We start from the raw sequence: 82349 nt of genomic DNA on the forward strand, positions 1-82349 counted from the left end.
TCTTTCCTTTCTATTGTAGCAGAAAATAAGGTGTCAGGCGAGTTATGGGTTTGATAAGGGAAGCTAGGAGGAGTATACTAATCTTAGATTGAGAGGTACATATTAATGAAAAAGCAATCGTACATTTATTACTTGTTTTGGGTGCTCTTGTTGATACAAGTCTTTCTTACAATCATGATTTGGTGGTCACAGGGGCTAGTGCTTCCTCTTGTTATTTTTCCGGGGATGAGTTTCTTCTTCCTGCTTTATTTAAAGTACCTCTTAGGCTACAACCTTAATCAGTCTCCTTCAGAACCCTTATTTGTCCTCCGTAGGTATGGCCTTGGAACTGGTTTAAATCCCAAAAATCCCCTAGGCTATAAGATTAGTCTCCTACTAGTTGTGGGTGTTTTAGTTTTACTTTTCTGCCTAACCCTATTAGTTTTTCTTGGAAAATAGAGTCTTAGGTTTTTTTATTTGTAATTATCACTAACTAGTTATAATGTATTCTCATAACAAATAAAAGAATTACTGGAGGAAAGATTTATGACGATTGAACTTGGCATTTCAACTTTTGGAGAAACAACCCTCCTAGAATCGACTGGAAAATCTATCTCTCATGACCAACGTATTCGAGAGCTCGTTGAAGAAATTGAATTGTCTGCTCATTCTTGGGGATGGATTGAAGAAAATAATTTCCAAGCGATAGAAAATTATTTTTATCCAACGAAACAAACGGTGGATAACATTGCTAAGGATCGCCCACATTGGTCTGAAATGACTAAAAAGCAGTACTATGCTAGTGTTGGACCAAACGGAGCCATGTTCGTTGGGGACCCCGCTCACGTCGCTCAAAAAATCATTCGTATTATTGAGGATTTACAGCTAGATCGCTTCATGCTTCATCTCCCAATTGGTTCTATGCCACATGAGGCTGTTCTAAAGGCTATTAAACTTTATGGTGAAGAAGTGGCGCCGATTGTTCGTCGTTATTTTGAAAATAAAGGATAATAGGTTGAAGGTAAGCCTCAAGTTCTCTCTACTATTGTCATCATCCCTGTTCTATGATAGGATGAAAGGTGAAATGATAAAGAGAAGAGGAAAATTATGCGAAAGCTGTCAGAAGCAGAATGGATAAGTCGTTTTGAGCAAGTTCAGGGGCGTAAACCGAAACCCGATGAACTACAATTAGCTTATCAGTCTGGCCTTATTGGAATCTCGAAAAATTATAATTATATTTATATTCTTCTGGGGGCTCTAGTAGCGATCGTCGTTGGCATTGGCTTGACTCTAGTCTCTAGTTCAATGAAGAACGTCAAACAGACTAGGTCGTCTGCCACAGTGGCTAGCTCGATATTCTCATCGACAGATAAGGCTAATGCCAAGCCAAGTACGTCATCAATCGAAAATGCGAAGACGAGTGAATCTAGCAGTGCAAGTATTGATACACCTGACGCTAACCATGCTAAGGAAGCCTATACTGAAAATCCACGTTGGACCAATGACAAAGCTAGTCGCCTTGCTAGTTTGATGGTTTCTTGGGGCAATCAGATGAATCAGCCAGGATACAAAGAAATTACCAATGAAGCCTCTTCCTTGCCTATCCGTTGGATGTCGGATCATAACCAGACTGTGGATGCTACTTATGCTGCAAATGGTAATAGCAATTCGGAGTATACCATTGTTTCGGTATACGAGAGATGGGAAAATGTATCTGTTCACCGTTATTTCTTTACCATTAAAAAAGATGGGACTCCCTTTGTTCTTTATTCACCAACTACTAATGGTGGCGTGTATTATGTCAAAGAAACGGAAAATGCTGACCTTAAATCAGGATATGCAGACATTGTAAACAATTAAAAACTAGGAATTCGGTTGGAATCCTAGTTTTTAATTTGAAGACAAGTCAAGCTGTGCTCAACTCTTTTACAGCCATTCGCTCTTATTTAACCTTCTTAGCTAACATGGTTGCAAATTGAAGGGCGATGGGATTGCCATATTCATCCAAACGGTGAAGGTGACCAAGATTTTCGTTATACTTGACTAATTCCCAGTCACTATAGTAGTTTTTCAACTCACCTTCTTCAAAAGTAAATGAGAAAGGCATGGTACAAGGGTGCTCCTCAGTGTCCATGGCACAAACAATTAGGTTGTAACCACCGACAACAGTACGCTCTTGCATATTCTTGATAATAGCCGGAATTTGATCGGGATCAAGGAACATAAAGACGACTGTTGAGAGGATGAAATCAAAGGTCTCAGACTCAGGAAGAGCAGCAGCATTGATATCGTAGTAGCCAGCTCTAACATTGTAATTTTCCTCATCTGCAATCATTTGGATGCGTTGTGTAGCTTCGTTATTAACATCAACGGCTGTAACATCATGCCCAAGAGATGCCAAATAAAGAGCGTTACGACCGTGACCACAGCCTAGGTCAAGGGTGCGACCAGGTTTGATATGGCCAGATTGGACTGCTTCAAGAACCTCAGAGTGGGCTTTAGTATCATACTTTTTAGCCATGTAGTCCTCAGGTTTACAGTAAAAAGAAAGATAGCATTCCAAATCATCTGATGCAGCAGCGATGCGATGCCAAGCTTGTGGTTCAACAAAAGGAATCTCTGTCTCGGGGGTAAAGAGGTGCTCTGCAGTAACCTCCCCCTCTTCATCTAATTCGTAGAAGTGAAGAGATCCTGATAGAATGGTCAATTTAGCCCAAGTTCCCACCTTAGTATTGTGTTTTTGCGTTACCATTTCTGGCAGTGTTGTAGCTGTCCAGTTTGGTAAACGTTTGTAGCAAAGAAGTTGCTGATCTATAGTCATTTTATGAGTTCCTTTCAAACGGTATGACTCTATTATAGCAAAAGTATGGAAAAAGAAAAAAGGCCTAGCCGGGTGAGCTAGACGATTTTCTTGTGAGAGATCTGATAATCTAGGAATGGGGAAAAGTGTTTGGGGAAGATAGGTATAAATGTTAAGAAGGGTTCCTAGACTATTTAGAAAACGTTTATGAGAACAATAAGTTTTAAATAATAGAATACTTATCTATAACTCATTAGGTCTCTCTTTACATTATCTATTGTACCAAAAAAATTCAGAGAAAACTTACATATTTTTTAAATTTGTAAAAAAATCATGAACAGTCATTTTCTGGTCCTGAATGGTAATTTTGTGAAAATTTTTCTGAGTGTTTACAAATCTACTGGGATAATATCGATGACTATGTCCTTTAACTACACTAAAAAACGCCTAGCTGCTGTTGCTAGACGTTCTTTATTAGGAGAGATCTGGAAATCTAGGAATGGGGGAAAAGTGTTTGGGGAAGATAGGTATAAATGTTAAGAAGGGTTCCTAGACTATTTTTATTCTGCTTATGAGAATAATGAGCAAAAACTAACAAAGTTGAGTTTTCTAACTCATCCGGTCTCTCTTTACATTTTCTATTTTACCAAAAAAAATGAAGAAAACTTTACATAATTCTAAAATATGTAAGAAAAAATCGTGAACAGTCATTTTCTGGTCTTGAATGGTCATCTCACTTGTATAAAAAAAGCAGGACCTGATAGGTCTGCTTATATTTGTAGTGATGGTGTAAGAACTTAAATCTTGCTATAGAGTTTCTTAACATTGTTAATATCAACAGGTTGGATACTTGTCTTACCACCTTTAGGTTCCATTACAGAGGCAACGGCACTGTTGTGTTCAAGTCCAATTGAGTGTCCTAATTCGTGTTGCGCAGTGTTAAGGAGTTTCCCACCGTTCTTTTGGTAATAATTGTTTTGAACATGGAAGGTGTTCAAGTAAACAGTAGCATTACTATATTGCTTAGTTGGGAGGTAGTAAGTAGAGTAGGTAACTCCAAGAGGAGCTGCCACATTACCTTCATAACGTTCATCAGCAATGATGTTGGCTTTTTGTTTATCGTTAGTGAGCAAGAAATTAAAGGCACCAGTGTTATTCCAAGAAGTGATAGCCTGTTTGTAGGCATTCACGATTTCAGGATTTTTAGCATTGATGAAAACTGTCGCTTCCTTGCTTGACCAGTGAGGAGTATCGTAATTCTCTTTTACGAGTTCGTTATTCTTTTGCCATACTTGAGCAATTCGGTCCACTGGTTTAGCAGGTTGGATAGGAGTGGCTTTAGGAGCTGTCGGTTTAGTGACAGTCGTTGTTGGCTTCTTAGGTTGTGTCGTTGTAGAAGTCGCTGGTTTGTTTACAACAGTCGTTGGTTTCTTAGGTTGAGTTGTAGATGTTGTAGGTTTGTTAGCAACTGTGGCTGGTTTTTTAGGTTGACTAACAGCAGGAGTTGATTGTTTAGATTTTGGTGTAGCTGTTGTCGTTGGTTTTGTAGAAGGTGTTAATGGTTTTGGAATATAAGTAGATAGAATCTTATGAACATTACCATTATTAATTTCTGTTGAAACCCATGTGGCACCATCTTTTGACCAGGTTTGTGCTTGAGCGACAGTTTCGGTCTTTGGTTCAGACTGGTTTTCTACAGCCTTATGATTGCTATCTGTATTTGTCGGAATTCTAGTCTCATAGGTTTTGATTCCAGTCTGGCTGTCGACAGTACTGCTAGCTGTTTGACTATTTTGTTTCAATTCCTCAAAAGTTGGAGTGTTTGTGGGAGTTTGTTCATAGTCATTTTCATGTGTATGAAAATCATCCACAGAGGTATGTGATATAGTAGTCACAGTAGTAGGTGTTTCAGTAGAAACACCTGTTTGAGCGATGGTATTTGTAGTTGTACCTGTTTCAAGTTCGGAAAATGTTTGAGCCTGGTTAGGATCTGAAACATAGGTTTGATCCGCAGAGGCATACTGAGGACTTCCTACAAGAAAAGCACTAATTATACCGACAGTTGCAAGGGTCAACAAGGTCTTTGTCTTAGTCCCTTGCGTTTTAAAAGAATGTAACATAACTTTCTCCTTTTTAATTTAAAACAAAAACAGTTCTCATGATAACACCTAAAAATGAATATAAAGTGACAATGGGATAACAATTGTTTTATAAATGAAATTAGGTGAGATAAAAAGACTTTATGCTGTGAAAAAAGGAATATTATCCGATTAATTATGATAAAATATTAGATAGGTATATTAAAGTATATTAGAAAGAAAGAGGGAAATAAGATGCTTTCTATTATCGTCCTTGAAGATGATGCCTTGCAGCGTCATCGTGTTGGTCGTTTATTGGACGAAGCAGTTGAGGAGTCGAAGGCCGTTGTTGATGGGATTACTTTTTATGAACAGGGTCAGGAATTGTTAGATGCTGATAGAGGTTCGGGTAAATCCATGGTTTATCTTTTGGATATTGACCTTAAAAATCAAACTAAGCAGGGACTAGATATTGGGCTTGAAATCCGTAAGGAAGACTTGAAAGCACAAATTGCTTTTGTTACAGCTTACTCGGAGTTTATGCCCTTGACCTTCCGTTATAAGATTCAAGCTCTAGACTTTGTCGATAAATCCATGGAAGATGTGGATCTTAAGAGAGCCTTAGTAGAACTTTTAGATTTTGCTTATTCACAGGTTGAGCAAGAAACCAAGGCACAGAGTCTAACTGTTAAAACGGATAAAAATGATGTTAATATTCCTTATGATGACATTTTATACATTGAGACAGCCCCTGTGCCACATAAGTTAATCGCTCATACCAAGTCAAACCTAGTGGAATTCTATGGGAAAATTGCAGAAGTAGCAAAATTGGATGATATTTTCTTCCAAACACACCGCTCTTTTGTTGTCAATGTGAATAATGTGACAAGTGTGGATCGTACAGCTAATATGGTCTTCTTTGAGGAAAACGAGTCATGCCTCCTATCGCGGACACGTAAAAAGGAACTTTTGGAACGTTTGAAAAATCGTTAGGTCTTAGATTTTCCCCTTCTTCTCTAATCATTATTGAAAGTTTTCTGAAATTCGAGATAATGATTTAATTTTATCTCATCTATTATCAGGAATTGTGATAGAATAGTGTTATGGCTTTTTGCTGTATATTTAGAGATGACTAGAAGGAGGTGGCTAACCATTAAATGATGCTCAATTTGCAAATTGCATTAGAATATCTTTTGCATTTCATTGTCATACAGTGGATCTACGAAAAGACCAGCTTGGTCAAGGTACCACGTATGATCCTTCCTATTGCGTTCCTGGTTGAATGTATAGGGGGAATACTGGGGATGTCATATAATGTCGGTTTGTCCTTTATGACACCCTTCTATCTTCTTTTCTATGCTTATTTCTACGGCAAGGAAAGAACCACCAATATGTTGGCTTTTTATGCCTTCTATCCTCTAGTTCTCTATCTGTTGATTTTTAATGGTTATGCCTACTTCCTGATGCCAGGGTTCGGCATCACATCGGATTTTCTAAACAGAAGTTATCTTTATTTCATTTTCTTTGACCTTTTAATTATTCCAACATTTGTCGCTCTATCCAAGCTCCTTAACATTGATTTTAAATATTTGAGGGTCTTAGAGCGAGATCGTAAATTTGGTCGGATTATGTTTTTCACTAACTTTATCTTGATTGGCTATGTGATTTTGAACTATTCTGTCGTCGTGGCCTCGCGATTTTTTGCCTTGTACTATGCTGGACATGTGATAACCTTAGTGGGGTTTGTAGCTATTTTTTATGCTGTTTATAAGGTTAATAAATATGCAGATGAATTCTTTGAAAATGAGCGTAGAAAAGAAAATCGACGTCACTTGGATGATTTAGAGAAGTATTCTGAGCAGGTCGAAAGTCTTTACGAAACGCTACGCAGTTTCCGTCACGACTATACTAATGTTATGATTTCGCTTAATGAAGCCATCCAGATGAAAGACATCGATCAAATCAAGATGATTTATGATAGTGTCTTGAAAGATTCGGCATCAGATTTGAAGCAGCAAAAGTTTGATTTGGCAAAATTAACTCGTGTGACCAATATGCCACTTAAGAGTCTTTTATCATCTAAAGTGGCTGAGGCTTTTGATAAAGGTATTCAATGCCATGTGGAGGTTGAAGAGGGGGTCTTCTTCACAGATATGCGTCCACTCGACTTGATTACAATCATATCCATTCTTTGTGATAATGCTATTGAAGCTACTGTATTAGCAGATGAACCAAAATTATCTATCGCTATCTTTAAGATGGAAAATCAATCTGTTATTGTTGTTGAGAATTCAACTAAGGAAGCTTCTATTGATGTGGCTCCTTTGAAACAAAGAGGATTTTCAACAAAAGGAACAGGTCGAGGATTGGGCTTGGCAAATATCGAAGAGATTCTCTTTAGATATGATAATGTCACGCTTGAAACGGAATCAGCACAACACCGTTTTGTCCAATTATTGTCTATTACACCAAAAGAAGATTAATGGGGATTTAATAAGAATTTTTAGAATTCTTGTCAATCCCTATTTTTATGTTAAAAAGTATGGTAAAATAGGGAAGTTAATCATGTGTTTTTTAATTCAGGGGGATTTATTATGTTGAAAGACGAATGGTTAGAGTACTTTGAGGCTGTGAATGGCCGAAAACCAAGACCAATCGACTTTAAAGAAGCCTTGGAACGAGGAGAGTTTGTTCTCTCTGAAGGTGCAGAGGCTCACCAAGTAGCTGATCAAGGAGAATCATCAGCTGACCAACAGTTTGAAGAAGGAACCGCAACTGCCAGAGCACTAGCCCAGTCTCAGAAAGAGCGTGACAACGCGCAAGAGGCTATGGCAAATGCGGCCCAAGAAAAGAGAAAGGCCCTATCTCAAGAGACTGTTGGTCAAGTAAGAACCATTCAGTCGGGCCGTCAGGCTGAGGATATTCAAAAAGAAGAGGAACAACGAAAACGTGTTGCAGAGGCTAAGGAGCGTTTAGCAAGTTATGCGCCAACCCGTCCAGATGCAGGAAATCATTCTGTTAATACCTCGAGTGAGCCTAATCAATCTATTCCAGTTTTCAGTAACCAAGCACAGCATCTTGGATTGTCTGAAGATTTGACAAAACTTGATCATAAGGAAGAAAAAGCAGCTAAGAAGATTGCTCGTCAAGCTGCTCGTGATAAGAAAAAGGCTGAAAAATTAGCTGCTAAAGCTAAATCTAAGGAAGAACAGACAGTTGCCAAACTAGAAAAGAGATTGGAAAGTCAGGTTCGTCTTCTCGAAACGATTCAAAACGCTAATCAAAAATCGCAAAAGACCAAAAATTGGGGCAAAGGAGCCTTGATTTCTAGTCTTGTTGCTGTTGTTTTGATGTTGCTTGTTGGTGGAGTATACGGTTTTTGGCGTAATGCTTCGGGGAATATTGAGGGGACTTGGGAATTAAAATCGTCTAAGGTCTTGGACGAAAATTCTGGAAAGTTAACCAATGCTCTGAAAGAACATGAAGATAAAGATGAAATTTATGTCTCTTTCCTTAAAGTTGATCAGTCTAATAATTTACAAACACATTCTTACTTTTATAAAAAAGGTGAGGAGGATCAGCCTACTTTTACAGCTTCAGATTATTTGAAGGAATATCAAGTTGTTGATCAGTGGAATAAATCGATCACCTATACTAAGGAAGTTTCAGAATTTAAGCGTGAGTTGACTAAAGTTGTCTCGCAACTTTATCCAAATGCAGATAAGAATCTAGTAGATTACTATATTTCGGATAACGTAGATAACTACCGACTCTACCGTAAAGGGAAACGCACCAAGTCTTATACTGTAAATAAAGATACCTTGGTTGTTTCTACTTACAACGAGGATGGCAAATTGACCAGTCGTGATACTTATGAGAAAGTATCAAAAGCAGCGGCTAAGGGTTTAGAAGCTGAATATGCTGAAGCAAAGGTAGCTTATGAAAAAAATCACAAGACTACAACTAAGAAATAGTCGAAAAGGAAGTTAGAGTTTGACTCTAACTTTTTTTGTAGAAATTTTAAGTCTGTCAAGTTTTTTTCTTGACACATAAAAATGATATGGTATACTAGTTAAGGTCGAGGGGCGATAAGTGCCCCCACCATAATAAAAAACTAAAGAAAAGAGATATTAAAAATGGCAGTAAAAATCCGTTTGACTCGTATGGGTTCTAAGAAAAAACCTTTCTACCGTATTAACGTTGCAGATTCACGTGCTCCACGTGATGGACGTTTCATCGAAACAGTTGGTACTTACAACCCACTCGTTGAAGAAAACCAAGTAACACTTAAAGAAGAACGTGTTCTTGAGTGGTTGTCTAAAGGTGCACAACCTTCAGATACAGTTCGTAACATCCTTTCAAAAGAAGGCGTTATGAAGAAATTCCACGAATCAAAATTCTCAAAATAATTTTTTAGCCTATGGATACCATTGAAAATCTTATTATCGCTATCGTTAAACCTTTAATTGCTTCACCAGATCAGTTGACCATCAAAATTATTGACGGTCCTGAGTTTTTGGAGTACCATCTTGACCTTGCCCCAGCCGATATTGGGCGCGTTATCGGGAAAAAAGGACGTACTATTACGGCGATAAGAGCGATTGTCTATTCGGTACCTACTCAAGGTAAAAAAGTTCGTCTTGTTATTGACGAAAAAGAGAAAGCTTAAGAGGTGACCCTAGGGTTGCCTTTTTTGCATATTTTGGTTATACCTAGGAGTCTTTGGTATAATAAGAGCGTCAAAGCATTAAGCTCAGGGAAAAACTAGAAATCTAGTTTAGAGGTCAGCTTAATGACTAAGTTGAAGCATTAGCCAAAAAAGGAGTAATTATGACTTATCAGGAAGCGTTGGATTGGATTCATGGACAATTAAAATTTGGCATCAAGCCTGGCTTGGAGCGTATGGCTTGGATGCTTAAAGAGTTGGGAAATCCACAAGATAATCTCAAGGCTGTGCATATCGTGGGAACAAACGGCAAAGGGTCTACAGTCAATGCCCTCCAAACCATTTTCACCCAAGCGGGTTATGAGGTTGGAACCTTTACTTCACCCTATATTATTGACTTCAAGGAACGAATTTCTCTTAACGGTCAGATGATTTCAGAAGAGGACTTACTTGACCTGGTTAATCGAGTGAAGCCTGTGGTTGAACGGCTGCCAAAAGAGACAGAGCATGAAAATGCGACAGAGTTTGAAATTATCACAGTTTTGATGTTCCTCTATTTTGGTCAGGTCCATCCTGTTGATATCGCATTCATTGAAGCTGGAATGGGTGGTCTTCATGATTCGACTAATCTCTTTAAGCCCTTGGCAGTCCTGTGTCCATCGATTGGTTTGGATCATCAGGCTATTTTGGGAAATACCCATGCTGAAATTGCTGCTGAGAAGGCTGGTGTTTTGAAGAATGAGGCTCCCTTTATTTATGCGACTGACCGTACTGATGTTCGAGATGTTTTCGAGAAGAAGGCGCGAGAAGAAGGTTCTAAGACCTATGAGCTGGGGAGAGATTTCACAGCTGAAGGGTCAAGCCTTTCCTTTGATTTTACCTATGGAGAGCAAAGGTTAGATGATATAGCCTTGGCTATGGCCGGTCAACACCAAGTAGCAAATGCTAGCTTGGCTATCATGGCTTCTTTATTGCTTCAAAAAGATTATCCTAAAGTAACGCCTGAACTCATAAAGGATGCACTGGCTCATGCCAATTGGCGAGGTCGAACAGAATTTTTAAGACCTAATCTCATGATTGATGGTGCTCATAATAATGAGAGTGTTAAAGTTTTGATTGACTTGTTGCAATCAGAATATGCAGATAAGGAGATTGAACTTCTCTTTGCGGCGATTGACACCAAGCCTATTGATGGCATGCTTGCCCAACTAAAATCGGTTGGTGACTTGACTGTAACGAGTTTTGACTATCCAAATAGTGTTAAATTAGATAAATACCCAGAGGCTTATAATCAGGTACCAGACTTCAAAACATGGATTAAAGGACATGTGACGACTGACAATAAGAAACTTTATGTGATTACGGGATCTCTATACTTCATTTCTCAGGTCAGAAAATGGGTTTTAGAGCAGGCAAGTGATGGTTAAGACTTGAAAGATGACATTTAGGGGCGTATAATAGCCCTCGTATGTTTTAAAAGTAAGGAGATCACAATGTTTCAACGTCTGAAAAACATTTTAATCGGTGAACCTTTAACTCATGATGATAGTGGTGATGAACACTTATTGTCCAAGATTCAGGCCTTGGCCATGTTGTCGAGTGATGCGCTATCATCTATCGCCTATGGTCCAGAGCAAGTCGTTTTGGTTCTGACAGCTGTATCTAGTGCGGCTATTTGGTGGTCAATCCCTATTGGACTTTTGGTTCTCGTTCTTTTGGCCAGTCTTACCATCTCTTATAGACAGGTTATCAAAGCCTATCCTCAAGGTGGTGGCGCCTATATGGTAACGACGGAAAATCTGTCTCCTAAGTTTGGCTTGATAGCTGGTGGTAGTCTTTTGGTCGATTACATGTTGACGGTTGCTGTTTCAGTGGCCTCAGGTGCAGATGCCATTACTTCAGCCCTTCCCTTCCTGCATCCTTTCAATCTTGAAATATCAATGATTTTGGTGCTTGTTTTGATGGTTATGAACCTTAGGGGAATGCGTGAATCGGCAAAATCTTTGATGATACCAGTTTATCTCTTCATTGTTTCGACGCTCTTCTTGTTGGGATTTGGTTTCTTTCAAATTTTAACGGGTCATATGCCTTACGCAGCCACAGCACATTTAGGACAACCAATTACAGGTGTATCATTGATTCTTATTTTAAGGGCCTTTACTTCAGGTTCTGCCTCATTGACAGGGGTAGAAGCTATCTCTAATGCGGTGCCTTTCTTTAAGAAACCTAAGGCCAAAAATGCAGCTTCAACCCTCTTTATTATGTCTAGCATTTTGGGGGCTATGTTTGCGGGAATCACCTTCCTCAACTGGTGGACTGGTATTACGCCTCATGCAGGAGTAACTATCTTGTCACAAATGGCTAGAGAAATTCTCGGTCAGTCATGGATTGGTAGTATTCTATTTTACGTTTTCCAATTCTCTACTGCCATGATTCTTGCAGTAGCGGCTAACACAGGTTTTTCAGCCTTTCCGATGTTGTCCTTTAATATGGCGAAAAATAAATACATGCCTCATATGTACCTTGAAAAAGGGGCACGTATGGGATACTCTAATGGGATCTTGACACTTGCAATTGGTGCCATTACCCTTTTGTTTATTTTCCGAGGAAATACGGAACGGTTGATTCCGCTTTATACCATCGGTGTATTCATTCCATTTGCTCTTTCTCAAACGGGGATGGTTATCCATTGGATTCGTGAATATGGTAAGGGATTCTGGAAACACTCTTTAGCTAATATCTTGGGCGCCCTCATTTGTTATGCTATTGTTCTCATTCTCTTCCTTTTCCGTTTAGGAGATATCTGGCCATTCTTCCCAATTATTGCAATCTTGATGTGGATGTTCCTTAAGATTAAAAAACACTATAATGGTGTTGCTCAACAGTTGCGTATTGATGGAGCGGTGGAAGAACACCATTATCAAGGAAATATTGTTCTTATCCTCGTTGGGAATGTTACCAAGGCTAATATCGGAGCTATTTCCTATGCGCGTTCTATTGGTGACAAGGTTATCGCCATGCATGTATCTACTAAGGATACAGAGAACAAGGACAAGGAAACTGAACAAGAGTTTAAAAAATATTTTCCTGAAATTGAGATGGTTCATATCCAATCACCATACAGCTCAATCACTCAGTCAACCATTCAGTATGTGGACGAGGTCGCCACTCAAGCTGAGAAGGATAATGCGACTTTGACAGTCATGATTCCTCAGTTTGTACCTAAAAAATCATGGCAAACCATGCTTCACAACCAAATGAGTTTACGATTGAAATATTATCTCAAATGGCGTGAGAATATTGTAGTTTCATCCTATTCTTACCACTTGAAAGACTAAAAAATATAAGCGAAGATAACCTCTATATGAAAGGTGGTCTTCGCTTTTTTTGAGGTTTAGGTAGCTAGGAAATCTTATTTTTTGCAAGAAAAATCCAGCAAAATAAGGTATAATAGATAGTATTATAACGTTGCAAGAGGAAATTATGGCAAATCAAGAAAAAGTAGAACAAGCAGTCTATCAACTATTGGAAGCTCTCGGTGAAAATCCTGAGCGTGAGGGACTTTTGGACACACCAAAACGTGTGGCTAAGATGTATGCTGAAATGTTTTCAGGTCTAAATGAAGATCCTAAGGATCAATTTACAGCTGTCTTTTCAGAAGTCCATGACGAAGTTGTCCTTGTCAAGGATATTCCTTTTTACTCTATGTGTGAGCACCATTTGGTTCCATTTTATGGTAAGGCCCATGTGGCTTATTTGCCAAGTGGAGACAAGGTGACAGGACTTTCCAAATTAGCGCGTGCGGTTGAAGTAGCTGCTCGTCGTCCACAGTTGCAAGAACGTCTTACAGATCAAGTTGCTACAGCACTTGAAGAAGCTCTGAATCCTCGAGGAGTTTTTGTCATGGTTGAAGCAGAGCACATGTGCATGACCATGCGAGGCATTAAGAAACCAGGAAGTAAGACAATCACAACTGTCGCTAAGGGCCTTTATAAAGAAGACCGTGAAGAACGCAAGGAAATTCTTTCATTGATGCGTGATTTTTAGGAGTTAAGATGTTTATTGGCAAACATGAGATTGCAGGTAAGGCCTGTATTATGGGAATCTTGAATGTCACCCCTGATTCTTTCTCAGATGGTGGCGATTTTGACACTGTAGAGGATGCGTTGGCTCAGGTTGAGCGTATGATTGCCCAGGGAGCTGCCATTATCGATGTAGGTGGCGAATCTACAAGACCAGGAGCAGAATTTGTGACCGAGGAAGAAGAGATTGCTCGTATCGTGCCAGTTATTCAGGCTATCAAGGCAAAATATGATGTGCTCATCAGTATTGATACCTATAAGACAGCTACTGCCAGAGCTGCTCTTGAAGCAGGGGCAGATATTCTAAATGACGTCTGGGCTGGACTCTATGATGGTCAGATGCTAGCTTTAGCAGCTGAAAAGAATGTGCCGATTATTCTCATGCATAATCAAAAAGAAGAAGTATACAATGATGTCACAGAAGATGTCTGTACATTCCTCAGTCAACGAGCCCAGGCCGCCTTGGAAGCAGGTGTGGCCAAGGACAATATCTGGATTGATCCAGGCTTTGGCTTTGCGAAAAATGTCCAACACAATATTGACCTGCTAAAAGGTTTGGACAAGGTCGTTGCCTTGGGCTATCCTGTTCTTTTTGGGATTTCTCGTAAGCGTGTTGTGGACTACCTACTAGGTGGAAATACCCAAGCTAAGGACCGTGATCAGGGAACGGCTGCTCTATCTGGCTATGCTGTTAGCAAGGGCTGTCAGATTGTCCGTGTGCATAATGTTGATGCCAATCGTGATATTGTTAAGACCATTTCAGGGATTTTATGATACTAAAAAAAGCTCGATTGAGCTTTTTTTCTTAGTCTTGAATTGTCCAAACGCTGACAGATTTTTCAGAAACTGGGAAGTCTCCCCATCCGTCTTCGTCAATGGTTACAGTATCAGAGCAGTTTCCAAGAATGTCATAGAAGGTTTGTCCAGCCCAATCACTACCAATTTCCATAGACTTGCTGTTAACAGCATCATTAGAGATTGTTACAGCTAATGGAGCGCCATCTTCGTTGCCAGAGCGTGTCCATCCAATACAGTTTGGATTATCAAAGTAGTCTGTTTGCTCTCCGTAAGCTAGGTCTTTACGAGCGTAGAGCAAGGTATCTAGGGTTTCTTGGAAATTTTCTTGAGCAAATTCACCTTCGATTCCATAGTAGTCACCATAAAATAGGCAAGGAAGACCGTCTTCACGTAGAAGAATGAGAGCATAAGCAGCTGGTTTAAACCATTCTTCAACAGTAGATTCTAGAGCTTGTCCGCGTTGAGTGTCGTGGTTGTCTACAAAGGTCACGGCATGTTCAGGATGATTTTTGACCAAAGAATGATCGAAAATTGTCGTCAAATCATAATCGGCACCATCTAAGCTAGCCTTGTGTAGATTGTTGTGAAGGGAAACATCAACGAGGTCAAAACGTTTTTCAATCTTTTCAAGATAGGTATTGTTATCCTCTTCGTTACCATTCCAAAATTCACCAAAGACATAGAAGTCTTGACCTTGTTTTTCTTTGACATCGCGAATAAAATTACGCATAAAGAAAGAATCAATGTGCTTAATAGCATCCATGCGGAAGCCTTGAACGCCTGTTGTTTCAACGAACCAATCTGCCCATTCGTAAATGTTTTCGATAACTTCAGGGTGTTTATAGTCTAGGTTAGCATACATAAGGTAGTCAAAGTTACCATTCTCATTGTCAACCAAGTCGTTGTCTGCCCAACCTTTGTTGTCACCTTGGATAAGATAGATACCACTTTTATTACGTTTGGCATCGAAGTCAGTTCCGTTAAAGTGGTACCAGTGCCATTCAAAATCGTTGTAGGCCTTATTGCGTCCGTCAAAAGTGAAGTGTGTCCAACCTTCGATTTCAAAAGGTTCACTGATCTCTTGAGTACGATCCTCAGGGTCAACTTCGACAACTTCGAAGGTCTCAAGTTTATCCGCTGCCGCCTTATGATTAAGTACAACGTCAGCCATAGGTACAATACCAACTTCTTTGAGTTGGCTGATAGCATTGAGATACTCTTCTTTGAGGCCATATTTGGTGCGAACAGTTCCTTTTTGGTCGAACTCCCCAAGGTCAAAGAGGTCGTAGACGCCGTAACCAACGTCATCTTTGTTTGTAGCCTTAAAAGCAGGTGGCATCCAAACGTGGCTGATGCCAAGGTCTGCCAAATGTTGGGCATCTTCAGCCAAATTGTTCCAGTGTTGACCGTCGCTTGGGAGATACCACTCAAAGTACTGCATTGCGGTTTGATTTGTCATAGTTTTTTTCCTTATTAGTTGAGATAGTCTTGCTTATAATTAGGAGTCTTTTTAACTCCTGTGCCTATATTTTACCAAATCAGAAGAATTACGCAACCGATTGCATAAGCGTAAACACAATAACTTCAGATCTGTCTAAAATATCATACTAATAAGAGTCCAACTTTTCAACTGTTTTGTGCTAGAATAAAGAGGAGTCTAGTCGTCTGAAGGAGAAATTATGGATAAAATTATTTTAAATGGTTGCCGTTTTTATGGCTATCACGGGGCTTTTACTGAGGAACAGACCCTGGGACAAATTTTTGTGGTAGATTTGGAATTGACTGTTGATTTAACTAAGGCCTCACAGAGTGACAATCTAGATGATACGGTTCACTATGGATTGGTTTTTGAAGCTGTGCAAAAACAAGTGGAAGATAAAAAGTACATTTTGATTGAGCGTTTGGCTGGTGCAATTTGTGAGGATTTATTTGCACAATTTCCACCAATTCAATCTATTAAAGTTCGAATTACCAAGGAAAATCCACCAATTAATGGGCATTATAAGAGTGTTGGTATCGAATTGGAGCGTAGCCGATGACAAGAGTTTATTTGAGTTTGGGATCTAATATGGGAGACCGTCAGGGCTATCTTCAAAAAGCTGTGAAGGCCTTGAATGATCTACCTGAGACGGAGGTTAAAGCAGTATCCTCTTGTTACGAAACAGCTGCTTGGGGACTGACAGATCAGGCTGATTTTTTGAATCTTGCCTTGGCTTTAGAGACGAAGTTGCCAGCTGAAACCTTACTAAGGTCATGTCAGCAGATTGAAAAAGACCTTGATCGCGTTCGTCATGAGCATTGGGGGCCTCGGACAGTAGATATTGATATTCTTCTATATGGGCAGGAAATCTGGGAGACTGAGCACCTTAAAGTGCCCCATCCTTATATGAGTCAGAGAGCTTTTGTTTTGGTTCCCTTGATAGAAATAGCAGATGACTTGGTTGACCCTAAAACTGGTCAAGCCTACAAAAAATATTTGAGTCAATTAGACACTAGTGATGTCCGCAAATTGGAAGTTATGGACTAGCTTTGCGTGAAATTCCTTGTCGTCAAGATGGGGATTTTTTGCTATAATTAATCTTGGCTTTTTGCTGTATTTTTCTTTTTATTTTTAGGGAAAAATACTAACTCATTTTTAGGTAGTGATAGTAATATGGGGAAGTCTATCACGATACCTACAAAGAAATAAATGTATAGAAAAAGTATGGAAAATAACATGTTAGATGAACTTAAAGAAGATTTAGTGGGAATTGATATTCGTTTCGACGAACCCTTAAAACGTTATACATATACCAAGGTTGGTGGTCCAGCGGATTATTTGGCCTTTCCACGTAACCGCTATGAACTCTCTCGTATTGTCAAATTTGCTAATAAGCATGACATTCCTTGGATGGTGCTCGGTAATGCCAGTAATTTGATTGTCCGTGACGGTGGTATCAGAGGGTTTGTGATTATGTTTGACAGACTTAATGGTATTGCAGTTAATGGTTATCAAATTGAAGCTGAAGCGGGGGCTAATTTGATTGCGACAACCAAGGTGGCTCGTTTCCAAAGTTTGACAGGTTTTGAATTTGCAGCGGGGATTCCAGGTAGTGTTGGTGGTGCCGTCTTTATGAATGCGGGTGCCTATGGTGGTGAGATTGCTCATATCTTGGTTTCTGCTCAGGTTCTTACAAAAGACGGTGATATTCGTACGATTGATGCAAGAGATATGCGTTTTGGTTATCGTCGTTCGGTGCTCCAAGAAACAGGTGAAGTGGTTATTTCAGCTAAATTTAACCTCAAACCAGGAGACTACGAGCAAATCAAGAATGAGATGAATCGTCTCAATCATTTGCGAGAACTTAAACAACCTCTTGAATACCCTTCATGTGGTTCGGTCTTTAAACGCCCACCAGGTCATTTTGCTGGTCAGCTGATTATGGAAGCCAACCTCAAGGGACATCGTATCGGGGGTGTTGAGGTGTCAACTAAGCACGCTGGTTTCATGGTTAATGTTGATCAAGGAACAGCAAAAGACTATGAAGACCTTATTTCAGACGTTATAGCTAAGGTTAAGGAAAATTCAGGTGTTACACTAGAGCCTGAAGTACGTATCATTGGCGACGAATTAAACTAATAAAACCCTATCCCTATATTTGCTATCCATGGAGGATTTATGACAATTGACTAATCCGATTATTGCCTTTCGAAATGTCTCAAAAGTGTTTGAAGACAGTGGCACACAAGTTTTAAAAGACATCAACTTTGAACTAGAAGAAGGTAAGTTCTATACCCTTCTTGGGGCTTCTGGTTCTGGTAAATCAACGATTTTGAACATCATTGCAGGTCTATTAGATGCGACCAGTGGTGACGTCCTTTTGGATGGAAAACGTATCAATGATATTCCTATCAATAAAAGGGATGTTCACACCGTTTTCCAATCTTATGCTCTCTTTCCACATATGAATGTCTTTGACAATGTGGCTTTTGCTCTTAAATTGAAAAAGGTGCCTAAAAAGGAAATTGAAGAGCGTGTAGAAGAAGCCTTAAAGATGGTTCAACTAAATGGTTATCAAAAGCGCTCGATTCAAAAATTATCAGGTGGTCAACGTCAACGTGTTGCCATTGCCCGAGCAATTATTAACCAACCACGTGTGGTCCTTTTGGATGAGCCCTTGTCAGCACTGGATTTGAAACTACGTACTGAAATGCAATACGAGTTGCGCGAATTGCAGCAACGTCTAGGGATTACCTTTGTCTTTGTAACCCACGACCAAGAAGAAGCCTTGGCCATGTCGGATTGGATTTTTGTTATGAACGATGGTGAAATTGTTCAATCAGGAACTCCGGTTGATATCTATGACGAACCTATTAACCACTTCGTTGCAACCTTTATTGGAGAATCTAACATCCTACCAGGTGTTATGATTGAGGACTATTTGGTTGAGTTCAATGGGAAACGTTTTGAATCTGTTGATGGAGGAATGCGTCCTAACGAACCTGTCGAAGTGGTTATTCGTCCTGAAGATTTGCAGATTACACTTCCTGAGGAAGGCAAATTGCAAGTTCGCGTGGAAACTCAGCTCTTCCGTGGGGTCCACTATGAAATCATTGCCTATGACAATCTTGGCAATGAATGGATGATTCATTCAACCCGTAAGGCGATTGAGGGTGAGATTATCGGTCTTGATTTTACGCCTGAGGATATTCATATCATGCGTCTTAATGAGACAGAAGAAGAGTTCGATGCACGTATTGAAGAATATGTGGAAGTGGAAGAACATGAAGATGGCTTGATTAATGCCATTGAGGAGGAGCGCTATGAAGAAAACAGCTAGCCTCTTCTCGGTACCTTACCTCCTTTGGCTCCTACTCTTCGTGGTTGCTCCAGTGCTCATGCTACTCTATCAGTCTTTCTTTGATATCAGTGGCAACTTTACTTTGGATAATTATGGCACCTTCTTTTCCAGTTGGACTTACTTAAGGATGAGTTTTAACTCGGTTCTTTATGCAGCCATCATTACTCTGGTAACGCTTATTATCTCTTATCCGACGGCATATCTTTTAACCAGACTGAAGCATAAGCAACTTTGGTTGATGTTGGTCATTTTGCCAACCTGGGTCAATCTCCTTCTGAAAGCCTATGCTTTTATGGGGATTTTTGGTCAACAAGGCGGTATCAATGCCTTTCTCGGTTTCTTTGGGATTGCACCCATGCAAATCCTCTTTACGGATTTCTCCTTTATTTTCGTAGCTAGTTACATTGAAATTTCCTTTATGATTCTACCGATTTTCAATGCACTGGATGATTTGGATGAAAATATTGTGAATGCAAGTAAAGATTTGGGAGCCAATGATTGGCAGACCTTTACCAAGGTTATTTTTCCCTTATCGCTTAATGGGGTACGCTCTGGTGTCCAGTCGGTCTTCATTCCTAGTCTCAGCCTCTTTATGCTGACACGCTTGATTGGTGGTAACCGAGTTATCACCCTAGGGACAGCTATCGAACAGCATTTCCTCACGACACAAAACTGGGGAATGGGGGCAACCATTGGTGTTGTTCTTATTGCTGCTATGATTGCGACAATGTGGTTAACAAAGGAGAGACGTCAATGAAAAAATTTGCAAATCTCTATTTAGCTCTTGTCTTTGTTATCCTTTACCTGCCAATCTTTTATTTAATCGCCTATTCTTTCAATAGTGGTGGCGATATGAATAGTTTCACAGGTTTTACTCTGGATAACTATCAGAGCATGTTTTCAGATAGCCGACTTATGTTAATCCTGGCTCAAACCTTCTTTTTAGCTTTCCTTAGCGCTCTTCTGGCAACGATTATTGGTACCTTTGGGTCTATCTTTATCTACGAGAGTAAACAGAAGCAGCAGACTGGGATTTTATCTCTAAATAACGTGCTCATGGTTGCACCGGACGTTATGATTGGTGCAAGTTTCTTGATTCTCTTCACCTTGATTGGTTTCCAACTAGGTTTTGTATCTGTCTTATTGAGTCACATTGCCTTTTCAATCCCAATCGTGGTTCTCATGGTGTTGCCACGTCTCAAGGAAATGAATCGAGATATGGTGAATGCCGCTTATGACCTAGGTGCCACTCAATGGCAGATGTTACGTGAGGTTATGTTGCCATACTTGACACCTGGTATTATTGCTGGTTATTTCATGGCCTTTACCTATTCATTGGATGACTTTGCAGTAACCTTCTTTGTAACGGGGAATGGTTTTTCAACACTTGCTGTGGAAATTTACTCACGTGCACGTAAAGGGATTTCTCTGGAAATCAATGCCTTGTCTACCGTTGTTTTCCTATTCTCTATTCTTTTAGTGATAGGTTACTATGCGATTACCAAGGAGAAGGAGGAGCAGGATGCGTAGACTCTATCAATTTCTGGCAGGTATCTTAGCCATTATCTTCTTCCTTTGGGGTATCTCTGCCTACATGCAGAGTCGTACAGGAAATGTGTCGGACAAATTAGTTATCTATAACTGGGGTGATTATATTGACCCAGACCTCCTGACCAAATTTACAAAAGAAACGGGCATCAAGGTTCAGTACGAAACCTTTGATTCCAATGAAGCCATGTATACCAAGATTAAGCAGGGCGGAACAACCTACGATATCGCTGTACCGTCAGACTATACCATTGATAAAATGGTTAAGGAAGACCTTTTGGTGAAGTTGGATAAATCTAAAATCAAAGGTTTTGACCAGATTGGTTCAAGCTTTAAAGGGCTTAGTTTTGACCCTCACAATGACTATTCCATCCCTTATTTCTGGGGAACTGTCGGTATTGTTTATAATTCAAAATTGGTGAAAAAAGCACCACAGCACTGGGATGATCTTTGGTCACCAGATTACAAAAACCAGATTATGCTAGTTGATGGTGCGCGTGAAGTCCTTGGTTTCTCACTCAATAGCCTGGGATATAGCTTGAATACGAAGAACATGACTGAATTACGTTTGGCTGAAACTAAACTTAATAGTCTAACACCAAATATCAAGGCTATTGTTGGTGACGAGATGAAGGGCTACATGGTTCAAGGTGATGCGGCCATTGGAATAACCTTCTCAGGGGAAGCTAGTGAGATGCTTGATAAAAATGAGGACCTACGTTATGTTGTCCCATCTGAAGGCTCAAATCTTTGGTTTGATAATCTGGTGATTCCTAAGACTGTAAAGCATGAAAAAGAGGCTTATGCCTTTATCAACTTCATGCTTAAACCGGAAAATGCAGCCCAAAATGCTGAATATATCGGTTATGCCACACCTAACCAAGCAGCTAAAGCTTTGCTTCCAAAGAGTATTACTGATGATAAAGCCTTTTATCCATCAGAATCAACCATTAAAAACCTTGAAGTCTATAACAACTTAGGACAAAAATGGCTCGGAATCTATAACGATATTTACCTTCAAGTTAAAATGTATCGTAAGTAAGTCTTTTGAGATTTGAGTTTTGGATGCCATCTAGAATGATTCTTCAAACGATTTTATTTTCGAAAATACTAAGAGGCTGAAACGATTTCGTTTCAGCCTTTTTCTTATATCGAAAAGTCTCGCCTGTTGCGTACAACTCTCTCGATTAACAGGAGTTTCCAAGTTTTCAAGAGTGCTGACATATAAGCGATAAAGAAAGTGTCTCTTTTACACTATTTCGAACGAGCTATGCTATTTTTCTTGAAAAATTGTATCACTGTGCTATAATAAAGCAAAGAAAATTTTAATGTTTATTTTGGAGGACTTAACATGCAAGCAGCACTTCTCTTTTTACTGTTTTCCTTCCTGATTATTTTGGGAATTCTCATCAGTATGCTTTACGTTGTACGTCAACAGTCAGTGGCTATCGTTGAACGTTTTGGGCGTTATCAAAAAATTGCAACGAGTGGGATTCATATGCGTTTACCATTTGGTATCGATAAAATTGCCGCTCGTATTCAATTACGTTTGCTTCAAAGTGAGATTGTGGTTGAGACTAAGACAAAGGACAATGTCTTTGTCATGATGAATGTGGCTACTCAATATCGTGTTAATGAGCAAAATGTTACAGATGCTTACTATAAACTCATGCGTCCAGAAGCTCAAATTAAATCATACATTGAGGATGCTCTCCGTTCATCAGTTCCTAAATTGACGCTCGATGAACTCTTTGAGAAGAAAGATGAAATTGCCCTTGAGGTTCAACACCAAGTGGCTGAAGAAATGACAACTTATGGTTATATCATTGTTAAGACCTTGATTACCAAAGTTGAACCAGATGCTGAAGTTAAACAGTCTATGAACGAAATCAATGCTGCTCAACGTAAGCGTGTCGCAGCTCAAGAATTGGCAGAAGCTGATAAGATTAAGATTGTCACAGCAGCTGAAGCTGAAGCTGAAAAAGATCGTCTTCACGGGGTTGGTATTGCCCAACAACGTAAGGCTATCGTTGATGGATTGGCTGAATCAATCGCAGAACTTAAAGAGGCCAATGTGGGTATGTCTGAAGAGCAGATTATGTCTATTCTTTTGACTAACCAATACTTAGATACGCTTAATACTTTTGCGGCTAAAGGCAATCAAACCTTATTCCTACCAAATAATCCAAACGGTGTGGATGATATTCGTACCCAAATTTTGTCAGCCTTAAAGACAGATAATAAAAATTAAGCACAAAAAGAAGCCAGATCTATACGATCTGACTTTTTTTGTTTTATTTTTCTAGGAATTGCGTCAAACGGATAACTTCAATCTTATAGCCATCTGGATCAGTGATAAAGTAGTACATTTTTGGTTTACCAGGAAGACCTGAGAGGTCTGTAACAGTGTAGCCAGCCTCTTTGTGAGCTTGGTGTGTAGCTTCTAGGTCATCAACACCAACGGCGATATGACCATATCCATCCCCGAGATCATAAGCTTCATGGTCGTAGTTATAGGTTAATTCCAACTCATAATCAGGATCATCTTCGAGTTGTAAATAGACAAGGGTGAACTTATATTCTGGAAAATCATTTCGACGAGCTTCTTTGAAACCAAGTGCCTCTTTATAAAATTTAAGTGAGGCTTCTAGGTCCTTGACACGGACACAAGTGTGTAGAAATTTAGTCATGTGAGATAACTCCTTTTATCTAATTCTGTAAGTTTATGATAGCATTTTGGAACCGTTTTTTCTAGTTTTTGCTCTTTTGTGTTATAATGACGAAAAACAATCTGTGGAGGATGCTTATGACGATTTTAGCGATTGATTTTGGGGGAACACAGGTGAAGTCAGCACTTGTTTCGGAGCAGTTCGCCATTGAAAAGAGTCTGCCGACGCAGTCATCCCCACAAAACTTAGAACAAGCTATTGACGTGATTGATCAGATAGTTACTTCAGTTGAAGTAGACTTATCAGGTATAGCAATTAGTGTTCCAGGGACGGTTGATACTGAGGAAGGTGTGATTTATCATGGTGGCTTATTGAGGTTCTTCCACGGCTTTCGTATTAAAGAGGTCCTCGAAGCTAAGTACCATCTGCCTGTAATGGCTCTTAATGATGGTAAAGCAGCGGCCTTAGCAGAGCTAGCCACAGGTCATTTGCAAGGAGTGACCAATGGTGCAGCCCTTGTTTTGGGTTCAGGTCTAGGTGGTGGATTTATTATTAATGGTAAACTTTTTCAAGGAAGCCACTTTCAAGCGGGGGAGTTGACCTTTCTTTTACCAGTTCAAATGGAAAAAGTTGATCCTTCATTGATGCGAGGCATGACTTTGTCGGCTGTCGGTTTAATTACCGAGGTAAATGAAGTGCTAGGTAACTCAGATTTAAAGGATGGTTTAGCCGCATTTAAGGCCATAAATGCAGGAGATAAAACGGTCTATTCGCTTTTTGAAAGCTATTGCCGTAATCTAGCCATTACCATTTTGAATCTTCAAACCATCTTTGATGTGGAAACCTTTGTTATTGGAGGTGGTATTTCAGCTCAGCCGATACTTATCGAGGAGGTCAACCGCCAGTTTGATAAGGTTCACCATGAGATTGACTTTATCGGTAAAATTATTAAACGTCCCGAGATTGTTGCTTGTCATCATCATAATGGAGCTAATCTAATTGGGGCAGCCTATTTTCTTAAGCAAAAATAAACGGATACTAAAATCAATTACTGATAAGAATATACATAAAATACCTAACTTTTTTGAGGCGAGCGGTTAATCCCGTTCGTTTTTTACTGTTAACACTTTACAATATTCAGAAAATTCGCTATAATAGGACCATTAAAATTTTGGAGGTGTCTTTATGACAATTTATAATTTCTCAGCAGGACCTGCTACATTACCAAAACCAGTGCTTGAAAAAGCCCAAGCTGAATTGCTTAACTATCAAGATTCCGGTATGTCCGTGCTAGAAATGTCCCACCGTTCTCCAGAATTTGACAAAATCGTTAAAGATGCGGAAGCGACACTTCGTGAGCTTATGGCCATTCCTGATAACTATAAGGTTATTTTCTTGCAAGGTGGCGCTTCAACACAATTTACAATGGTCCCACTTAACCTCGCTCAAGGTAAGAAAGCTTACTACCTTGTAGGTGGTTCATGGGGTAAAAAAGCTTATACAGAAGCTGTTAAACTTTCAAAAACTATTCCTTTTGAACCAATTCTTTTGGCCTCTTCAGAAGAAACTGTTTACGATCATATCCCAAGTTTTGACCCAGCAACAATTGATCCAGAAGCAGCTTATGTTCACTTGACAACGAACAATACCATTGAAGGAACATCTATCTACGATTTGCCTGATACTAATGGTGTGCCAATCGTAGCTGATATGTCTTCAAATATTTTGGCTGCTCGTTACAATGTTGAGGACTTTGCCCTTATCTATGCTGGTGCTCAGAAAAATATTGGACCTGCTGGGGTGACAGTTGTTATCGTTCGTGAAGACTTCCTTAACGACCAACCACAATTGTCTGCCATGTTGGATTACCGTATTCAAGCTGAAGCAGGATCACTTTACAATACACCACCATGTTTCAACATCTATATTTCAAAACTCGTCTTTGACTGGGTTAAAAATGAAATTGGTGGCGTGGACAAGATGGCTGAAATTCAACGTGAGAAATCAGGTCTTCTCTACGACTACATTGAGTCATCTGATTTCTACACAAATCCTGTCAAAGATGCCAAGGATCGTTCTGTCTGCAACATCCCATTTGTAACACCAAGTAAAGAGTTGGATGCTAAGTTTGTAGCAGAAGCAGATGCTCTTGGTTTCAAGAATATCAAAGGACACCGTTCAGTAGGTGGTATGCGTGCTAGTGTTTATAACGCTTTCCCACGTCAGGGTGTACTTGACTTGATTGACTTTATGAAGAAATTTGAAGCCGAAAATAAATAATTAGGTAAAGAGATGGAAATTAGACAAGCCTTCCCAAATGAAATTGGGGCTATCATGACTGTGATTGAGAGTGCTAGAACTGCTTTAGCAGAAGCGGGGAGTACTCAATGGCAAGGATCTGATGGTTACCCTACTGAAGAAACTATCTTTGACGATGTCCTTAACGGGCAGGCCTATGTAGGAATTGTTGATGGTCAAATCGTTTCTTATGCTGCGGTGATTGTTGATGGAGACCCTGCTTACGACAAAATCTATGATGGGGACTGGAAACACCACAATAAGCGCTACATTACTTTTCATAGAATCGCCGTTTTAAGTGAATTTTCGGGTCAGGGCATTGCTCAAACCTTCATTCAAGGTCTTATTGAGGGAACGGATGCTCATGATTTCCGTTGCGATACGCATGAAAAGAATACTGTCATGCAGCATATTTTGGAGAAACTTGGCTATGTCTATTGTGGCAAGGTTCCTATTGATGGTGAACGTCTTGCTTATCAGAAAATCAAAACTAAGCGAGAGCAAGCCTTTTATCAAGAACTTGATGAAGCAGCTCACCACGGGATACATTGATTTAAGAGGAATAAAATTATGGTATTTAGTGTAAAAACGTATAACAATATTAACCAGATTGGTTTGAAGGAACTTGGAAATCATTTCCAAATTGATGGTGATTTAGCGGAAAATCCGGATGCCTATATCATTCGTAGTCAAAATCTCCATGACACTGTTTTTCCTGACAACTTGAAAGCTATTGCGCGTGCTGGTGCAGGTACTAACAATATCCCAGTTGACGAAGCAACTGAAAAAGGGATTGTTGTCTTCAATACTCCAGGTGCCAATGCCAACGCTGTTAAAGAAGCTGTTTTGGCCTCTATCTTACTCTCAGCACGTGACTATATTGCGGCCAATGCTTGGGTTAACACACTTAGTGGTGATGATGTTCCTAAACAAATTGAAGCAGGTAAGAAACAGTTTGCAGGTAGCGAGATTGCTGGTAAGACATTGGGTGTTATCGGGCTCGGTGCTATTGGTGCACGTATTGCCAATGATGCTTACCGTTTGGGAATGAAGGTCTATGGTTACGACCCATATGTTTCTATTGAAGCTGCTTGGAATATCTCTCACCATGTAAAACGTGTTTCTGATCTTAAAGAGATTTTTGAAAACTGTGACTATATCACTGTTCACGTTCCATTGACACCAGATACAAAAGGTACTTTCAATGCGGATGCCTTTAACCTCATGCAAAAAGGGACAACTATCATTAACTTTGCCCGTGCAGAGTTGGTAGATAACGATGCCCTCTTTGATGCTTTGGAAACAGGTGTGGTTAAACGCTATATCACCGACTTTGGTACAGAAGACCTCCTTAACAAACCTAAGGTGACTGTCTTCCCACACGTTGGTGGATCAACAAGTGAAGCAGAACTTAACTGTGCGATTATGGCTGGTCAAACCATCCGTCGTTTCATGGAAACAGGTGAAATTGTTAACTCTGTTAACTTCCCACGTGTGCAACAGGCCTTGAGTGCCCCATACCGTATCACTTTGATTAATAAAAACGTGCCTAATATTGTGGCTCGTATCTCTACTGCGGTTTCTGATTTTAATATCAATATCGATAATATCATCAACCGTTCTAAGGGTGACTATGCCTATACACTTCTTGACCTTGATGAAACAGACAAATCTAAGATTGATGAATTGGTTGCTAAGTTTGAAGCTAGTGACAATATCGTTCGTGTGCGTTTGATTAAAGGTAAATAATAAGAGTTAATTGACAGGAACAAGAGATTCCTGTCTTTTTTGTTATAATAAAGACATGCTTTATCGTCAGTATTATTTATCTCCTATTGGACGCTTGTGCTTGGTGGCAAGTGACCAAGCGCTTTATGGTATTTGGTTGGAGGGGCAAAAACATTTTCAGGCAGGTATCAAGGAAGAGGAGTTAGTAGACACCTCAAATCCTATCTTGAAAATGACCAAGAATTGGTTAGAGGCTTATTTTAAAGGAGAACATCCAAATCCAGATAAACTGCCTCTAGCTGATAGAGGGACGGCCTTCCAGCTAAAGGTTTGGTTAGCTTTACGGGACATTCCTGCGGGGCAGAGCATAACTTATAGTCAGATTGGTAAAGTGATTTCATGTCAATCAGCTCAGGCTGTAGGAACTGCTGTTGGTAAGAATCCCTGGTTGATTCTGATCCCTTGTCATCGGGTTCTTCCTAGTAGTGGTCATATAGGAAATTACGCCGCAGGAGAAGACGCCAAGCGTTTCTTACTTCATTTAGAAGGCATTAGGTTTGACAATCCTTAGATAGATATCTTATGCTAGAAAAAAGGAGAAAATTATGTACACTTTTTATGAATATCCCAAATGTAGCACTTGTCGTAAGGCAAAGGCAGAACTCGATCAATTAGGTTTAGATGTTGAATCTATTAATATTAAGGAAAATCCACCTTCAGCTCAATTTTTAAAAGAGCTTTTGGTAGGGTCAGATTTAGAACTTAAGAAATTCTTCAATACGAGTGGTCAATCCTACCGCTCTCTAGGTCTAAAGGATAAGTTGCCAACCCTATCTCTTGATGAAGCTGTTGAACTCTTGGCTTCAGATGGTATGTTGATTAAACGTCCTATCTTGATTAAAGATGGTAAGGTTTTACAGGTTGGTTACCGTACCCCTTACCAAGACTTAAATTTATAAAAAATAAGCAAAAAATCTTGCCACAGTAAATAGAAGTATGGTAAGATTAAAACAGTTGCCGCTATAGTTAAATGGTATAATAGAGCAATGGTAATGCTCCGTTCCGAGTTCAATTCTCGGTGGTGGCATCTGTGATAAAGTCCAGCCTTAGGGTTGGATTTTTTTATGTTCAAAGAGGCTGATTTATACCTCTCAATTTTTCAAAAGAATTTACTGAAAACTCTTGAAATTCAAAAAAAAAGGAGTAGACTAATAGGTGATTAAACCTAGGAGGCAAGTCGTGAAATACTACGTTCAATTCATGTTGATTTGTTTGTTTGCCGTTATTGGTGAAGCTATTTCAACATTCTTCAAATTACCTATTCCTGGAAGCATTATTGGTTTATTCTTGCTTCTTATTGCTCTTCAGCTTAAGTGGATTCGTCTACGTCATATTCATGCAGTAGCAGAGTTTTTAATTACCAATATGACCATTCTATTTTTGCCAGCAGGTGTCGGTATTATGGAACGATGGAATGCTATTTCAGCGAATATTGTCCCTATTATTTTGATTATTATGGGAGCCTTGGTTCTTAATATTGTAGTGATTGCAGTAGTTGTCGGTTTCATCAAAAAACATTTTGAAGGTGATTACGAGGAGGTTAAACGTGGCTAATTTTTTTAATACACCCTTGTTTGGGCTAACACTTTCTGTACTAGCTTACACAATAGGGCTTTTGATTTATCGCCGTTTTCCTAATCCTTTGACAACGCCTCTTCTTGTATCGACTGCCTTGATTATCGTCATTTTGCACTATACAGGTATTTCCTATAAGGATTACTATGTAGGTGGCTCTTATCTTAATAGTTTGATTATTCCTTCAACGGTCGCTCTAGCAGTTCCTTTCTACAAGAATCTGCACCTCATGCGACATCACTATAAGAGTATTTTAATTGGATCAACGGTTGCTTGTGTCCTAAATACGAGCTATACGGCCTTGATTGCTAAGCTTTTTGGGATGGATTATTTCTTAGCCATTTCTCTCTTTCCTAAGTCTGTAACAACTGCCATGGCTGTAGGAATTTCGGAAAAAATGCAGGGGATTACGACAGTAACCTTGGTCGTCGTTGTTATTACGGGTATCTTAACCTCTGTCTTGGGTCCTGTCTTCTTAAAAATGATTGGCATTAAAGATCCAGTTGCTATCGGACTTTCACTCGGAGGAACTGGACACGCCGTAGGTACCGGAGCTGCCTTCAGATATGGTCAGGTTGCAGGTGCCATGGGGGGCCTTTCAATTGCTGTAACAGGGATTCTATATGTCTTTATTAGTCCTATTGTGGCAAGTTTGATTCTGAAATAAAAAAATAAGGTTTGGATAGCTTATCCAAGCCTTTTTAGCTGTGAAAAATAAGCAAAATCTGACCTTTTATGGTATAATTAAAGTTATGAATTATGGAGATTATATCTGGGATTTGGGTGGTACCTTGTTGGATAATTACCAGGTATCAACCCAAGCCTTTCTAGCAACTTTAGAGCAATTTGGTCGGACGGCAGAGCACCAAGAAATTTATGATGCCCTTAAGGTATCAACCAGCACAGCTATCGCGAAATTTGCACCCGATATAGCCGATTTTCGAACCCTATACAAACAGGAGGAAGCCAAGCATTTGCAAGAGCCTGTACTTTTTGAGGGGGCTAAGGCTATCCTCGCTAAGATAGTGGAAGAAGGTGGGCGTAATTTCTTGGTTAGCCACCGTAATCACTTGGTGCTAGACATCCTTGATAAGGCGGAGATTGACCCTTATTTTACGGAGGTTGTAACTTCTGAAAATGGTTTTGCTAGAAAGCCTAGTCCAGATAGTTTTCTTTATTTAATTAACAAATACGATATTAAACATGGCTTGGTCATAGGTGACCGCCAGATAGATATAGAGGCTGGTCGAGCAGCGGGTCTGGATACCTTGCTTGTTGATGGCCACAAATCATTATTGGAGATTGTGACATAGATGACTGATGAATTAAAAAATCTTGAAGAAAAAGCGCAAGAATATGATGCCAGCCAGATTCAGGTCTTAGAGGGGCTTGAAGCGGTACGTATGCGCCCAGGTATGTATATTGGATCAACCTCAAAAGAAGGGTTGCATCATTTGGTATGGGAGATTGTCGATAACTCAATCGATGAGGCCTTGGCTGGTTTCGCCACTCATATTCAGGTCTTTATCGAGCCGGACAATTCTATCACCGTTGTCGATGATGGTCGTGGTATTCCAGTCGATATCCAAGAGAAAACTGGCCGTCCTGCAGTTGAAACTGTCTTTACGGTACTTCACGCTGGTGGTAAATTCGGCGGAGGCGGTTATAAGGTCTCTGGTGGTTTGCACGGGGTTGGTTCTTCGGTCGTTAATGCCCTCTCAACACAACTTGATGTTAAGGTTTATAAAAATGGCCATATCCATTTCCAAGAGTATAAACGTGGGGTCGTAGTAGCAGATTTGGCAGTAATTGGTGAAACAGAGAAACATGGTACGACTGTTCACTTTACGCCAGACCCAGAGATTTTCCAAGAGACAACCGAGTTTGATTTTGGAAAATTGGCTAAACGTATCCAAGAGCTAGCCTTTTTGAACAAGGGGCTCCGTATCTCTATCACAGATAAGCGTGAGGGTCTCGAACAAGAGAAACATTATCACTACGAAGGTGGTATCACGTCTTATGTGAAATACATCAATGAAAACAAGGATGTTATCTTTGATGAACCTATCTACACTGATGGTGAGATGGATGGTATTTCAGTTGAAGTTGCTATGCAATACACGACTGGCTATCATGAAACGGTGATGAGTTTTGCTAACAACATTCACACCCATGAAGGTGGTACCCACGAACAAGGTTTCCGTACAGCCTTAACGCGTGTCATTAATGACTATGCGCGTCAGAATAAGATTCTCAAAGAAAAAGATGATAATTTGACTGGGGATGATGTTCGTGAAGGGTTGACTGCTATCATCTCTGTTAAGCATCCAAACCCACAGTTTGAAGGTCAAACCAAGACCAAGCTTGGAAACTCTGAAGTAGTTAAGATTACCAATCGTCTCTTCAGTGAAGCTTTGAGTCGCTTCCTCTTGGAAAATCCTGCTATCGCTAAGAAGATTGTTGAAAAAGGGATTTTGGCTTCTAAGGCCCGTATCGCTGCTAAGCGTGCCCGTGAAGTGACACGTAAGAAGTCAGGTCTTGAAATTTCTAACCTTCCAGGGAAGTTGGCAGACTGTTCATCGAACAATGCCGAAATGAACGAGCTGTTCATTGTCGAAGGGGACTCAGCCGGTGGATCTGCTAAATCAGGTCGTAATCGTGAATTCCAAGCCATTCTGCCAATTCGAGGTAAGATTTTGAACGTTGAAAAGGCTAGCATGGATAAGATTCTAGCCAATGAAGAAATTCGTTCTCTCTTCACAGCAATGGGAACAGGTTTTGGAGCTGAATTTGATGTCAGTAAGGCACGTTATCACAAGTTGGTCATCATGACCGATGCCGATGTCGATGGGGCTCACATCCGTACCTTGCTTCTGACTTTGATTTACCGCTTTATGCGTCCAGTCTTGGAAGCAGGCTATGTCTACATCGCTCAACCACCAATTTATGGGGTTAAGGTTGGTTCTGAGATTAAAGAATATATCCAACCTGGTGCAGATCAAGAAGACAAATTGCGTGCTGCTCTTGAAAAGTATAGTGTGGGACGTTCAAAACCTACGGTACAACGTTATAAAGGTTTGGGTGAAATGGATGACCACCAACTTTGGGAAACAACCATGGACCCTGAAAATCGTTTGATGGCGCGTGTTTCTGTGGATGATGCTGCAGAAGCAGATAAGATTTTCGATATGTTGATGGGAGACAAGGTTGAACCTCGCCGCGAATTTATCGAAGAAAATGCCGTTTACAGTACTCTAGATATCTAATATTCTTTTAGAAAAGGGTGCAATGCTAGAATAACTATGATATAATCGTAATGTTATTCTACATTTATGAACATAATAGACGATTAAGGAGAAACTATGTCTAGCGGAATTGTTTTACTGATTGTAGTGGTAGTTATGCTCGTAATTATCGCTTACTTAGTCGGTATTCTTATCAGAAAACGAAATGATTCGCGGATTGCAGAGCTTGAAGAACGCAAGCAAAAATTGTTTGACTTGCCAGTTAATGAAGAGATTGAAGAAGTCAAAAAGCTTCACTTGATTGGACAAAGTCAAACAACCTTCCGTGAATGGAACCAGAAATGGATAGATATCTCAACAAATTCATTCGCAGATATTGAAAATCATATTTTCGAAGCTGAAAATATGAACGATACCTTCCATTTCTTCAAGGCTAGTGGTGAAATCAATAATATTGAGAGTCAGTTGGATCTTGTGGAAGAAGACATCAAGTCTATCCGCGAGGCGCTCTCAACCTTGAAAGAACAAGAAGAAAAGAACAGTGCTCGTGTTAAGCATGCACTAGACTTGTACGAAGAGTTGCAAAACTCAATCGAGGAAAACTCTGATAATTTCGGTTCTACCATGACCGAAATCAATAAACAGCTTAAAAACATTGAAGCTGAGTTTGCAGAATTTGTGACGCTTAACTCATCAGGTGACCCTGTTGAGGCATCAAGTATTTTGGATCGTGCAGAAGAGCACACCATTGCATTGGGGCAAATTTCAGAGAAGATTCCTGCTATTGTAGCTAAGTTGGAAGATGATTTCCCAGATCAGTTGGATGATTTGGAGTCTGGCTACCGCAAGTTGATTGAGCAAAATTATCACTTCCCTGAAAAAAATATCGAACGTCGCTTCCAAGAAATTCGTGAAGCTATCCGTTCTAACTCAAGTGAGTTGGTTTCTCTTGATTTGGACCGTGCGGAAGAAGAAAACGCTGAGATTCAAGAAAAAATTGACAACTTATATAGCATTTTCGAACGTGAAATTGCATCATACAAGGTTGTTATGCGTCAAAAGAAAATTTTGCCAGATTATCTCAAGCATGCTAAAGAAAACAACAAGAAACTTCAAGAAGAGCTTGAGCGTCTCATGTTGACTTACATTTTCGATGAAACCTATGCGGCAGATGTTCGTAGCTTTGCATCTGATATCTCAGGTGTGGAGACAGCTGTGCTTCCAACCCTTGAAAATTTTGAAACTCAGGTGAAACCTTTCTCAGAACTTGAAAAGATCTTTGAAAAGAGTCTCAATACCTTGTCTGCTGTTGAAAATGGTCAGGTTGAGGTCTTTGAAAAACTTCAGGCTATTGAGAAAAACGAAGCTAAGGCACGTGAAGAGCTTGATGTTTATGTTAATAAATTGCATGTTATCAAACGTTACATGGAAAAACGTAACCTGCCAGGTATTCCTCAATCCTTCTTGAGTGTCTTCTTCTCAACAAGTGCTCAAATTGAGGCCCTTATGGATGAACTCAGCCGTGGACGTATCAATATCGATGCGGTAATGCGTTTGACAGAAACATCTAAAAATGCCATTGATCATTTGGAAGAGACTGCCTACTTGGTTGTTCAAAATGCAACCTTGACTGAGCAACTCTTGCAATACTCAAACCGCTACCGTTCATTCGAACCTGCTGTTCAAAGCAGCTTTGAGCATGCGCTTAAGTTGTTTGAAGTTGATCATGATTATGATGCATCTTTGGAAGAAATCTCTTACGCCTTGGAAACAGTTGAACCAGGTGTGACAGATCGTTTTGTATCATCTTACGAGAAGACGCGCGAACAAATTCGTATGTAAGAGAAAGATTCTGGACTAGGGTCCAGAATTTTTTGTAAGGTCCGTTTTTCATTTCATGTTAAAATTAAATCTAGTGAAGGCTTAGATAGGCATCAAAGAATCGAGGTAATTATGTCAGAAATTAAGGGTTTATTAGTTATGGACGTAGATTCAACGCTAGTCCAAGAAGAAGTTATCGATTTATTGGGAGAAGAAGCAGGCGTTGGTCAAGAAGTTGCTGAAATCACAGAGCGTGCCATGCGTGGAGAATTGGATTTTAGACAGGCCTTAAATGAGCGTGTAGCGACCCTCAAGGGATTGCCAGAGAGTATATTTGATAAGGTCTATGCTCGTATTCATTTCAACAAGGGAGCCAAGGAACTTGTGGATGAACTTCACGCCCGTGGCTTTAAGGTAGGCTTGGTTTCTGGAGGCTTCCATGAGACTGTGGATAGACTAGCAGCTGAAGCAGGAATCGATTATGTCAAGGCTAATCACCTAGAGGTTGTTGATGGTGTCTTAACTGGTAAGGTGTATGGTGAGATTGTTACCAAAGATGTCAAGGTAGCCAAACTCAAAGATTGGGCGGTAGAAAATGGTCTCGAACTCTCGCAAACCATTGCAATGGGTGACGGTGCCAATGATTTGCCTATGATTAAGACAGCTGGTATCGGCATCGCCTTTTGTGCCAAACCAATTGTTCGTGAACAAGCTCCCTACCAAATCACAGAACCAGACTTGTATAAGGTAATCGAGATTTTGGATGAGGTCAAGAAATAGTAGATATATAAATAGTCCTTTGGAATCATCCAAAGGACTATTTATATATCAAAAAAAGCACCGAATCGGTGCCACTTTCTCAAGTTGATTACGGACTAAGCCTTATTTTAACTTTGCTGCCTTGTTTCGAATGGTTTCACTCTCTCTTTGTAACAATTTTTGGTTGACTTATCCTCAAACACATCCTATCATAGAGGAGTCTAGTATTGAAATGGGGGAAGAGACATGTTATACGAATATCCAGCGATTTTTCACACGATTGAGGAAGGTTATCAAATTAGTTTTCCTGACTTTGGTCGTAGCATTAGGGCAGATTCTTTGCCTCTTGCCATGACGAAAGCATCTGTGTTTTTATCACATATTATAAAGGGCTATGGAGATAAGGATTTACCTGTGCCGACTGCGGTAAGTAGTATTCCTAATGAGGAAGAACTCGTCGTTTTGATTCAAACAGAGCTTGATTAAGACTAAAAAACTCTCGGAAGATTAATTCCCGAGAGTTTTAGGTTTTATTGGCCACATAGACGCCCAGGACGACTAAAATGCCTGCAAAAATTTGTAGCTGCGAGAAGGGTTCTCCTAAGACGACAACAGCAGCTAGAATTGAGATAATGGTCGAAATCCCAATAAAGGATGCTGTTCGGTTAACTCCGATATTTGCGATGGCAAAATTTGATAGAAGATAGCCCAGAACACTGCATCCCAAGCCTTGATAAAGGATGGTGATAGTGAATTTTGGATTGGTCACAGGGAGTAGCAAGAGCTCTTTCAAATCGCCTGCTAGAAAGCCTTGGCTGAGTGCAAAGAGTCCAAATGTCAGGCAACCACTGGCAAGCATAAAATAAGTAATCTCAAGGCTACTGAATTGACTAGCCCTTTCAACATCAACGCAATACAGGGCGTAGGAGACGACTGCTAGACCTAGAATCAAATAGCCCACAAGGGAGAAGTGGGTAGAACCGCCAGCAGCAAAGACAGCTATGATGATACCAATGAGGGTTGTGATGACACCGACCACCTGCCAACGGCTAGGCCATTCTTTTAAAATAAGGCTAGACATGATAAGGGCAACGACTGGGATGCAGGCGAGAAAGGCACCACTTTCAGAAGCCGTCGTCATACGAATACCAATCGTTTCACAGATAAAATAGATTATCGGATTAAGGATGGCAATACGTGTCAGAGGTTTAAGATTTCTACCGTTAATGTTTATCCGACGTCGACTGATGAGAAAATAGAGATTGATAAAAAGGAAGGCTGTGACAAAGCGCCAAGAGATTAAAGCCAGGTCACTGACCTGTGCTGTAATAGATTTGGTAAAGATAAAACTGAGTCCAAAGAGAATCTCACAAGTCGCTGCAGCCAAACATCCCAAGATGATTTTATTTTTCATTGTCTCACCTCCTGAATTTGGATTTCCACGCCTATTATAGCACTTTCAGGAAGCGTTTACATCAATCTAAATCTAAAAAATAGACTAGCAGAAGAGCTAGCCTTTTTTATCTTATTTAGTTACCAATTGAGACAGTTCCGTCTGATCCGACTTTGACATTTGTACCGTCTTGGCTATTAACGTCGACTGAGCCATCTTGACCAACTGTTGCGCTGTTACCTTCGCTATCGTTGGCTTCGACAGTATTATTACCGTTTGTTTTTGCTGAGTTACCGTTTCCGTCGCTGACCTCAGTTGATCCGTCTTTGTTGACTTTTACTGAAGCACTTGAATCAGTTGAAGAAGATTCTTTGGTCACCTTGCTTGATGATGGTGCTGAAGATGACGAGTCAGTTTTGTCTTTAGAGTTGCCACATGCTGCTAAGGTCAACAAGGCAAGAACTGAGACAGAGGCTAAAGTTAATTTAGAAAATGTTTTCATAATAGTCTCCCTTTTTTCTTAGTAAATTCATTTTAAATGAAAAAACGAAATTTTAAAAGCGCTTCCAGTTGTTTTTACCCAACTGTAATCCCTCGGTAATATCAGTGTTGTACAAGGTTAATCTATTGGAAAATAAGAGCTAAAAGCCCTTACGCTTTTTCTTCTTTTGATAGATATTTCAAAGCGTTCAGCTCGGTCCTTAAGGCTCTCTTTGTTATAATAATAAAAAACAGATTGAGGTGACATGATGTATCAAACAACAATTAAAGGTGACAAACGTTTCCATTCGCTTTCAGAGGGTTATGGGGCACCTGTGGAACTTTTTGGCTATACGGAAGATGGGGAAACACCGATGAGCTTGGTGAATATTGCCTTGGCTTCCTGTGTGACCATGTGTCTACAGAGTTATTTTGCCAAATATCAGGAAATCGAGGAGCTTGCTATTCAGGTTGATTCCAACTATGAAGAAGACCGTTTCACCCTTGCCATTCATTTACCTGAGGATCTGATTTTGGAAAATGAGCAAGAACTCTTGGCTTTTGTGGATAATTTTTGCCGAGTGAAGAAGCTTTTTCGTGAAGATATTCAGGTTGATATTAGCTTAGCCAAATAAGCTTACTATCCTTTATGAACTTCGTGTTATACTAGTAGATAAAGACGTGTCATTTCACTAGGTGTGGAATGAGCAACAATAGGAGGGCTTGCTATGCAAGACAAACTACATGAAATCCGAGTGTTTGAGAATTTTCAAGAAGAACTATTTGAAACGGGACATGTCATCGTGACAACTAAGGTAGTCGAGAAGTCCCTGAATTATTTTGGTAATGCTCACGGGGGCTATTTGTTTACGCTTTGTGATCAGGTCGCAGGGCTCGTAGCCATTTCAACAGGTGACTATGCGGTGACGCTTCAGTCTAATATCAATTATCTCAAGGCAGGGCATTTGTCTGACCAACTCAAGATTGAAGGTCTGTGTGTTCATAATGGTAAGACGACTAAGGTGGTGGAAGTTGTCATTACTAATCAGGAAGAGAAAATTCTTACGAGGGCTACATTTACCATGTATGTGACAGGCTCGGTCGAGGAATAGAAAAGGAGCGTTTATGTCAGATTTTCAAACCATGGATGACTTTGCGGTCTTTGTTAATGACTACCTGACACCAGACCAATTGAGTGTTCAAGCCTATTCTTATGCGTCAGACCAGCAGGAGCTCTCTTTTCTTGTGACCATTGATGATTATGAGATGATGTGTCGTTGGCATGCCGTCTGGACTTTTTCAGGGTTACACCAAGCCTTCTTTCAGTCTGTAATGGACTTGGATAACAGCTTTTCTATTGATAGTGATAGTTTGGCTATGAAGGTGCGTTTAAGGGATCAAGAGCTCTTGTTTCAAGCAAAGGGGCTTGAGATGGTGATTGTCGATTTGCCTGAGCCCCTTTTTCGTTTAGCTGATGTGTCTTTTAACGAAGGAGGAAAGCACTTTACCTACCTTTGTGAAGATCAAGGTGTCACAGCAGAAGATTGGGTATTGGTTCCTATAGGTTCTGGTAATGCTGAAAAAGAAGCATTTGTAGAAAAGATTTCCTATGTCCTAGCGGATGAGGTTCCAGTTGAACTGACAAAACTGAAGAAAGTGATTCAAAAGCTAGATTTAGTAACCGTTCGTTATGATGTGAAGGTTGTTCGAAAGGGATTTTTGAGTTTTTCAGGGATGGCTTTTGAAGGTGAGGAACTAGGTAAGCCAACAGACTTCCTTTGGGTACCCTTTTTGGCAGAACAAGATGATTTGGCTGTTCCTACCTATGGTATTCGGATCAATGATGGTAGTCGCAAGACTTATGTAACGGCCTTGTCTGGTGAGGACGATAGTATGGAAATGATTGCTCTTGCACCAGCTACTTATGCGGTTTTTACACTTAGAGGGCCTGCAACCGCAGCTGTTTGGGAGAGTTTTCATTATGCTAAGAAACATTTTGAAATGATTAATCAGCCAACTGTAGAGGTTTATCCACCAGGGAATCGTCAGGCTGAAGATTATGAAATGGAAGTTTGGATTCCAATAAAGGAGGAAGTATAGATGCGTCTGGATAAGTTTTTGGTTGATTGTGGTGTTGGTAGTCGCAGTCAAGTCAAGACCTTTCTCAAAAAGAAGCAAGTGACCGTAAATGGTCAGGTGGAGACATCACCTAAGACTCAGATTGATGAGAATCAAGACCAGATTGCTTTTCAAGGTCAAGCATTAACACACGAGACCTTTGTTTACTATCTTTTAAATAAGCCTCAGGGTGTCATTTCAGCGACGGAGGATGCTCGTCACAAGACAGTGCTTGATTTACTGGATGATACAGCTAGACATAAGCAGGTCTTTCCTGTTGGACGTTTGGATATTGATACTCACGGCCTCCTGCTTTTGACCAATAATGGTGACTTAGCTCACGCCATGCTGTCGCCCAAGAAACATGTGGACAAGATCTATCAGGCTAAGGTGGATGGTATCATGGATCAGGAGGATATTCTGGCATTTGAAAAAGGGATTGAACTCAAAGATCACACTTGCCAACCAGCTAAACTAGAGATTGTATCAGTAGATAGGGCTGCTGGGACTAGCTTGGTTCAGATTACCATTGCTGAGGGGAAATTCCATCAGGTTAAGCGTATGGTAGCTGCATGTGGCAAGGAAGTGACAGATTTACAACGTCTCAGTATGGGGCCCCTAAGCCTGCCAGATGATTTAGATCTAGGTGCTTGGCGACGTTTGACCGAGGAGGAGTTGGAAGCTTTAACGGTTTTTGGAATTCCTTTGGCTTAAGCTAGTCTAAGAGTTGCGAAATAGGCAGATTTTTGTTACTATTATTGTGAAATATTAGAAGAAAAAACGAGGTAAATTCAAGTGGCATTTGGAGATAACGGACCACGTAAGAAATCATTTTTTGAACGTCTAACAGTATTGGTCGTTTTGATTATGCTATTAGTAACAGTTGGGGCATTGATTTTCCAAGCAGTCGCAGCTGTCCTTTAAGACGCTATCAAGCGTTTTTTTGTGTATGTCGGAAATTCTTTCGTTTGTGATTGAATTTGTACATGGCATACAAATCAGAAAGAGAGAAATATAGATGAGTATGTTTTTAGATACAGCCAAGATTAGTGTCAAAGCTGGTCGTGGTGGAGACGGAATGGTTGCCTTCCGTCGTGAGAAATATGTACCCAATGGCGGTCCTTGGGGCGGTGACGGTGGTAAGGGTGGCTCAGTCATTTTCAAAGTTGACGAAGGTTTGCGTACCCTTATGGATTTCCGTTATAATCGTAAATTCAAGGCTAAGAATGGCGAAAAAGGGATGACCAAGGGAATGCACGGACGAGGTGCTGAAGACCTCATCGTTAGTATCCCGCCTGGTACAACGGTGCGTGATGCTGAGACAGGCAAGGTTATTACTGATATGGTTGAGGATGGCCAAGAGTTTGTCGTTGCTCACGGTGGACGTGGTGGACGAGGAAATATCCGTTTTGCGACACCTCGTAACCCTGCTCCCGAAATCGCTGAAAATGGTGAACCAGGTGAAGAACGTGAACTTCAATTGGAATTGAAGATTTTGGCGGATGTTGGTTTGGTTGGTTTCCCATCCGTTGGTAAATCAACGATCCTCAGTGTGGTAACAGCAGCAAAACCAAAGATTGGTGCCTATCACTTTACGACAATTGTTCCTAACTTGGGGATGGTTCGTACGAAGTCAGGTGAGAGCTTTGCCATGGCTGACCTTCCAGGATTGATTGAGGGCGCTAGCCAGGGTGTTGGTTTGGGAACACAGTTCCTTCGCCACATTGAGCGTACACGTGTTATCCTTCATGTGATTGATATGTCAGCGAGTGAAGGGCGTGATCCTTACGAGGATTATCTTCAAATTAACAAAGAGTTGGAAACTTACAATCTTCGCTTGATGGAACGTCCACAAATTATTGTGGCTAATAAGATGGACATGCCCGGGGCTGAGGAAAACTTGAAAGAGTTTAAGGAAAAATTGGCTGCTAACTACGATGAATTTGATGAGTTGCCACAAATTTTCCCAATTTCAAGTTTGGCTCACCAAGGTTTGGAAAATCTCTTGGAAGCTACTGCAGAGTTACTTGATGAGACTGATGAATTCTTGCTTTATAGCGAAGACGATATGGAACAAGAAGAAGTTTACTACGGCTTTAATGAGGATGAACGTCCATTTGAAATTAGCCGTGACGACGATGCCTCATGGGTACTTTCTGGTGAGAAACTTGAAAAACTCTTTGTTATGACCAACATGGAACGTGACGAATCTATCATGAAATTTGCACGTCAATTGCGTGGTATGGGAGTTGATGAAGCGCTTCGTGAACGTGGTGCTAAGGATGGCGACATCGTTCGTATCGGCAACTTCGAGTTTGAGTTTGTGGATTGACGTTGAAAGACTCTCTAAGTGCTGAAGCACAAGATAGTCTACGGCAGCCGCTATGGCGGACTGCCTATCAACCTCACTAACTACGTAAAGTCGGTATACTCGACCGACTTGTGTGGCGTGGCTAAGTGTGATATAAATATCTGCTGAATACAATAAATTATTGAAATAAGAGGTTTACAATGGGAGATAAACCGATATCCTTCAGGGATAAAGATGGAAATTTTGTTTCTGCGGCCGATGTTTGGAATCCAAAGAAACTTGAAGAACTCTTTACGCGCTTAAATCCTAACCGAAAACTCCGTCTTGAGCGTGAACGCTTGGCAAGGGAAGAAGCAGCAAAACACCCTGAACTAAATGAAGAAACAGAGCAAGTCTAGCACTTGCTCTGTTTTTCTTATCCAAAATGGTAATCAAAAACAGCTACTCTAGCAAGAGTAACTGTTTTGATAATTAGGCGTTTAGAACCTTGTCCAAGAATTCTTTCAAACGTGGGTGTTGTGGGTTATCAAAGATTTGATCTGGAGTACCATCTTCGAGGAACTCACCGTCCGCAGTAAAGATTACTCGGTTGGCAACTTGACGAGCAAATCCCATTTCGTGAGTAACGATAATCATGGTCATACCTTGCTCTGCCAATTCTTTCATAACGTTAAGAACGTCTCCGACCATCTCAGGGTCAAGGGCAGAAGTCGGTTCGTCAAAGAGCATGATATCAGGATTCATTGCCAAACCACGGGCAATTGCCACACGTTGTTTTTGTCCACCTGATAGGCTATCTGGCATTGCATCTGCCTTGTCAGCAAGTCCCACACGATCAAGAAGATCCATAGCTAATTTATCAGCTTCTTCCTTATTCATACGTCCGAGTTCAACAGGTGCAAATGTCACGTTTTCAAGGACTGTCATGTGTGGGAAGAGGTTGAAATGTTGGAAGACCATCCCGATATTTTCACGGGCTTTGTCAAGATTTGTCTTAGAATCTGATAATTCATAGCCATCAACGACTACTTTACCAGATGTCACTGTTTCAAGTAGGTTAAGCGTACGAAGGAAGGTTGATTTACCTGAACCTGAAGGACCGATGATACACACAACGTCACCTTCGTAGAATTTGGCGTCAATGCCTTTAAGGACTTCATTGTCGCCGTATGATTTGTGCAAGTCCTGCACATCGATTTTCAATTCAGCCATTATTTAAGTCTCTTTTCTAGTCGTTTAGCCAATTTCGTCAAGCATGTGATGATGACCAAGTAAAGGATGGCCAAGATCGCATACATACGGAATGATTGGTAGTTACGAGCAATGATGATTTTACCAGTTTGGAAGAGTTCAACCAAACCGATAGCTGATACGATAGTCGTATCTTTCAATGAGATAACAAATTGGTTGATAAAGTTTGGCAACATCAAGCGAACCGCTTGTGGCAAGATAACCTTACGCATTGTTGTATTGTAAGGGACACCCAAGCTTCGGCTAGCTTCCATCTGACCAATAGGAACAGCTTCGATACCACCACGTACAATTTCGGCAATGTAAGCACCACCGTTAAGTGAGAGGGCAATTGTCGCTGCCACAAAGTCATTGATTGGTGACTGGTGACCAGTGATATTTTCAATCAAGTTAGGAATACCCCAGTAGATGAAGGCTGCAACGATCATCAATGGGATACCACGAACCACGTCAACAAAGACTTGCGAAATCACTCGGAGTGTCTTGTTTGGTGCAACTGCCATCATACCGAAGATAACACCGATAATCATGGCAATAGCAAATGAAAGAAGGGTCAATCCAAGGGTAATTCCAAGACCTTGGAGAAGTTGTTTGTAGTTGTTTTTAATCAAGCCTACGATGGTTGTTTCATCGGTAGCTTTTTTTGAGCTTCCTTCTTTTGATTTGTTGTTATCGAGGTATTTATTGATAATCTTATCGTAAGTACCATCTTTAACGATAGCAGCCAAACCATTGTTGAACATCTCAATTAACTCAGGGTTAGTGCCTTTTTTAACAGCAAATCCGACTTCACCAGTAGCAATACCTTCAATTGGTGTTGTAAAGTTACGTCCTTGTTGGATAGCGTATAGAAGAACGGCTTCATCATCCATAAGAGCATCGATTGAACCAGAGTTCAAGCTGTCATACATAGTAGAAGCTTCATCGTAAGCACGAACAGTAAAGCCATACTCACCAGCGTGGTCTTCCAACCATGAGTATGATGACGTACCGTTCTTAGCTCCTACAGTCTTACCTTTAAGATCCTTGTAAGATTTAACCTTACTTCCTTTGGCTACAGCCAAACGAATATTTGATGTGTAGTAAGGATCTGAGAAGTCAAAGATTTGTTTACGAGCATCAGTGATGGTCATACCAGCCAATACGGCATCAGCTTGGCTAGATTGTACAGCATTAAGTGATGCATCGAAACCAGGGTTTGTCAATTTGACATTGAAGCCTTGGTTTTTAGCAATAGCATTGATGATATCAACATCGATACCTACATATTTACCTGAACCATTTTGGTATTCAAATGGAGCAAAAGATGAGTCCATTGAGATAGTGTAGGTTTCCTTAGCAGGAGTGGCTTTTGCGTTAGCATCACCAGTCAATTTAAGATCTGCTGAAGGTTTTGAGGAAGAAGATTTTTCTGAGTCACCCAACCATTTATTCATGATTTTATCGTAGGTGCCGTCTTTCTTCATTTCCTTAAGAGCTTCGTTGAAGTCTTTGATAAGATTTTCGTGTTTTCCGCCTTTTTTAACAGCGAAAGCGAAGCTACCGATAGATTCAGGCTTAATGTTGATAGCGTAGTCTTTTCCTTGACCAATAGCGTATTTAACAACTGGTGTGTCGTCCATAGCTGCGTCAACAGAACCAGAATCCAAGCTGTTGTTCATCAAGTCGCTAGTGTCAAAAGTTTTAACTGTAAAACCATATTTGCTAGCATTTTTATCAAGCCAAGTTTGAGCAGCGGTACCGTTTTTAACACCGACTGTTTTACCCTTCAATTGTTTGTAGTCGCTGACTTTGTCGCTACTACGTGTGTAGATAACAATTGAAGTGTCGTAATAAGTGTCTGAGAAAGTGAAGACCTTCTTACGTGCGTCGGTAACAGTAGTACCGGCCATTAGGGCGTCTGCTTGGCCTGATTGAACAGCGTTAACAGCTGCATCGAAACCAGGGAAGGTTTGGTTAACATCCCAATTTTTACGTTTGGCAACTTCGTTGATGATATCAACGTCGATACCTTTGTAGGTCTGATCAGAATCTTTGAATTCAAATGGGGCATAGGCTGTGTCTGAAACGACTGAAATTGTTTCAGCAGATACCTTAGCTCCGAAAACAAAGAAAACTGACATGGCACTCAAGAAGAGTGTCAGAAGTTTTTTCTTCATTATAAAAAGTCTCCTTTATAAAATACCTTCCTATTCTATCAAAAAAAGGTCTTGTTATCAAACTTCTTGGAGTTTGATGTTAGGAAATGTAACAAGATTCGTTAGCTATGAGAGCTATCTGAGAAGAAGTTGACAAGCTTGTGTCAATTAGTTACACTGTAATCGAATACATGTAAGATTTGTTACAGGAGCTAAAAAATGAAGAAACGTATGCTTGAGAAATATACTAGCCGATATGATAAAGTTCCAAGTTGGCTGATGATTATGCTGTCCTGTTTTATTGCCTTTGGTTATGTCCTTGTAGGTGGATTTCTATCAGGGATTGTTGTGGGAATTCCAATGGCTATTGTTCTTTCTTTCTTAGTATTAAATGGTAACATTCAGTTCCAGGATATAAATACGATTTCCTATAAGATGTTTTCAAACATGTATTTTCAGTTGGGAACATTTGCCTTTACTGCCTTAGTTATCTTTTTCTGGGTCAAAGTTGTTGAAAAACGTTCCATTCGTACACTAGGATTTTTCAAGGGTCATATCTGGTTGAACTTGCTTAAGGGTTGGGGACTTGGAACTTTGCTCTTGTTAGCGAGTTTCCTTGGGACTTATTTACTTGGAGGGTTAGAATTTGTTAAAGTAGACTTTTCTCAGAGAACCCTCTTATACATACTATCCCTAATACCTTTCTGGTTTATTCAAGGTGGAACCGAGGAACTGGTGACACGTGGTTGGTTACTTCAGACGGTGACTAATAAATTGAACCTTTCCTGGGGAATTGCTATTTCAAGTTCTTTCTTTTCAATATTACACCTAGGAAATCAAGGTGTTACCGCCTTGTCTCTAATCAGTATTGTTCTAGTAGGAGTTCTTTTGGCTCTTTACATGCTCAAGACAGATAATATCTGGGGTGTCGCTGCCCTTCACGGTGCTTGGAACTTTGCGCAAGGGAATCTAGTTGGCGTGGCAGTTAGTGGACAGAATGCAGGCGCCAGCTTATTGCACTTTCAGGCCAGGTCAGGCGTGCCTGATTGGTTGTCAGGAGGAGCTTTTGGTCTAGAAGGAAATCTTGTTACCTGTCTCGTTCTCCTAGTAGGGATTATCATCCTTCGTCTACAATTGAAAAAAGAAAACTTTTAAGGCTGAGTTCAAAGACTCGGTCTTTTTACTTCTGTGTTAAAATAGAAGAAACGCTTTAAAAGAGGAAGAGATGAGAGTTAGACTTGAGCGAGGTATGATTTGTGTACAAATTGTCTATGGACTTATATTTCTTGTCGCTTCCACCGGTCTATTCTGCTGGTTTCTTATAGATGATTATCGTTTTGGGAACTTTGTAGATAACTGTGTTGCCTTCTTCATTTTACTAATATTTCTTCATGCTCTGACTAATTTAGTTGACGGTATTGTGAGACTTAAAGGTCATAAAAAAATTTTGGAAATTAACAATGATACCTTTATTTATTATGGAAGGTTATGTGGACGAGTAACCTTTGAGATTCCGCTGTCTGAGATTGACTTGGTTATGAAGGATTGGTCAACGCCAATGGATGATGCCAAACACTCGTCGACTATATACTATATTCTAAAATGTATCGATGATTTCGGAAATATAAGGTCTTGGGAAAGGCAGAGATATAGAGTTTTATACATTTTTTTCAATGATAGTAAAACGGCCTTGAAATATGATAAAAAACTTGGTTTTCAGACACGAAAAAAGAGAAAATACGTTGCTGAGACAAAAATGATTCACATTTCTATCGCAGAAGGAGAATTTTTCTCCGACCAAGAGATGAATGATTACATAAATGAAAGGAAAAAGAATGATAGATAGAAAAGAAGACAACCAATTCCATTTGGTTTCTAAATATGAACCTTCTGGGGACCAACCTCAGGCCATCGAAGCCTTGGTGGACAATATTGAAGGTGGTGAGAAGGCTCAAATCTTAAAGGGAGCGACTGGGACAGGTAAGACCTATACCATGAGTCAGGTCATCCAGCGCGTCAATAAACCAACCTTGGTTATCGCCCACAATAAAACTTTGGCAGGTCAGCTTTATGGTGAGTTCAAGGAGTTCTTCCCAGACAATGCTGTAGAATACTTCGTTTCCTACTATGATTTCTATCAGCCAGAGGCCTATGTACCGTCATCGGATACCTATATCGAAAAAGATAGCTCTGTAAATGATGAAATTGATAAGCTCCGTCACTCAGCGACATCGGCCCTCCTTGAGCGTAATGATGTTATCGTTGTGGCTTCCGTTTCTTGTATTTACGGTTTGGGTTCGCCAAAAGAATATGCCGATTCAGCGGTTAGTCTTCGTCCAGGGCAAGAGATTTCTCGAGACAAGTTGCTCAATGACCTAGTTGATATCCAGTTTGAGCGAAATGACATTGATTTCCAACGTGGGAAATTCCGTGTACGCGGTGATGTAGTCGAGATTTTCCCTGCTAGCCGCGATGAACACGCCTTTCGTGTGGAATTTTTCGGTGATGAGATTGACCGTATCTGTGAGATTGAAAGTTTGACAGGACGCAATCTCGGCGAGGTTGAGCACCTTGTTCTTTTCCCGGCGACTCACTTTATGACCAATGAAGAGCATATGGAAGAAGCCATCAAGAATATTATGGAAGAGATGGAAGCCCAGGTTAAGCAATTTGAAGCTGAGGGTAAGCTCATCGAGGCTCAACGTATCCGCCAGAGGACTGAATACGATGTTGAAATGCTTCGTGAAATGGGCTACACCAATGGTGTTGAAAACTACTCACGACACATGGATGGACGTAAAGAAGGCGAGCCCCCCTTCACCTTGCTTGATTTCTTCCCAGAAGATTTCCTTATCATGATTGATGAAAGTCACATGACCATGGGTCAGATTAAGGGAATGTATAACGGGGACCAGGCCCGTAAGAAGATGTTGGTTGATTACGGTTTCCGTTTGCCATCAGCGCTTGATAACCGTCCACTTCGACGTGAAGAATTTGAGAGTCATGTTCATCAGATTGTCTATGTGTCTGCCACTCCAGGGGACTATGAGATGGAGCAAACTGAGACTGTCGTTGAGCAAATCATCCGTCCGACAGGGCTTCTTGATCCAGAAGTCGAAGTGCGTCCAACTATGGGACAAATGGATGACCTCCTTGGTGAGATCAATGCCCGAACTGAAAAAGGCGAGCGTGTCTTTGTAACCACTTTGACTAAGAAGATGGCTGAAGACTTGACTGACTATCTCAAGGAAATGGGTGTCAAGGTTAAATACATGCACTCTGACATTAAGACTTTGGAACGTACGGAGATTATCCGTGACTTGCGTCTAGGTGTCTTTGATGTTCTTATCGGTATTAACCTTCTTCGTGAAGGGATTGACGTTCCTGAGGTTAGTCTGGTTGCTATTTTGGATGCGGATAAGGAAGGCTTCCTTCGTAACGAACGTGGACTTATCCAAACGATCGGACGTGCTGCCCGAAATAGCGAAGGTCACGTTATTATGTATGCAGATAAGATTACGGAGTCTATGCAAAAAGCCATGGATGAAACAGCTCGTCGCCGTGAAATCCAGATGGCCTATAATAAGGAGCATGGTATTGTTCCACAAACGATTAAGAAAGAAATTCGTGACCTTATTTCGATTACCAAGGCTAATGAAGCAGAGGTAGCAGAGGATACTGTGGACTACAGTGCCATGAACAAGAAAGAACGCCAAGAAGCCATCAAGAAACTTCAAAAACAAATGCACGAAGCAGCAGAACTACTTGACTTTGAATTAGCGGCTCAAATCCGTGATATGGTGCTAGAACTGAAGAGTATGGATTAGAAACACTGGACGTTAGGTTAATGCTTTAGCAAGATGAGCTTGCAAAAAAGGAGGTAACATTGAATTCAAGTTGGTTTAAGACAATCTGTCTTTTTATACCAGGTTTAGTTATTTCTTTTCTGATTTATGTTTATTTCCCCTCCTTATATCGAAGTGGTGTACTGTTTCCGTTTGAATATAACTTTCTTCTCTGGCCCATCCTGCTTCTTGTCCATAAGCATCAGAGAAAAATTGCGGCTTTTATTGGTTTAAATTTGAACCTCTATGTGTTTCTAATTCATGCTATAGAAGGTATAAAAATTGAAAGAGAGGGAGAGTTATACGCAAGTTATTTTTGAGCCAATGTGGACTATAGAAAGAGAATTTGTTTGGATACCAATGTTTGGTTATATATTGTTTATGGCTTTCTATGCTTCTATTTATCTGCATTTGCGACATCGAGAGTCGATTAAAAACTAATTGTTAAGATTTTATTTGATTACTTACTAGAAAGGACTATCTATGTCACGTTCTCAAGCTACTATCCTAACCAACATGTGTCTCATCGAAGATGACCATGGAAATATTGTCATGCAGATTCGCGATTCCAAGCGTTATTCTTGGTCGGGTGCTGCCCTACCTGGTGGTCATATTGAAGCACACGAGGGGCTAGTGGAGTCAGTTATTCGTGAGGTCAAGGAAGAAACTGGATTGACCATTAAAAATCCTAAATTGGTTGGTATGAAGCATTGGTACACGACAGATGATGAGCGTTATCTTGTTTTCCTCTATAGAACTTCAGACTTTGAAGGTGACATTCACTCGACAGAAGAGGGAGAAGTCCGTTGGGTTGCCAGGGAGGATGTTCCTAAGATGGAGCTGGCCTATGACATGCTCAACCTCTTGCGCGTGTTTGAAGAGGACCAACTCTCTGAACTTTTCTATCGTGAGCGTCTTGAAAATGACTTTATCCGAGAATTTTGGTAAGAATATGAACTATTTATTCAAATGAATGAATAGTTTTTTTGTCGTTAAAATCAGAAAGAAGAGCTTTAAATAAGTAATTTTTAGATTTTGCAATGACGATAAAATTAATAAAAATGAAAATTATAATCAATAAAAGTTCATTTTTTCATTGACAAATGCATAATAATACATTATTATACTTACATAAGTTAATAAATATAGAAAAGAGATTGATTATGAAAACATGGAAAAAACTTTTGTTGGGATTTGCAGGGATCTTTGCTTTGACGACTTTAGCAGCTTGTTCTTCGTCGAAGGACACTTTGGAAAAGGTACAAGATAAAGGAACTTTGACAGTTGCTCTTAATCCACACTTCGCTCCTTTTGAATTCAAGACGATCCAAAATGGTAAGGATACGATTGTTGGGGCAGATGTCGAAATTGCTAAGGCTATTGCAGATGAGCTTGGTGTAAAAGTCAAATTTTCTGAAATGTCTTTTGATAATGTCTTAGCCAATGTTCAGTCTGGTAAAGCAGACATCGCCATTTCCGGAATCTCAGCCACTAAAGAACGTCAGAAAATCTTTGATTTCTCAGATACCTACTATGAGTCTGAAACGGTCCTTGTTGTCAAAAAAGATGCAACAGAAACTTACAAACAGACTGGTGATTTTGCTAAAAAATCTGTGGCCGTTCAAAAAGGTTCTATTCAAGAAAATATTGCCAAAGCAAACTTGTCAGATGCTAATGTGGTATCCTTGGCACAACCTGGTGAAGCTATCAATGAATTGAAATCTGGTCAAGTTGAAGGAGTAGTTCTTGAAAAAGCCATTGCACAAGGTTATGTAGATCAAAACAGTGATCTAGCTGTGTCAGACATTACGCTCAAGTCAGATTCAAAAGATGCCTATGCCGTCGCAATGCCTAAAGGAAGCAATAAGCTAAAAGCAAAGGTTAATAAGGTTATCGCTAAACTCAAAAAAGAAGGTAAGATTGACAGCTATGTTCAAGATGCCTATGCTCTCTCTCTTAAGAGTTCTACTAAATAAGGGGTTATTATATGAAGAAATTTTGGTTTATCCTTACAGCTCTAGTCGCTACCTGCTTTCTAGTTGCTTGTAGCGGAAGTCAGGGAGTAAGTCCCAAAACGATTAAGGAAAAGAAGAAAATTGTCGTGGCAACAGAATCTGAATTTGCGCCTTTTGAGTTCAAATCGTTGGTTAACGGCAAAGATACGCTAGTTGGAGCAGATATCGAGTTGGCCAAAGCTATCGGTGAAAAACTCGGTGTAAAGGTTGAATTTTCAGTGATGTCTTTTGATAATGTTCTTGCTAACGTACAAAGTGGTAAAGCCGATATCGCCATTGCAGGGATTTCGGTGACAGACGAACGTAAGAAGGTTTATGATTTTTCAGACAGCTACTATACGTCAGAAAATGTAGTGATTGTCAAAAAAGACAAGGTAAATGACTACACAAGCACTGATAGTCTCGCAAAACAAACGGTCGGTACGCAAAAAGGGTCTGTTCAAGAAACCGTTGCTAAGAAACAAATCCCTAAGGCAAGTGTCGTATCACTAGCTTCAAATGGTGAAATGATTAACGAACTTAAATCAGGTCAGCTTCAAGCAGTTGTACTTGAGAAGGCCATTGCAGAAGGTTATATCGCTCAAAATGATGATTTAACCCTTGCCAACTTTAATCTCAAGTCAGATGGCACAGATGCTTATGCCGTCGCAACACGTAAGGGTTCAGATGACTTGCTTAAAGAAATTAATGCCGTCATCAAAGAGACTAAGGACTCTGGAAAATTTGACCAATGGTTGAAAGAAGCATCAACCTACAAACAAAGTAAGTAAATTTAAAAACTTTCTTTTGGAAAACTCCTGAGCACCTGAAACGAGCAGATTTCAGGTGCTTTCATCAACAACGAAAAGTCTTGTTTGGTCCTCGCTTTATTCACTTAAGGGGAGTCTCCAAAAATTCTTAAATCTAAATGGGGAATACCCCATTTTTTATTGAATTCTCTGCTAAAAACAGTTATTATCAAAGTAGGTAAGTCTGTTCAAATAGACAAATGACATCGTATAGAGTGCTTAAGAAAAGCAAGGAGAAACTATGAAGCTACCACGTTTTGGTGTTGAAGAATGGCTTAATGTCCATGAAAAATCTGCCATATATGATATCGCAGGAGTTTCAATTAAGGCCCTCACAATGGAAGAATTATTTGACCTGTCAGGCCTTGATAAGGATGCCTTTTTTGCCCAACTTCTAAAGAAAAAGATGGATTACGGCTGGATTGAGGGGTCACCAGAGTTCAAAACTCAAGTGGCTAGCTTATACAAGAACATGCCGGTTGATAATATCCTCCAAACCAATGGGGCTACAGGAGCGACGATGCTAGCTCTTTACGCTCTTATTGAGCCTGACGACCATGTCATTTCCATGTATCCGACCTATCAACAGCTCTATGACATTCCTAAGTCGCTAGGGGCAGACGTGGATCTCTGGGAGGTTGAAGAGGACAAGGGCTGGTTGCCTGATTTGGACCAACTCCGTCGTCTGATTCGCCCTAATACCAAGATGATCTGTATTAACAACGCCAACAATCCTACCGGTGCCCTTATGGACGCTGCTTACCTCGAGGAGCTGGTGGCTATCGCTAAAGAAGTAGACGCCTATATCTTCTCAGATGAGGTCTATCTCAGTTTTGACCAGCCTACGCCTTCTATTGTGGATTTGTATGAAAGGGGCATTGCCGTCAATAGTCTGTCAAAGACCTATTCGATTCCTGGTATTCGAGTTGGTTGGGTAGCTTCTAATACTGAGGTGGCAGACATTCTGCGGGACTACCGCGATTACACAATGATTTGTGCAGGTGTCTTCGACGATATGGTGGCTACCCTTGTTTTAGAAAATAAAGAAGCCATCTTGGAACGTAATCGTCAGATTGTAGAGGAAAATCTAGCTCTTATGGACGTGTGGATTGCCAAAGAGCCTAAGGCTAGCTGGATTCGTCCTGCCAGTGTGTCAACTTCCTTCGTCAAATTAGATGTTGACCGTCCCATTGAAGAGTTCGCCTTAGAGCTTCTTCAGGAGTACGGTGTGCTTGTGGTTCCAGGTAACCGTTTTGACAAGGAGTCGCATGTCCGCATTGGTTATTGTTGCGATAAGGAGGTCCTTCAAAAGGGCTTGGAAAAACTGTCGCAATTTCTTAATAAATGTTGACAATGCTACTAATTTTAAGTAAAATAACAAGCGAAAAATTATATTTATACAGGAGTTTCTTATGAAAATGAAAAAACTTTTCCTTGGGGCTATGGCTCTCCTTGCTACTGTGACTTTAGTAGCTTGTGGGTCAAAAAAGGATGCTTACTTATCCATTAAAGAAAATAAAAAACTTGTCGTGGCTGTCAGCCCAGACTATGCTCCATTTGAGTTCAAAACTTTGGTAGATGGTAAAGACCAAGTAGTTGGTTCAGATATCAAGTTGGCACAAGCTATCGCTGATGAACTCGGTGTTAAGCTTGAAGTTACAACAATGAGCTTTGACAATGTCCTTTCTAGCCTTCAATCAGGTAAGGCTGATCTTGCTATTTCAGGTATCTCAGTAACAGACGAACGTAAGAAAACCTTTGATTTCTCATATCCTTACTACGAAACACAAAATGCTATCATCGTTCGCAAAGATCAAGAGTCTACTTACTCAAGTCTTGATGCTTTCAAAGGTAAGAAAGTAGCAGTTCAAAAAGGTACCATTGAAGAAGGCCTTGCTAAGAAACAATTGAAAGATTCAACAGTCGTATCACTTACAGCAATGGGTGAGGCGATTAACGAGGTGAAATCTGGCCAAGTTGATGCTGTTGACCTTGAAAAACCAGTAGCAGAAGGTTACGTGGCACAAAATTCAGATTTGGCTTTGGCAAGCGTTGCCCTCAAAGTTGATGATGGCGATGCAAAAGCAGTCGCTATGGCTAAAGGCAACGAAAGATTGAAAGAAGTAGTCAACAAAGTCGTCAAGAAATTGAAAGCAGATGGTACTTACGACGAGTACATCAAGGATGCTTCTAAATACACAGCAGTTGAATAAATCAGTAGCTAGGGGAGATGCCTCCTCTAGTTTTTGTATAGGAAAAAACTTGGATAGTTTTAGTAGACTTAGAAGTCAACTGTAATAGCAAAAATTCCTAAACTTAAATATATTTCTTGACAGAAAAAGGCGAGTCTTGTATACTTGAATAGAACGTGTAAAATGTTACATTATCTTGAGGAGGTGAATTCAATGTCAAAAACAGTAGTACGTAAAAACGAATCACTTGACGACGCTCTTCGTCGTTTCAAACGTTCTGTGACTAAAGCTGGTACTCTTCAAGAGGCTCGTAAACGTGAACATTACGAAAAACCTTCTGTAAAACGTAAACGTAAATCAGAGGCAGCTCGCAAACGTAAAAAATTCTAATTAAGAATGAAATTAACAGAAAAAAGCTTGAGTCTTCTCAAGTTTTTTTCTTTTCATCGAATAAAGAAGTCGGTTAGTAGGTATGAGATACAAAAAATAAGACGTCTGAGATTTCAGACGTCTTAAGTTTCATATGTCTTTAGTTGAACAAATAAAGATTATTTGTTTGCAAGAAGGTCGCGGATTTCAGTAAGCAATTCTTCTTGTGATGGACCTGCTGCTTCAGCAGCATCTTCAGCTTCTTTTTTGCTAAGAGCAGTTGCTTTGCTAGCAGCTTTAACAACGAAGAAGAGAGTAGTACCAACGATGATGAAGTTGATAACTGCGCTCAAGAAGCTACCGTATGCGATACCGTTCCATGACAATTTAGAGAGGTTTTCAACGTTAGCGGCCTTAACAACTGGGTTAAGGATAAGTGGTGTGATGATATCACCAACAAGTGAAGTGATGATAGCGTTGAAAGCAGCCCCCATAACAACGGCTACAGCAAGATCAAGGACGTTACCCTTGAACAAAAAGTCTTTAAGTTCTTTAATCATTTTGACAATGAATCCTTTCTTTTATTTACTTTTAATATTTTATCTGATTTTGTAAATCTTGACAAGAGATTTGCTCATGTAAAATCAATTTTATTTTACTTTCATTTTTCATCGTGTTATAATTAGGGGTAATGCAATTATGGTAAGATAGGGGGCGATTAGATGGTGATTGATAAAGCTTTAATAGAAGATATTAAGAGCAGCACCAACATCGTCGACGTGATTGGTGAAGTTGTCAGTCTTAATCGCGCAGGTCGTAATTACCTGGGTCTCTGCCCCTTCCATAAGGAGAAAACCCCCTCATTTAATGTTATTGAGGACAGACAGTTTTACCATTGTTTTGGTTGCGGAAAGTCTGGGGATGTCTTTAAATTTTTAGAGGAATACCGTCAGATTTCTTTCCAAGAAAGTGTTAAGGTTCTGGCAGACCGCTTAGGTATTGCAGTTAGGATAGACGCACCAAGACAGGCTCAGCAACAGAATTCTCCTAATCAAGCCTTCTATGATCTTCATGAGGATGCGCTTAAGTTTTATCACGCAGTCCTGATGACGACCAAGATAGGAGAAGCAGCGCGTGCCTACCTCTATGAGCGTGGTATGACTGACGATTTACTTAAGACCTTCCAGATTGGTCTAGCCCCTGACGAACCAGATTATCTCTATCAGTCTGTATCAAAAAAATATGACGAAGAGGTGCTGACAGAATCAGGTCTTTTTAATCTTTCTGAAAGTAATCGTCTTTTCGATACTTTTAAAAATCGAATCATGTTTCCGCTTAAGAATGAGTTTGGAAAGACCATCGGTTTTTCAGGGCGTGTTTGGACTAAGGACGATATTGAAAAAGGACAAGCCAAGTACAAAAATACAAGGACTACCCGCATTTTCAATAAGTCTTATGAACTCTACCACCTCGATCAGGCTAAACCGGTGATTCAGAAGACTCATGAAGTCTATCTGATGGAGGGATTCATGGATGTCATTGCTGCCTATAGGGCTGGGCATGTTAATGCTGTGGCTTCTATGGGGACGGCGTTGACCCCTGAACATGTCAATCGTCTGCGTAAACTCACCAAGAAAATTGTTCTGACCTATGATGGTGATAAGGCTGGGCAAAATGCGATTGCCAAGTCTCTTGAGCTTTTATCGGATTTTCAAGTCGATATTGTTAAAATTCCAGACAATATGGACCCTGATGAATATCTACAGAAAACATCCGAAGAGGCTTTGGGGAAACTCTTGGTCGAGTCCCGCATTTCAGATGTGGAATTTTGGATTGGACAGCTCAAGCCTGCTAATGTAGACAATCTTCAAGCAGAGATTGCCTATGTTGAGCAGATTGCTAAGATTATTGCCAAGTCACCTTCTGTGACGGCACAAAATTCTTACATTTCTAAGGTGGCTGACCTTTTGCCTGACTTTGATTTTTTCCAAGTCGAGCAAGCGGTCAATAACGAACGGTTGACCATGAGGAATCAGCAGACGGCTCAATTATCGGCTGCTAGTAATAGTGCTTATGAGTCTTCAGCGTCAGGATTCAGAGGGACGGTCAAACTACCTTCTACACCTAAGATTACAGGTCTTCGTCGAGCGGAAAATCAACTCTTCCATCGTATGCTTAATCATCCTATGATTTTGAATGACTATCGCATGAGAGAGGAGTTTTTCTTCCAAACACCTGAGTTAGAGGAGCTTTATCATATTCTGAAACAGGATGGTCAGATTGATACCGTAGCTTTGTCTCTACTTTCTCAAGAGGTGCAAACAGCCTATTATCAGGTTTTAGAGGAGATTTTACCACCTGAAACCAGTCTTGAAGAAGTTCAGGCTATCGAAGAGCGTAGAAATCATTTATTGAGGGAACAGGACTTTCGTAAGCAAAGTAAACAAATAAGAGAATCAAGTAACCACGGTGATGTGGATGCAGCGGTGGAAGCCCTGCAGATGCTCATCGCCCAAAAACGAGATATGGAGTAACACATGGCAAAGAAAAAACAAAATACAGCATTTAACGTTCAAGTCGCTGATTTCATTCGTAACCACAAAAAAGCTGGTACAGCAATTGATGATGAAGTCACAGAAAAACTTGTTATCCCATTTGTTCTTGATGCTGATGGGATTGATGACCTTTTGGAACGTTTGACAGACGGTGGTATCTCTATCACTGATAAGGATGGGAATCCTTCATCTAAATATGTTGTTGAAGCCCCAAAACCAGAAGAGTTGACAGACGAGGAGCTTCTTGGTTCAAATTCAGCCAAGGTCAATGACCCTGTTCGTATGTACCTCAAAGAGATTGGGGTAGTGCCTCTCTTGAGTAACGAAGAGGAAAAAGAATTGGCTATCGCTGTTGAAAATGGTGACTTGGAAGCTAAACAACGTTTGGCAGAAGCCAACCTTCGTTTGGTAGTCTCAATCGCAAAACGTTATGTGGGACGTGGTATGCAGTTCTTGGACTTGATTCAAGAAGGTAACATGGGGCTTATGAAAGCCGTTGATAAATTTGATTATTCTAAAGGTTTCAAATTCTCAACTTATGCGACATGGTGGATCCGTCAAGCAATCACACGTGCCATCGCAGACCAAGCACGTACCATCCGTATCCCAGTTCACATGGTTGAAACTATTAATAAATTGGTGCGTGAGCAACGTAACCTCTTGCAAGAGTTGGGACAAGACCCAACACCTGAGCAAATCGCTGAACGTATGGATATGACTCCAGATAAGGTTCGTGAAATCCTTAAGATTGCTCAAGAGCCGGTTTCTCTTGAAACACCTATCGGTGAAGAAGATGATAGCCATTTGGGTGACTTTATCGAGGATGAAGTTATTGAAAATCCAGTAGATTACACAACTCGTGTAGTTCTTCGTGAGCAATTGGATGAAGTGCTTGATACCCTTACAGACCGTGAAGAGAATGTTCTTCGTCTTCGTTTCGGTCTTGATGATGGGAAGATGCGTACTTTGGAAGATGTTGGTAAAGTCTTCAACGTCACTCGCGAACGTATTCGTCAGATTGAAGCTAAAGCCCTTCGTAAATTGCGCCACCCAAGCCGTAGTAAACAACTTAAAGACTTTATTGAAGACTAAGATAGTAAATGGAAGGGGCCTGATTATTAGGCCCTGATTTTGGAGGAAAAGCTATGTCTGAAGTAAAATACACTGAAGCAGAAATTGAAAAAATCAAAGACCGTATCTTGGAAGCCTTAGAAATGGTCATTGACCCGGAGTTGGGGATTGATATTGTCAACCTTGGCCTTATTTACGATATCCGTTTCCAGCAAGATGGCTATACTGAAATCGATATGACCTTGACGACTATGGGATGTCCACTGGCAGACCTTTTGACAGACCAAATTTATGACGCTATGAAAGAAGTACCAGAAGTCACTAAGACAGAGGTTAAATTGGTCTGGACACCAGCATGGACTATCGAAAAGATGAGTCGTTATGCTCGTATCGCCCTAGGTATTCGTTAGGAGAAATCTTATGAAAACACTGGCTATCGTTGTTCCTTGTTATAACGAGGAAGAGACTATTCATCCTTTTTTAGAGGCTTGTCAGGCAGTTGAACGACAAATGGCCAATCAGTTGACTTTCAACTATTATTTTGTCAATGACGGTTCAAAAGATCGCACCTTAGAGGTTTTGAGACAGGTTTCAAAACAATTTGAAAATGTTCACTATCTCTCTTTCTCTCGTAATTTCGGGAAAGAAGCAGGCTTACTTGCAGGACTTGAAGCAGCTGAAGGCGACTACGTCACAGTTATGGACGCCGATCTTCAGGATCCACCTGAACTTCTTATCGAGATGTATGCCAAAATCCAAGAAGGTTACGACGTTGTCGGGACACGACGTGCAGACCGCAAAGGTGAACCACCTATTCGTTCACTCTTTGCTAAGGCCTTCTATTGGTTGATTAATAAAGTTTCTGACACAGAAATGGTAGACGGGGCACGTGATTTCCGTTTGATGACGCGTCAGGTTGTTGACGCCATCCTTGAGCTCAAGGAAGTGAATCGCTTTTCAAAAGGGCTCTTTTCTTGGGTCGGCTTTGATGTGGCCTACGTCTCTTATGAAAATCGTGAACGTGTGGCAGGAGAAACCTCATGGTCTTTCTGGAGCCTATTGAGCTATTCACTTGATGGCTTTATCAACTTCTCAGAAGTACCGTTGAAGCTTGCCACATGGGCAGGAACCTTCTCATTCTTAATCTCTTTGGTTGGAATTGTCTTTGTCGTTATCCGAAAACTAACTATAGGTGGGAGTGTTGCAGGCTGGGCAAGCCTCGTCTCAATCATCCTCTTTATCGGAGGAATCCAACTCTTAGCCTTGGGAATCATCGGGAACTACATTTCAAAGATTTTCCTAGAAACCAAGAAACGGCCAGTGTATGTTATTAAAGAAAAAGGGTGAAGGAAACCAACTATTTATACAAATAAATTTGTTGTATAGAATTATAAATGAAAGCAGATTTTTTCTGCTTTTTTTGATAAAATTAAAGTGCTATTAATGAAAATTACAAGGAGAAAAATATGATTCTAGTAACAGGTGCAAATGGCCAACTCGGAACCGAGCTTCGTCACCTTCTTGACGAGCGTAACGAAGAGTATGTAGCAGTAGATGTGGCAGAAATGGACATCACAGATGCTGAAAAAGTAGATGAAGTGTTTGCAGAAGTAAAACCAACTTTGGTCTATCACTGTGCTGCCTACACAGCTGTTGATGCTGCTGAAGATGAAGGCAAAGAGCTTGACTATGCTATTAATGTGACAGGTACTGCAAATGTCGCTAAAGCTGCCGAAAAACATGGTGCAACGCTGGTTTATATTTCAACGGACTACGTTTTTGATGGTGAAAAACCAGTTGGTCAAGAGTGGGAAGTTGATGACAAACCAGACCCACAGACAGAGTACGGCCGTACAAAACGTATGGGTGAAGAGTTAGTTGAAAAACATGTTTCAAGCTACTACATTATCCGTACAGCTTGGGTGTTCGGTAACTATGGTAAGAACTTTGTCTTCACTATGCAAAATCTTGCTAAGACTCACAAGACACTCACAGTTGTTAATGACCAACATGGTCGTCCAACTTGGACACGTACTTTGGCAGAATTTATGACTTATTTGGCTGAAAACCGTAAGGAATATGGTTACTATCACTTGTCAAATGATGCAGCAGAAGATACAACTTGGTATGACTTTGCGGTTGAAATCCTCAAAGATACTGATGTTGAAGTGAAACCTGTTGATTCAAGCCAATTCCCAGCTAAAGCTAAACGTCCACTTAACTCAACAATGAGTTTGGCTAAGGCTAAGGCTACAGGGTTTGTCATCCCAACATGGCAAGATGCTTTGAAAGAGTTTTACAAACAAGAAGTGAAATAAAAATCAAGGTCAGTTAAATAGATTTGAATATATTTGACTGACCTTTTTAATAGAGTTTTCAGGAGAAACTACGTATAAAAATGTCAGATTTACTCATTATTATTCCAGCCTATAACGAAGAAGGCTCGATTGAAAATGTTGTTAACAACATCATTCAAAATTATCCTCAATATGACTACGTCATTATCAATGATGGTTCTCGTGATAAGACTTCGCAAATTTGCCATGAGAATCATTACAATATTGTTGATTTGCCAGTGAATCTCGGTCTTGCTGGCGCTTTTCAAACAGGCTTAAGATATGCATATGAGCATGGTTATAAAAAGGCGGTGCAATTTGATGCAGATGGTCAACACTTACCAGAATATATTCAAGGTTTGGAAGAAAAAATCAATGATGGCTTTGATTTAGTTATTGGTTCTCGATTTGTTACAGAGAAACGACCAAATTCTTTACGAATGTTAGGTAATATCTTAATTAGTTCAGCTATTAAACTTACCACAGGTAAGACAATTAAGGACCCAACTTCAGGAATGAGAATGTTCTCAGAAGATTTAATTAAAGAGTTTGCACTCAATATTAACTATGGTCCAGAGCCAGATACTGTGTCTTATCTCATCCGTAATGGCGTAAAAGTTGCGGAAGCACAAGTTAGAATGGAAGATAGACAAGCGGGAGAAAGTTACTTGACTCTTTCTCGTTCTATTAAATATATGACACATATGTTTGTGTCAATCCTTCTCATTCAAAACTTTAGAAAGCGAGGCTAGACTCCATGACTATTTGGTTTCAAATTGTTCTAATTTTTGTATCTTTAGCGACAGTTACCTTCATTCTTAGAGGAATTCGAAAATCTCAAGTCCAAATTAATGACTCACTATTTTGGATTTTCTTTTCACTAGTTTTACTTGTATTTAGTGTCTTTCCAAAATTAGCTGAGATAATTGCGAGAGCATTAGGAATTGTTTCGGCGGTAAACTTTATTTTCCTCTTTATCATTTTCCTTCTACTGATTAATCAATATCAATTAACAGTTCGCTTATCTAAACTTGATACAAAGTTCAAAAACTTAGTACAAACAATTGCTTTGAGAGGGAAAGATGAGTAAAAAAAGTCAGCTTCCAGATGCAAAAACGATATATTTTTGGAATTTGCTGGGAAATTTAGCAGCCTCAGGTGTATCGGTTTTATATCTCTTAATCGTTACTCGATTGACTTCAGCGTCTCTTGCTGACCAATTTAGTTTGGTCTGGTCTATCGGGACTCTCTGGGTAGTTATCGGTCTTTTTCAAGTTCGAAATTATCATGGAACAGATGTAAGGCAGAAGCATTCGTTTAGAGCGTACTTTCAAGCCCGTATTTTAACGATACTTGCCATGATAGTAACACTATTACCTTATTTAAAGATAATAGGAGGTAATAGATATACCTCGTCTGTTATTTTAATGGCGTTTCTGATGATTTTATATCGAGCTTGGGATTCAGTCTCTGATCTTTTTCAGGGGTTGTTTCAACAACGTGAGCGTATGGATATTGCAGGGAAGACCATGTTCTATCGTTATTCGACTAGTACGGTGGTCTTATTTCTTGCTTTGATTGTTTCAAAATCCCTTATTGCATCCTTGCTAGCTTTGACCATTTGGAATGGACTTTTTATCCTTTTGTATGAGTTTAGATTTGTTCATCACTTCGAATCAATTAATTGGAGAGGAGTATTTGACCTAAGGAAGATTCATGAGTCTCTGGATATCCTTAAGGAGTGTTTTCCACTTTTCTTGAACGGTTTCATACTACTTTATGTTTTGAATGAGCCTAAATTAATCATTGAGCGAGGTTTATCTGAGGGAGTATTACAAACAGGAATGCAAAGAGATTTCAATATTCTCTTCATGCCTGTCTTTTTCATGAGCCTTATTATTCTAATGGTTCGTCCTTTGATTACACAACTTGCTTTTCTGTATGTGGATAAAGAATGCGATAAATTTGACTCGATTATCAAAAAACTTCTGCTGTATATTATAGGTGGTGGGTTACTAGTAGTTTGTTTAGCCTATTTACTAGGGGTCCAGGTGTTAGGACTAGTCTTTGGATTAGATTTAGCATCTTATCAGCTACCATTTACAATTTTGATTTTAGCTGGAGTTTTGTACGCTGTCGCGATTATTTTTGAAAATATCCTTACCATTATGCGAAAGCAACACCTACTGATTGCTATTTATGTTGCTATGTTGATTGTTACTTTATTAATTACTAAGACGTTTATCTATTCGTGGGGAATGCTTGGTGCTTCATTAGCCTTTTTAGTAGTTATGATTGTGTATGTGTTTGGTATTTCAATTATTTATTTTAGAGAAAGAATTAAAGAGAGAAGACAATGACTTACGATTTGACTGTAATTATTCCAATATACAATATGGAAAACTTACTTTCTAATTGCTTGGATAGTATTGTAGAGCAAAATAAACTTGAAGAATGTTCACTGAGAGTAATATGTGTAAATGATGGAAGTACCGATAATTCTAAAAAAATCATAGAAGAGTATTCAAATAGATTTTCATTTATTGAACTCCTTAATAAAGAAAATGGTGGAGTTTCTTCTGCTAGAAATGCAGGACTTGATTTGGTGAGTGATAGTGAATATGTCACTTTTATTGATCCTGACGATTCTATTTGTCCAAACTATATTCAAAACTTTATTTTGAATAAAGGTAGTGATGTTATTTACTTTGATTTTGATTTAGTTGATTCGGAGGGCAAATTACTTAAGCACCTAAATGTAAATCCTTTTTATTCGAAATTAGAATCTGAAGAAGTGAATCTACGTTATTTCCTATTAACTAAACATGCTTCTTGGACTAGAATTTATAGGTCAGAATTCTTAAGTAAATATCGTTTTCCTATAGGAAAAATTTACGAAGATATTGCTTTGATGCCATATATAACTTCTCTATGTTCTAGCGTGAGCTATATTCAAATACCAATATATAAGTATACGGTGAATACAGCCGGCTCTATCATGAATTCTAATAAATCGAATATATTTGACATTTACGATTCATTAAAGTATTTATTTGATTTATTCAATGATAAATTCGAAACCTATAAGGATGAGTTGCAATATTTAGCGATTGAGCACCTATGTGTCGGACACACTTATCGTTTGTTAAATTACCCTGAGGCTACAAAACAAGATTTTAAAGATATTATTATCTTTATGGAAAAGTATTTTGGTAAACATTGGGATAAAAATAAGTATGTTAAACATGGCGTTCAAAAAGTAAATATTAATTCATCGTTATCATATGTTGTCCCTGTATTTTTGAAATTCTTGAAATACGGTGGTTTTAGTCTTTGGCCAGTTATCAAAAAAGTGAAAGGTAGTTGAGTGATAATGCGGACAGATTTAATTGCTTCAAAAATGCAGGAAGTTTCTTCTGATTTTTTGAAAAATTTACGTAAACACTGGATACAGGTTATCCTGGTTTGGCTTACAATTGGAGTAATATATATATATTTAGGTGGTAGTCTTGTAAATCTTCCTAAAAGTTTATTGTTAGTAACAGGCATATTCTTTTCTATCATTATTTTATTGCCAGGGAAATTTTATAATAAAATAGCTATTGCCATTGTACTTTCAGGAAGTTTATTCGTGGTTTCTTCCCCTAACCTTGACATTCCAGATGAGAATGCACATTTTGCTCGTGCATTATATGTAGCAGATTTCCATGCTTATCTACCGAAAAAAGACAAGGATTTAAAAGTTTCAGATGATGTTAGTAAGGTTACTAAAGAGTTTAAAGTTCCTTTAAAGCAAACTGGCTTAGATAAGATAAAGGTATCTTTTAAAAAGGTACATTCTTCACTCTTTATTGTTACCAATGCATCGTCTTTTATTCCTTACATTCCTCAAGCAATTGGTATTTGGATAGCAAGGATCCTGGGACTTAGTCTGCTATGGTTAGTTATTTTAGGTCGATTTTGTAATTTAGTTTGTTATGCCTTAATTACTCGCCTTGCTATAAAAAAAGCTAAAGGTTTTGAAATTCTTTTCGGAGCGATTGCTTTATTACCAATGTGTGTCTATTTAGCGGCTTCTTTCAGTACTGATGGAATGGTTAATGCAGTAACATTTTATCTGATAGCACAATTCTGTTATTTGATTAATAGAAAGCAAAAAGTAAGTCTAAAAGATATGATCACTTTTGCTGTATTGAGCTTGGTTTTAGCAACAATGAAATTACCTTATGTTCTTTTAGTGGGCTTATTGTTGTTTATTCCGAAGGAAAAAATGAAAGTTAAGAAGAACTATCTTTATGCAGCTCTATTAATTTTTGTTACGGCAATTTTAAGTTTCTTATGGTTGAAGCAATCGAGTGATATAAATGCAAGTAAGGTAACGCATGGTGTAAACCCTGTGGACAAGATAAAATTCACTATTGCTCATGCCAATATTTTTTTCAAGACCTTCCTGCGAGAATGGATTGATTTGATTCCAAACAAGATGGGATCGCTATTTACTTTTGGTTGGTTAACCTATGGTTTAGGTAATATTTCTTGGTATTATCTTATCTTCGTAAGTTCTATTCTTCTAATGATTCCCCAATCTTTGCCCTTGCCAAAAATTAGTAAAGTTGGTACAGCACTTGTAGCGACTGGGGTTTCATTTGGTATTTTAATGACTTCTTATCTTATGTGGGGACAAACTGCTGATATTAGTTTCGCTGGTGTCCAAGGTCGTTATTTCACAGGGGTATTACTTCTATTAGGCTTATTTGTCAACTGTTCCAAAGTATTTTATCCTCAAAATAACATAGATTCTGAGGAAACAACAGATAAACGAGAATATTTTGTTTATGTTATTGCCAATCTATTTATATTGATGTCAGTAGTATTGACAATCCTTCAGTACTATGGTGTGAAAAATAATTTTTAACTTTTTTTCAAGCAGTCCTCTGTGGCTGCTTTTCTGTTTGCATTAGGCAAAAGCCTTGTAAAATGGTATAATTGACTAGATTATAGACTTGTTAGAAAGGGGATTTATGCAACACGTATTCATTATCGGAAGTCGCGGACTTCCAGCAAAATACGGTGGTTTTGAGACATTTGTAGATCAATTAGTCTCCAACCAAGTTTCATCCCAAATTAAATACCATGTTGCCTGCCTTTCTGATAAAAAGGCCTATGAGCATTTCGAATATAAAGGTGTAGATTGTTTCACGATTAAGGCACCTAAATTAGGACCTGCTCGCGTTATTGCCTATGATATGATGGCTATTAATTACGCTTTGAAGATAATCCGTGAGAAAAATATAAAAGAACCAATTTTCTATGTTTTGGGAAATACTATAGGTGCCTTTGTGGCTCCCTTTGCTGGTAAGATTCATAGAATTGGTGGTAAATTCTACATTAATCCAGATGGTTTGGAGTGGAAGCGAGCTAAGTGGCCCAAGCCAGTACAAGCTTATCTAAAGTATTCTGAGAAAGTAATGACAAGACATGCTGACTTGGTTATCTCGGATAATCCAGGAATTGAAACTTATATTCAAGATGCCTATCCGTGGTCTAAGACAACTTATATTGCTTATGGAACAGATTTATCACCGACAACACTAACAAATCAGGATGCTAAAGTTAGAGATATTTACAAGACATGGAATACTTACGAGAAGAACTATTATTTGATTCTTGGACGTTTTGTTCCAGAAAATAATTATGAAACGGCTATTCGTGAGTTTATGAGTTCCTCAACAAAACGTGATTTAATTATTATTTGTAATCATGAGGGCAATGCTTATTTTGAGGAATTGCGTTCCAAAACACAGTTTGATACGGATCCACGTGTGAAGTTTGTTGGAACAGTTTATGATCAAGACCTATTAAAATATATTCGCAAAGAAGCTTTTGCCTATATTCATGGTCACGAAGTTGGAGGAACCAACCCTGGCTTACTGGAAGCTATGGCACAAACTGATTTGAATTTAGTATTAGGTGTCTCTTTTAACAAGTCTGTAGCTCAAGATACGGCTCGTTACTGGAAAAAAGAAGTGGGGAATCTGTCTCATTTGATTGACCAAGTAGACGGTATCTTTGATTCTTCTGAACTAGGTAGGTTAGCTAAGGAGAATATGAAACAGAACTTTACTTGGAAAAAAATTGTGGGTGAGTACGAGGAGTTATTTTTATCATGAAAGTAAATATCTTACTGTCAACCTACAATGGTGAGCAGTATTTAGAGGAACAAGTTAAGAGTATCCAAGAGCAAACCTATCAGGAGTGGGAACTTCTCATACGTGACGATGGTTCATCTGATGGAACAGTCAAACTTATTAAACAACTGGCTACACGAGATTCACGTATTCACTTTATTAATGAGAATCATATCGAGAATGTTGGTGTAATCAAAAGTTTCCACGCACTTCTTAAGTATAGTAAGGCAGACCTATATTGTTTCAGTGACCAGGATGATTTTTGGCTTCCTGAAAAGATTTCACTTCAAGTGACAGAAGCAAAAAAGTATTCTCAGGATAAGCCTTTACTCATTTACACCGATTTAAAGGTAGTAGATGAAAATTTATCAGTCCTCCATGAGAGTATGATTCGTACTCAGTCTGACCATGCCAATACTGAGCTGATTCAAGAGTTGACTGAAAATACAGTTACTGGTGGTGTTGCTATGATTAACCACGCTTTAGCAGAACTATGGACTGGTGAGGAAAAGTATGATTTACTGATGCATGACTGGTATCTAGGCTTGCTAGCTTCTGCCTTTGGTAACTTAGTCTATATTGATGAGCCAACTGAGCTCTATCGTCAACATAGTAGTAATGTCCTTGGAGCTCGAACTTTGCGAAAGCGGATGAAAAATTGGGTTAGACCCCATATCCTTTTTGCCAAATATTGGAGTCTTATCAAAGCTAGCCAAGACCAGGCTAAAAATTTGCTGGAACTCCCGTTAAGTTCACAGAATAAGGAAATCATTGAAAACTTTGTAACAATTATGGATGCTCCATTTAGAGAACGTTTAGCACGTATTCGAAAATACGGTTATCGAAAAAATAGAGCATTTCACACAACTGTCTTTACGACATTGATTCTTACAAAGTTTGCATATAGAGGAGAGAAAGATGTTAGACTTTTTTAGTCAGAAAAATCGTATTTTGTTACGAGAAATGGTTAAAACCGATTTCAAATTGCGCTATCAAGGTAGTTTAATCGGTCATTTGTGGTCTATTTTGAAACCACTTATGCTCTTTACAATTATGTACCTAGTGTTTGTTCGCTTCTTGCGTTTTGATGACGGGACACCGCATTATGCTATCGGTCTCTTAATCGGTATGGTTACATGGAGTTTCTTTTCAGAAGCGACAAGTATGGGGATGATGTCAATTGTATCAAGGGGAGACTTGTTACGAAAATTGAATTTTTCAAAAGAAATTATTGTTATTTCTTCAGTTGTTGGAGCTTCAATTAACTATGTGATTAACCTCCTTGTTGTCTTTGTATTTGCCTTGGTAAACGGTGTTAATTTTTCACTAGGATGGTTGACAGTTATTCCATTGTTTGCTGAACTTTTCCTTTTCTCAGCCGGTATTGCCTTTGTCTTAGCAACGCTCTTTGTTAAGTACCGTGATATTGGTCCAATTTGGGAAGTAGTGATGCAAGCTGGTATGTATGCGACACCTATTATCTATTCGTTGACATTTATTTTGCAACGTGGACAAGTTAAGATTGCAAAACTGATGATGTTGAACCCTTTAGCACAAATTATTCAGGACTTGCGACACTTTATTGTCTTCTCGGGTAGCTTACGTGGTTGGGATTTAATTGGTCATAAAGCTATTGCTATTATTCCATATTTCCTACCACTTGTTATCTTTGCTATTGGTTACTACATTTTCCATCATCAAGCTAAAAAATTCGCGGAGATTCTCTAATGACAGAAAAGAAAATTGCAGTTAAAGTGGACCATGTAAGTAAGTTTTTCAAATTACCGGTTGAGTCTACTCAAAGTCTTAGAACTGCCTTAGTAAATAGATTTAAAGGAATCAAAGGCTATAAAGAACAACATGTTTTGAAGGATATTGACTTCGAAGTCGAGGAAGGTGATTTCTTCGGGATCGTGGGACGAAATGGTTCAGGAAAATCGACATTATTGAAGATTATTTCTCAAATTTATGTTCCTGAACAAGGGACGGTTACAGTAAATGGTAAAATGGTTTCATTTATTGAACTTGGTGTCGGATTTAATCCTGAATTGACTGGACGTGAGAATGTTTATATGAACGGAGCCATGCTTGGTTTTACGACAGAAGAAGTGGACGCCATGTATGATGAGATTGTTGAGTTCGCAGAACTTGAAGATTTCATGAACCAAAAACTCAAGAACTACTCGTCTGGTATGCAGGTCCGTTTGGCTTTCTCTGTGGCTATCAAGGCACAGGGGGATGTTCTTATCCTTGATGAGGTTCTTGCAGTAGGTGATGAGGCTTTCCAACGTAAGTGTAATGACTACTTTATGGAACGTAAGAAATCAGGGAAAACAACAATTCTTGTAACCCATGATATGGGGGCTGTTAAGAAGTACTGTAACAAGGCTATTTTAATTGAGGATGGATACATTAAAGCCAAAGGCGAGCCTAGAGACGTTGCCAATCAATATAGCTTTGACAATACAGAACAAGTAATCACTTCAGATCAACCGGGAATTGAAAGAAGTGGTTCAGTTGTTGAAAATTTGAAGTTATCACTATTGTCTTCTAAAAGAGCTACACCCAATGAAGCAATTTCATTTGATTTGACGTATACCTTGCTAGAAGATGTGCCTACTTATATTGCTATCTCATTTACAGATATTGATCGTAATATTTGGATTTATAATGATAATACGATGGACAACTTAACAAGTGGCAAGGGTGACGTTAAAGTAAACTATCAGTGTTCACTAGCAGGGCTAAATGATATTAAGTTAAAACTCGAAATTACTGTGAGGGATGCGAATAACCAAGTTCTAGCCTTTCTTCCGGCTGATGAGATTCCAGTTATTGTTCTAAATAGGGATGATATTGATGAAGATGACGAGTCAGCCAAAGATTCTGCAACTGGTATTATTCAAAGAAATGGGAAGTGGAGTTTTTCTTAAGAGAAAAAGGAAAGTTTGAATGAAAGTATCGATTATTTGTACCAATTATAATAAGGGGGATTGGGTACGAGAAGCTATGGATAGCTTTCTCAATCAGAAAACAATTTTTGATTTCGAGATTATTATCATTGATGACGCTTCAACAGATCATTCGTATGAGCTTATTCAAGAGTATCAAAATAAGTTTCCTGAAAAAGTTAGAACTTTTCGTAATGAAGTGAATCTTGGCATTACTAGAACTTGGAAAAAAGTTTGCCAAGAAGCTAAGGGACAGTACATCGCAAGATGTGATAGTGATGATTTTTGGACGGACCCATTAAAACTTCAAAAGCAAGTTGATTTGCTAGATGCTTCAACAGATTCACTATGGTCAAATACCGAATTTGACATGGTAGACCTAGACGGAAATCTTATCCAAAAAGATGCCTTTGCGAGTAAGGCACTTCCTTTAATTGATTCTTACGAAGAGATGCTTGTCATGAAAGGAATGACAATGGCTTCAACCTGGTTGGTTGATACCGCTCTTATGCAAGATGTATCTGCTCAAATTAGCGATACAGCTGCAGACGATACATTTGAGTTGCAACTTGAATTATTCAAACGCACTAAAATTTCTTTTTTGAGTGATTCCACTACTGTATATCGTATGAATTTGGGATCTGATTCAAAACCTATGACATTGGAGACTGCTGAAAGGCGGTTTACAGGTATCTTAGATTCTCAAATTAAATATCTCAACAAGTACCCAGATCAGGATATTCAAAGAATTTCACACTTGGCCCTTGTTAAGGATCGTGATTTGGATATCTTAGTTTTTAAAAAAGACCGTCAGATAGAAGATTTAGATTTAAGACTGAATCAGGTGTCACGAATTTCTCATGACCAAAATGAGTATATTGAAGTCTTGAAGAAAGAAAATCAAGATTTTCAAAGTGAGTTGAATCGTATACAGAGTTTATATGATGACTTACAAATCCAATATAACAGTGTTGTTACTTCGAGAAGATGGACAATACCAACTAAAATTATTAATTTCTTTAGGAGAAGTAAATGAAACGTCTATTGCTTTATGTTCATTTCAATAAATATGATCATATTAGTCGACATGTGTTTTATCAACTTGAACATATGAGACCGTTGTTTGATAAATTGGTTTTTATTTCAAATAGTCGTCTTAGTGAAAGTGAAGTACAGAAACTTCGTGATAAACACTTGATTGATGATTTTATCCAACGTGAGAATAAAGGTTACGATTTTGCTGCTTGGCATGATGGTATGGAATTTGTTGGATTTGATAACTTGAAACAGTATGATTCTGTCACTGTTATGAATGATACCTGTTTTGGTCCTCTATGGGATATGGCACCAATCTATGATAAATATGAATCAAACTCAAATGTAGATTTTTGGGGTATGACTAATCATCAAGGAATCAAAGCTGGTGATATTTATATTCATGAACATTTGCAATCTTACTTTATTTCATTTAAAAAACGTTTAGTTGAATCTAGTGTTTTCCAAAAGTTTTGGAAATCAGTTGAGAGTTTCGAAGATGTTCAAAAGGTAATCGATAATTATGAAACTCTTTATACCAAGAAGTTTATGGATGCTGGATTTAAGTATGAATCGATTCTTAATACGATTCCACTAAATGATAAGTTTTTCCATAGTAATTTTACAATTCATTATCCTCATGTTTTGCTTGATGCAGGGGTTCCATTTATTAAGGTTAAGACATTTGATTTAACCCAGCACCTTGCACCTTATTTGCTTAAGGAAATTGAGAATAGAACGGACTATCCGGTAGAATTCATTTTGTCACACATGTCGGATATGAGTTTACCGACTCCCCCTTATTTACTTGATCGCAAAGTCATTGAGGAAAGCTCACAGACATATTCAGACACTAAAAAAATTGCTGTACATCTTCACACCTACTATGTCGACTTACTCGAAGACTTTTTGAAGCAATTTGAGAATTTTCACTTTACTTATGACCTCTTCTTAACAACGGATTCAGAAGAGAAGAAGGAAGAGATCCAGTCTATCCTTGATAAGAATGGAAAAGTAGCTCGAATCTTTATTACTGGGAATCGTGGACGTGATGTTATTCCAATGCTTAAGTTGAAAGATGAACTTTCTGCTTATGATTATATTGGACATTTCCATACGAAAAAATCACCAGAATACCCTTATTGGGTTGGAGATTCATGGCGAAATGAACTTTTCTCAATGTTAATTCAACCTGCTGATAATATTATTGCAAATCTAGAACGTGATGATAGGTTAGGGCTTGTAATTGCTGATATTCCAACTTTCTTCCGTTATACTAAAATTGTGGATCCTTGGAATGAGAATCGTTTTGCCGAAGGAATGAATGATTTATGGGAGCGTATGAATCTTGGTCGAGAAATTGACTTTGATAAGATGAATACTTTTATCATGAGTTATGGAACATTTATTTGGTTTAAGTATGATGCTTTGAAACCGTTGTTTGACCTTGATTTGCAAGATGAAGAAATCCCAGCAGAACCAATTCCTCAACATACCATTTTGCATTCAATTGAGCGTATTCTAGTTTACCTTGCATGGGCAAGACGTTATGATTATGCGATTGCAAAAAATGATATCTATATTACGCCTTTTGTAGATAATGTTGTGTTAAATATCCGACCTGATACTTTACCAAATACCTATATTAATTTTGATAATATCGGTGGTATAAAAGGTGCTCTCAAATATATTATTGTAGGTCCAGGAACTGCTGTGAAGTATATTTTGAGAAGAATAAAACGTCGATTTACATCCAAGAGTAGTAAAAATACTATGAAATAGTAATTATCCCCCTCCCACTTACGAATAGGTAAGTAGGAGGTTTTTTCTTATGTATAGTATTGTATCTGAGGAGTCGGGACTTTTGCCTCGTGAGCGACTTTTACAGAAGGGAGTAGAGGTTTTATCGGACCAGGAGTTGTTGGCGATAGTGCTGCGGACAGGAACCAAGTCTGAGTCGGTCTTATCTATGGCTAATCGTATTTTGAAAGGGATGACGAGTTTGGCGGATTTGTCTCGTTTGTCCTTGAATGAGCTTCAGGAGATTCCTGGTATTGGGCGTGTGAAGTCGATTGAGCTGAAGGCTATGGTGGAGTTGGCTAAGCGGATTGAGAAGGCCGAGTTGGCTCGTTCCGAGCAGATTATGTCCAGTCAGCAGGTGGCCCGTCGTATGATGTTGGATATTGGTGACAAGCCTCAGGAGCATCTGGTGGCTATCTATTTGGATACGCAGAATCGTATTATTCAGCAAAAGACGGTCTTTATTGGTGGTGTTCGTCGTTCGATTGCCGAGCCACGTGAGATCTTGCATTATGCTTGTCATCTGATGGCAACGTCCTTGATTGTGGTTCACAATCATCCGTCGGGTGAGGCCTATCCGAGTCGAAATGATATTGATTTTACGCAAAAGATTAAGAGGTCTTGTGATGATTTGGGGATTTGTCTGCTTGATCATCTGATTGTTGGCAAATCGACCTATTATTCTTTTCGTGAGGAGAGGGAGGATTTTGAGCTTTAGATTGAGCCAATGTGATAAAGACAAGAGAAAAGCAACTGAGTGCAGTCTCAGTTGCTTTTAAAGTTCGTTAACGACGTATTCAAAGAGTTTGAGGTCTTCTTCACGTTTGTCTAGGAGAAGCTCTGGGTGCCACTGTACACCAAGGAAGCGAAGGTCTGGAGTATTTGACTCAACAGCTTCGACAGTGTTGTCCTCAGGGTCACGCGCTATGACACGAAGGTCAGAGGCCAAGTGTTTGATACTTTGATGGTGGAAGGAGTTGATAGAGGTTTCACGTCCGTAAATTTCTGCCAACTTACTGTCCTCTTCAACAATCATCTCATGGTAGAGGTAATCAGAAGGCTTGTCCTGCCAGTGATTCTCGATGTCTTGGTGGAGGCTACCACCTAGTGCGACGTTCATGAGTTGGGTTCCACGACAGATTGAAAAGATGGGTTTCTTTTGCTTAGTGGCTTCTTCGATAAGTGCCATTTCAAAGATATCACGTTCGAGGAAGAAGTCATCCTCACTGGCATGGTTCTCTTCGTTGTAGAATTTAGGGTCAACGTTTTGCCCACCGATAAGGATGAGCTTGTCAATCATGGAGATATAGGTCTTGGCTTCCGATGGATCGGATACTGGTAGTAGGATTGCTAGGCCTCCGGCTCTTTGAACTCCTTCTACAAAGCCAGTTGGGGCATAGGACCAGTTGATATCTTCATGGGCTGGATTAGGCCTTACATTGGCAGTGATTCCGATAATTGGTTTAGTCATTGTTTCTCCTTGATTTTTCTTCTTCTTTCATGAAATAGAGTAGGGTTTGTAGTTCGCTAGTCAGGTCTACGTATTGGACCACCACGTGGCGTGGAAGATTGAGGTTGACCGGAGAGAAGCAGAGAATGCCTTCAATTCCAGCATCAACCAAAAGATCAGCCACCTCCTGAGCTTTAACTGATGGCACTGTCAGGATGGCTGTTTTGATATCTTCTTGAGCAATCTTGTCCTTAATTTGGGAAATCCCATAGATAGGAATCTTGTCCTCGGTTTGAGTTCCAACCAGTTCGTTATCGTCTGTATCGAAAGCCATGACTAGCTGCATGCGATTACGCTCTTGAAAACGATAGTGGAGGAGGGCACGCCCGACATTCCCTACACCTACGAGAAGTACTTTGGTAGTCGCATTGTCATTAAGGAGTTCAGCGAAAAATGTCATTAGCTTGTTCACGTCATAACCAAAACCACGACGACCTAGCTCACCAAAGTAGGAGAAGTCTCGACGAACAGTGGCAGGGTCAATCCCAATAGCTTCAGCAATTTGTTTAGAGCTTGCTTTGTCGATATTTTCACGATGGAATCGCTTGAAAATACGATAGTAGAGAGAGAGACGTTTGGCAGTGGCGTTTGGGATGTTTTTCTCAAATGTCATTGATCGCTTTCCTTTCTTCAATTAGTATGATTCTCTTATATTTTAAGAAAAGTTTGTGAAGATTGCAACAAAATAGTGTAGATGAGGCGATATAAAAAACCTATCACAAGGATAGGCTCTTTCTATGTAGTAAGAAAAAATTTAGACTTCTTCTTGTTCGAAAACGTTACGGTCAACCAAACTCTGCATCAAGAAATAGAATTTCTCTTGCAAGATGTGATGATCTTCATTTTTAAAGATATTAACGTTACGAAGACCAGATTTGTCTGTAATTGACAATTTGAAACCAGTCAAGTCTTTGTTAATAGTGATTTTGAGTGGGAAACCTTCGCCTGAGTTAGGCACTTTTTCGAGAAGGCGGTGCAACTCGTAGTTTCCGATTTTATTTTGCACAAAAGTCGTATCACGTAGGGTGAATTTTTTGACATTAGGACTGATGGTGTAACGGTACTTACAGTCAGTCAAATGAATGCTTTTTTCAAATGCCATGTTAGTCTCCTATGATTTGATTAAGTTTTTCTGCTAGGGCCTGGAGTTCTTCAGCGGTATTTTCCTCTGATAAACTAATGCGAATGGCTGTTTTTAGCTTGTCAGAATCCTTGCCATAGAGGGCCTGGATGACATGACTTGGATCAACAGTTCCAGCAGTACAAGCAGAACCTGTTGAGACAGCAAAGCCTGCTAGGTCTAACAAGGTTAAGAGAGGCCCATTTTCCTTACCAGTAAAGCTAATATTGATAACGTGAGGTAGGCTAGATCCTCCGCCATTAATTTCATAAGGAATGGTAAGGGAATCTAGAAAGGCCTGACGAATCGTTTCAACATGTTGGTAATTGTCTTGGTAGTGGTCACTAGCATGCTTGTAAGCAGCGGTCATACCTGCAATACCGACCAGATTTTCAGTGCTGGCACGGCGTTTTTCTTCTTGCTCACCACCGTGGAGTAGGTTGTCAAAATGCAAATCGTTATGATAGAGCAAGCCGACACCTTTAGGTCCGTGGAATTTATGGGCACTAATAGAGAGAAAATCGGCTCCAAGTTCCTCTGGGTGAATAGGAAGTTTTCCTGCTACCTGAACGGCATCGACGTGGAAGGCAGCTTGGTGATTGGCAAGCAAGTCACCAATTTCCTTAATAGGAAGTAATTGGCCAGTCTCATTATTGGCATACATAACAGAAACCAGAATGGTATCGTCACGTAAGGCATCAGCGATTTGTTGGGCAGTAATGACTTGGTTTTCTGGTTGAATATAGGTTACTTCAAAACCAAAACGCTCTTCCAAGTAGGCCATGGTGTGAAGGACAGAGTGGTGTTCAATAGCAGTTGTAATCAGGTGCTTACCTTTAGCTTGATTGGCTAGGGCGTAACCTTTGATAGCTGTATTGTTTCCTTCAGTCCCACCAGAAGTGAAAATAAGCTTGCGAGCAGGGACTCCAAAGTGTTTGGCCATTTCTTCACGGGCTTCACGAAGTTCCTTAGAAGCCTGTCGACCGTAAGCATGGAGGCTGGATGGATTCCCAAAGGTTTCAGTCATGACATGTGTCATAGCTGAAATAGCAGCAGTATTTAAAGGAGTTGTTGCCGCATTGTCCAAATAAACCATAGCTTAGTCCTCGTTTGCAGTGTAAGCAAAGAGTGGGCTAAGTGGTTGACGTTCGAAAATACGAGTAGTAGCGTTAGCGATTAGCTTACTTGCTGAAATGTATTTAACGTTTGTAGGAACTTTTTCTTTAGTTGCAACTGAATCTGTCACCAAGATTTCTTTAATTGGGGCAGCGTTGAGGACTTCTGCAGCACCTCCTGCAAAGAGACCGTGACTAGCTACTGCATAGATGTCTTTAACGCCACCACGTTCAAGGATTTTAGCAGCTTCAGCAAACGTTTTACCAGTGTTAAGGATATCATCAACCAAGATTGCTGTTTTTCCTTCAACCTCACCGATGATGTAGCCTTCTTCACGTTCTGAATCATCTTGAGCGTAGTCAATGATAGCGATTGGTGCATCAAGGTAGTCCGCCAAGCTACGAGCACGTTTAACACCTGAGTTTTTAGGGCTAACAACGACAACATCACTTCCTGTGAATCCTTTTTTGTTGTAGTATTCAGCAAACAAAGGCATTGTGAAGAGGTTATCTACTGGGATATCGAAGAATCCTTGAACTTGGACAGCGTGAAGGTCAAGCGTCAAGAGACGATTGACACCAGCTTTAACTAGCATATTGGCAATCAATTTAGCAGTGATTGGTTCACGTGACGCAGCGATACGGTCTTGACGTGCATAACCAAAGTAAGGCATAACAACGTTGACAGAGTTAGCACTGGCACGTTTGCAGGCATCAATCATGATGAGCAATTCCCAAAGGTGGTCGTTAACAGGGTTGCTAGTAGATTGGATGATATAGATATCGTCCCCACGAACAGACTCTTCAATGTTGATCATGATTTCACCGTCAGAAAATTGACGTGAAGATACTTTACCAAGTGGCAATCCAGTAGCCTCAGCAATTTTTTCAGCAATTTCTGGGTTTGAGCTGAGCGAGAACAATTTCAATTGTGGGTTTGCTTTTTGATGTATCATGACGATGGTGACTCCTTTAAAAAAATAAGATGCTAAGCCCAGTTAGGGCTATTGTAATAAAACTACAGATAGTTCTATTTTAGCAAAAAGAAGCAGAAATTTCAGCCTTCAAAGTGTGGTATTAGTGAAAAATACCGAACCTTTGTTAGATAAAACGCCTTTGTATGCGTTTTTAGACCTCTGGAAGTCATTTATGAGATAAAATACTTGTATTATTTAACGTTGCATGTGTTTAAACATAAAAAGACAAGGAGCTAACTCCTTGTCTAACTTTTAGTCTTTGTCTCGTTTGAGGGTAGCTACAAAGCGTGCAACCTTACTCTTGGCATACTTAAAGTCAATGTTATTTTCTTTAAGGAAGGCATCAAAGTCGTCTTTACCTTTCTCAGCATCCGAAACTTCTAGTTCAAGCTCGTAGTCTTTCTTATCAGCATAGACATTGACATCGAGGGCCATGAGGCCGATGTTGGTCTGGTACTCGCGACGGGTAGTGGTCAAATGTCCGAGGATGGTTAGGTCCTCTAGTTTAACCCCACGTTCTAGAAGAATGGACTTGATTTGACAATCAGGAAAGTCCAGCGACTTAGTCAAAGCCTTAGCGTCCGCACAATCCATGGTAAGGTTGTACTCCATGTTCCCGACTTTTTCAGGGATCTTCAAGGTCAGCTCACCATGAGTGGGAAGTGTCCTGATACGCAAGGATAGTTTTTTGTTTCTCATGTCACTCTGAGGAGTGTCGATGTAGTAGTTGGTTTGCGTAACAGGTGTCACATGGGAGAAAAGCATCGCTAAACGATTGTACTCGTCTTTGGTGAGTAGAGTCTTGTACTCTATCTCTAAATGGTTCATGTGTGTCCTCCCTTGTGCTTTCAAATGTGGTATAATATAACAGATTGTATTTATTTTATAAAAAACTAAAGCTTTTGACAAGGAGGAGTCCTATCTTGACCATGGATTGGGAACAATTTTTAGACCCCTATATTCAGGCCGTAGGTGAGCTCAAAATTAAGCTCCGAGGCATTCGGAAACAATTTCGTAAGCAAAATCGTCACTCGCCTATTGAATTTGTGACAGGACGTGTGAAGTCAGTGGCTTCCATTGAGGAGAAAATCGCCCTTCGTGGCCTTTCGGTTGAAAATTTGGCTCAAGATATGCAGGATATCGCTGGTCTCCGAGTCATGGTCCAGTTTGTCGATGATGTGGATGAGGTTTTGGCTTTGCTGCGTCATCGTAGTGATATGACCATTGTTTCAGAGCGTGACTACATCAGAAACCGTAAACATTCGGGTTATCGCTCTTATCATGTTATTATCTCTTATCCCGTTGATACCATTGATGGTCGTAAGGAGATTCTTGCAGAGATTCAGATTAGGACTTTGGCCATGAACTTTTGGGCCACCATTGAACATTCCCTTAATTACAAGTATCAGGGGAACTTTCCAGAGGAAATTAAGCTTCGCTTGGAAACTACGGCCCGCATGGCTTATGAACTTGATGAAGAAATGCGTAAGATACGTGATGATATTAGAGATGCTCAGTTGCTCTTTGATCCAATTAACAGAACTTTGAAGGATAGTGTAGGAAATAGTGATGACACAGATGAAGACCTCTTCGGATGAGATGAAGGTAGCTATTATTGCCAATGGCAAACCCCAAAGTAGGCGTGTGGCCTCAAAACTTTTTAATGCCTTTCGAGATGATCCTGATTTTTATTTGACCAAGAAAAATCCAGATGTGGTCATCTCAATTGGTGGTGATGGCATGTTGCTATCAGCCTTTCATATGTATGAAAAAGAGCTTGCTCGTGTGCGTTTTGTAGGGATTCACACGGGTCACCTAGGCTTTTATACGGATTATTTGGACACTGAAGTAGATCAATTAATCGAGACGCTTCGAAAAGACAGTGGTGCTAAGATTTCTTACCCTCTTTTGAATGTCAAATTGACCCTGGCTGATGGGCGTTCTTTTACGTCGATTGCCCTCAATGAAGCAGCCATCAAGCGTAATGAGAAAACCATGGCAGCAGATGTTTGCCTTAATGATGTCTTGTTTGAGAGCTTCCGTGGTGACGGGCTGTCGGTGTCAACGCCTACAGGATCAACGGCCTACAATAAATCTTTAGGTGGTGCGGTCCTTCATCCTACCATTGAAGCCTTGCAACTGACAGAGATTGCCAGTCTTAATAATCGTGTGTACCGGACCTTAGGAAGTCCCCTTATTGTGCCCAAGCATGAGAAGATTACCGTTTATCCTACCCGAATGGGAAGCTACACTCTATCCGTTGATAATAAAACCTATACCAACCGTAATGTGAAAAAGGTAGAATTTTCAATCGACCAACGTAAGATTTCCTTTGTGGCCAGTGCCAGTCACACAAGTTTCTGGGAACGGGTCCGTGATTCCTTTATTGGAGACATGGAAGAATGAGATATGAATTTACTGTAGGACGTTCATGTCGAGTTAAGACCTTTTTGAAGGAGCACGATGTTTCAAAAGGACTTCTGGCCAAGATTAAGTTTGAGGGTGGTCATATCTGGGTCAATGGTGAGGAGCAGTTTGCGACTTATCCTGTTCATGAGGGAGACGTGGTTGCCATAGAAATCCCTGATGAGGCACCACATGAAACCTTGAAGCCAATTCCTTTTGACTTGGATATAGTTTATGAGGATGATAACTTCTTGGTGATTAATAAACCCTATGGCTATGCTAGTATTCCAAGTGTTAACCATGATAATACTATGGCTAATTTTGTCAAATATCACTTTGTCAGCAATAATTATCCTAACCAGCGGGTGCATATCGTGACACGTCTTGATAAGGACACGTCTGGTCTTATGCTCTTTGCTAAGCATGGATATGCCCACGCGCGAATGGATAAACAGTTGCAGCAGAAGTCTATTAAGAAGCATTACTATGCCTTGGTTGAAGGTGATACCAAACTTGAGGAGCAGGGCGAAATCATTGCACCGATTGCGCGTGATGTGGATTCCATTATTACACGTCGGGTTCATAAATCAGGGAAATATGCCCATACGAGCTATCGCTTGGTAGCTGATTATGGTCGAGTGAAGTTGGTGGATATCAATCTTCATACTGGACGTACGCACCAGATTCGTGTGCACTTTGCCCACTTAGGTTTGCCTCTTTTGGGAGACGACCTTTATGGCGGGTCCCTAGACTACGGTATTAAGCGACAAGCCTTGCATTGTCATCGACTTGCCTTTATAGATCCGTTCACCAAAAAAGAGATGGTCCATGCATCTTCCTTGACAGATGATTTTGAAACCGTTATCATGAACTTACAAACTAAAAAAGATTGATTGAGGATTTTTTATGCGTAGTCTATTTGGTGAACTTCGTGAACGTATTGCAGGGAAAGGTGTTAAGATTGTCTTCCCTGAGGGTAACGACGACCGTGTGGTTCGTGCTGCTGCCCGTTTGAAATTTGAAGGATTGGTGGATCCTATTATTTTGGGAGACCCAGCTGAGGTTCACAAAATCTTGAACGATCTTGGCTTTGCAGACTTTAACTATACGATTATTAATCCTGAAACCTATGAAGGTTTTGAGGAAATGAAGGAAAAATTTCTTGAAATCCGTAAAGGAAAAGCAACAGTCGAAGATGCAGAGAAGTTGCTTCGTGATGTGAACTATTTCGGTGTTATGCTAGTTAAACTTGGTCTTGCTGATGGAATGGTTTCAGGTGCCATTCACTCAACAGCGGATACGGTACGTCCTGCCCTTCAAATTATCAAAACAAAACCAGGCATTTCACGTACATCAGGTGTTTTCCTTATGAACCGTGAAAATACCGATCACCGTTTGGTGTTTGCTGACTGTGCCATCAACATTGAACCAAATGCTCAAGAATTGGCAGAAATTGCAATTAATACTGCTGAAACAGCTAAAGTTTTTGGTATTGATCCTAAAGTGGCCATGCTTAGCTTTTCAACAAAAGGGTCTGCTAAATCGCCAAAAGTTGACAGGGTAGTTCAAGCAACAAATATTGCTAAAGAAATGCGTCCTGACTTGGCTATTGATGGTGAGTTGCAGTTTGATGCAGCCTTTGTTCCAGCAACAGCTGCTATTAAGGCTCCAGATAGTAACGTAGCAGGACATGCCAATGTCTTTGTCTTCCCAGGTTTGCAAGCAGGTAACATTGGATATAAGATTGCCCAACGTTTGGGAATGTTCGAAGCTATCGGTCCAATCTTGCAAGGTCTTAATAAACCTGTTAACGACCTTTCACGTGGGGCTAGTGCTGAAGATATTTACAATTTGGCGATTATCACAGCTGCTCAAGCTCTTAATGGCTAATTTTTACTTAAAAACAGAGGTTTAACCAAGGTGTTAGACCTTTTTGTTTTATGCATGACGAGTGATTAAAAATAAATTGATTGAAGCGGCTAGAAATCTAGGAAATACAAGGGGTTGTTGAGTTTATCGTGTTTTATCATGTAAAATACTTGTGCAAATTGTCTGACAACGACTGTTTTTCTTGATTATTTATGCTATAATGAAAGAGTAAAATTTTATTTTTTGGAGAAATCTTATGAAAAAAAGCAAATGGTTAGCCCTTGCGGGTGTGGCACTCCTCAGTGTAGGTGCCTTAGCGGCTTGTTCTTCTAAGTCAAGTACTAGTGGAACGACTTATGGTTATATTTATAACTCAGATCCTGAAACTTTAGACTATATCACGTCAAATACTGGACCTACTAAGACTGCTGTAACTAATGGTGTAGATGGTCTTATGGAAGCTGATAAATATGGGAACCTTGTTCCTTCTGTAGCTGAAGATTGGTCAGTTTCTCAAGATGGTCTTACCTATACCTATAAAATCCGTAAGGGTGTTAAATGGTACACTTCAGAAGGTGAAGAGTATGCTGATGTGACTGCTAAGGACTTTGTGACTGGTCTTAAGCATGCGGCTGATTCCAAAGCTGGAGCCCTCTATTTGGTACAAGATTCTATTGCAGGCTTGTCTGACTACCTCTCTGGTGCCAATAAAGATTTCTCAAATGTAGGTGTCAAAGCAATCGACGATCACACATTGCAATATACCCTTAAAAAACCAGAACCATACTGGAATTCTAAGACAACCTATGGTTTGCTCTTCCCGGTTAACGAAGACTTTCTTAAGAATAAAGGAAAAGATTTTGGTAAGTCAACAGACCCAACCTCTATCCTTTATAACGGTCCTTTCCTTCTTAAATCTTTGACAGCTAAATCATCTATCGAGTTGACTAAGAATGAGAATTATTGGGATAAGAAGAACGTGCATTTCGACGCTATCAAATTGTCATATTATGATGGTTCTGACCAGGAGGCTCAAGAGCGTAGCTTCTCAGATGGTGCTCTCAGCATTGCACGTGTATTCCCTATGAGCTCTAACTATGCGTCAGTAGAAAAGAAATATAAAGATAATATTTATTACACAGCACCAGGTGCGTCTACAGCAGCTATTGGTGTGAATATTGATCGTCAAAGCTATAAATTCTCAGCTAAGAAGTCAGATGCTGAAAAGACATCAACTAAGAAGGCTCTTCTAAACAAAGACTTCCGTCAATCAATCAACTTCGCTATTGATCGTACAGCTTATCAATCTCAAGTTAATGGTAAAGATGGGGCAGCTCTTGCTCTACGTAACCTCTTTGTTCCTTCTGATTTTGTCAGTGCAGGTGATAAGACCTTCGGTGACCTTGTGACAGAGAAAATGAGCACTTACGGTGATGAATGGTCTGGTGTCAATTTTGCGGATGGTCAAGATGGTCTCTACAATGCAGAAAAAGCTAAGACTGAGTTTGCCAAAGCCAAAGAAGCTCTTCAAGGTGAAGGTGTTCAATTCCCAATTCACTTGGACCTTCC

At 39.7% G+C, this 82349-nt stretch carries 84 protein-coding genes, 1 tRNA gene and 1 pseudogene; 71 read left to right on the forward strand and 15 right to left on the reverse strand.

What is annotated here, in order from left to right; all coding sequences use genetic code 11:
* Positions 1–639 precede the first annotated feature (639 nt).
* Positions 640–990 (forward strand): annotated as a pseudogene (locus tag HMPREF2607_RS08510) (LLM class flavin-dependent oxidoreductase); the annotation flags it as partial.
* Positions 991–1086: 96 nt separating this feature from the next.
* Positions 1087–1839 carry a DUF4767 domain-containing protein gene (locus HMPREF2607_RS08515; protein ID WP_014634886.1) on the forward strand — a complete coding sequence of 251 codons (753 nt, stop codon included), beginning with the start codon at positions 1087–1089 and terminating at the stop codon, positions 1837–1839.
* A gap of 82 nt (positions 1840–1921) precedes the next feature.
* On the opposite strand, the gene tehB is transcribed toward HMPREF2607_RS08515, so the two are convergent.
* Both tehB and HMPREF2607_RS08525 read right to left on the reverse strand, forming a co-directional pair.
* Positions 1922–2800 (reverse strand): SAM-dependent methyltransferase TehB, encoded by an 879-nt coding sequence (gene tehB, locus HMPREF2607_RS08520; protein WP_014634885.1) that lies wholly within the window; start codon positions 2798–2800, stop codon positions 1922–1924.
* Between the two features lie 776 nt (positions 2801–3576).
* The gene (locus HMPREF2607_RS08525; protein WP_060972227.1) at positions 3577–4899 is read right to left on the reverse strand and encodes a matrixin family metalloprotease; all 1323 of its coding nucleotides are present in this window, start codon (positions 4897–4899) and stop codon (positions 3577–3579) included.
* Between the two features lie 213 nt (positions 4900–5112).
* Here HMPREF2607_RS08525 and HMPREF2607_RS08530 point away from each other — a divergent pair, with 213 nt between their 5' ends.
* The 9 genes from HMPREF2607_RS08530 to folP all read left to right on the forward strand — a co-directional run bounded on the left by HMPREF2607_RS08530 (position 5113) and on the right by folP (position 14379).
* Positions 5113–5850, forward strand: a complete 738-nt coding sequence (locus HMPREF2607_RS08530) for a LytR/AlgR family response regulator transcription factor (protein ID WP_021143758.1) — start codon at positions 5113–5115, stop codon at positions 5848–5850.
* A 311-nt stretch (positions 5851–6161) separates the two neighbouring features.
* Complete coding sequence (locus HMPREF2607_RS08535) at positions 6162–7340, forward strand: sensor histidine kinase (RefSeq protein WP_070476793.1); 1179 nt, start codon at positions 6162–6164, stop codon at positions 7338–7340.
* Positions 7341–7451: 111 nt separating this feature from the next.
* On the forward strand, positions 7452–8831 hold the full coding sequence (locus HMPREF2607_RS08540; RefSeq protein WP_070476698.1) for a hypothetical protein: 1380 nt from the start codon (positions 7452–7454) through the stop codon (positions 8829–8831).
* Between the two features lie 162 nt (positions 8832–8993).
* Positions 8994–9266, forward strand: a complete 273-nt coding sequence (rpsP, locus tag HMPREF2607_RS08545) for a 30S ribosomal protein S16 (protein WP_002884675.1) — start codon at positions 8994–8996, stop codon at positions 9264–9266.
* An 11-nt stretch (positions 9267–9277) separates the two neighbouring features.
* Positions 9278–9526, forward strand: a complete 249-nt coding sequence (locus HMPREF2607_RS08550; RefSeq protein ID WP_002884680.1) for a KH domain-containing protein — start codon at positions 9278–9280, stop codon at positions 9524–9526.
* A gap of 161 nt (positions 9527–9687) precedes the next feature.
* On the forward strand, positions 9688–10950 hold the full coding sequence (locus HMPREF2607_RS08555) for a bifunctional folylpolyglutamate synthase/dihydrofolate synthase (RefSeq protein ID WP_070476700.1): 1263 nt from the start codon (positions 9688–9690) through the stop codon (positions 10948–10950).
* 66 nt (positions 10951–11016) lie between these two features.
* On the forward strand, positions 11017–12861 hold the full coding sequence (locus HMPREF2607_RS08560) for an APC family permease (protein WP_004183113.1): 1845 nt from the start codon (positions 11017–11019) through the stop codon (positions 12859–12861).
* Positions 12862–13006: 145 nt separating this feature from the next.
* Positions 13007–13570, forward strand: coding sequence for a GTP cyclohydrolase I FolE (folE, locus tag HMPREF2607_RS08565; protein WP_002884345.1), 564 nt, complete (start codon positions 13007–13009; stop codon positions 13568–13570).
* A gap of 8 nt (positions 13571–13578) precedes the next feature.
* Positions 13579–14379 (forward strand): dihydropteroate synthase, encoded by an 801-nt coding sequence (gene folP / locus HMPREF2607_RS08570; RefSeq protein WP_014634879.1) that lies wholly within the window; start codon positions 13579–13581, stop codon positions 14377–14379.
* A gap of 31 nt (positions 14380–14410) precedes the next feature.
* Here folP and HMPREF2607_RS08575 read toward each other — a convergent pair whose 3' ends face one another.
* Positions 14411–15862, reverse strand: coding sequence for an alpha-amylase (locus tag HMPREF2607_RS08575; protein ID WP_070476701.1), 1452 nt, complete (start codon positions 15860–15862; stop codon positions 14411–14413).
* Positions 15863–16082: 220 nt separating this feature from the next.
* Here HMPREF2607_RS08575 and folB point away from each other — a divergent pair, with 220 nt between their 5' ends.
* From folB to HMPREF2607_RS08615, 8 genes are all read left to right on the forward strand, one after another.
* Positions 16083–16442: a dihydroneopterin aldolase gene (gene folB / locus HMPREF2607_RS08580; RefSeq protein ID WP_070476702.1), complete on the forward strand. Its 360-nt coding sequence runs from the start codon at positions 16083–16085 to the stop codon at positions 16440–16442.
* Positions 16439–16930, forward strand: a complete 492-nt coding sequence (gene folK, locus HMPREF2607_RS08585) for a 2-amino-4-hydroxy-6-hydroxymethyldihydropteridine diphosphokinase (RefSeq protein ID WP_070476704.1) — start codon at positions 16439–16441, stop codon at positions 16928–16930. The genes folB and folK overlap by 4 nt, the downstream gene beginning before the upstream one ends.
* A 189-nt stretch (positions 16931–17119) precedes the next feature.
* Positions 17120–18022 carry a UDP-N-acetylmuramate dehydrogenase gene (gene murB, locus HMPREF2607_RS08590; RefSeq protein WP_060972618.1) on the forward strand — a complete coding sequence of 301 codons (903 nt, stop codon included), beginning with the start codon at positions 17120–17122 and terminating at the stop codon, positions 18020–18022.
* A 46-nt stretch (positions 18023–18068) separates the two neighbouring features.
* A complete protein-coding gene (locus tag HMPREF2607_RS08595) occupies positions 18069–19223 on the forward strand; it encodes an ABC transporter ATP-binding protein (RefSeq protein ID WP_002884517.1) in 1155 nt (384 codons plus the stop codon).
* Entirely contained in the window at positions 19207–20001 is a 795-nt protein-coding gene (locus HMPREF2607_RS08600) for an ABC transporter permease (protein WP_070476706.1), read from the forward strand. Before HMPREF2607_RS08595 ends, HMPREF2607_RS08600 begins: the two co-directional genes overlap by 17 nt.
* Positions 19998–20774, forward strand: a complete 777-nt coding sequence (locus HMPREF2607_RS08605) for an ABC transporter permease (RefSeq protein ID WP_002884421.1) — start codon at positions 19998–20000, stop codon at positions 20772–20774. The genes HMPREF2607_RS08600 and HMPREF2607_RS08605 overlap by 4 nt, the downstream gene beginning before the upstream one ends.
* The gene (locus HMPREF2607_RS08610; protein ID WP_014634874.1) at positions 20767–21834 is read left to right on the forward strand and encodes an ABC transporter substrate-binding protein; all 1068 of its coding nucleotides are present in this window, start codon (positions 20767–20769) and stop codon (positions 21832–21834) included. The genes HMPREF2607_RS08605 and HMPREF2607_RS08610 overlap by 8 nt, the downstream gene beginning before the upstream one ends.
* 309 nt (positions 21835–22143) lie before the next feature.
* A complete protein-coding gene (locus HMPREF2607_RS08615) occupies positions 22144–23043 on the forward strand; it encodes an SPFH domain-containing protein (protein ID WP_004183097.1) in 900 nt (299 codons plus the stop codon).
* A 43-nt stretch (positions 23044–23086) separates the two neighbouring features.
* Here HMPREF2607_RS08615 and HMPREF2607_RS08620 read toward each other — a convergent pair whose 3' ends face one another.
* The gene (locus HMPREF2607_RS08620; protein ID WP_002884456.1) at positions 23087–23482 is read right to left on the reverse strand and encodes a lactoylglutathione lyase; all 396 of its coding nucleotides are present in this window, start codon (positions 23480–23482) and stop codon (positions 23087–23089) included.
* A gap of 116 nt (positions 23483–23598) precedes the next feature.
* On the opposite strand from HMPREF2607_RS08620, the gene HMPREF2607_RS08625 reads away from it, so the two are divergent.
* From HMPREF2607_RS08625 to HMPREF2607_RS08690, 14 genes are all read left to right on the forward strand, one after another.
* A complete protein-coding gene (locus HMPREF2607_RS08625) occupies positions 23599–24492 on the forward strand; it encodes an ROK family protein (protein ID WP_070476707.1) in 894 nt (297 codons plus the stop codon).
* A gap of 154 nt (positions 24493–24646) precedes the next feature.
* A complete protein-coding gene (gene serC / locus HMPREF2607_RS08630) occupies positions 24647–25741 on the forward strand; it encodes a 3-phosphoserine/phosphohydroxythreonine transaminase (RefSeq protein WP_014632766.1) in 1095 nt (364 codons plus the stop codon).
* 12 nt (positions 25742–25753) lie between these two features.
* The gene (locus HMPREF2607_RS08635) at positions 25754–26311 is read left to right on the forward strand and encodes a GNAT family N-acetyltransferase (protein ID WP_021143766.1); all 558 of its coding nucleotides are present in this window, start codon (positions 25754–25756) and stop codon (positions 26309–26311) included.
* A gap of 18 nt (positions 26312–26329) precedes the next feature.
* Complete coding sequence (locus HMPREF2607_RS08640) at positions 26330–27508, forward strand: 3-phosphoglycerate dehydrogenase family protein (RefSeq protein ID WP_021143767.1); 1179 nt, start codon at positions 26330–26332, stop codon at positions 27506–27508.
* A gap of 55 nt (positions 27509–27563) precedes the next feature.
* Complete coding sequence (locus HMPREF2607_RS08645) at positions 27564–28058, forward strand: methylated-DNA--[protein]-cysteine S-methyltransferase (RefSeq protein WP_014634869.1); 495 nt, start codon at positions 27564–27566, stop codon at positions 28056–28058.
* Between the two features lie 34 nt (positions 28059–28092).
* Positions 28093–28446, forward strand: coding sequence for an arsenate reductase family protein (locus tag HMPREF2607_RS08650; protein WP_014634868.1), 354 nt, complete (start codon positions 28093–28095; stop codon positions 28444–28446).
* Between the two features lie 57 nt (positions 28447–28503).
* Positions 28504–28574: transfer RNA gene (locus HMPREF2607_RS08655), tRNA-Thr, on the forward strand.
* A gap of 152 nt (positions 28575–28726) precedes the next feature.
* Positions 28727–29101: a CidA/LrgA family protein gene (locus HMPREF2607_RS08660; RefSeq protein WP_014634867.1), complete on the forward strand. Its 375-nt coding sequence runs from the start codon at positions 28727–28729 to the stop codon at positions 29099–29101.
* Complete coding sequence (locus HMPREF2607_RS08665; protein ID WP_002886784.1) at positions 29094–29789, forward strand: LrgB family protein; 696 nt, start codon at positions 29094–29096, stop codon at positions 29787–29789. The genes HMPREF2607_RS08660 and HMPREF2607_RS08665 overlap by 8 nt, the downstream gene beginning before the upstream one ends.
* A gap of 85 nt (positions 29790–29874) precedes the next feature.
* The gene (locus HMPREF2607_RS08670) at positions 29875–30435 is read left to right on the forward strand and encodes an HAD-IA family hydrolase (RefSeq protein ID WP_070476709.1); all 561 of its coding nucleotides are present in this window, start codon (positions 29875–29877) and stop codon (positions 30433–30435) included.
* The gene (gene gyrB / locus HMPREF2607_RS08675) at positions 30436–32388 is read left to right on the forward strand and encodes a DNA topoisomerase (ATP-hydrolyzing) subunit B (protein ID WP_037601635.1); all 1953 of its coding nucleotides are present in this window, start codon (positions 30436–30438) and stop codon (positions 32386–32388) included.
* A 96-nt stretch (positions 32389–32484) separates the two neighbouring features.
* Positions 32485–34209 (forward strand): septation ring formation regulator EzrA, encoded by a 1725-nt coding sequence (gene ezrA, locus HMPREF2607_RS08680; RefSeq protein ID WP_070476712.1) that lies wholly within the window; start codon positions 32485–32487, stop codon positions 34207–34209.
* 111 nt (positions 34210–34320) lie between these two features.
* Positions 34321–34968 (forward strand): phosphoserine phosphatase SerB, encoded by a 648-nt coding sequence (serB, locus tag HMPREF2607_RS08685; RefSeq protein ID WP_037601641.1) that lies wholly within the window; start codon positions 34321–34323, stop codon positions 34966–34968.
* Between the two features lie 225 nt (positions 34969–35193).
* Positions 35194–35433: a hypothetical protein gene (locus tag HMPREF2607_RS08690; RefSeq protein ID WP_037602882.1), complete on the forward strand. Its 240-nt coding sequence runs from the start codon at positions 35194–35196 to the stop codon at positions 35431–35433.
* 37 nt (positions 35434–35470) lie between these two features.
* Here the strand turns inward: HMPREF2607_RS08690 and HMPREF2607_RS08695 are convergent, their stop codons facing one another.
* Together HMPREF2607_RS08695 and HMPREF2607_RS08700 are read right to left on the reverse strand one after the other, a co-directional pair.
* The gene (locus HMPREF2607_RS08695) at positions 35471–36361 is read right to left on the reverse strand and encodes a DMT family transporter (protein WP_070476714.1); all 891 of its coding nucleotides are present in this window, start codon (positions 36359–36361) and stop codon (positions 35471–35473) included.
* A gap of 115 nt (positions 36362–36476) precedes the next feature.
* Entirely contained in the window at positions 36477–36842 is a 366-nt protein-coding gene (locus HMPREF2607_RS08700) for a hypothetical protein (RefSeq protein WP_038676574.1), read from the reverse strand.
* Between the two features lie 247 nt (positions 36843–37089).
* Here HMPREF2607_RS08700 and HMPREF2607_RS08705 point away from each other — a divergent pair, with 247 nt between their 5' ends.
* From HMPREF2607_RS08705 to HMPREF2607_RS08735, 7 genes are all read left to right on the forward strand, one after another.
* A complete protein-coding gene (locus HMPREF2607_RS08705) occupies positions 37090–37455 on the forward strand; it encodes an OsmC family protein (RefSeq protein WP_070476716.1) in 366 nt (121 codons plus the stop codon).
* 93 nt (positions 37456–37548) lie between these two features.
* Complete coding sequence (locus HMPREF2607_RS08710) at positions 37549–37932, forward strand: PaaI family thioesterase (RefSeq protein ID WP_021143776.1); 384 nt, start codon at positions 37549–37551, stop codon at positions 37930–37932.
* 13 nt (positions 37933–37945) lie between these two features.
* A complete protein-coding gene (locus HMPREF2607_RS08715; protein ID WP_070476718.1) occupies positions 37946–38920 on the forward strand; it encodes a GyrI-like domain-containing protein in 975 nt (324 codons plus the stop codon).
* On the forward strand, positions 38921–39652 hold the full coding sequence (locus HMPREF2607_RS08720) for a pseudouridine synthase (protein ID WP_070476720.1): 732 nt from the start codon (positions 38921–38923) through the stop codon (positions 39650–39652).
* Positions 39653–39733: 81 nt separating this feature from the next.
* Positions 39734–39862 (forward strand): DUF4044 domain-containing protein, encoded by a 129-nt coding sequence (locus tag HMPREF2607_RS08725; RefSeq protein ID WP_002884629.1) that lies wholly within the window; start codon positions 39734–39736, stop codon positions 39860–39862.
* A 94-nt stretch (positions 39863–39956) separates the two neighbouring features.
* A complete protein-coding gene (gene obgE, locus HMPREF2607_RS08730) occupies positions 39957–41270 on the forward strand; it encodes a GTPase ObgE (protein WP_022496325.1) in 1314 nt (437 codons plus the stop codon).
* Positions 41271–41449: 179 nt separating this feature from the next.
* Positions 41450–41647: a hypothetical protein gene (locus tag HMPREF2607_RS08735; protein ID WP_002884415.1), complete on the forward strand. Its 198-nt coding sequence runs from the start codon at positions 41450–41452 to the stop codon at positions 41645–41647.
* Between the two features lie 73 nt (positions 41648–41720).
* Here the strand turns inward: HMPREF2607_RS08735 and HMPREF2607_RS08740 are convergent, their stop codons facing one another.
* Together HMPREF2607_RS08740 and HMPREF2607_RS08745 are read right to left on the reverse strand one after the other, a co-directional pair.
* A complete protein-coding gene (locus tag HMPREF2607_RS08740; RefSeq protein WP_002886797.1) occupies positions 41721–42461 on the reverse strand; it encodes an amino acid ABC transporter ATP-binding protein in 741 nt (246 codons plus the stop codon).
* Positions 42461–44659, reverse strand: coding sequence for an ABC transporter substrate-binding protein/permease (locus tag HMPREF2607_RS08745; protein ID WP_070476722.1), 2199 nt, complete (start codon positions 44657–44659; stop codon positions 42461–42463). Before HMPREF2607_RS08745 ends, HMPREF2607_RS08740 begins: the two co-directional genes overlap by 1 nt.
* A 198-nt stretch (positions 44660–44857) precedes the next feature.
* Here HMPREF2607_RS08745 and HMPREF2607_RS08750 point away from each other — a divergent pair, with 198 nt between their 5' ends.
* From HMPREF2607_RS08750 to rpsU, 9 genes are all read left to right on the forward strand, one after another.
* Complete coding sequence (locus tag HMPREF2607_RS08750) at positions 44858–45793, forward strand: CPBP family intramembrane glutamic endopeptidase (protein WP_070476724.1); 936 nt, start codon at positions 44858–44860, stop codon at positions 45791–45793.
* A 70-nt stretch (positions 45794–45863) separates the two neighbouring features.
* Complete coding sequence (locus HMPREF2607_RS08755; RefSeq protein WP_070476725.1) at positions 45864–46484, forward strand: hypothetical protein; 621 nt, start codon at positions 45864–45866, stop codon at positions 46482–46484.
* Positions 46474–48465, forward strand: coding sequence for an excinuclease ABC subunit UvrB (uvrB, locus tag HMPREF2607_RS08760; protein ID WP_021143783.1), 1992 nt, complete (start codon positions 46474–46476; stop codon positions 48463–48465). The genes HMPREF2607_RS08755 and uvrB overlap by 11 nt, the downstream gene beginning before the upstream one ends.
* 501 nt (positions 48466–48966) lie before the next feature.
* On the forward strand, positions 48967–49431 hold the full coding sequence (locus HMPREF2607_RS08770) for an 8-oxo-dGTP diphosphatase (protein WP_049527715.1): 465 nt from the start codon (positions 48967–48969) through the stop codon (positions 49429–49431).
* Between the two features lie 215 nt (positions 49432–49646).
* On the forward strand, positions 49647–50459 hold the full coding sequence (locus HMPREF2607_RS08775; protein WP_070476729.1) for a transporter substrate-binding domain-containing protein: 813 nt from the start codon (positions 49647–49649) through the stop codon (positions 50457–50459).
* A gap of 11 nt (positions 50460–50470) precedes the next feature.
* A complete protein-coding gene (locus HMPREF2607_RS08780) occupies positions 50471–51268 on the forward strand; it encodes a transporter substrate-binding domain-containing protein (protein ID WP_002884336.1) in 798 nt (265 codons plus the stop codon).
* A gap of 259 nt (positions 51269–51527) precedes the next feature.
* The gene (locus tag HMPREF2607_RS08785) at positions 51528–52637 is read left to right on the forward strand and encodes an aminotransferase (RefSeq protein ID WP_070476731.1); all 1110 of its coding nucleotides are present in this window, start codon (positions 51528–51530) and stop codon (positions 52635–52637) included.
* Positions 52638–52704: 67 nt separating this feature from the next.
* Positions 52705–53499 (forward strand): transporter substrate-binding domain-containing protein, encoded by a 795-nt coding sequence (locus HMPREF2607_RS08790; RefSeq protein ID WP_037601831.1) that lies wholly within the window; start codon positions 52705–52707, stop codon positions 53497–53499.
* A gap of 192 nt (positions 53500–53691) precedes the next feature.
* Positions 53692–53868 (forward strand): 30S ribosomal protein S21, encoded by a 177-nt coding sequence (gene rpsU / locus HMPREF2607_RS08795; RefSeq protein ID WP_002884573.1) that lies wholly within the window; start codon positions 53692–53694, stop codon positions 53866–53868.
* A 158-nt stretch (positions 53869–54026) separates the two neighbouring features.
* Here the strand turns inward: rpsU and mscL are convergent, their stop codons facing one another.
* Positions 54027–54407, reverse strand: a complete 381-nt coding sequence (gene mscL / locus HMPREF2607_RS08800) for a large conductance mechanosensitive channel protein MscL (RefSeq protein WP_037601679.1) — start codon at positions 54405–54407, stop codon at positions 54027–54029.
* Positions 54408–54569: 162 nt separating this feature from the next.
* Between mscL and dnaG the strand changes: the two genes are divergently transcribed.
* The 17 genes from dnaG (at position 54570) to radC (ending at position 72501) form a co-directional block, all read left to right on the forward strand.
* On the forward strand, positions 54570–56381 hold the full coding sequence (dnaG, locus tag HMPREF2607_RS08805; RefSeq protein WP_070476733.1) for a DNA primase: 1812 nt from the start codon (positions 54570–54572) through the stop codon (positions 56379–56381).
* A 3-nt stretch (positions 56382–56384) separates the two neighbouring features.
* Positions 56385–57494, forward strand: a complete 1110-nt coding sequence (rpoD, locus tag HMPREF2607_RS08810; protein WP_002884252.1) for an RNA polymerase sigma factor RpoD — start codon at positions 56385–56387, stop codon at positions 57492–57494.
* A 53-nt stretch (positions 57495–57547) separates the two neighbouring features.
* Positions 57548–57883: a metal-sulfur cluster assembly factor gene (locus tag HMPREF2607_RS08815; RefSeq protein ID WP_002884757.1), complete on the forward strand. Its 336-nt coding sequence runs from the start codon at positions 57548–57550 to the stop codon at positions 57881–57883.
* A 10-nt stretch (positions 57884–57893) separates the two neighbouring features.
* The gene (locus HMPREF2607_RS08820; RefSeq protein ID WP_070476734.1) at positions 57894–58820 is read left to right on the forward strand and encodes a glycosyltransferase family 2 protein; all 927 of its coding nucleotides are present in this window, start codon (positions 57894–57896) and stop codon (positions 58818–58820) included.
* 119 nt (positions 58821–58939) lie between these two features.
* Positions 58940–59791, forward strand: a complete 852-nt coding sequence (gene rfbD, locus HMPREF2607_RS08825; RefSeq protein ID WP_070476736.1) for a dTDP-4-dehydrorhamnose reductase — start codon at positions 58940–58942, stop codon at positions 59789–59791.
* A 74-nt stretch (positions 59792–59865) separates the two neighbouring features.
* Entirely contained in the window at positions 59866–60561 is a 696-nt protein-coding gene (locus HMPREF2607_RS08830) for a glycosyltransferase family 2 protein (protein WP_173018418.1), read from the forward strand.
* A gap of 5 nt (positions 60562–60566) precedes the next feature.
* Entirely contained in the window at positions 60567–60899 is a 333-nt protein-coding gene (locus HMPREF2607_RS08835; protein ID WP_011226332.1) for a DUF2304 domain-containing protein, read from the forward strand.
* Complete coding sequence (locus HMPREF2607_RS08840) at positions 60892–62169, forward strand: lipopolysaccharide biosynthesis protein (protein WP_070476738.1); 1278 nt, start codon at positions 60892–60894, stop codon at positions 62167–62169. The genes HMPREF2607_RS08835 and HMPREF2607_RS08840 overlap by 8 nt, the downstream gene beginning before the upstream one ends.
* Positions 62166–63176: a glycosyltransferase gene (locus tag HMPREF2607_RS08845; RefSeq protein ID WP_070476740.1), complete on the forward strand. Its 1011-nt coding sequence runs from the start codon at positions 62166–62168 to the stop codon at positions 63174–63176. Before HMPREF2607_RS08840 ends, HMPREF2607_RS08845 begins: the two co-directional genes overlap by 4 nt.
* A 6-nt stretch (positions 63177–63182) precedes the next feature.
* Complete coding sequence (locus HMPREF2607_RS08850; RefSeq protein WP_070476795.1) at positions 63183–64724, forward strand: DUF2142 domain-containing protein; 1542 nt, start codon at positions 63183–63185, stop codon at positions 64722–64724.
* A 106-nt stretch (positions 64725–64830) separates the two neighbouring features.
* Positions 64831–65979, forward strand: a complete 1149-nt coding sequence (cps2T, locus tag HMPREF2607_RS08855) for a beta 1-4 rhamnosyltransferase Cps2T (protein WP_070476742.1) — start codon at positions 64831–64833, stop codon at positions 65977–65979.
* Complete coding sequence (locus HMPREF2607_RS08860; RefSeq protein WP_070476744.1) at positions 65976–66932, forward strand: glycosyltransferase family 2 protein; 957 nt, start codon at positions 65976–65978, stop codon at positions 66930–66932. The genes cps2T and HMPREF2607_RS08860 overlap by 4 nt, the downstream gene beginning before the upstream one ends.
* The gene (locus HMPREF2607_RS08865) at positions 66916–67725 is read left to right on the forward strand and encodes an ABC transporter permease (RefSeq protein WP_014634840.1); all 810 of its coding nucleotides are present in this window, start codon (positions 66916–66918) and stop codon (positions 67723–67725) included. The genes HMPREF2607_RS08860 and HMPREF2607_RS08865 overlap by 17 nt, the downstream gene beginning before the upstream one ends.
* Complete coding sequence (locus HMPREF2607_RS08870) at positions 67725–68930, forward strand: ABC transporter ATP-binding protein (RefSeq protein WP_070476746.1); 1206 nt, start codon at positions 67725–67727, stop codon at positions 68928–68930. Before HMPREF2607_RS08865 ends, HMPREF2607_RS08870 begins: the two co-directional genes overlap by 1 nt.
* 19 nt (positions 68931–68949) lie before the next feature.
* Positions 68950–69984, forward strand: coding sequence for a glycosyltransferase (locus HMPREF2607_RS08875; RefSeq protein WP_070476748.1), 1035 nt, complete (start codon positions 68950–68952; stop codon positions 69982–69984).
* A complete protein-coding gene (locus tag HMPREF2607_RS08880; RefSeq protein WP_070476749.1) occupies positions 69981–71765 on the forward strand; it encodes a rhamnan synthesis F family protein in 1785 nt (594 codons plus the stop codon). The genes HMPREF2607_RS08875 and HMPREF2607_RS08880 overlap by 4 nt, the downstream gene beginning before the upstream one ends.
* A 49-nt stretch (positions 71766–71814) precedes the next feature.
* Positions 71815–72501, forward strand: coding sequence for a RadC family protein (gene radC, locus HMPREF2607_RS08885; RefSeq protein WP_070476750.1), 687 nt, complete (start codon positions 71815–71817; stop codon positions 72499–72501).
* A gap of 57 nt (positions 72502–72558) precedes the next feature.
* Here radC and HMPREF2607_RS08890 read toward each other — a convergent pair whose 3' ends face one another.
* From HMPREF2607_RS08890 to HMPREF2607_RS08915, 6 genes are all read right to left on the reverse strand, one after another.
* On the reverse strand, positions 72559–73254 hold the full coding sequence (locus tag HMPREF2607_RS08890) for a gamma-glutamyl-gamma-aminobutyrate hydrolase family protein (protein WP_038676526.1): 696 nt from the start codon (positions 73252–73254) through the stop codon (positions 72559–72561).
* Positions 73247–73906 (reverse strand): redox-sensing transcriptional repressor Rex, encoded by a 660-nt coding sequence (locus tag HMPREF2607_RS08895; protein WP_002884205.1) that lies wholly within the window; start codon positions 73904–73906, stop codon positions 73247–73249. The genes HMPREF2607_RS08890 and HMPREF2607_RS08895 overlap by 8 nt, the downstream gene beginning before the upstream one ends.
* 141 nt (positions 73907–74047) lie before the next feature.
* Positions 74048–74395, reverse strand: a complete 348-nt coding sequence (locus HMPREF2607_RS08900; protein ID WP_002884733.1) for a DUF1831 domain-containing protein — start codon at positions 74393–74395, stop codon at positions 74048–74050.
* 1 nt (position 74396) lies between these two features.
* Entirely contained in the window at positions 74397–75509 is a 1113-nt protein-coding gene (locus HMPREF2607_RS08905; RefSeq protein ID WP_070476753.1) for a cysteine desulfurase family protein, read from the reverse strand.
* Positions 75510–75512: 3 nt separating this feature from the next.
* Positions 75513–76484: a ribose-phosphate diphosphokinase gene (locus HMPREF2607_RS08910; protein WP_070476755.1), complete on the reverse strand. Its 972-nt coding sequence runs from the start codon at positions 76482–76484 to the stop codon at positions 75513–75515.
* A 273-nt stretch (positions 76485–76757) separates the two neighbouring features.
* The gene (locus HMPREF2607_RS08915; protein ID WP_022496737.1) at positions 76758–77333 is read right to left on the reverse strand and encodes a CYTH domain-containing protein; all 576 of its coding nucleotides are present in this window, start codon (positions 77331–77333) and stop codon (positions 76758–76760) included.
* 95 nt (positions 77334–77428) lie between these two features.
* Between HMPREF2607_RS08915 and HMPREF2607_RS08920 the strand changes: the two genes are divergently transcribed.
* The 5 genes from HMPREF2607_RS08920 to HMPREF2607_RS08940 all read left to right on the forward strand — a co-directional run.
* Positions 77429–78103, forward strand: a complete 675-nt coding sequence (locus tag HMPREF2607_RS08920) for a GTP diphosphokinase (RefSeq protein ID WP_002886840.1) — start codon at positions 77429–77431, stop codon at positions 78101–78103.
* Positions 78075–78911: an NAD kinase gene (locus tag HMPREF2607_RS08925; protein WP_064521038.1), complete on the forward strand. Its 837-nt coding sequence runs from the start codon at positions 78075–78077 to the stop codon at positions 78909–78911. The genes HMPREF2607_RS08920 and HMPREF2607_RS08925 overlap by 29 nt, the downstream gene beginning before the upstream one ends.
* Positions 78908–79804, forward strand: a complete 897-nt coding sequence (locus HMPREF2607_RS08930) for an RluA family pseudouridine synthase (RefSeq protein ID WP_014634826.1) — start codon at positions 78908–78910, stop codon at positions 79802–79804. The genes HMPREF2607_RS08925 and HMPREF2607_RS08930 overlap by 4 nt, the downstream gene beginning before the upstream one ends.
* Before the next feature lie 13 nt (positions 79805–79817).
* On the forward strand, positions 79818–80801 hold the full coding sequence (gene pta, locus HMPREF2607_RS08935) for a phosphate acetyltransferase (protein WP_014634825.1): 984 nt from the start codon (positions 79818–79820) through the stop codon (positions 80799–80801).
* Between the two features lie 235 nt (positions 80802–81036).
* On the forward strand, positions 81037–82349 hold a 1313-nt coding region (locus HMPREF2607_RS08940; RefSeq protein ID WP_070476797.1), incomplete at its 3' end, for a peptide ABC transporter substrate-binding protein.

It is taken from the genome of Streptococcus sp. HMSC078H03, assembly GCF_001808655.1.
GTDB lineage: Bacteria > Bacillota > Bacilli > Lactobacillales > Streptococcaceae > Streptococcus > Streptococcus salivarius_G.

Bases quoted from the DNA above. Each gene is read 5' to 3' on its own strand.
- HMPREF2607_RS08515 (WP_014634886.1), top strand. From the start codon at position 1,087: ATGCGAAAGCTGTCAGAAGCAGAATGGATAAGTCGTTTTGAGCAAGTT.
- tehB (WP_014634885.1), bottom strand. From the start codon at position 2,800: ATGACTATAGATCAGCAACTTCTTTGCTACAAACGTTTACCAAACTGG.
- HMPREF2607_RS08525 (WP_060972227.1), bottom strand. From the start codon at position 4,899: ATGTTACATTCTTTTAAAACGCAAGGGACTAAGACAAAGACCTTGTTG.
- HMPREF2607_RS08530 (WP_021143758.1), top strand. From the start codon at position 5,113: ATGCTTTCTATTATCGTCCTTGAAGATGATGCCTTGCAGCGTCATCGT.
- HMPREF2607_RS08535 (WP_070476793.1), top strand. From the start codon at position 6,162: ATGTCATATAATGTCGGTTTGTCCTTTATGACACCCTTCTATCTTCTT.
- HMPREF2607_RS08540 (WP_070476698.1), top strand. From the start codon at position 7,452: ATGTTGAAAGACGAATGGTTAGAGTACTTTGAGGCTGTGAATGGCCGA.
- rpsP (WP_002884675.1), top strand. From the start codon at position 8,994: ATGGCAGTAAAAATCCGTTTGACTCGTATGGGTTCTAAGAAAAAACCT.
- HMPREF2607_RS08550 (WP_002884680.1), top strand. From the start codon at position 9,278: ATGGATACCATTGAAAATCTTATTATCGCTATCGTTAAACCTTTAATT.
- HMPREF2607_RS08555 (WP_070476700.1), top strand. From the start codon at position 9,688: ATGACTTATCAGGAAGCGTTGGATTGGATTCATGGACAATTAAAATTT.
- HMPREF2607_RS08560 (WP_004183113.1), top strand. From the start codon at position 11,017: ATGTTTCAACGTCTGAAAAACATTTTAATCGGTGAACCTTTAACTCAT.
- folE (WP_002884345.1), top strand. From the start codon at position 13,007: ATGGCAAATCAAGAAAAAGTAGAACAAGCAGTCTATCAACTATTGGAA.
- folP (WP_014634879.1), top strand. From the start codon at position 13,579: ATGTTTATTGGCAAACATGAGATTGCAGGTAAGGCCTGTATTATGGGA.
- HMPREF2607_RS08575 (WP_070476701.1), bottom strand. From the start codon at position 15,862: ATGACAAATCAAACCGCAATGCAGTACTTTGAGTGGTATCTCCCAAGC.
- folB (WP_070476702.1), top strand. From the start codon at position 16,083: ATGGATAAAATTATTTTAAATGGTTGCCGTTTTTATGGCTATCACGGG.
- folK (WP_070476704.1), top strand. From the start codon at position 16,439: ATGACAAGAGTTTATTTGAGTTTGGGATCTAATATGGGAGACCGTCAG.
- murB (WP_060972618.1), top strand. From the start codon at position 17,120: ATGTTAGATGAACTTAAAGAAGATTTAGTGGGAATTGATATTCGTTTC.
- HMPREF2607_RS08600 (WP_070476706.1), top strand. From the start codon at position 19,207: ATGAAGAAAACAGCTAGCCTCTTCTCGGTACCTTACCTCCTTTGGCTC.
- HMPREF2607_RS08605 (WP_002884421.1), top strand. From the start codon at position 19,998: ATGAAAAAATTTGCAAATCTCTATTTAGCTCTTGTCTTTGTTATCCTT.
- HMPREF2607_RS08610 (WP_014634874.1), top strand. From the start codon at position 20,767: ATGCGTAGACTCTATCAATTTCTGGCAGGTATCTTAGCCATTATCTTC.
- HMPREF2607_RS08615 (WP_004183097.1), top strand. From the start codon at position 22,144: ATGCAAGCAGCACTTCTCTTTTTACTGTTTTCCTTCCTGATTATTTTG.
- HMPREF2607_RS08620 (WP_002884456.1), bottom strand. From the start codon at position 23,482: ATGACTAAATTTCTACACACTTGTGTCCGTGTCAAGGACCTAGAAGCC.
- HMPREF2607_RS08625 (WP_070476707.1), top strand. From the start codon at position 23,599: ATGACGATTTTAGCGATTGATTTTGGGGGAACACAGGTGAAGTCAGCA.
- serC (WP_014632766.1), top strand. From the start codon at position 24,647: ATGACAATTTATAATTTCTCAGCAGGACCTGCTACATTACCAAAACCA.
- HMPREF2607_RS08635 (WP_021143766.1), top strand. From the start codon at position 25,754: ATGGAAATTAGACAAGCCTTCCCAAATGAAATTGGGGCTATCATGACT.
- HMPREF2607_RS08640 (WP_021143767.1), top strand. From the start codon at position 26,330: ATGGTATTTAGTGTAAAAACGTATAACAATATTAACCAGATTGGTTTG.
- HMPREF2607_RS08645 (WP_014634869.1), top strand. From the start codon at position 27,564: ATGCTTTATCGTCAGTATTATTTATCTCCTATTGGACGCTTGTGCTTG.
- HMPREF2607_RS08650 (WP_014634868.1), top strand. From the start codon at position 28,093: ATGTACACTTTTTATGAATATCCCAAATGTAGCACTTGTCGTAAGGCA.
- HMPREF2607_RS08670 (WP_070476709.1), top strand. From the start codon at position 29,875: ATGAATTATGGAGATTATATCTGGGATTTGGGTGGTACCTTGTTGGAT.
- gyrB (WP_037601635.1), top strand. From the start codon at position 30,436: ATGACTGATGAATTAAAAAATCTTGAAGAAAAAGCGCAAGAATATGAT.
- ezrA (WP_070476712.1), top strand. From the start codon at position 32,485: ATGTCTAGCGGAATTGTTTTACTGATTGTAGTGGTAGTTATGCTCGTA.
- serB (WP_037601641.1), top strand. From the start codon at position 34,321: ATGTCAGAAATTAAGGGTTTATTAGTTATGGACGTAGATTCAACGCTA.
- HMPREF2607_RS08690 (WP_037602882.1), top strand. From the start codon at position 35,194: ATGTTATACGAATATCCAGCGATTTTTCACACGATTGAGGAAGGTTAT.
- HMPREF2607_RS08695 (WP_070476714.1), bottom strand. From the start codon at position 36,361: ATGAAAAATAAAATCATCTTGGGATGTTTGGCTGCAGCGACTTGTGAG.
- HMPREF2607_RS08700 (WP_038676574.1), bottom strand. From the start codon at position 36,842: ATGAAAACATTTTCTAAATTAACTTTAGCCTCTGTCTCAGTTCTTGCC.
- HMPREF2607_RS08705 (WP_070476716.1), top strand. From the start codon at position 37,090: ATGTATCAAACAACAATTAAAGGTGACAAACGTTTCCATTCGCTTTCA.
- HMPREF2607_RS08710 (WP_021143776.1), top strand. From the start codon at position 37,549: ATGCAAGACAAACTACATGAAATCCGAGTGTTTGAGAATTTTCAAGAA.
- HMPREF2607_RS08715 (WP_070476718.1), top strand. From the start codon at position 37,946: ATGTCAGATTTTCAAACCATGGATGACTTTGCGGTCTTTGTTAATGAC.
- HMPREF2607_RS08720 (WP_070476720.1), top strand. From the start codon at position 38,921: ATGCGTCTGGATAAGTTTTTGGTTGATTGTGGTGTTGGTAGTCGCAGT.
- obgE (WP_022496325.1), top strand. From the start codon at position 39,957: ATGAGTATGTTTTTAGATACAGCCAAGATTAGTGTCAAAGCTGGTCGT.
- HMPREF2607_RS08735 (WP_002884415.1), top strand. From the start codon at position 41,450: ATGGGAGATAAACCGATATCCTTCAGGGATAAAGATGGAAATTTTGTT.
- HMPREF2607_RS08740 (WP_002886797.1), bottom strand. From the start codon at position 42,461: ATGGCTGAATTGAAAATCGATGTGCAGGACTTGCACAAATCATACGGC.
- HMPREF2607_RS08745 (WP_070476722.1), bottom strand. From the start codon at position 44,659: ATGAAGAAAAAACTTCTGACACTCTTCTTGAGTGCCATGTCAGTTTTC.
- HMPREF2607_RS08750 (WP_070476724.1), top strand. From the start codon at position 44,858: ATGAAGAAACGTATGCTTGAGAAATATACTAGCCGATATGATAAAGTT.
- HMPREF2607_RS08755 (WP_070476725.1), top strand. From the start codon at position 45,864: ATGAGAGTTAGACTTGAGCGAGGTATGATTTGTGTACAAATTGTCTAT.
- uvrB (WP_021143783.1), top strand. From the start codon at position 46,474: ATGATAGATAGAAAAGAAGACAACCAATTCCATTTGGTTTCTAAATAT.
- HMPREF2607_RS08770 (WP_049527715.1), top strand. From the start codon at position 48,967: ATGTCACGTTCTCAAGCTACTATCCTAACCAACATGTGTCTCATCGAA.
- HMPREF2607_RS08775 (WP_070476729.1), top strand. From the start codon at position 49,647: ATGAAAACATGGAAAAAACTTTTGTTGGGATTTGCAGGGATCTTTGCT.
- HMPREF2607_RS08780 (WP_002884336.1), top strand. From the start codon at position 50,471: ATGAAGAAATTTTGGTTTATCCTTACAGCTCTAGTCGCTACCTGCTTT.
- HMPREF2607_RS08785 (WP_070476731.1), top strand. From the start codon at position 51,528: ATGAAGCTACCACGTTTTGGTGTTGAAGAATGGCTTAATGTCCATGAA.
- HMPREF2607_RS08790 (WP_037601831.1), top strand. From the start codon at position 52,705: ATGAAAAAACTTTTCCTTGGGGCTATGGCTCTCCTTGCTACTGTGACT.
- rpsU (WP_002884573.1), top strand. From the start codon at position 53,692: ATGTCAAAAACAGTAGTACGTAAAAACGAATCACTTGACGACGCTCTT.
- mscL (WP_037601679.1), bottom strand. From the start codon at position 54,407: ATGATTAAAGAACTTAAAGACTTTTTGTTCAAGGGTAACGTCCTTGAT.
- dnaG (WP_070476733.1), top strand. From the start codon at position 54,570: ATGGTGATTGATAAAGCTTTAATAGAAGATATTAAGAGCAGCACCAAC.
- rpoD (WP_002884252.1), top strand. From the start codon at position 56,385: ATGGCAAAGAAAAAACAAAATACAGCATTTAACGTTCAAGTCGCTGAT.
- HMPREF2607_RS08815 (WP_002884757.1), top strand. From the start codon at position 57,548: ATGTCTGAAGTAAAATACACTGAAGCAGAAATTGAAAAAATCAAAGAC.
- HMPREF2607_RS08820 (WP_070476734.1), top strand. From the start codon at position 57,894: ATGAAAACACTGGCTATCGTTGTTCCTTGTTATAACGAGGAAGAGACT.
- rfbD (WP_070476736.1), top strand. From the start codon at position 58,940: ATGATTCTAGTAACAGGTGCAAATGGCCAACTCGGAACCGAGCTTCGT.
- HMPREF2607_RS08835 (WP_011226332.1), top strand. From the start codon at position 60,567: ATGACTATTTGGTTTCAAATTGTTCTAATTTTTGTATCTTTAGCGACA.
- HMPREF2607_RS08840 (WP_070476738.1), top strand. From the start codon at position 60,892: ATGAGTAAAAAAAGTCAGCTTCCAGATGCAAAAACGATATATTTTTGG.
- HMPREF2607_RS08845 (WP_070476740.1), top strand. From the start codon at position 62,166: ATGACTTACGATTTGACTGTAATTATTCCAATATACAATATGGAAAAC.
- HMPREF2607_RS08850 (WP_070476795.1), top strand. From the start codon at position 63,183: ATGCGGACAGATTTAATTGCTTCAAAAATGCAGGAAGTTTCTTCTGAT.
- cps2T (WP_070476742.1), top strand. From the start codon at position 64,831: ATGCAACACGTATTCATTATCGGAAGTCGCGGACTTCCAGCAAAATAC.
- HMPREF2607_RS08860 (WP_070476744.1), top strand. From the start codon at position 65,976: ATGAAAGTAAATATCTTACTGTCAACCTACAATGGTGAGCAGTATTTA.
- HMPREF2607_RS08865 (WP_014634840.1), top strand. From the start codon at position 66,916: ATGTTAGACTTTTTTAGTCAGAAAAATCGTATTTTGTTACGAGAAATG.
- HMPREF2607_RS08870 (WP_070476746.1), top strand. From the start codon at position 67,725: ATGACAGAAAAGAAAATTGCAGTTAAAGTGGACCATGTAAGTAAGTTT.
- HMPREF2607_RS08875 (WP_070476748.1), top strand. From the start codon at position 68,950: ATGAAAGTATCGATTATTTGTACCAATTATAATAAGGGGGATTGGGTA.
- HMPREF2607_RS08880 (WP_070476749.1), top strand. From the start codon at position 69,981: ATGAAACGTCTATTGCTTTATGTTCATTTCAATAAATATGATCATATT.
- radC (WP_070476750.1), top strand. From the start codon at position 71,815: ATGTATAGTATTGTATCTGAGGAGTCGGGACTTTTGCCTCGTGAGCGA.
- HMPREF2607_RS08890 (WP_038676526.1), bottom strand. From the start codon at position 73,254: ATGACTAAACCAATTATCGGAATCACTGCCAATGTAAGGCCTAATCCA.
- HMPREF2607_RS08895 (WP_002884205.1), bottom strand. From the start codon at position 73,906: ATGACATTTGAGAAAAACATCCCAAACGCCACTGCCAAACGTCTCTCT.
- HMPREF2607_RS08900 (WP_002884733.1), bottom strand. From the start codon at position 74,395: ATGGCATTTGAAAAAAGCATTCATTTGACTGACTGTAAGTACCGTTAC.
- HMPREF2607_RS08905 (WP_070476753.1), bottom strand. From the start codon at position 75,509: ATGGTTTATTTGGACAATGCGGCAACAACTCCTTTAAATACTGCTGCT.
- HMPREF2607_RS08910 (WP_070476755.1), bottom strand. From the start codon at position 76,484: ATGATACATCAAAAAGCAAACCCACAATTGAAATTGTTCTCGCTCAGC.
- HMPREF2607_RS08915 (WP_022496737.1), bottom strand. From the start codon at position 77,333: ATGAACCATTTAGAGATAGAGTACAAGACTCTACTCACCAAAGACGAG.
- HMPREF2607_RS08925 (WP_064521038.1), top strand. From the start codon at position 78,075: ATGACACAGATGAAGACCTCTTCGGATGAGATGAAGGTAGCTATTATT.
- HMPREF2607_RS08930 (WP_014634826.1), top strand. From the start codon at position 78,908: ATGAGATATGAATTTACTGTAGGACGTTCATGTCGAGTTAAGACCTTT.
- pta (WP_014634825.1), top strand. From the start codon at position 79,818: ATGCGTAGTCTATTTGGTGAACTTCGTGAACGTATTGCAGGGAAAGGT.